This window comes from Streptomyces sp. NPDC048696, assembly GCF_043198895.1.
Taxonomy (GTDB): domain Bacteria; phylum Actinomycetota; class Actinomycetes; order Streptomycetales; family Streptomycetaceae; genus Streptomyces.
On record NZ_JBICVJ010000013.1, the window covers coordinates 1 to 110,787 of the forward strand.

A 110,787-nucleotide genomic window follows, 5' to 3' on the forward strand; every position below is an offset into this window, starting at 1 on the left:
GACGTCGAACACCTCTCTCAACGGCACAGGAGTCTCGTGTGTTGCGGGACATCAGCCCGTCACCCGATCAGTGGCCACTCTGAAAGAGCTCACTGAAAGGAATTCCACATGACCGCTGAAGCGCCGAACCTCAGGGAACAGCTGGCTGAGGTTGCGGAGTGGCTCTCCGCCGACATCTCTGTCGATGACCTCCTGAGCCAGTACGAAGCTGCCGTCAAGAAAAACCCGACCCCCACATTCGAGGAAACCACACCGACGCCTGCGCCCTCTGCACCTGCGGCGAAGCCAGCGGCCGGAATCAGCAAGGCATACAGCGTCACCGTCGTCCCCGGCGTCCTCTCCATGGCGATCAAGGTGAACGCACGGAACGGTCAGCCCGGCGAGAACTGGCAGGCGAGCGCGGATGTCACGCCCACAGTCTTTGGGCACGCCCTGGAGAGCTCACACCATGAGCTCTCGCCCACGAACAGCTCCATCACGATCGAATCCCCCCGTAACCGGGCGGCCGGAGCCGACCTGACCATCAACGTGGTCGGTGACAAGCTGGCCTTCGGAGCGAAGGTAGAGACCTGGTACTACGACGCATCCGGTAGGCGCACCAAAAAGATCAATCAGCAAGACCTCTTCTACATGCGATAGCGGGGAGAAAAGTCCCGCCACCAGGCATCGAGGGGGCGGATTGCTTGGCGGCCACTCTTCGTTCAGACAGTCGAGTCGCTCGGAATTGGTGGCCGCCGAGTGAGTGACGCTGAAGGCGTGGACTAATTACGGCCGGTCCGGGCACCGTGCCTTACGGTCCAGCAGGTACGTGGTGCCTAGAAGGCCCCACTCTTGAGCATGGTTCGCGGCCCGTTTGTACAGGTGGCAAGCGGGCCGTCGGCCTGTAAACGACCTTGGAACCGTGGCAGAATCCGAGCTGCTATGACAGGGCGGTGCCGGCCGTTTCGTACCGGGGGTCATCCCCCCACACCCCCCGGGGGGAACCGCGCGTGTACGCGTGACGCGCGGAGCTGAGGAACACGCGCACCTTTCCGCCGTTGCTCGGCAGGCAGGCAGGCAGGCAGGCAGGCAGGCAGGCAGGCAGGCAGGCAGGCAGGCAGCCCAGGAATCGGGCATCAATCAGGCAAGGAAACAAGCTCTGACCTGCACGTTTGGACAAGGTGTGAACCTGTGACTAATGTTCTCCATGTCGCCAACACCGACCGGCCGCAAGGCAGGCAGGGGAAGGCGGCAGGCAGACCGCCCAAGGGAGCGTCTTACGCAGCGCAGTACCCAGGGCAACCGCAGCGCGGCAACGCTGGTCAGCCAAGGCAGGTGGAAGTCACAAGTTGACACCCGCCGGACCGGCCGCCTAGAGTCGGAACCGCCGCAAGGCCACCGAGAACGGGGCTCGCGAGAGCCGCCGCCAGAGGCCAGCAGCACACAGCCCCGCAAGGGGCAACGGTTCGACGCAGGTGTAAACCTGTGACAGAATCGGACTCGCCGGGCCGCAAGGCCCAGCACACCAACGTTGCATGGACGCTCGATCCGGCCCCTGTCCCCAGGTGGGACGCCGGATGTCGCAGCCGGGTCTCTCCGGTGTGGATCGAGCGCAAGGGTGGAAGACCGGCCCCCAGTGGGGGAGTCGTGTCGAAGCTCGCTGACCCTTCGGGGTCTGAGGAATCACCGCTCGGCCAAGGGGCGTGGACGTTCTAACAGGGTGACCCTGTGCGGTACGGAACGGAAGCAAGCTGGACTGTTCGGGTATGGGGTTCGGGTACAGACGACTGAGTGAACGCAACTGCCGTACCGGCTGGGGACTATCCACCCCGGCGTGACGGGAGCACTCCAACCGGCTACACCCATGCTGACCTGCGGAGGGCACCCAATGCAGGCGCGGTATGGGGTCGGGGAAGGGTGTGAGGCAGGGGCCTGATTGGTCGATCCAGGGCTCACCGTCCAGCGGACGGCCGGAAACGGACCGACCGGGAGGGAAACCAACCGGGAGGAACGGGAACGGCAAGACGATGGACGGTGAGGCGGGCGCCCGAGTGAGCGTCCGCCCCGAAAAGCGAAATCACCCACCTTGTTCTACCGGCCAGCGAATGCAGCCGGGGTCGCTCGCCGCTGGCGAGTGGCCGCAAAGCCCCTCACAGGGTCAAACCTCTGGGGGGTACCGACTCCCCCCGCCTTCGGGCGGGGGTCGAGTCCGGGCCGCGAGGCCCTTTTCGTTCGACACGGTGTTAACCTGTAACTAGAGAGGTAAGGTCACATGTCTGTTTCCCTTATCAAGCACAACCCGCTCCAGTTCGCCGGTCGCTCCCTGCTGGAGATCGCCATGGAGTCTTCGCACAACCTGAGCGAGCGCGCGTTCCAGCTCGGCCGCGAGCTGGACACCACCCGCCGGGCGCTGGCCGAGTCGCGGGCCATGCTGGACCTGTACCACGAGGCTGGCCTCGGCATGGCCGAGGAGATTCTTGACCTCTTCGCGGACCTGGATGAGGCGAACATGGTGATCGAGATCCTGCGTGACTCGCTGTTCGAGACGCGCCGCCTGCGGGATGAGCGGGAGCGCGTGCTCCGGGATGAGCTGGCCCACTACAAGGCCCTCGCCGACGCCAACTGACACCCAAGTGTAAACCTGTGACTGGCGCCCCTCCCGCGTTGGAGGCAGGGAGGGGCGCCCTCCCGACTGAATCGTGAGGACCATGCACCACAGGCTCAACGCCCCATCGCACGACACGCTGGCCATCTACGCGGCCCGGCTCGATGACGCGTACCGCTCCTGGCCGTCCTGGTACACGGGGACGTACGCAGGAGAGGACACTCCGACGCACGTGGAGATGTTCACGTGGAACGACGACCGGGCGGGCTGGATCGGCGACAAGTCGAACTTCGAGGTCGCCCGCGATGCCATCCGTACCGCCGCTGACGCGGGACGCGAGGACACTGAAGTCTCCGACGAGCAGGTCTACGAGTGCGGGCACGGAACGAGTGCTTGGGACCATGCCCAGCTCTTCGTCCAGGTCTACGAGGGCGGGTGCCCCGCGGACTGCCTTGGCACCCACACGAAGGAATGCCGGCCGGGGTGTGACCCGTACGTCGACTTCTGCGACGGAGACGAGTGCGAGGGCGACTGCCACGGCACCCGTACGTACACAGCAGCCTTCCGTGAAGCCGTCGCCCTGGCGGAGTACGTCGCCAAGGATCACCCGTTCCTCGACGAGGACGACTATTACGACCAGCGCCGCGAGCTGTTCGAGAAGAACCTCGACGAGGCCCTGGAAGACGTGAAACTGCACTACCCCTTCGACACCGAAGAGGACCACCAGAGCATCGTCGAGCACGCCTCCGAGCGGCTCTGGGACCTGGAGCACTACGAGCCGGACGGATACGCGGACTGGGACGAAGTCCGTGACGCGTACGACCACGGCCGCACAGAGCACTTCCTCTCCCTCGGGCGCGAGTTCATGCGCAACGAGATTCCCGGTCAGCTCGCCCTCATGCCGGCCTGACCCTCCCCCTGAACCGCCGCCTCTCCCTGGTCTCCCCTCTCGGGGAGGGGCGGCTTCCCATGCGAATGCGAGGACCCATGCGTACCGCCACCCGTTCTCATGAGGTGCGCGTCTGGAACGAGACCGCAGACCTTCTCGGCCTGTGGGAGATCCAGCGCGACGGCCGCCAGTACGTCGTCACCCATGACCACCGCGAGGAGACCCGTTTCGACGACGAGGGCGACGCCCTGTCGTTCGCCCGCCTCGGAGCCGAAGCCCTCGTCGAGACCTCCCGCCGCGACTGCCCTTGCGAGGGCACCGACCCAGAGTGCGGCTTCTGGGAACCGCATGGCATTTCGATCCAGGAGGTCGAAGCCGATCTCGCACTCATCACCCCGCCTTTGCTCTGCCTGTAGCCACCCAACGATCACCAGGAGCGTCACAGCATGCGTGTTTTCAAGCGCCTTTCCTCGATCCGCATGAAGCGGACGGCCCTAGCGAGCCCCGTGCCGGCCGCCCTCTCCCGGCTCCGCAGTGCCTTGAATCCGTGGGGTGCCCTTCGGGCGGAGCGGGAGGCCACGACTCTCTACCTGACCTATGCCGCCGATACGGTCGACATCTTCGAGAAGCGACTCGACCAGTACCGAAATGCGGCATGCGAGTTCGCCACCCTGTTCAACGACGGCATGCTGGCAAGTCACGTCGCGGAGCGCTTCACCTGCTCAGAGGCAGAGGGGATTGCCGAGTTCTTCCGCGCTGTAGACCACCCCCACGTCGCCGATCTCTGGCTGGAGTGCCACGCCGAAGGCGACGACGACGAAGACGACCTGCACTACAAGGGTGACCAGTCCGGACCCGCCAAGTTCGCCATCGCGGCCTGACGGCGAAGGAGGCCCTCAATGTCCACGTGTGACTTCTGCACCATGCCCAACGCCCGCTGGCTGTACGTCCCCCAGGACCGAGCCCGAGTCGCGCTGATGACCGACGACGGCGTGGTGGTCCCGCTCCCCAACGACGGCCGCTGGCGGGCATGCGACCCGTGCTCCGACCTCGTTGACACCGACGACATGGAACGCCTGATCGCCCGTGCCTTCACCACCATGCGCATCCTCGGCGTACCCCTACCGGACGGCGGACCGGACCTTGAGCACATGGCCATGGTCGTCATGACCAACTTCGCCACGGTGCTGGCCGGTAGGCCCACCAAGCAGCCCCTGTGAAGCCCCGCGGCCACGACGCCGTGCGCAGTTCCGTTTGACCAAGCTGTGAACCTGTAACAAGCGGCCCCTCTTGAGTCGTGGCGAGAAGGGGCCGCGCCCAACCAAGACCTGGAGACCAACATGACCAACGCAAAGACTCCCGAGGCCGAGAAGGCCGTCCGAAAGGTCGTCAACCGCCGCGTCCGTGAGGGCAGTATGCGCCGTTCGGAGGCGAACCGCCTCGTCCGCGACGGACTGCCGATCATCCTGTCCGGCTTCGCCGAGGCCCGCATCAAGGGCAAGCCCGAGGCGGCCATCACCGCCGACCTCGAAGCCGCGCTCGCCGAGGCCAAGCAGCGCCAGGCCACAGCCAGGACCGCCTTTCGACGTCGCATGGCGCTCCTCGACGTGTCCACCGCCGAGTTCGCCATCGCCGCATGGGAGGGCGTACGGCGAGACCTCGCCGCCCACCTGGCCACCAACTCCTGACTGACGCAAAGGCGAAACCTCCGAAAGGAGGTCGGCGGGAGGTGGTTCCTCCCCCCTGACGATGCCAGCCCGCATCCCGCACAAGGAGTAGCACCATGACACGAATCGGCCCTGTGATCCTCGACGCCCTGATGGTCGTCGCCCTCACCAGCGCCTTCTGGGTCCTGGTCGACGAGGACCCGAGCACCGTGCAGTTCGCGGCTTCGGCTGTCGGCGCGTTCTTCGTCCTGGAGGCGGTCCGGTCGCTGCGTCAGTACGTCGACCGCCGCACCAGCGAGCGCTAGGTCACCCCGTCGCCGGGCCGGGCGATCGGTCCGGCGACCCCCATCTTCAGCAAGGAGCAACATGCCCACCCTGTCCACCGCCATCCGGCCGCGTGTCTGGCTCGGTTGCCTCGCCTGCTACAACGGCGGTCGCTTGACCGGTGAGTGGTACGACGCCGACATAGCCAACCTCGTCACCCCGGCCGACCTGCACGGCCGCGAGACCTCCCACGAGGAGCTGTGGGTCTTCGACCACGAAGACTTCTACGGCGTCCTGGAAGGCGAGTGCTCGCCGCACGAGGCCGCCGAGATCGCCGAGGCCCTGGCCAGCCTGTCGGCGGACGAGGCCGCACCCTTCGCCGTGTGGGTCCGCGAGTGGGGCGTGCATGCCGAGCGGAACCACTGGGTCGAACGCTTCCAGGACGAGTACCGCGGCTTCCACAAGAGCGAGGGCGACTTCGCGGCGGAGTGGGCCGAGGACACCTCCGAGCTGGAGGACCAGAAGCGCATGCAGGTCTGGCCCTTCAACGCCATCGACTGGGACTACGCCGCGAAGGAGCTGTTCAGCGGCGGCTTCCACTCCGAAGAAGTGTCCGGCGGCATCTACGTCTTCGATCCGCAATGAACGCCGAACCCTGCGTCGAGTGCGGCGACGTGCCCGAGCTGCTCGACGAAGACCTGATCTGCGCACCGTGCCGAATCCGAATTCACCTGGGAGCAACCACCGTGGAAACCAAGCTCGTTGAAGTCCGCTTCGAGGTCGAGGAGACCCTCCGCGTGGACGTGGTCGCCGAGCTGGAAGTGCCCGTCGACATCGTGGACGACGACGAGGCCCTTCAAGACTGGCTTCAGGACCAGGAAGACCTGTGGGCCAGCGACGTAGACCCGGACGACGCCCACGACATCGAGCGCGAAGTGGTCGACGTGTACGGAACGGCGGCCTGACCGCTGATGATCACCGACCGAAACACAGAGAAGATCAAGGCCGCCGTCACGAAGCTCGACGAGGCCGTGGAGACCTGGCGCAAGGAGCCCGAGGGCGGACACGCCTGGTCGTCGGATGACGAGAACGTTGGCAGTCACCTCGCCGACGCGGCCGAGGCCCTGATCCTCGCCCTCCCCACCCTGCTCTGGCCCGACACCTGGTTCCAGACCAAGCCCTCGGCCCAGCCCGGGGACCAGCCCCTCAGCAAGTACGAGGAACGGCTCGTGGACGAGCTCCTCGAACACCTGGGCCTCTGAGCCCCATCCCACAACGAGCGCGCCCGCCCCCCCCGTTGGAGGAGGGAGGGGCGGGCGCGCTCGAAAGGATACCCATGAGCGCCATGACCTGCCGCGAGTGCGACCTCGCCCCCTACGCGATCCGCCCCGACGCTCACTTCGAGTGCACTGAATGCCGCCACCGCCTCGACAGCCAGACCCTCTACCTCGACCCGGACGAGGTCTGGTCCGTGGACGAGAACGGCATCGTGCAGTACTACCTCACCCCGGCCGCCTGCCTGAAGTGGCTCGACGACATCGCCGACCTGCCCACGGGCGACTGGGAGAAGGCCCAGCACGCGCTGTGGCAGTACCGGCGCGCAACCGCCGAACTCCTCGACGCCCTCCGTGCCGGCCTGCCCCTCCCCGCCTGAGAAGGAACCCGCAATGCCCCTGGTCCACCCGCCCGTCAACGTCGTGCAGTGCGTGTCCTGCAAAGGCCCCATACGCCACATCGACCGCAAGCCCTACGAGTGCGCCCACTGCGGCCGGAACGTCTACACCAGCGACGGCCTGATCCGGCCCGGCTACCACTGGGAGATCGTCACCGGCTGGCTCACCAGCGTCGAGACCGTGGACGTGGACTAGTGTCCCTCACCCGCCTCGACACGGCCGGTGCACTGGGCACCCCCGAAGAGCTCGACCTCAGCAACAAGACGCCCGAAGAGCTGGAGGCGATTGCCGCCCCCTGGCCGGTCCACTGGCTCTTCCCGCCGAAGCCAGGAGACCCCGACCGCGTCATCAACCTGTTCGCGGGATCTGGGGGTTGGGACGTCGGAGTACGCGACGTGCTCCAACACGACCTCGACACCGTCGGCGTCGAAATGCACAAGGACGCCTCGGCCACCGCCCGCGCGGCAGGGTTCCGGCGGATCATCGCCGACGTTCGCTCCCTCGACCCGAAGCACCCCGCGCTGCGCTGGGCGCGCGGACTGATGGTCTCGGCGCCGTGCCAGTGCTGGACCCCGGCCGGCAAGAGGGCCGGACAGGACCCGCGGAATCAGGACCTGCTGCTCGACGTGTTCACCGCAGCCTTCGAGGCCACGTTCGGGCACTGGCACGACAGCGCTGAATGCGGCCCCTGCGAGGTAGCCGACATCTGCGTGATCTGTAGCGACCCCGAGTGGGACGGATACTCAGGCTTCACCGGCCCCCTGCTCACCCTCGACGAGGTGCGGGCACCAATAGCCGAGATGACCGACGAACGGATCGGCCTGCTCGCCGAGGTGCTGATCTGGTCGCTCACGCTGACCGCCCAGTGGGACAACCTCCGCTGGCTGGCCATGGAGCAGAGCTCGGCCCTGCCGGAGAACATCCTCGACGGGATACGCGAGGAGCTGTGGTCGGCGGACTGGTGCAGCGCGGAGTACCGCGTCCTGGACGCCGTGGACTACGGCCTCGCCTCGCGCCGCAAGCGCGTCTTCCTCATGGCGGCCCGGCACTCGTACGTCGACATGGAGGCGCTCACCCCCAAGGAACCCCTCCCGACCACGACCGCTGCCGAGGCCCTCGGCTGGCCCGCCAGCATCCGCGTCAACACCCGGGGCGTCAGGCGGACGGCCGGAGGGAACTGCTGGTCGGCCGATCGGCCCGCGACCGGCATCACCAGCAAAATCCGCGGTTGGTACTGGGAGCACGACAAGGACAGGAAGTTCAGCCTCGACGAGGCGGCACTCCTGGTCGGCTTCCGCCCCGGCTACCCCTGGACCGGCTCCCGGTCGAGCTGCACGCAGCAAATCGGCGACGTGGTCGCCCCACCGATGGGCGCCGTCGTGATCGGAAGCCTCCTGTCCCAGCACTGGGAGGACCAGCTTCGGCAGTACCTCGCCGAGATCTACACCCCCGCACCCGCGCGGCCTGAACACGTACTCGCCGCCTGATTACCGAAGAGAGACCATGCCCGGCTCCCGCCACAACCCGAACCTGCTGCTCATGTCCTTCGCCCGGAGCCCCCTCACCTGCCCCGCGTGCGAAGTCGACCGGCTGACCTCCATGGCCGACGCCCGAACGGCCATCTGCTTGGCGTCCGGCGTCGCGATCGAGGACATCGACCCCGCCACCGGATACAACCACTCCCGCGCCGCGTACGACCGCGCCCGCGCCTCCTGGATCGACCTGATCCGTCAGCACGGCGCCAGCGAGTTCCACGAGGTCCGCGACATCGAATGGGCCCGCGGCCTGTGGGCCGAGAAGCGCCCCGAGTTCGTCGAGGTCGACGACTGGCTGACCGAAGCACTCGACGCACACAAGGAGTTCATAGCCTCCCTCGGCGACCCCTGCCGCCGGACCTCTTGCCTCGTCCACTTTCCTGCCCCGACCCTCTGATCTGCAAAGAGTTCAACATGGACAACATCATCGCGACCACGACCGACGGCCGTTTCCGCGTGCGCCTGGTCCCCGACGAGGACGCCCGCAACCCCCGCGAGGACTTCGACCACCTCGCGCACGTGGTCACCATCGACACCCACCTCGGCCAGTACACCCCCATCGACAAGGACGGTGGCCCCTTCGCCGAAGCCTGGGATCGCGTGAGCTGGAACCGGTGGAAGGGCATTGAGATCTTCACCCGCTGGGCCGGCATCTTCCACGACGCCATCGTCATCGAGTCCCGGCCGGCACGCGGTCCGGTCTCCCTGTGGTACCTGCTGCGTGAGGACGCCGAAGACCTCGGCATGCTGCCCGAGGCGTACCTCGACGCCGAGCGCGCCGAGTACGAGGCGTGGGCCGAGGGCGACGTTACGGCTACATCGTCGAAGAGGCCGTCGACTGGCTCCGCGCCGACGCGGACGACACCATGTCGACCTGGGAAGAGGTGGACTCTGCCTGGGGCCACTACGGCTTCGACTGGGCCGTCTCGGCCGCTCGGCACGCTCTCACCTTCTACGTCGGGAAGCAGCAGGTGACGGCGGCGTGAGCGCGTACACGGAGACCGAGACCGTCACCCTGTCCAACGGGGAGATCCTCTACGTCTGCATCGAACACGGCCCGAAGGGCGACGTACTGCTCCACGAGCAGAACACCATGAACCCGCACGGCGGTGGCCGGATCTACTGGCGGATCTCGCGCCTCTACCTCATGAACGGCGACGAGGCCATGCCGATGCTGAACCCCCGCTTCGAGCGCGCCGAGACGGTCGGCGAGGCCGCCGAGCTGGCCCTCGGGTTCTTCGCCGAGTGCGCGGAGTCCTGCATCCAGCACGCCAGGGCCGAGGGCATCCCGGTCGAGCACTGCTACACAGCCTGATGTAAACCTGTGACTTTGAGAGGAGAACGACACGTGACGAACCCCCAGCAGCAGAGGTACACCGACTTCGCGCAGTGGATCAGCGAAGCCAGCGCGAGAGCCGGGTTCAGGGTGGACATCCGGCGGTCGGGGGCGTTGCAACGCCTCGCCGGAGCTGTCGGAACAGCCCAGTCCACGGTGCACCGCGTGCTCACCGGACAGCGCGTTCCGGCTCATCGCTTTTGGCCGGCATGGGCGGCTGCCCTCCAGGTCGACTATGCAGACTTCGAGCGGCGGGCGCAACGCGCACTGTGCGGCGAGGCCGGGCCACGGCTGATCGCTCTCGGCGGTGTCGACAGGGAACTCCGAGCCCCGCGGCTCATCGGCTTGTCCGGTCCTGCCCGGTGCGGCAAGGACACGCTCGCCGAAGCATTCGTCGAGGCCGGATGGGCGCGCCGCGCCTTCGCCGACAAGGTCAAGGACTTCCTCTACGGCCTCGACCCCTGGCTCCCGGACGACGAGGTCAACGGGTCTTTCCCGCTGGCCGAGGAGGTGGACCGGTACGGCTGGGATCGGGTGAAGGACGAACATCCCGTCGTTCGGGAGTATCTCCAGCGCTGCGGCACTGAGGCCGGCCGCCAAGTGCTCGGCGAAACCGTCTGGGTGGATGCCCTGTTCCGCGATTTCGAGACCTGGGGCCCGACCGTCATCAGCGATGTGCGGTTCCCGAACGAAGCCCAGGCCATCAAGGATCGCGGCGGCCTCGTCGTCAAGATCCATCGACCGAAGCAGATGCTGATCGACGGCGCCGACCACATCAGCGAGAACGCGCTCAAAGGCTGGGACTTCGACGTGACCGTGATCAACAGCGGCACCATCGAGGACCTGCACAAGTCCGCGGAATGCCTCCGACGCGCTGTGTAAACCTGTGACTAATGTGTTAACGTGTAGCGAGAACGGAAAGGGAGACCAGTGAGTCAGAACGACGCGATAGCCGAGGTGCGGAGCATCGTCGACGACATCGAAGCCTTGTATGCCGGCCAGGAAGCCGAGCTGGACCGGCTCCGCGACGAGGACGGCGACGTACCGAGCGAGAACCTCTACGAGTGGGACCGGCTCCGGTACGACGTCCACGGAGAGCAGGACGCCGACATGCTCGGAGAGGTCCGCCGTCGCCTGCGCGGGCTGATCGAGTCCCAGGCGGCTGCGTGAGGATCACTCCCCGCAAGGAGGAGGTCGCCGCTGTGGTGGCGCTCTTGGAGGACGACACCTTCGAGAGCGCCACCCACCTGGCCAAGGCCGTCATCCAGGAAGTCGGAGAAATCCTCCAGATGCGCGACTGGATTGCCCTAGTCCACACCTGGAGCGATGGAACCCGCGGCCTCAACTTTGCCCCCTTCGCGAGTGAGGCAGAGGCGAAGACCTTCGCCTCGAAGATGGCCTTCGGTGGCACGGGGCGACTGGTGAAGCTCAACTCGCCCGGAGTGATGCTCGCCAACACGGACGGCAAGAAGGGGTGGAAGGGCTACTGCTTCCACCCCGAGTGCGGCCACGCACCCTTCACCCACTCCATCGCCAGCGCCGCGCGAGGCGCCTGCCACATCCCCACCTGTCCCTGCACCAAATTCCAGTCCGCGTAGAACAGAAAGCCTCACCAGCATGAAGCCCGTCGAGTGGCAGACCTGCCAGTGCAGCTCGAAGCGAGGCTTCGCCGACCGACGCTCCGCCGAGAAAGCGCTCGGCAGAGCACAGGCGAAGCGAGACCGATCCGCAGAGCGCCAAAGGGTTCGCCGAGGAATCGCCCGCGAGCACCGCATCTACCGATGCGACCACGAGATGTACCACCTGACCAAGCAGAGCCGACGCGACTACCTGGGAGCCGCCGCATGAAGCCCAGCCAGAAAGCCCTCGACAACGGCTGGGGCTGGGTCCTCGGCGTCAGCGGCCAGGAATGCCGCGTCTACTCGAAGCCCAAGGCGGATGCGGACGAGCTCCTCAAACAGCTTGCCGAGTTGCTCGGCGTGAGCGGTCCGGCCCAGATGCCGGCCAAGGTCCGCGAGATCCAGCAGGACAGGAAGCGGGCCCTCGCGTCGGCGGCAACGGCGTGGGCGACGGTGCACAACCTCACCCGTCCCGAATCCGGTGAGGCGGCGGCTTGACGCAGGGTGGGAGTAACCGGCTTCTGACGCCGGAAGAGGTGGCCGACTGGCTGAAGGTCAGCGAGGTCACCGTCAAGAACAAGTACCGGATGTGGGGGTTGAAGGCCCAGAAAGTCGGCCGCCTCCTGCGATTCCGCGAGCGCGACATCGTCGCGTACCTCGACAACAACTACGGGTAACGGCACGACCCTGCCCCGGCAAGGAAGAGGGGCACATGGCTACCGTTTTTCAGAGGTGTAAGACCGATAAGAGAAGCCCGCTCTACCCCTGCGAAGGGGTGCGCTGCGGCCACGACTGGACTGTCAGGTACAGGGAGCCGGGAGGGCGCACGGCCCGGCAGCGCGAAGAGAGCTTCACCAAGAAGACGGCGGCGGACAACTTCGCCAACAAGATGGAGAACGACAAGAGCGTAGGGACGTACATTGACCCGAACGCGGGGAAGATCACCGTCCGGGCCTACGTGGAGGACTGGCTGAGCCGCCGAGTGATCGGGGACTCGACGTACTCGAACTACAAGGGGTTCATCGACAACCACCTCATACCCCGACTCGGCCGCAAGACGATGGCCGGAGTCGCGAAGCGGGACATCGAGCACTTCAAGGCGGCCATCAGCAAGGAGCTCGCCGCCAGCACGGTGTACGACCGCATGAAGATGGTGAAGCACATCTTTTGGTCCGCCAAGGAAGAGAAGGTCATCCAGGAGGACCCGACCAAGGAGGTGAAGAACGCCCCCGGAAGCCATGCGGTCGACGAGGACGAGATCCCCACGCTCCCCGAGGTCCGCCTCCTGCACGAGCACATGTCGCCGCAGTACAAGCTCACCGTCTGGCTCCAGGCCGGGGCCGGACTACGGGTCAGTGAGGCCCTCGCCTTCCACTGCGGATGCCTACGCGACAACGACGTGATCCGGGTCCGCTGGCAGATCAGCTCGAAGGCACACCTAGGCGACAGCAAGACGCGCCTCGTGCCGCTCAAGCACCGCGACGAGGGCGAGTACCGCGACGTGCCGGCCGCGCCGTTCGTCTGCGACGAGATCAACGCTCACGTGGAGCTCTGGGAGCCGATCCCGCTGACCTTTCAGAACGCAGCGGGGCGGACGCGACAGGTCGAAGTCTTCTTTGCACCCCGCGAACGGGGCAAAGGAACGATGCCCACGGCGAACACCTACTCGTACCACTTTAGGAAGGCATGCAAGGCGGCTGGACTGGTGGACGCGGAGGGCAAGCCGAAGTACCACCCGCACTCGCTGCGTCACTTCTTCGCCTCGACCGCCTTGGCGGCCGGCATCCCGATCCACGAGGTCTCACGTTGGCTCGGCCACAAGTCGATCAAGACCACCGTCGACATCTACGGCCACCTCGTCCCCGAGGCATGGGACCGTTGCCGTGCCATCATGCAGAAGGCCATGGGCCCGGTGCCCGTCGAGGTGTCGACTGAGGCTCCGGCCGAGTCCTCCGGGTACGGCACGGCAGTCTGATGTACCAGCCGACTTCTGCCGGACTGGATGCATGCTGAACCTTGGCGGGCTGCAATAAAGGGGCGTATGCCGTCCTGGCGGCCCGCCCCAGGGGCGTGGGCTGCTACATCTAGCGCCGCGCTACTCGTCAGGGGTGAGCGGTTCGAGATCCGTGGCCTTCTCTACGGAAGGGTTGGAGGTAGACGGCGTCGTCTGGTCTCCTGCCTTGCGCCCAGCCCTTTTGGCACCAGGGTCGATGAGTTGCTTCCTCGGCTTGAAGGAGTCCTCCTCGAACCCCTTGGCGGCTTTGGGCTTCCTCGACCTTGCGGCTGAGCCTTCGCCCTTTTTGTGAGCCACGATGGATCTCCTGCGGTGAGGTCGGTTCGCCCCTCGTCGACGAGCGGCAATGACCTTCAGCAGATCATCCGCACCAGAACCTTGCCAGCGGAGTGATCCGACTGGAGGTGGCCACGGAGGATCCGGGAAGAGTCCTCCGGGTACGGCACCGCGGCCTGACGCGCGGGATGTGCTGGATAGGTTCCGACCGTGCTGGATCTGTGCTGGATGCGATCTTCAGGGGGAACGTTTCCGCAGGTGGGAGCTCTGTGCCACGGATTCCGCTTCAATGTGTAGCCGTGCGCTTACTGCATGTTAGGCGTTGAGTCAAACGTACACGTCAGAAGGGGTCGGGCTCTGTCGAGCCCGTCCCCTTCGTCGTCCCCGTGCTGGATGGGTGCTGGATATTCTGACGTGTGGTCAGTGGTGGTCAGGTGTCGTAAACGGTGGACCGGTGCCCCACGTGAACGACCCAGACCACCAGTTCCCCGTTGTCGATCGTGTAGACGACGCGGTAGTCGCCGACCCGTAGACGCCGGCGATCTGGCTGGGACACGAGTGCGGTGGTGTTGAAGCCGAGCGGATCGCTTTCCAGCTCGGTCAGCTTGGCCAGGATGCGCAGCGCCATCTCGCGCGGGATCTTCCGAAGCTCGGCCTGCGCCTCGGGGCGGAAGACGGTTCGGTACTCACTCACTGCGCGCCAGCGTCTCCCTCATGATGTCCTCGATCGGGATGCCGGGTGCAGGGTTGGCCATGCGCTCGTCGATGATCCGATTGATCTCGCGCTCTTCCCATTCCTGGTACTTGCGCAGTACCTCGATGGAGACGACGGCGGCGACTTCCTTGCCGCGGCGTGTGATCACGGTGGGTACGTCATCGCGGTCGGCACGCTCCACGACCTCCGCCAGATGCGCGCGCACGTCGCGGATGGTCTCTATGGGCAGCGGCTGTGTCATGCGCTCAAGTGTACCGAGTGTCCCATGTGTACACAACGAGAATGGGAATGGCGGGTGGCTTCCTTCGTTTCGGCTCCGCGTGCTGGATGTGCTGGATGAACTCGCACCGTGCTGGAGCGGTGCTGGATACAGGCTTCGAAACCGACGTTTCCGCAGTTCGCAGCCCTGCGCTACATGTTCCGCTTCAACGTCTGAGCAGATGAAATAACACCGCGTTGCTCAACGCGGCAAACATGCAGGTCATAAGGGGTCGGCCCCTCCGGGGTCGACCCCTTGCTGTTTCTGGGCCGGATTGGTGGTGGATTTGCCGATGGGCCGTCACACATGTCGTTCTGCTTGAGGTGGCCATGAGTGGTACGTTATTTGGTACCACTTGAGGTAGGGAGTCAGGTCATGTCCATAACCGCGAGCGAAGCCCGCAAGGCTCTCTTTCCGCTGATCAAGAAGGTCAACGACGATCACGAGGCCATCGAGATCGTCTCCAAGCACGGGAACGCCGTGCTCGTCTCGGCCGAGGACTACGCGGCGCTGCGCGAGGGCTCGTACCTGTTGCGCTCGCCTGCCAACGCGCGACGGCTGCTCAAGGCGTACGAGAACGCCCTGGGCAACATCAACGTGTCGGAGCGCGAGCTGATCGATCCGGATGCCGCGGACCCTGCTGCGGGTGCCGAGTGAGGGTTGTCTTCGAGGATCAGGGCTGGGAGGACTACACGTCCTGGCTCAAGAACGACCGCAAGATGCTCGTGCGGATCAACCGGCTCATCGAGGACGTCAAGCGTGACCCCTTCACCGGGATCGGCAAGCCTGAGCCGCTGAAGTACCACCTGCCGGGGGCGTGGTCGCGGCGGATCGATGATGAGCACCGCCTTGTCTACCTGGTCACGGACGCAGAGGTCCTGATCCTCGCAGCTCGCTATCACTACTGACCGCTGGCGCGTCCGCGGTGGATTGCCGGTTCCGCGCCACGGCGCCGGTCAGCTCCCGCAGCTTTTCGCGTGTCTCGGCGTCGGTCGAGTACACCACCGTGCCGATCATTCCCCGCGTCAGCAGCACCTTGTACGTGTTGCGGATCAGCCGGTCCACATCCGCGTCCGGCGTCGACTTCTTGAAGACCGGGTCCTTGGTCGCGGTACGGTCGGTGATCCAGCGATCGCCGCGCCACACCAGGTCGGGGCCGATGATGACGCCACTCCAGTCGTACTCGAAGCCCTGCGCCGTGTACACACAGCCCACTTGCCCGAAACCGGCCGGATCCGTTGCCCACAAGGCAGCCGGAGGTGCGCCCGCGACGGCCCGGTCGCCGAAGACGTTCCAGGGCCGCTCCCATTCCCCGACGACGATGTCTGCGGGCAACGCCTGACCGGGCGGCACCTTCTTCGTCCACTTCCAGCAGTAGCCGGCGGACATGCGCGCGCTGTATTCCTGCGCGCGGCGGCCGTCGAGGAAAGCCTCCATCTCCTGCGGGCTGTCCGCGAGCATGAGCTGCATCTTGTCGTCGGGCTCCCATGTCACTGGGCCGCCCGGCTCAAGCCCCAACAGCCGTATCACCCACCGCAGATACGCGTCGCTGCCACCACACCGGAACTGGCTGTCCAGCGGCACCACCTGGCACTGGATCCCCTTCTTCGCAGCGGCCTCCTTGATCTCCGCGACGGTGCCCATTTCGCCCGGCCGGACGACCTGATGCTCGTCCAGGAGGAAGACCGGGACGCGCGCAGCGTCGATGAGTTCCTCGACCTGGGCCTTGCCGGTACGGTTCGACGCCGACGTGTAGCGGTTGGCCGACGTCTCCCGCATGCGGTGGGCTTCATCGCAGATCAGGACATCGAGACTGTTGCGCTCGGCGGTCATGAAGCTGTTGAAGTACTTGAAGAGTTCCTGGACCTCGCGCCTCCGAGCACCCGCGACCTTCCTCATCGTCGTCGTGAACGAACTGGAACCCGTCGCGTGCAGCGTGGTGGTGCCCTGCCGGGACAGCTCACCGAGGAGGGACAGTGCGATGACGCTCTTGCCGGTGCCGGGCCCGCCGGTGACGACCACGACCTCCTTGTGGTCGGACTGCTTGGCGCGGCGAAGGGCATTGAGAACCGTGCGATACGCGATCTTCTGCTCGTCCAGCAACACGAACTGCTCGCGCTCACGGACCTCTTGGGCGGCCACCGCCATGAGCTGCTTGGACGGGCCGATCCTTCCGTTGACCAGCTCGTCCGCAGCCGAAGCGCCGGACCCGTCCCCGAGTTTCGTACGCAGAAAGTCCATGAACTCCCCGCGCCGAGCACCGATGAAGAGCTGACCGTACTCGTCTTGCTCGGCTTCGAAGAGTCCGCTGACTCCGAACGCCGTGGCGTTGTGCAGATACGCGGCACCGCTGACGCGTTCCGGGTGTTCGGCGAGCGCTCCGTTGAAGGAGACGAGGTATTCGCAGTAGCCGCGCACTTGGTCGACGGGGTTCAACACCGCCCGGGCATACGCGTCGATGCGGCACAGCGACGGATCGTCGTCGTCCGGCTCGGCACTGCTCCACTGCTTCAGCTCCACCACGACGTACGACGGCAGACCGGTCTTCGGGTGCACCCCCGCCAGCACGGCATCGGCCCGCTTGCTGTTCAGCGGAAGCCCGTACTCAAGAAGCATCTCCACCTGCCCGAGGCCCGCGTCGTTGAGCGCGCTCGCGAGCACCGGGATGCTCCGCTCCCACGAGCGGACCTCGGACGCACCGGGCTTGTGACCGTGCGCGTGGACGAACTGCTCCGTCAGACGGAGAAAGAGAGCACCCGAGAGGCACTCGGCGGCGACCGCGGCGGCGGAGTCGCGGAATAGCAAGGGATGCCCCCAGGCAGCACGAAGAAACTCGTGCGGGTGGGGGCATGTCCTCGGTGACTCCGCCGGGCGGAGCGGAAGCCCGGCGGGCCGCAACTACGACGGGATCAAGGTTACCTGTGACGTCTGTTGTAAGCAGGAGGCAGCTGTGACCCTTCGGCAGTGAGCCGTGGCTGGGCGCCGTCGTAGTGCTGCATGCCGATGGCACCTGTGATGAGCCTGCGCAGTGCGTTGTGTGTCTCCGGGTCGGTCGCGTAGACCACTGTGCCGACGACACCGCGGGTGAGCAGTACGTGGTAGGCGTTGCGGACACACCGGTCGACGATCGCGTCGTCGACCGGGCCGCGAAAGGCGGGATCGCAGGAAGCGGACCGGTCCACCGTGAACTTCCCGTTACGGAACAGCAGGTCGGGGCCGATGATCACGCCGTTCCAGTCGTACTCGAAGGTCTGTGCCGTGTAGACGCAGCCGATCTGCCCGATGCCGCGGGGATCGGTCGACCACAGATCCGACCTCGGTGCGTTGGGGACGCTGTGCTGCGGCTTCACATTCCATGGCCGACGCCACTCCCCGATGTGTACATCGTCAACGAGCTGTTCACCGTCCGGGTCGCTCCACGGCCAGCAGAAGCCCGCAGTGATGCGCGCCGTGGATCCTTCAAGGCCACGTTCCAGGATGAACTGCTCCATTTGTTCAGCGGAGTCGGCGACCGTGAGTGTCATCCGCCCGTCCGATCGCCAGGTTACCGGATCGGTGGCGTCCAGCCCCAGCAACTGCTGGACCCAGCGCTGGTAGCGCTTGCTGCCGCCTGCTCGGAAGGTGCCCTCGAGATCCGTCACTTCGACCAGGCAGCCACTGCTCTCGGCCAGCTCCTTGAGGTAGGTGGCAGTGCCCACCTCATCCGGGCGGATCGACTGATGGTCGTCGAGCAGGAAGATCGGTACTTTGGCGGCCCTGATCAACTCGGTCGCCTGGGGCCGGTCGTCGTCCCGCAGCTCCTTGGGCGTCCATCGGTATGTCGAGTTGCGTCGCATGCGGTGCGCCTCGTCGCAGATGAGGACATCGATGGTGTCCGCCGGGGTGTCGCTGAAGCTGTTGAAGTACTGGTAGAGCCTTTGAGCCGCGCGGCGCTTGTGTGAAATCTGCCCTTGGCGTGCCGTACTGAGCATGATCTCGCGCAGGGTTTCCGTGTACGCGTGAGAGCCGCTGGCCAGCACGGCTTCGCGACCCTTGAGGCCGAGAGCACGCTGCAACTCCAGGGCCACGGCGCTCTTCCCGCTGCCAGGGCCGCCCCGGAGGATATAGACGCGTTTGACGCCCGGATCGGGGGCGGGGCTGTGGGCGGTCTCGCCGTCGTAGAACAACCCGACGTCGAAGCCGGTCAGGCGCGCGGTCTTCTCCAGGTGCCGGGTGATCCGGTCGACCGCGACGTACTGCTCGTCGAGGAGGGTGAGGCCGCCACCGACGACGGACCGCTGGCGGGCGACGTCGGTGACCTTGAGCAAGGGGTCCTTGCGGGCCCCCTCCAGCGCACATGCGGCCTGCTTCCCGGATGCGGGAGCGAATCGTGAAGTGAGAACTCGTCGGAACCGGTCCAGGTCGTCGAGCGTGTACAGGAAGCCGTGGTCGGTCTCGGGCAGACCGAACAGTGCCTCCACGTCCGCGTCACGGGCGTTGTGGAGCAGCGCCACTCCCATCAACTGATCCTCGCTCTCCCGTAGATGGGGCAAGTAGCGCACCATGTACTCGCAGTAGCGCTGGACCTGCCGCACCGGATGCAGTTTGTTCTTCCCGTCGCCGAACCCGAGATCGACGGCGATCGGACACCGGGGGTCAACCGTGGCGTGCCGTACCTGCTTCAGCTCAATCGCAAGATACGAGTCCGTTCCTGTACCGGGATGACGGCCGCACAGCACGAGATCCACCGCGCAGTTGGTGTGCGGCAGGTCGACCTCGATCTGGACCTCGACTTCGTCAAGACCACAGTCCAGCAGAGCCCTCACCACTACGGGGATGCTGTTGTTCCAGGCGGCGATATCGCCCTGACCAGCCGTTTCCCCCTTGGTCCGAGCATGCTCGACGATCAGTTGCTCGGTGAGTCGGAGGTGCGCCGATCCGGCCCGGGCAATGATGAGTCGACCGAGCTCGGCCGCGGACAGTTGCAGGAGCACGAAGGTTCCCCAGGCACGAGATGACTCGTGCGGGTGGGGGCATGTCCTTCGTGACTCCGCCGAAGCGGAGCGGAAGCCCGTCGGGCCGCAATGACAGTCCGTAGATTAACCCGGGCTGCGGCGGGGTGAGGGGCGGGCCCCGGAGACCCGCCCGCCGCCCGGCTCAGCCGAGGCGGTGCACCACGAGCTGCGCCAGCGCCCACATCAGGTTCGAGCCGAGGCTCACCGTGAGGCCCACCAGGGCATCATGGATCCAGGTGCGGCGCTCGGGCGTGTACTCGACGACAGCCATCAGAACGCGTCTCCTTCGGTTGTGACCGGCGACGGTGCCGGATGGCTCCCGCCGGGAGCACACCATGGGTTCGCGTCACCGAACCGAAGGGGCCTGCGTCTCTGCAGGTCACGTCGCGTACATCCTCCGGGAGGACACGCGGTGCAGGGCAACGCTAGCTCATGACTGGGCGCTCTGGGCGAGGAGTTAATGCCAAGGAGGTCCCGCCAGGCCTCCTGCTGGGGCCCGAGTCCCGTGCGTACACAACGGCTCACGGTGAATCGGGGCCGGCCTGATTCAGGACCGACCCCGTCCGACGTACAGGATTTCAGTGGCGAGCCGGCGCCGTGATCGGTTCGCCGAGGATTCGGCTGGCCAGTTCCAGGGCCATGACGTCGACGTACGGGCGCAGTTCGGATTCGGCCGAGGTGCGGGCCGTGGCGATGGTCGCGGTGCCTGCGGCCACGATCTCGTCGCGCTCGCGGATGCCTTCCGCTCGCGCGGACACTATCGCCGCCGTGCCCTCCTCGTGGGCCTGCTGCCTGATGCGTGCCGCGTCGTGGCGGGCCGCGGCGAGTTCGGACTCGTACTGCGCGCGCACCGCCGCGGCCTCCGCGAGGATGCCCTCGGCCTCGTGGGAGCGGCCCGCCGTGAGGGCGTCCCGCTCCTCCTGCACCCGCTTGACGCGCGGCAGCAGCACCCCCGCCATCATCCAGAAGCAGAGCGCGAACAGGACCAGGCCGATGAGGAGATCGGGCACGGTGGGATTGAGGGGGCCCACATTGATGGGAAGCAGTTTCACGCCTGGCACCTTCTCTCTCGCACGCGCCGACGCTCATGCGCCCCGGCAGTCGTACTCCAGATCGTATGGCAGGTCGTATCGTCGTATCGCGGGGGATCGGACCGCCTAATCGGGCGGACGTGGAGCGCAGTTGGGGCCGGACCCGTTCGGGTCCGGCCCCTTCCCGCTCTTGTGCGGCCTGTCAGGTGCGCCGGGGTGGAGTGAGCTTCTCCAGGTCGAGGCTGATTTCGAACGGCACCGGGCGCTTGAGCGAGCCTCGGCAGATGCCGACGGGTACATAGGTGCGGGTCGGTTCGTCGAGCTCGTAGACGTGGACGACCGGGGCGCCGTGCTCGTCCTCGACGCACCAGTAGTGCGGGATGCCGGCTTCCGCGTACTTGCGGAGCTTGACCGTACGGTCCCGGTGGGCGGACTCGGGGGAGGCGACCTCGATGACGAGTCGTACGTCTTGCGGTGCGTACCAGGTGCGGTCCGGGTCATAGGGCGCCGTCGTCACCAGGAGGTCCGGTTCCGGGCGGTTGCGGGCGTCGAGGCGGATCGTCATCTCCCGCTCGACTTCGAAGCCGGTCGGCGCGTGTGCCGTGAGCGCGTTGGTCAGGCCGGTGACGAGGCGGCCGTGCCACGCCCGCTGGGGCGACACCATGAAGACGAGTGCTCCATCGATCAGCTCGGTGTGGCGTGGTGCCTCGGGGAGGCGGTCCAGGTCCTCCGCGAACCAGCCTTCCGCGCGTGGTGGGCGCATCCAGTCGGGCAGTGCGGTCATCATGGTTTCACCGTAGCGACTGAGCCCGGCCGACGCGGGTCAGATGCCCTTGACGTACGCCACCGTGAACGGGGTCCGCGGGGTTCCCGGGCCCATCGGGCCGCCCTTGTCGAACTGGGAGCGGACCACCAGGGTGCGGCCGTGGACGTGGATCAGGGTGGTGGGGATCTGGAGGGACGCGTCGGTCACGTGGCGTTCCAGGCGGGCCGATGTGCCGTCGGGGGAGACGTGCCAGCGGGTCAGGGTGTTCGACTTGTTCTGGGCGGCGCGCAGGGTGCTGCCGGTCAGGTCGAGGCCGTCGCCGTTCACGAGGTCTCCGCCGGTCATGGCGACCTTGCGGGTCGTGCCCGAGGCGATGTCCACGCGGAAGAGGCCGCCTCCCGTCATGTCGACCGCGAGGAGGTAGCGGCCGGACGGGTCCGCCACGATGCCGTTGAGCGTGAACGAGCCGACGGGGTGCGGCGGGACCGCCTTGCTCAGGTCGTAGTGGTCGAGCAGCGCGGCCCGGCCGCCGTGTGCCGCCGCGTCGGCCAGCTGCGCGGGGGTGATCCGGTAGATCACCGGGCGCACGCTGTCCGTCACGTACGCCGTGCCGTCCGGCCCGATCGCCAGGTCGTTGAGGAAGCGCGCGGTGCCGGTGGGCACGTCGAAGCGGGCCAGGAGCGTGCGGTGGTGGACGTCGTAGACCGCGACTCCGGTCGTCGAGTCGATGACCCACAGCCGTCCGGCCCGGTCGACCTTCAGACCGTTGGCGGTCTTGCGGCCGTCCGTGCCCGAGGGCAGGAAGACCTGGGCGGCGCGGTGTCCGGGGGTGGCCTTGTAGACGGCGCCGGTCGTGTACGAGCCGACATAGACGTCCCCGGTGCGGGGGTCGGCCGCGATCCCCTCCGGGTACGCGCGGTCGCCCGGGAGTTCGTACGCCGTGGAGATGCCGGTGGTCGGGTGGGCGTGGGCTGATGCCTGCGACGGGATGGCTACGAGGGCTGCCGCCGCGGCGGCGATGAGGGAGCGGCGCAGGAGCATGCGGGACACGGTGATGCCTCTCGGGTCTGGATGAGGTGTGGACGAGGTGTGGACGAGGTGGTGCGGGTGGGCTGGCTGGCCCGGCTGAAGGCGAATCTAGGTTAGAGCTCTAATGATCGTCAAGGTCGTTATTCATGAGTGAGTACTCTGCTATCGTCGAATGCGTTCCTTACGTTCGGTCGATATCATCCGGAGATGACGTCCATGCCCGCCGCCGAGCGCCTCGGCGCCCACCTCAAGCAGGCCGAACGGGCCCTCATGGCGACGAAGGCCGCCGTGCTCAAGCCGACGGGCCTGACCGTGCCGCAGTACGCGGCCCTGCTCCACCTCGCGGAGAGCCCGGGCATCTCGGCCGCGGCGCTCGCGCGCCTGTGCGGGGTCACGCCGCCCACCATGAACACGGTCCTGAAGAACCTCCAGGAGCGCGGGCTGATCGTGCGCACCCCGCACGAGTGGCACCGCAACGTCCTGGAGACCCGCCTCACCGACGAGGGCCTGGCGGTCATGGCCGACGCCGACGGGCGGGCGGTGCGGGTGGAGCGGGCGCTGGCCGCCGAGTTCACGGACGAGGAGCGGGACACGCTCGTCGGGCTGCTCGGGCGGTGCGTCGCCCTGCTGGAGCGGGAGCGTCCCGGGGCGTGATGTGTGCCCCGGTGGGTCCGGGCGGAGCCCGACCTGCCCGGTGGGCCCGAGTAAGGTCGAGTTCCGTGATCGACTTCCCGATACCCTCGCGTCCCCTCCGTATCGCCGCCGCTCAGGCGCACGTCGTCGCCGGTGACGTCGGTGTCAACGCGGCCACCGTCGCCCGGCTCGTGCGGGCCGCCGGAGCCGGTGGGGCGCAAGTGGTCGTGTTCGCCGAGAAGTTCCTGAGCGGGTACGAGCCCGAGCTCATCCGGGCCGACCCCGAGCGGTGCGCCGTGAACGGGATCGGGGACCCCCGGCTCGGGGTGATCGCGGACGCCTGCCGGGGGAGCGGCGTGGTCGCCGTCGTCGGCGCGGCGGTGTACGACGGCGGGGAGTTGTCCGTATCGGCCCTGGTCGTCGACGGGGACGGGGTCCGCGCCCGCTACGACAAGCAGACGCTGTTCAAGGCCGAGCGGGCCTTCTACCGGCACGGCCGGGCCGGGTGCACCCTCGAAGTGGGCGAGTGGCGGCTCGGGTTGGGGATCTGTTACGACTCCGGGTTCCCCGAGCACGCGCGGGCGGCGGCCCTGGACGGGTGCCACGCGTACGTGGTGGGCGCGCTGTTCAGCGTCGGCAACGGGTACCACGAGTCGCGGATCTGGTTCCCCGCGCGGGCCTTCGACAACACGGTGTACGCGGTGCTCGCCAACCACATCGGCCGCACCGGCGACTGGACGACCTGCGGCAGCAGCGCGGTGTGGGGCCCGGACGGCCGCATCGTGGCCGAGGCGGGCCCCACGGACGAGCAGATCATCTACGCCGACCTGACCCCGGAGGCCCTGCACACGGCCCGCGAAGCCGAACCGATGCTGCGGGACCTGTGGGAGACGGGGGCGGAGCCGAGGGTGTCGGTACGGGCGGCGGCGCCCGCCCCCCGTTAGGGGCGGGGCTGCGCCCTTGTGCGGCTCAGCCGCGCTCGTAGGGGCGCGGGGAACTGCGCGCCCGGCCACGCACGGTCCGCAGCCGAACGACCGCTCACCCCCCACCAGGGGCGCGGGACAGTGACATCATGCGGCTCCGCCGCGCGGGCGCGACCAGCCCCCACCGGCCCGCAGTCACAACCACCGCACCCGGCGCGGAGCGCTACGCGAGCCCCGTCTTCAGCCCCGCCCCGCACAGCGGCACCACGACACTGCGCCCCGCGAACGCGTCCGGCGCCGCGCTGACCGCCGCCCAGCAGGCCACCCCCGTCGACTCGACGAAAAGCCCGCGCCGCGCCAAGTCCCGCTGGGCGGCCCGGAGCTGGTCCTCCGTCGCGGTCAGGAACGTGCCGCCCGACTCGCGCACCGCCCGCAGGATCTGACGGGCCCGGGGCGGCCGCGGGATCGCGATCCCCTCGGCAAGGGTGTCGGCCGCGGCGACCGCGCCGTCCTCCTCGTCCGACAACCCGTCCGCCCCCGCCCGGAACGCCGTCGCCAGCGGTGACACCGCCTCCGCCTGCACCGCGACCAGCGCCGGCCGCTCGGCGATCAGCCCGTGCGCGTACAGCTCGGCCGTGGCGAGCGCCGCGCCGAGCAGCAGCGTGCCGTTGCCGACGGGCACCACGATCGCGTCGGGCAGCCGCCCGCCCAGCTCCTCCCAGAGCTCGTACACGTACGTCTTCGTCCCGTGCAGGAAGTACGGGTTGAAGACGTGCGAGGCGTAGAACGTGCCGGGTGCGTCGGCGGCCGAACGGGCGGCCCGGGCCGTGGCCTCGCGGTCGCCGGGGACCCGCTCGACCCGGGCGCCGTGCGCCCCGATCTGCTCGACCTTCTTGGGCGAGGTCGCCTCGGGCACGTACACCGTGCAGGGCAGACCGGCCCGCGCCAGATACGCGGCGACTGCCGTGCCCGCGTTGCCGCTGCTGTCCGCGACGACGCGTTCGGGCCCCAACCGCCGTGCCAGCTCGGCGAGTACGACCGCGCCCCGGTCCTTGAACGACAGCGTCGGCATCAGGAAGTCCAGCTTGGCCGAGACGGTGTCGGTGAGCGGCACCAGCGGGGTGCGGCCCTCGCCCAGGGTGACCGGCGGCGGGCCGTCGAGCGGCAGCGCCTCCGCGTACCGCCAGAGCGAGTTGACGCGTCCGGCGAGCGACTTGAGGTCGACCGGCGCGGGGGAGAAGTCCAGGTCCCAGGGGCCCCGGCAGACCGGGCAGCACCAGGGGGCGGCGGCCTCGACGGGCACACGCGTCCCGTCCTGCGGGCAGCGGTAGGCCGCACCCCGCTCCTGCGCGCCGGGAAGCGAAACGTTCAAAGGGGGCACGGGCGGTTTCGGCGTCATACGGCGAGCCTAGATCGGCCCCGGATCGACCCCCGGAATCCACCCACCGTGAGCCCTGCCACCCCGCCCCCGGCGCACACCCGCCGCCTCCGGAACGCGGCCATCCACAACCCCCGTCACCCCCACCCCACCCCCGCGTACGATTCGCGCAGCAGTTCGTCTGACCTCGACGAGGAGCCCGTACCCGTGGACATACCGCCGCCGCCCGCGCCCGAGCCGCACCCGCAGCCGGGCCAGGGCCACGGCCCCGGCTGGCCGCCCCCGTATCCGGGACCGCAGCAGCCCTGGTACCCGTATCCGCAGCCGTTCCCGGAGCCGGCGAAGACCAGTGGTCTGGCGGTCGCCTCGCTGGTCACCGGCATCGTCTGCTGTGTGCCGCCGCTCGGCGCGGTGCTCGGCGGGCTCGCGCTCGGGCAGATCAGGAAGAAGGGGCTGCGCGGCAAGGGCATGGCCGTCACCGGTGTGGTGCTCTCCGTGGTCAGCACGGTCCTCGCGGTGGTCTTCGTCGCCACGGGCGCCGCGGGCGCGTTCTGGGACGGGTTCAAGAGCGGTGTCCACGACGCCCAGCAGACCCGCAGCACCATGAACCTGCGCCGGGGCGACTGCTTCAACGTCCCCGGCGGGGAGTTGGAGCGCGAGGTCGTGAACGTGACGGTCGTGCCGTGCGACAAGCCGCACGACGGCGAGGTCTCCGGCTCCTTCAAGCTGACGGGGTCCGCGTTCCCCGGCGACAAGGCCATCACCGCGCTCGCCGACCGCCGCTGCTGGCCGGTCGAGCAGGAGTACGCGATGGACAGCTGGGCCCTGCCGGCCGAGGCCGAGTCGTACTACTACACGCCGAGCCAGCACAGTTGGCGCCTCGGCGACCACTCCGTGACCTGCGCGTTCGCCACGTCGAGCGGCAAGCTGCACGGGTCGGTGCGCAATGACGCGCGCAAGCTCGACCCCGACCAGATGACGTATCTGCAGTCCTCCAACGCGTACGACCGCGCGCTCGCGTCCGCACCCGACAAGGACCGGGTCGAGGACGACCTCGACGGGTTCAAGAAGTGGGCCGGGGAGCTCTCGGACGTCCTGACGCGGGAGAGCGCGCGGCTGCGCGGGCGCACCTGGCCCACGGGTGCCGACGCGCAGGTCCAGGCGCGGATCAAGGAGGCCGAACTCGCGCAGAAGGAGTGGGCGAAGGCCGCCACGGCCGCCGACGCGGACGCCTTCTATCTGCACTCGGGCGCGGCGGACCGCGCGCTGCGGCAGGCCACGGAGATCGAGGCCCGGCGCGCGCTGCACCTCGCCACGACCCCGCCGGCCACCGACTCCGGCGGCAGCACCAGCGGTACCGGCGGCGCCGACGGCGGGTCCACCGGCGACTCCGACAACGGCGGCACCGACGCCGGACCCGGCAGCGGCAATGGGAGCGGAACCGGAGGCGATGGTTCCAAGTCGGTCTGAGGCGGGGGGCGGCTGGGTAGCCCCCTCGGGCCCGGACGGCTTGATACCCGCGGTACGCCCTGCGTAAAAGCCACGTCATCACATCAGGTGAAACTCTGGCCTTGGCTTGCGGCGCACAACCGACGGTTGCCACGCTGTTGCTGTCTGTCAACCTGATGGGAGTGGCCAGTGACTTTCGGTGAGCAGCCGGCCTATCTGCGCGTCGCCAGCGATCTCCGGCAGAAGATCGTCAGTGGTTCGCTGCCGCCGCACACCCGCCTCCCCTCGCAGGCGCGCATCCGCGAGCAGTACGGGGTGTCCGACACCGTCGCCCTGGAGGCCCGCAAGGTCCTCATGGCGGAGGGCCTGGTGGAGGGCCGCTCCGGATCCGGTACGTACGTACGCGAGCGCCCGGTCCCGCGCCGGATCGCCCGCTCCGGGTACCGGCCGGCCAAGGGCGCCAGCCCCTTTCGCCAGGAGCAGGCCGAGGACGGCACCCGGGGCACCTGGGAGTCGGGCAGCGAGCAGGAGGAGGCATCCCCGGAGATCGCCAAGCGGCTCGGCATCCGCGTCGGCGACCGGGTGATGCGCACCCGGTACGTGTACCGGGACGCGGGCGAGCAGATGATGCTCTCCACCTCCTGGGAGCCGCTCGCGGTCACCGGGCGCACACCGGTGATGCTGCCCGAGGAGGGGCCGCTCGGCGGGTGCGGCGTGGTGGAGCGGATGGCCGCGATCGACGTGGTGGTGGACAACGTGGTGGAGGAGGTCGGCGCGCGCCCGGGGCTGGCGGAGGAGCTCCTGGCGCTCGGCGGGGTCCCGGGCCATGTGGTGCTGGTCATCGAGCGGACGTACTACGCGTCGGGGCTCGCCGTGGAGACGGCCGACGTCGTCGTCCCGGCGGACCGCTACCGGATCGCGTACCACCTGCCGGTGAAGTGACCGCGTACCGCTCATTGGTTACGTGGGGGTGACGTTGTTGGGCTGACGCAGTGTCAACTCCCGTAACGAGGGCGCACTCAAGCGCGTGCGCCCCCGTCGGCATGCCCTGTGTGGCCGGATCCGTATCTCTTTGTGAGAACACGTATCCGCTCCGTGAAGGTCAGGCGTACGCTCAGGCATATGCGGAATGCGGTTTCCTGGGGATCTCGGCCGACCTGCATGCCGACGGCGGGAGGGGCGCGATGAACGAGAGCGGAGTGGTGCTTTCCTGGCAGGTGATACGCCAGGACGACAACGGCAACCGCTACCGCGTCGGCAGGTACGCCACTCGCGCCGAGGCGCAGAAGATCGTCGACAGCCTCGACGACCGGGGTCACCGGCAGCTCTACTGGGTCGAGCGCATCGGCCAGCCGGCGCAGTAGCGGCGCCGTGGCCCGGTGGGCCGGGCCGCGCCGGGTGCGGGTTACGCTCCGGCGCATGGACGATCGTGTGGTGGTGGCCGGAGCCGTGTACGACGGGGGCAGGCTGCTGGCCGCGCGCCGCAGCGCCCCGCCGGAGCTGGCCGGACGCTGGGAGCTGCCCGGCGGCAAGGTGGAGCCGGGTGAGAGCCCCGAGCAGGCCCTGGTGCGCGAGCTGCGCGAGGAACTGGGCGTGGAGGTCGAGCCGCTGGAGCGGATCCCGGGACAGTGGCCGCTGGGGCCCGGCTATGTGCTGTGGGTGTGGACCGCCCGGCTGCTCTCCGGCGACCCGCGCCCCCTGGAGGACCACGACGCCCTGCGCTGGCTCGCCCCGGATGCGACGGACGAGGTCGACTGGCTGCCCCAGGACCGCCCGGCGGTGGCGCTGGCGGCCCGTATCCTCGCCGAGCGCACCCTGGCGGCGGGGGAGCGGCGGCCGGGGAGCTGACGAAAGAGCCGGTCCGTACGCCGTTCGTGCCACCATGCGCCCCGCGTGGGGATAGTTGACCCTATATATCGGGTATGTGGCTATTAATCCTTCTAAACCCCCCGAAGAGTCGGATGCGGGTGAGCGGCGTGATCGACACCTCCGGCGGCTGCGCCGAGTGGACCTTCCCGGCGGAGGCGGGTGCCGTGCGCACCGCTCGGCACGCTGTCAGGGACACCCTGCGCGGCTGGTCGTTCGACCCGGCCGTGAGCGATGTGGCGGTGCTGCTGGTCAGCGAGCTCGTGACCAATTCCCTGCGGCACGCGTCGGGGCCCATCGGGGTCAGAATGGCCTGCCTGGAACCCGGCGCCCTGCTGGTGGAGGTCTCCGACCCGCTGCCGGAGGAGCCCGTCGAGCGGGACGCCGGGCCGGACGACGAGGGCGGCCGGGGACTTCAGTTGGTGGCTTGTTCTGCTCGGCGGTGGGGGACCAGACGCGGCAGGACGGGCAAGACCGTGTGGTTCGAGCTGGCCCTGCCTGGTTAGAAGGAGGAAGGGACGAACGATCACCACCGCCTGGGACGACGAGGTCGCGCGGCGGCCGGAAAAGAACGAGACCGGGATGTGATCGTGAACGCCGTGTCGGTGGGGGCCGTAGTACTGAATACTGCGGTCAAGGCCGGTCCGGTGCGGTGAGCTGGAGGGGACGGTCGCGTGAGCGAGATACCTGAGACGGCTGGCGGCGTCGTGTGGCAGAGCAGCCCGCCTGGCTCGATCTATGACTACATCAGGGTCGCCTCGTTCTCGATCGGGCCCGACGGGCTGATCGAGCAGTGGAGCCGACGGGCCGAGGAGCAGTTCGGCCTGCCCGCCCGCGAGGTCGTGGGGCTCGACCCGGTGGACGCGTTCATGCCCTCTGAGCTGCGCCCGCAGGGCCACCGACGGGTCACCGAGATCCTGGACGGCCGGGAGTGGACCGGCATCGTCCCGTTCCGGCTGCCGGAGAGCGAGGGGCGGCACGGGTTCGCCGAGCTCTATGTGATGCCGAGTGAGACGGCGGCCGGGGAGCGCGGCGCGCTCTGTATCGTCGTCGACGTCCGGGCGCTGCGCGGCATCGAGACGGACCTCGCGGCGTCGCAGGCAATTTTCGGCCAATCTCCCTTCGGCTTCCTGCTGTTCGGTACGGACCTCACCGTGCTCCGCGCCAACAAGCGCTTCGCCACCGTCTTCGGCGGCGAACCCGGCGACCACCGGGGCCACACCGTCCACGACTATCTGGGCCGCGCCGAGGCCGACCGGATGGCCGCCGCCCTTCAGCGGGTCCTGGAGACCGGCGAGTCCGTCACCGACCTCCAGCTGGTCGGCACGGCGCCCGGTGATCCGGCCCGTCGGCACTGGTCGATCAACCTCTACCGGGTGCACAGCGGCACCGGCCGGCCCATCGGCGTCGCCAGCCTCGGCATCGATGTGACCCGCCGTCACAACGCGGCCCGCGAGGCCGCCGACGCCCGCCGCAACCTCGCCCTGCTCAACGAGGCGGGCAACCGGATCGGCAACTCCCTGGACCTGGAGACCACCGCCCGCGAACTCCTCGACGTCGCCGTCCCCGGCTTCTGCGACCTCGCCTCCGTCGACCTCTACACGGCCCTGCTCGCCGGGGACGAGGCCATCCAGAGCCGGGCCGACGGGAGCGCCGAGCTGCGCCGCGTCGCCTTCGCCAGCGCCGTCTCGGACGGACCGCTCACCGGATCCGGCCCCGGCCCCGTGGTCACCGTCGGCGATGTCCACCGCTACCCCTTCCACTCGCCCTGTGCCGGTGCCCTGCGCACCGGCCGCCTGCACGCCGTACCGGGCGACGAGGGCAGCCTGGTGCACACCACGCTCGCCGTCCCGATGGTCGCCCACGACACCGTGGTCGGCCTCGTCCAGTTCTCCCGCGCCAAGGGCAGCGAGCCCTTCGGCGACCGCGACCGCGCGCTCGCCACCGAACTCGCCTCCCGAGCCGCCGTCTGCATCGACAACGCCCGCCTCTACCGCAGGGAGCACGAACGCGCGCTGATCCTCCAGCGCTCCCTGCTCCCGCCCGGCGACCCCGAGGCCGCCGGGCTCGACATCGCCTGCCGCTATCTGCCCGGCAACGCGGCCACCGAGGTCGGCGGCGACTGGTTCGACGTGATCGAACTCCCCGGCCACCGCACCGCCCTGGTCGTCGGCGACGTGATGGGCCGCGGACTGCGGGCCGCCGTCGCCATGGGCGAACTGCGCACCGCCGTACGGACCCTGGCCATGCTCGACCTGGAACCGGCTGAAGTGCTCTCGCACCTCGACGAGATCGCCCGGGGCCTGGGCGACCCCGGCGGCCCCGACCGCGACTTGGCAGGCGCCCGCCGCGGCCGCCCCGGCGCACGCGGCGCCCACAAGTCCCGCGAGGCCGACCTGTCCGAGGTCTACCTGGCGACCTGTGTGTACGCGGTGTACGACCCGGTGACGCGGCGCTGCGCCATCGCCAACGCGGGCCATCTGCCGCCCGTCCTGGTCGAGCCCGGTGAGCCCGCGCTCTTCCTCGACATGCCGCCCGGGCTGCCGCTCGGCGTCGGGGGCGAGCCGTTCGAGGAGATCGAGGTCGAACTCCCCGAGGGCGCCCTGCTCGCCCTCTACACCGACGGCCTCGTCGAGTCCCGCGACCACCCCCTGGACGAGGGGCTACGAGCCTTCCGCAAGGCCATCAGCGACCCGGTCGCCGAACTGGAGGACGTCTGCGACCAGGTCCTCAACACCCTCGACACCCGCCACGGCGAGGACGACATCGCCCTGCTCATGGCCCGGATCCAGGGCCTGGCGCCGGACGCGGTCGGCGACTGGCGGCTGCCGCGCGAACCCCGTTCGGTGGGCCGCGCCCGCGAGCTCGCCCGCGCCCAGTTGCTCGCCTGGGACCTGGGCGACCTCGTCGACACCACGGAGCTCCTGGTCAGCGAGCTCGTCACCAACGCCCTGCGGTACGGCGAGGGCGAGGTCAGACTGCGGCTGCTGCGCGACCGCGCCCTCGTCTGCGAGGTGTGGGACGCGGGCCTGGTCCAGCCCAGACGGCGGCGCGCCCGGGACACCGACGAGGGCGGCCGGGGGCTCCAGCTCGTCGGCCTGCTGAGCGCGTCGTGGGGCTCGCGCCGCACCCCGCGCGGCAAGACGGTCTGGTTCGAACTCTCCCTCCCGGACGGCGAGTCCAGCCCCGCCGAACTGACGGAGGAGCAACTGCTGAGCATGTTCTGAGCCTGTGCCTCGCATGTTCTGTGCCGCTGAGCATGCTCTGAGCCCGTGCCGTCGCACGCGGCCGCCTCCTCGCGCGGTCGCACGGCAGCCCCGGCCGCACCCGCCGCCACGCCAGGCTTGCTCCCGCACCGCCCCGCACCGCGCGGCGCCACGTCCCCGCGCCGCGTTACGTCGTCGCCTTCAGCGCCGCCAGTCTCGCCGCCACCTCCGCCGTGTCGTCGAAGGCGTCCGGCTGCTCGAACCGGGCGTCCAGGGGCGACGCTTCGAGCTCCCGCTCGCCCCGCGCCCGCGCCGCCTCGCGCCGTAGCTTGTCCTCGAAGCGGGATATCTCGCTGGTCGGGTCGAGCACGCTGATGCTCGTGCCCGCGTCCGCCGTCCCGGTCGGCGCCTGTGCCGATGTCGGTGCGGGCACATATGCCGACGTGCCGCGAGACGCCAACTCGTCGTGCTTCGACGCCAGTTCGGCCAGTCTGGACTTCATCTGCTCCACCCCCGACTTCAACCTCTCCACCAACCCCGTCTGCGCGGCGATCGTCGGCTCCGCCGTACGCGCCTCCTGCTCCGATCGCAGTTCCCTGCCGAGCGCCACCTTGGCGAGGCGGTCGAAGCGGTCGGCCTCGTCGGCCGAGCCGTCCGCGCGCAGCACATCGGCTCTACGGCTGGCCGCGAGCGCCTGGTCGCCCCACTCCTTGGCGGCCACCAGGTCCTCGTGCCGGTCCTGCTCCATGAGGTGCAGTTCCCCGATGGTGGCGGCGGCGGTCCGCTCCGCCTCCGCGATGGTGCTCGTGTACTCCCGTATCAGCTGGTCCAGCGTCTTCTGCGGGTCCTCGGACTGGTCGAGGAGCGCGTTGATGTCGGCCTTCGCCAGCTGGCCGACCCGGCCGAGAACCGACTGCCTGTCGCTCATGGCTTTCTCCTTGCGCCGATCCGGGCAACTGCGCCCATGGTCAGAAGCGGCCACCACCACCTTTCCGTCGCCGGGTGCCCCCGCCCCCGAAGCTGCCCGGTCCGTCTGTTCCGCCTGTCTCGCCTGTCTCGCTTGCTGCGCCGAGGATGATCCCGCCGAGTACCGCCCCGCTCAGCCCGCCTTCCCCTCGTGATACGACTGCCGATTCGCCTGTGTTCCCGGTTTCCTCGAACGAGTGAACGTCGGATTCGGCGAGGCTCTGTGCCTGCCGGGCCAGCGCACCCGCCGGGCCCGACTCGGCCGCGCCACCGGCCTGTTGCAGGTGGCGCCGGGCCTCGGACAGCCGCGTGCGGGCCTCGCACCCGACGGCGCCCCGGTGTGTGGTGATGTAGACATCGGCGAGGGCGACCGCGGAGTCCGCGTCGGCCACCGCACCCTCGACGTCGGCCCCGGCTTCGGCGTCGACCCCGGCGTCGGCGTCGGCCAGTTCGCGGGCGCGCCGCTCCACCGCCTCGACCAGCATCGCCGTCTGGGCGACCGCGCCCTCGGCGGCGCGCACGTACACCGCCGCCGTGTCGTTGTCGTCCGCGTCGAGTGCCTGGCGGGCCAGGTTCAGGGTCGTCGTCGCGAAGACCAGGCGCTCCTTGGCGTCCTCGACATGGCTCGTGACCGGCGCGGTCGCCGACGCCTCGTACTGCTGGCGCAGCGCGACCAGGACCGAATCCGCCGCCGCCGTACGGCCGGTGAGCGTACGGAAGGCCGACTCGGCGGCGGTGAGCGCCTGCGGGGCGTGGTGTTCCAGGTCGCGCAGCCGGTCGAAGGCGGCGGCCTCGGCGTCGAGCCGTTCGTCGGCGTCGGCGCAGCGGGAGACGACCTCGTCGAGCAGCCCCTGCCGCACCTCGTCGTCCGCCGGATCGTCGTCGCCGAGCTCGTCGAGCTGTTGCCGCAGCCGGAACGCGGCCGACAGTTCCGCCTTGGCGCGGGCGACGGCCTCCGCGAACGGGCGGACCGCCTCATCCCCCAACTGGTCGGTGGCGAAACCCAGTTCCTCTTCACTCGTACGGATGGCGTCATCGACGGCGACCAGCGCCACCTTGCTGTCGGTATCCAGGGCGTCCAGGAAGCTCGACGCGTCGACACCGACGCCGTTCCGCGATTCGGTCGCCCCCGTCCCCGTCCCCGTCCCCGCCTCCGTCCCCGCCTCCGTCCCCGCCTCCGTCCCCGCCTCCGTCCCCTCCCCGCCGGCACCCGCTCCCAGCGCACTCGCCGGCGTCGTCCGGGTCAGGGCCCGCCGCGACCTGCGGGCGTACGCGTACGCGGCGGCCGCAGCCGCCCCGACGAGGACGGCGACGGGCAGCACGTAGTCACTGGAGTAGAAGGACCCGTCGTGTGTGGACAGTGCCTGTGTGGAGAGCGCCGCAGGCGTCACTCCGGACCCCGCCGCACACATCACCCCGGGCACCGCCGCAGGCCCGTCCGCGCGCGCCGACGGCACGCCGGGCAGGGCGAGCCAGCCCGCCGCCAGTAGCACGGCCACGAGGCCCCGGACGGCCCGGACGGCTATGTGCGGCCTGGTGCGACTGACACACGGCGTCACATTTGTGAGCGTATGGCGGGATCTGCCGGTCCGCGACCGGGCGGGAGCACCCCGGCGTTCGGGTGGACGCGGCCCGCTCGTTATGCCATCGGCCCCCGGGACGTCATACTTCCACGGCACACTGACAGTCAGGGGTTCTCGTGCGGACAGCTATATCGGCCGGAGTGGAAGGCCTGCGCCGGTGGTTCCGGCGCCCGGCACGGACCTGGGTGCGGCGTGCCGCGCTCGCGGCCGTGCTGCTGGTGATGGCCCCGATGGTGGTCGGAGCCGTGGCGCTGCGCAGCAGCTACGCGGGCGACCCGGGGAACGGCACCAGAACGCGCGGCCGGGACGCCATCTGGCTCGGTCACGCCTGGGTCGACGGCCGTAAGAGCGAGCAGGACCTCGACGTCTTCGCCGCGCGCGTGCGGGACACCGGGATACACGACCTGTACGTCCACGCCGGGCCGCTGGAGCACGGCGGCACACTGCCCGCCGCGCGCTACCCGAAGGCGCGCTGGCTGGTCGACGGGATGCACCGCAGGCTCCCCGGCGTCCGTGTCCAGGCCTGGCTCGGCGACAAGCTCGCCACCGAGGGCCCCAAGGGGCTGCGTCTGGAGCGCCCGGAGATCCGCAGCGCGATGGTGGACTCGGCCCGCCAGGTCCTGTCCGGCGGCTTCGACGGCGTGCACTTCGACATGGAGCCGATGCCCTCGGGCGACCGCCACTTCCTGGAGTTCCTGGACGCGGTGCGGCCCATGACGCGCGCGCACAACGCGACGCTCTCCGTGGCGGCGCACCAGATAGACCCGGTCCCGCGGCTGCACTCGGCGGCCGGCAAGATCGCCGGACACCCCAAGTGGTGGTCGCAGGCGTACTTCGGCCAGGTGGCCAAGCGCGTCGACCAGATCGCGGTCATGTCGTACGACACCTCGATGCCGCTGGAGAGCCTGTACGGCGGCTATGTCGCCCAGCAGGCGTCGCTGGCCCTTGAGGTGACGCCCAAGACCACCGACCTGCTGATGGGGCTGCCGTTCTTCCAGACGGAGAACATGGGGCACCACGGCTCGGCCGAGACGGTCAAGGCGGCCGTGCGCGGCGTCCGGCTCGGCCTCGGCCGCACCGACCGCCACCGCGAGCACTTCGGAGTGGCCCTGTACGTCGACTTCACGGCCCGGGACAAGGACTGGGCCGCGTACGACAAGGGCTGGAACTGAGCCACAGACGCGAGCGGTACGACAGCGGTACGACGGCGGGGCCCGGCATCCACGGATGCCGGGCCCCGTCCCGTAAGTCCCGTACGCGGCCGGACAGGGCTAGCTTCCCGGCCGTCGGCCGATCTTGTTGCCCAGCCAGATCAGCGGGTCGTACTTGCGGTCCACGGCCCGCTCCTTCAGCGGGATCAGGGCGTTGTCGGTGATCTTGATGTGCTCGGGGCAGACCTCCGTGCAGCACTTGGTGATGTTGCAGTAGCCCAGGCCGTGTTCGTCCTGGGCGGTGCGCTTGCGGTCCAGGCCCGTCTCGTCCGCCGCGTCCAGCGGATGCATGTCGAGCTCCGCGATCCGCATCAGGAAGCGCGGGCCCGCGAAGGCCGTCTTGTTCTCCTCGTGGTCGCGCACCACATGGCAGGTGTCCTGGCACAGGAAGCACTCGATGCACTTGCGGAACTCCTGCGAGCGTTCCACATCGACCTGCTGCATCCGGTACTCGCCCGGGGCCACACCCTTCGGAGCGACGAAGGCGGGAACTTCCCGCGCCTTCTCGTAGTTGAAGGTGACGTCGGTCACCAGGTCGCGGACGACCGGGAACGCCCGCAGCGGGGTGACCGTGATCGTCTCCTCGCGGGAGAACACCGACATCCGCGTCATGCACATCAGGCGCGGACGGCCGTTGATCTCCGCCGAGCAGGAACCGCACTTGCCCGCCTTGCAGTTCCAGCGCACCGCGAGGTCGGGTGCCTGCGTCGCCTGGAGCCGGTGGATGATGTCGAGGACGACCTCGCCCTCGTTCACCTCGACCTTGTAGTCCGTCAGATCGCCGCCGCCCGTGTCGCCCCGCCAGACCCGGAAGCTCGCGTCATACGTGGTCACTCGTAGAGCTCCTCTTCGGCGAGGTACTTGACCAGCTCCTCCTTCTCGAAGAGGGCGAGCAGGTCGGCACGGATGGGTTCGGTCTCTTCGCGTGTCAGCCGGATCTGGCCCCGGACCGGATCGGTGGCCGCGAGGCCGCCGGTGGGGTCGGCGAGGCTGCACAGCAGATTGGCCCGGCGCCAGCCGCGGTCCATCGCGGGCCAGTCCTCGCGGGTGTGGCCGCCCCGGCTCTCGGTGCGCTCCAGGGCCGCGCGCGCCACGCACTCGCTGACCAGGAGCATGTTCCGCAGATCGAGGGCGAGGTGCCAGCCGGGGTTGAACTGGCGGTGCCCCTCCACCCCGGCACGCCGGGCCCGTACGCGCAGCTCGCCCAGTTTCTCCAGCGCCTGGCGCATCTCGCCCTCCCGCCGGATGATGCCGACGAGGTCGTTCATGGCCTGCTGGAGCTCCTGGTGGAGGGTGTACGGGTTCTCGGGCGCGGCGGCCGCGGCGTCGGCGGGCTCGGCGCTGAACGGCCGCAGCGCTTCGGCGGCCGCCGCGTCGACCTCGGCCTCGTCCACGGCGGGCCGGGCGGGGCCCAGCGCCGAGGTGTACTCGGCGGCGTGCAGTCCGGCCCGGCGGCCGAAGACCAGCAGGTCGGAGAGGGAGTTGCCGCCCAGGCGGTTGGAGCCGTGCATCCCGCCGGCCACCTCGCCCGCCGCGAAGAGCCCGGGCACCCCGCGCGCGGCCGCCGTGTCCGAGTCGACCGCGATGCCGCCCATCACGTAATGGCAGGTCGGGCCGACCTCCATGGGCTCGGCGGTGATGTCGACGTCGGCCAGCTCCTTGAACTGGTGGTGCATGGACGGCAGCCGGCGCCGGATGACGTCGGCGGGCATCCGGGTCGACACGTCCAGGAAGACGCCGCCGTGCGGGGAGCCGCGACCCGCCTTGACCTCCGCGTTGATGGCCCGGGCGACCTCGTCGCGGGGCAGCAGTTCGGGCGGGCGGCGGTTGTGGTCCGGGTCCTCGTACCAGCGGTCGCCCTCCGCCTCGGACTCCGCGTACTTCTCCTTGAAGACGTCCGGCACGTAGTCGAACATGAAGCGTTTGCCCTCGGAGTTGCGCAGCACCCCGCCGTCGCCCCGGACCGACTCGGTGACCAGGATGCCCTTCACCGACGGCGGCCAGACCATGCCGGTCGGGTGGAACTGCACGAACTCCATGTTGAGCAGCGGCGCGCCCGCGAGCAGGGCGAGCGCGTGGCCGTCGCCGGTGTACTCCCAGGAGTTGGAGGTCACCTTGAAGGACTTGCCGATGCCGCCGGTCGCCAGGACCACGGCCGGGGCCTCAAGGACGAAGAAGCGGCCGGACTCGCGCTCGTAGCAGAACGCGCCCGAGACCCGGTCGTCCTCCTTCAGCACCCGGGTGACCGTGCACTCCTGGAAGACCTTCAGCCGGGCCTCGTAGTCGCCGAATTCGCGTTTGTCGTCCTGCTGGAGCGAGACGATCTTCTGCTGGAGCGTGCGGATGAGCTCCAGGCCGGTGCGGTCGCCGACATGGGCCAGGCGCGGGTACTCATGGCCGCCGAAGTTGCGCTGGGAGATGCGGCCGTCGGGCGTGCGGTCGAAGAGAGCGCCCCAGGTCTCCAGCTCCCACACCCGGTCGGGCGCCTCGCGCGCGTGGAGCTCGGCCATCCGCCACTGGTTGAGGAACTTGCCGCCGCGCATGGTGTCGCGGAAGTGCACCTGCCAGTTGTCGCCGGAGTTCACATTGCCCATGGAGGCGGCGATACCGCCCTCGGCCATGACCGTATGGGCCTTGCCGAACAGGGACTTGCAGATGACCGCGGTCCGGGCGCCCTGCTCGCGTGCCTCGATGGCGGCCCGCAGGCCCGCCCCGCCCGCACCCACCACCACGACGTCCCACTGCTGCCGTTCGAGCTGCGTCATCTCAGGCGGCCCCATGTCCGGTCGTCGGCGCGATTGCCGTTGTCATCAGAAGAACCTCGGATCGTCGAACGCGCCGGTGGAGAGGAGGTACACGTACAGATCGGCGACGGAGACGCTGATCAGGGAGGACCAGGCGAGCAGCATGTGACGGTTGTTCAGCTTTCCCGCCCAGCCCCACAGCCGGTAGCGCACCGGGTGCTTGGAGAAGTGCCGCAGCTTGCCGCCGACGATGTGCCGGCAGGAGTGGCAGGAGAGGGTGTACGCCCAGATCAGCACGATGTTGGCCACGAAGATCAGCGAGCCGAGCCCCATGTGGCCCCAGCGGTAGTGATCGTCGCGGAAGGTGAGGACCGTGTCGTACGTGAGGAAGCCGGCGACCGGCAGGGCGAAGTAGAACGTGTACCGGTGGATGTTCTGGATCACCAGCGGGAAGCGGGTCTCGCCCGAGTACTTCTTGTGCGGCTCGGCGACCGCGCAGGCCGGCGGCGAGGCCCAGAAGCCCCGGTAGTAGGCCTTGCGGTAGTAGTAGCAGGTGCCCCGGAACGCCAGCGGGAAGATCAGGATCAGCAGGGCGGGGGACAGGCCCCACCAGCTGCCGATCAGATCGGCGTTCGGGCCGCCGTGCATGGGCGCGCAGTTGTCGGCGACGCACGGCGAGTAGAAGGGCGAGACGTACGGGGCGGCGTAGTAGTCGTCGTTCACGAAGGCCCGCCAGGTCGAGTAGACGACGAAGGCGAGCAGTCCGGCGGCGGTCACGGCCGGCGCCAGCCACCAGCGGTCCGTCCGCAGATGGCGTGGGGCGATGGCGGCGCGCGAGGCGTCGTGAACGCCGGTGATCGGTTGGGGTTCGGTGCCTGTGGCCAACAGTGGCTCCAGTCAGCTGGGTCAGGGGGCGCGCCGGTCGCGGGCGCCGAGACCTTCGTCGTCCGAGTCCGTCCACAGGGACGTGTCGTACGGGGTGTCCGGGATGGTCACCAGGTCCGGGCGGACCGCGGCGGTCCGGGGAGCGGTCTCGCGCAGCAGCGCCACGCTCTCGCGCAGATGGTCGGTGTCGGTCCGCACCCGCCGGATGTCCAGGCCGCCGTCGCCGGCCTTCTCCAGTCGTCCGACCGACCTGACCAGGTCGTCGAGACAGCGCTGAACTGCCGTCAACTCGTCCTGCAGGGACATGACGTGCCCTACCTTCCGCAGTAGCGGGCGGTGAACCGGTCATTCCGGAGGGCGACCTCCGGATCCCCCCGAAAGGTCATGCGCCTGAGAGTGTCGCGCGTCACTTCCGTGGTTGTGAAGGTGCGTGCACGGGGTTGTGGGGGCGCGCGCTCCGCCGTTCGCGCCGTTATTGCGCCGCATGGGTGGGATCCGGCCGCCGCCGCGCCGTGTCGCCGTGCGGGCAGGGGGGCCGTCCTCTTCAGTGGGTGGGCAATACGTGTGATCATCGCGAAATGCCACCAAGCAAACAAAACTGACGAAGAGGTACAAGCCATGGCCCACGTCGGAGTCCAGCGCGGGAGGGCATCCCGGGCGGTCCGCACCGTCGCCGCCATCCGCACCGCCGCGTCGCTGCGGTCCGTAGCGCTCCTCGCCTCCGGTGTGCTGGCACTGCCCGCACTGGCGGGCTGCTCCTCGGGCGACGACGAGACCGCGTCCGGCGTCCCCCAGGACATCGGCGCGGCCACCCGGCCCGAGGTCGCCGACGGGGGCACCCTGCGCTGGGCCGTCGACGCGATGCCGCAGACGCTCAACGCGTTCCAGGCCGACGCCGACGCCGCGACCGCCAGGGTCACCGGCGCGGTGCTGCCCAGCCTCTTCACCCTGGACGACCGGGGCAGACCGCAGCGCAACCCGGACTTCCTGGAGAAGGCCGAGATCGTGCAGCGCGAGCCGAAGCAGGTCGTGCTCTACAAGCTCAACCAGAAGGCGGTGTGGAGCGACGGGCGGGAGATCGGGGCGCCCGACTTCGTCGCCCAGTGGCGCGCGCTCAGCGGCCGGGACTCGGCGTACTGGACCGCGCGCAACGCGGGGTACGAGCGGATCGAGAAGATCGAGAAGGGCGCCAACGACCTGGAGGTCAAGGTCACCTTCAACAAGCCGTACGCGGACTGGCGGGCGCTGTTCAGCCCGCTCTACCCGAAGGACGTCACGGGCACGCCGGGCGACTTCAACGACGGCGCCCGCACCAAGCTGAAGGCCACCGCAGGACCGTTTCTCCTGAAGGCGGCGGACCGTGACAAGGGCACCGTCACGCTCACCCGCAACCCGCGCTGGTGGGGCCGCCCCAGCAAGCTCGACGAGCTCGTCCTGCGGGCCGTGCCGCGCGACAAGCGGGTCGCCGCCCTCGCCGACGGCAGCCTGGACGTGGCCGAGATCGACCGGCCCGCCGCCGAGCGCATCACGCTCGCCGAACGCGACAAGGGCGCGGGCCGGGCCAACGGCGGTCCCGAGCTCGCCCACGGCCCCGGCGCCGCGATCACCCCGGCCTCCGCCCTGCGCTCCTGGGCCCTCGCGCACGGCTCCGACGAGGAGCGGGCCGAATCCGAGGTGCGCGCCCGCAAGCAGACCCGCGAGGCCGTCGAGCGGTACGCCCAGGAGCAGGCCGGGCTGAGCGGCCTCGCCATCCGCAGGTCGCTTGAGCCCGCCTACACCCAGCTCGCCCTCAACGGCAGCTCCGGCCCGCTCGCCGACGAACGGGTGCGCCGGGCCGTCGCCCGCGCGCTCGACCGCCAGGAGCTCGCCGAGATCGTGCTCAAGCCGCTCGGGCTGCCCGCGCACCCGCCCGGCAGCCATCTGGCGCTGGCCGGCCAGCAGGCGTACGCCGACAACAGCGACGCGCTCGGCGGCCAGGACACCCACGAGGCGCAGGCGCTGCTCGCCGACGCGGGCTGGACGCCGGGCGGCGCCCGCCAGAAGCCCGGCTCGGCCAAGGCGGGCAGCAAGGCGTCCGGCGCCGACGCGGACGACGACGCCAAGCGCGAGGGCGACGGCACGTACATCGTCGGCGACGACAAGGCGCACGAGCGGGGCAACGTGACGTACCGGGTCGGCGGCCGCAAGGTCGGCGAGGGGCCGTACTACGCGGATCAGGCGCGGCCGGACGCGGACGGCGCCGGTGCGGACGGGCACGACGACAAGCCCGGCGACAACCGGCCCGGCGGCTGGGGCCCGGGCGGCGAGACGCATGTGCTCGCCCCGGCCCGCGCGGCCGCCCTCCAGGAGATCGCCCTGATGCGCCAGGCCGAGGTCCTGGGCGACGCGGGCTCCGGCCACGGCGCCCGCCGTCAGGAAGAGGTCCACCGCCGCACCGAGGCGCACCGCCAGGGCGGCGCCCCCGGCGCGTACGCCCCGAAGGGCACCGCAGCGCCGGCCGCGGCGGGCGGGCCGCTCGGCAAGGACGGCAAGCCGCTGTCCCTGCGGTTCGTGCTCCCCTCGGGTGAGGGCTCTCAGGCGCTGCGCGCGGTCGGCGACCGGATCGCGCAGATGCTGAAGGAGGTCGGCATCAACACCGAGATCACCAAGGTGGCCGACGACAGCTACTTCAAGGACCACATCGCCTCGGGCGACTTCGACCTGGCGTTGTACTCCTGGCCCGGCACCGCCTACCCGGCCACCGACGACCGGCCGGTGTTCGCCAAGCCGGAGCCCGCCTCCGACGGCTCGCTGCTGGTCGAGCAGAACTACACCCGGGTCGGCACCGACCGCATCGACCAGCTCTTCGACCGGGCGGCGGGCGAGCTCGACGAGGACGAGGCCCGTGACCTGGTGCGCAAGGCGGACGCCCGGATCTGGGCGGCGGCCGCGTCACTGCCGATCTACCAGCGCCCGCAGCTGGTCGCGGTGAAGCCGAACGTCGCCAACGCCGGTGCCTTCGGGTTCGCGGCCCCGCATTTCGAGGACATCGGGTTCAAGAAGGCGCCGAGCGCCGCGAAGGGTGCCGAATCTTCCCAGAAGTGATCGATCGGTCCCGAAGAGAATAGTTTCGGCCACCACGAACCAGCAGGTCAGAACCTCAGAACTGGCTCAAGTCCCTTGCCCGCCGGCCCGCCGGCGGGCAAGGTCGTGGATGCCCTTGACCCGGCCTTGAGGCTGCGCAGGAACCGGCTTCTCGCTGCTTTCCCACCCCGTAGAAACGATCATAGGTTCGGCCCGGGAGGCCCCGGGCGCGTCCGCCCCGTACCATAGGACTAGCCGTGGCGTGTCCGCGCCCGGCGGGCGGACGAGGCTTCGACCGTCAGACGCCTGATTCCCGATCGAGAGAAGCGCCAGCCAGCATGCCCACGCGCCACGACATCCGCAATGTCGCCATCGTCGCCCACGTCGACCACGGTAAGACGACCATCGTCGACGCCATGCTCAAGCAGGCGGGTGCGTTTGCCGCGCACCAGCACCTCGACGACCGCATGATGGACTCGAACGACCTGGAGCGTGAGAAGGGCATCACGATCCTGGCCAAGAACACCGCCGTGAAGTACCACCCCAAGGACGGCGGGGCCCCCATCACGATCAACATCATCGACACCCCCGGCCACGCCGACTTCGGCGGTGAGGTCGAGCGCGGTCTGTCGATGGTGGACGCCGTCGTCCTTCTCGTCGACGCCTCCGAGGGCCCGCTCCCGCAGACCCGCTTCGTGCTGCGCAAGGCGCTCCAGCAGCGTCTGCCCGTCATCCTCTGCATCAACAAGACGGACCGCCCGGACTCCCGGATCGACGAGGTCGTCAACGAGACGTACGACCTGTTCCTGGACCTGGACGCGGACGAGGACCAGATCGAGTTCCCGATCGTCTACGCCTGCGGCCGCGACGGCATCGCCTCGCTGACCAAGCCGGAGGACGGCACGGTCCCGGCGGACTCCACCAACCTGGAGCCGTTCTTCTCCACCATCCTGGAGCACGTCCCGGCACCGACGTACGACGAGGACGCGCCGCTCCAGGCCCACGTCACCAACCTCGACGCCGACAACTTCCTCGGCCGTATCGCGCTGCTCCGCGTCGAGCAGGGCGAGCTGCGCAAGGGCCAGACCGTGGCCTGGATCAAGCGCGACGGCACGATCTCGAACGTCCGCATCTCCGAGCTGATGATGACCGAGGCGCTCACCCGCAAGCCGGCCGAGGTGGCGGGCCCCGGTGACATCTGCGCCGTCGCCGGTATCCCCGACATCATGATCGGCGAGACGCTGGCCGACCCGGAGAACCCGATCGCGCTGCCGCTGATCACGGTCGACCAGCCGGCCATCTCCATGACCATCGGCACCAACACCTCGCCGCTCGTCGGCCGTGGCGGCACCGGCAAGGGCGCGGACGCCAAGTCCGCCGTCAAGGACCGCAAGGTCACCGCCCGCCAGGTCAAGGACCGTCTGGACCGCGAGCTGATCGGTAACGTGTCGCTGCGCGTCCTGGACACCGACCGTCCGGACGCCTGGGAGGTCCAGGGCCGTGGTGAGCTCGCGCTCGCCATCCTGGTCGAGCAGATGCGCCGCGAGGGCTTCGAGCTGACCATCGGCAAGCCGCAGGTCGTCACCAAGCTGGTCGACGGCAAGGTGCACGAGCCGGTCGAGCGCCTCACGGTGGACGTCCCCGAGGAGCACATGGGCGCGGTCACGCAGCTCATGGGCGTCCGCAAGGGCCGCATGGACAACATGTCCAACCACGGCTCCGGCTGGGTCCGCATGGAGTTCGTCGTCCCGTCCCGCGGCCTCATCGGCTTCCGTACGGAGTTCCTGACCAACACCCGCGGTACGGGCATCGCCCACTCGATCCACGAGGGCCACGAGCCGTGGTTCGGCAACCTGGTGACCCGTAACAACGGCTCCCTGGTCGCCGACCGCGCGGGTGCGGTCACGCCGTTCGCGATGATCAACCTCCAGGAGCGCGGTGTGCTGTTCACCGAGCCCGGCACCGAGGTGTACGAGGGCATGATCGTCGGTGAGAACTCGCGCTCCGACGACATGGACGTGAACATCACCAAGGAGAAGAAGCTCACCAACATGCGTGCGGCTTCCGCGGACAACACCGAGAACGTGGTGCCCCCGCGCAAGCTCTCCCTGGAGCAGTCCCTGGAGTTCTGCCGCGACGACGAGTGCGTCGAGGTGACCCCGGAGGCGGTCCGCATCCGCAAGGTCGTCCTGGACCAGAAGGAGCGCGGCCGCACGGCCTCGCGCGCCAAGCACGGCTGATCGCAGTCCGGTTGAGCCTGTCGGCCCGGCCCCCCGCGAAGATCGCGGGGGGCCGGGCCGTTGTCGTACGGTGGAGCGGCCGCGGCGCCCGCGAACAGACGGCGCCCATGTCCCTCCGCCGACGCGCGGTCAAGTTGTTTTAAGGGGCATCCTGTTCGGATATCGAGCACTGCTCTCCGGAAGATGTGTTAACGGTCCGTTTCGGGCGTGTCTGTCTGTGATCCGTTTGTCCGCATTTCGGACTGTTGGCCTGTCCTGATGTTGTCAAAACGAGACCCTTTAAGTGTGGTTTACAGCCCGGCCGTACTTAATAGTTGGCTCCATTGAGCTCGGGTCAATGGGTCACGCACTGTGGGGAGTGCCGACTCACGAGCACACTCGGGGCGCTTCATCGATCGCCGTCAGGGGTGTCGGCGATCTTTTTGTGCCCCTCTTGTAGTGACAAGTGGACTCATGAGGAGGAACCCATGCGTGGTGCCAACAGCGCCAAGTGGGTCGCGGGCGCGGCGATGATCGCCCTGGCAGCGACTGCCTGTGGCGGCGGCAAGGACAGCACGGACAACTCGGGCGCGGCTGCCGACCCGGCCGGCGTGTTCAGCTACCAGAGCAGCGAGCCGCAGCACCCGATCCAGCCGGCCAACGTGATGGAGACCGGCGGTGGCCGTATCACCGACGTGCTCTTCTCGAAGCTGGTCGACTTCGACCCGAAGACGGGTGCCATCGGCAACGTCGTCGCGGACTCGATCAAGCAGGACGACGCCAGCCACTACACCATCAAGGTGAAGCAGGGCTGGACCTTCCACAACGGTGAGAAGGTCACGGCGAAGTCCTTCGTCGACGCCTGGAACTGGGGCGCCAACGCCAAGAACGCGCAGCAGAACGCTTCGTGGTTCTCGGACATCAAGGGCTACGAGGACGTCCACCCGGAGAAGGGTGACCCGAAGGCCGACAAGATGTCGGGTCTGTCCACCCCGGACGACTACACCATCAAGGTCGAGCTCGGCACGCCGGCTCCGTACTGGACCTACAAGCTCGGCTACAGCGCCTACGCGCCGCTGCCGCAGGTCTTCTACACGAACCCGAAGAAGTACGGCAACGAGCCCATCGGCAACGGCCCGTACCAGTTCGTGAAGTGGAACCACAACCAGGACTTCCTGACCAAGGCGTACGACAAGTACGCGGGTCCGGACAAGCCGAAGAACGGTGGTGTGGACTTCAAGTTCTACACGACCTCCGAGGCCGCCTATAAGGACACCGTCTCCAACAACCTGGACGTGCTCGACCAGGTCGCCCCGAGCGGCATGGCCACGTACCACCAGGACCTCGGCAAGCGTGCCGTGGACGCTCCGCAGAACTCGATCCAGACCATCGCCATCGCGGCCTACTCGCCGACGATGAAGGGTGTCAAGGACCGCGCGAAGTTCGTCCAGGGCCTCTCCATGGCGATCGACCGGGACACCATCACCAAGACGGTGCTCCAGGGCTCGCGCACCCCGGCCACCGGCTTCGTGCCGCCGGCCGTCAAGGGTTACCTGCCCGACGCCTGCGGCGACGCGTGCAAGTACAACCCGGCCAAGGCCAAGGAGCTCGTCACCGAGGCCGGCGGCACCAACGCCCAGATCTCGGTCCTCTACAACGCCGACGGCGGTCACAAGGAGTGGGTGACGGCGGTCTGCGCCAACATCACCCAGGCCACCGGCGTCAAGTGCGAGAGCGACGCGAAGGCGGACTTCAAGACCGTCCTCGACATCCGCACCGGCAAGAAGGTCCAGAGCCTCTACCGCTCGGGCTGGGTGCAGGACTACCCGCTGAACGCCAACTTCCTCAAGGACCTGTACGGCACCACCGCCGCGGGCAACGAGGGCGGCTACTCCAACAAGACGTTCGACGACCTGACCGCCAAGGCGGACAAGGCGGCGACGCTCGACGAGTCGGTCAAGCTGTACCAGGACGCCGAGAAGTCCCTGTACGCCGACATGCCGGCCATCCCGCTCTGGTACTACAAGACGAACGCCGGCTACTCGGCCAACGTCAAGAACGTCACGTACGACACCTTCGGCAAGCCGGTGTTCACCGCCGTCGAGGTGCTGAAGAAGTAGTTCCAGGCCGCTAACGGTCGATTCACCCAGGCGTTCCGGCATCGGCAACGCCACACCGTTCGCGCAGGGCAGCCGGCCCGCCCCTCCCACGAGGAGCGGGGCGGGCCGGCTGCTGGCGGCTGACAATGGAGGCTCGATGGGGCGCTACGTCGCGAGGCGACTGCTCCAGATGATCCCGGTGTTCATCGGGACCACTCTGCTCATCTTTCTGATGGTGTACTCACTCCCCGGCGACCCCGTCCGGGCGCTGTGGGGCGACAGACCTGCCGACCCGCAGGCGATGGCGCGGCTGCGCCACGAGTACTGGTTCGACCGACCGGTGCTCGCGCAGTACTGGCACTACATCAGCAATGTCATCACCGGGGACTTCGGCACCAGCTTCGTCACCGGCCGTAAGGTGCTCGATGTCATGTCGGAGACCTTCCCGGTCACGATCCGGCTGTCGTTGATCGCCTTCACCATCGAGATCGTCGTGGGCATCGTGCTCGGCCTGCTGGCCGGCCTCAACCGCGGCCGTATCGCGGACAAGTTGGTCCTCGTGGTCACGCTGCTGCTGATCTCGATCCCGATCTTCGTCCTCGGTTTCATCTTCCAGACGGTCTTCGCCGACCAGCTCGGCTGGGTCACGCCCACCGTGCAGGACTCCAACGACATCACGCAGCTGCTGCTGCCCGGTGTGGTCCTCGGCTCGCTGTCCTTCGCGTACATCGCGCGGCTCAGCAGAACGTCGATCGCCGAGAACCTGCGCGCGGACTACATCCGCACCGCCGTCGCCAAGGGCCTGCCGCGCCGCCGCGTCGTCGGTATCCACCTGATGCGCAACTCGCTCATCCCGGTGGTCACCTTCCTCGGAACCGACCTGGGCGCCCTCATGGGCGGCGCCATCGTCACCGAGGGCATCTTCAACGTGCACGGCATCGGCAACACGCTGTACCGCTCGATCAACCAGTCGGACAACACCACGGTGGTCGGCATCGTGACGATCCTCGTGATCGTCTACCTGCTCTCCAGCCTTGCCGTCGACCTGCTGTACGCCGCTCTGGACCCGAGGATCCGCTATGCCTGAGACCCTCAAGAAGGCCGAGGCCGCAACCGAGACTCCGGCCGTCACCGCCGCCGCCACCGCGTCGACGGAGAAGCCGCGCAGCCTGTGGTCCGACGCCTGGCGGGACCTGCGCCGCAACCCGTTCTTCATCGTCTCGGCGCTGCTGATCGTGCTGCTGCTGCTGATCGCGGCCGCCCCGGGGATGTTCACCTCGGTCGACCCGGACCACGCGGACCTCGCCAAGCACTACCTGGGCGACCCGAACTACAGCCACTTCTTCCAGGAGGACTGGTTCGGTTACGACGTCCAGGGCCGCAGCATCTACTCGCGTGTCCTGTACGGCGCCCGTGCCTCGATCATCGTCGGCGTCTGTGTGACGGCGTTCGTGACGCTGCTCGGCGGCTTCGTCGGCATGCTGGCCGGCTACTTCGGCGGCTGGATCGACTCGCTGCTCTCCCGCGTCACCGACGTGTTCTTCGGCATCCCGCTGCTGCTCGGCGCGATCGTCATCCTGAACGCCTTCACCCACCGCACCGTCTGGTCCGTGGTGCTCGGTCTCGGCCTGCTCGGCTGGACCCAGCTCGCCCGTGTCATGCGCGGTTCGGTGATCACGGTCAAGCAGGCCGACTACGTCCAGGCCGCCAAGGCCCTGGGCGCCGGCACCAACCGGATCATGATCCGGCACATCCTGCCGAACGCGGTCGCGCCGGTGATCGTCGTCGCGACCATCGCGCTCGGCGGATACATCGCCACCGAGGCGACGCTGTCCTTCCTCGGTATCGGCCTGCCGCCGTCCACCGTCTCGTGGGGCAACGACATTTCCTCGGGCCAGACCGTCATCCGTACCGCTCCGCACGTGCTGTTCTTCCCCAGTGCCATGCTGAGCCTCACGGTGCTCGCCTTCATCATGCTGGGCGACGCGGTGCGCGACGCCCTCGACCCCAAGCTGCGCTGAGGAGGGCGTACGACGTGAGCATCATCGACAAGACAGCAAGCGTCCCGGCGCCCCGCGCCGACGACGACAAGAGCGGTCCGCTGCTGGAAGTGCGGGACCTGCACGTGGAGTTCCACACCCGTGACGGTGTGGCCAAGGCGGTCAACGGCGTCAACTACAGCGTCAGCGCGGGCGAGACCCTCGCCGTCCTCGGCGAGTCCGGCTCGGGCAAGTCCGTGACCGCGCAGGCCATCATGGGCATCCTCGACATGCCGCCGGGCAAGATCCCGCAGGGCGAGATCCTGTTCCGCGGCCAGGACATGCTGAAGATGGGCGCCGAGGAGCGCCGCGCCATCCGCGGCCAGAAGATCGCGATGATCTTCCAGGACGCGCTCTCCGCGCTGAACCCGGTGCTGAGCGTCGGCTACCAGCTCGGCGAGATGTTCCGGGTGCACCAGGGCGCCTCCCGCAAGGAGGCGAAGGCCAAGGCCGTCGAGCTGATGGACAAGGTCAAGATCCCCGCGGCCGCCGCGCGGGTCAACGACTACCCCCACCAGTTCTCCGGCGGTATGCGCCAGCGCATCATGATCGCGATGGCGCTCGCCCTGGAGCCCGACCTGATCATCGCGGACGAGCCGACCACCGCGCTCGACGTGACGGTCCAGGCCCAGGTCATGGACCTGCTCGCGGAGCTCCAGCGCGAGTACCACATGGGCCTGATCCTGATCACCCACGACCTCGGCGTCGTCGCCGACGTCGCGGACAAGATCGCCGTGATGTACGCGGGCCGGATCGTGGAGACCGCGCCGGTGCACGAGCTCTACAAGCGCCCCGCGCACCCGTACACCCGGGGTCTGCTCGACTCGATCCCGCGCCTGGACCAGAAGGGCCAGGAGCTGTACGCGATCAAGGGTCTGCCGCCCAACCTGCTGAAGATCCCCGGCGGTTGCGCGTTCAACCCGCGCTGCCCCAAGGCGCAGGACATCTGCCGTACCGAGGTGCCGAAGCTCGCTCCGGTCACCGAGGCGGACGGCGCGGACCTGCCCGGCCGCGGCAGCGCCTGCCACTTCTGGAAGGAGACGATCCATGGCTGAGCAGGACAAGAAGGACGAGGCCGTGGACGCGCCCACCGCGAGCGTCACCGACGTCGTGAAGACGGACGCCTCCACGACCACCGAGGTCGAGGCGCTCCTCGACGTCAAGGTCGACCGCGGTGAGCCGATCCTCCAGGTGCGCAACCTGGTCAAGCACTTCCCGCTGACCCAGGGCATCCTCTTCAAGAAGCAGATCGGCGCGGTCAAGGCCGTCGACGGGGTCTCCTTCGACCTGTACCAGGGCGAGACCCTGGGCATCGTCGGCGAGTCCGGCTGCGGCAAGTCGACCGTCGCCAAGCTGCTGATGACGCTGGAGCGGGCGACCGCCGGCGAGGTCTTCTACAAGGGCCAGGACATCACCAAGCTGTCCGGGCGCGCGCTGAAGGCGGTCCGCCGCAACATCCAGATGGTGTTCCAGGACCCGTACACCTCGCTCAACCCCCGTATGACGGTGGGCGACATCATCGGCGAGCCCTTCGACATCCACCCCGAGGTGGCTCCCAAGGGCGACCGGCGCCGCAAGGTCCAGGAGCTCCTGGACGTGGTGGGCCTCAACCCGGAGTACATCAACCGGTACCCCCACCAGTTCTCGGGTGGTCAGCGCCAGCGCATCGGCATCGCCCGCGGCCTCGCGCTCAACCCCGAGATCATCATCTGCGACGAGCCGGTCTCCGCGCTCGACGTGTCGGTGCAGGCGCAGGTCATCAACCTGATGGAGAAGCTGCAGGACGAGTTCAACCTCTCCTACATCTTCATCGCGCACGACCTCTCGATCGTCCGGCACATCTCCGACCGCGTCGGTGTGATGTACCTCGGCAAGATGGCCGAGATCGGCACGGACGAGGAGATCTACGAGCACCCGACGCACCCGTACACCCAGGCGCTGCTCTCCGCCGTCCCGGTCCCGGACCCGGACGCGCGCGAGCACCGCGAGCGGATCATCCTGACCGGTGACGTACCGTCGCCGGCCAACCCGCCGTCGGGCTGCCGCTTCCGCACCCGCTGCTGGAAGGCGGAGGAGCGCTGCTCCACCGAGGTCCCGCTGCTCGCGATCCCGGAGCGGTTCCAGGGCAAGGACACCCTGGCCGCCCACGACTCGGCGTGCCACTTCGCCGAGGAGAAGGACGTGGTGGGCGCGGCCTGACCGCGACTCGCGCATACGGCGAGGGGCGCCCGGAACTTCACGGTTCCGGGCGCCCCTTCCGCGTACCGGGGCCCCGAAGGCGGCCCGCCGACGCCCTCAGCCCGTGAAGTCCAGCACCAGGTGGTCCTGGACCTGGCGGTAGCCCAGCCGCTGGTACAGCGCGTTGCTCGTCGGGTTGGCGAGGTCGGTGAACAGGACCACCTCGGCGGCGCCCCAGCCCGTGGCGAGGCGGGTGGCCGCCGCCGTGGCGGCCGCCGCGTAGCCCCGGCCGCGCAGGGCGGGCGGGGTGTAGACCGGGCCGATACGGGACTGGCCGGCCAGCACCGCCGAGGCGGCGGCGAGCGAGGCCGGGCCCTGTTCGCCCTCCCAGAGCACCAGTTGCCCGGCCGTGGTGCGGCGGCTCGCGGTCCGGGCGGCGCCCAGCTCCGCGGGCAGGCCCAGCTCGTCGATGAAGGCGGTCATCCACTCGGTCACCAGCGGCAGGTCGGCCTCGGTCGCGAGCCGGGAGCGCCCGACGACCGCCGCCGGTTCGGCGAGCTCGGCGAGCCGGAACAGCCGCTCCTCGCGGTCCACCCGGTAGGGGCCCCACGCCTCGCCGAACGCCCGGGCGGTGGCGGTGGCGCCGTTCACCCCGACGAGGTCGCTGCCGCGCAGCACCCCGGCGAGGTCCCGGGCCGCCTCGTCCGGCATCGTGCCGAGCACCGGGGGCATCCCCGGGGTCTGTATGTACGCGCCGCCCACCGCGCCGCCCACCGCGCCGTCCGCTTCGCCGGCTCCGGCGCCGTCCGGCGGGGTCCACCAGCCGAAGCGCGCGCCCGGCCAGACGCCGGCCCGAGCCCCCTCGGTGAGGGTGAGCAGCACCGTGTTGCGGGCCGGATCGGCGGCCAGGAACGTTTCCGTGGCGGTCCGGAACTCTTCGACGTCTTCCGTCAGATGCCAGGTCATGCCCTATTTTCCAACCTCCGCACAGTCGGGCGCAGCCCATTTCCGGGGCCCGCCTCCCGTTGCGCCGTACGCCCATATGGGTGCGACGGACGTGCGGTCTGTCCGCTCCTGGGGTGATATTTGGGCCTAAGTCAGTTTTGAGACTCCAGGAGGACTCCATGCGCGGAGCCACGTCGGCCAAGTGGGCCGCATGTGCCGTGGCCGTCGCCCTCGCGGCGACGGCCTGCGGAGGCGGCGGGGGTGGCGGAGGCGGCGGCGCCGCCGGCATCGTGAGCTCGTCCTGGGGCGATCCGCAGAACCCGCTGGAGCCCGCGAACACCAACGAGGTGCAGGGCGGCAAGGTCCTCGACATGCTCTTCCGGGGGCTCAAGCGGTACGACCCGAAGACCGGCGCGGCCAAGGACATGCTCGCCGAGAAGATCGAGACCACCGACTCGACCACCTTCAACATCACGGTCAAGGACGGCTGGACGTTCTCCGACGGCGAGAAGGTCACCGCCAAGTCCTTCGTGGACGCCTGGAACTACGGCGCCAACCTGAAGAACAACCAGAAGAACGCGTACTTCTTCGGGTACATCGACGGGTACGACAAGGTCCACCCCGACAAGGGCGAGGCGAGTGCTGACACCCTCTCCGGCCTGAAGGTCACGGGCGATCGCACCTTCACCGTCAAGCTCAACCAGAAGTTCTCCCTGTGGCCCGACACCCTCGGCTACGTCGCCTTCGCCCCGCTGCCCAAGGTCTTCTTCGACAACCACTCGGCGTGGCTGTCCAAGCCGGTCGGCAACGGCCCGTACACCGTCAACTCGTACACCAAGGGATCCAAGCTGGAGATGCGCAAGTGGGACGGGTACCCGGGGGCGGACAAGGCGCAGAACGGCGGCGTCGACCTCAAGGTCTACACCGACAACAACACCGCCTACACCGACCTGACCGCCGGCAACCTCGACCTCGTCGACGACGTGCCCGCCTCCCAGCTCAAGAACGTCAAGGCCGACCTCGGAGACCGGTACATCAACACCCCGGCCGGCATCATCCAGACGCTCGCGTTCCCGTACTACGACGCGGCCTGGAACACCCCCGGCGCCGCCAAGGTGCGCAAGGGCCTGTCGATGGCCATCAACCGCGCCCAGATCACCGACACGATCTTCCAGAAGACCCGCACCCCGGCCACCGACTGGACCTCGCCGGTGCTCGGCGCGGACGGCGGCTACAAGGACGGGCTGTGCGGGGACGCCTGCAAGTACGACCCCGCCGCGGCCAAGAAGCTGATCCAGGACGGCGGCGGCATCCCCGGCGGCCAGGTGAAGATCTCGTACAACGCGGACACCGGCTCGCACAAGGAGTGGGTCGACGCCATCTGCAACAGCGTCAACAACGCGCTGGGCAACGACAAGGCGTGCGTCGGCAACCCGGTCGGCACCTTCGCCGACTTCCGCAACCAGATCACCCAGAGCAAGATGTCCGGGCCGTTCCGGGCGGGCTGGCAGATGGACTATCCGCTGATCCAGAACTTCCTGCAGCCGCTGTACTACACCAACGCCTCGTCCAACGACGGCAAGTGGACCAACGCCGAGTTCGACAAGCTGGTCAACGAGGCCAACGCCGAGACGGACAAGGCCAAGGCGGTCGGGCTGTTCCAGCAGGCCGAGGGCGTGCTGCGGGACCAGATGGGTGCCATCCCGCTCTGGTACCAGAACGGCAGCGCCGGCTACTCGACCCGGGTCTCCAACGTCGCGCTGAACCCGTTCAGCGTCCCCGTCTACAACGAGATCAAGGTCAGCTGACGCCGGCGGAGTGCGGCCCGGCGTGCTGCCCGCGCCGGGCCGGACCCCTTCCCGGACTCTCCACTTCCCAGACTCTCGGAGCGGTTCATGGGACGTTATGTGATCCGGCGGCTGCTGCAGATGATCCCGGTCTTCATCGGCGCCACGCTGCTGATCTTCCTGATGGTCAACGTCATGGGCGACCCCATCGCCGGGCTCTGCGGCGAGCGGGCCTGCGATCCGGCGACGGCCGCCCGCCTCAAGCAGGAGTTCGGCCTCGACAAGCCGGTCTGGCAGCAATACACGACCTACATGGGGAACGTGTTCACCGGTGACTTCGGGACCGCGTTCAACGGCCAGAAGGTCACCGAGCTGATGTCGACCGCCTTCCCCGTCACCATCCGGCTCACGATCGTCGCGATCCTCTTCGAGATCGTCATCGGCATCACTCTCGGCGTCGTCACCGGTCTGCGGCGCGGGCACCCGGTCGACACCGGGGTGCTGGTCCTCACGCTCGTCGTCATCGCGATCCCGACCTTCGTCACCGGTCTGGTGCTCCAGCTGCTGCTCGGCGTCGAGTGGGGCTGGATCAAGCCGTCGGTGTCCCCGGAGGCGCCGTTCAACGAGTTGCTGATCCCCGGCCTGGTGCTCGCCTCGGTCTCGCTGGCGTACGTCACCCGGCTCACCCGGACCTCGATCGCCGAGAACTCCCGCGCGGACTACGTCCGCACCGCCGTCGCCAAGGGCCTGCCCCGGCACCGGGTGATCACCCGGCATCTGCTGCGCAACTCGCTGATCCCGGTGGTCACCTTCATCGGTACGGACGTGGGCGCGCTGATGGGCGGGGCGATCGTGACCGAGCGGATCTTCAACATCCACGGCGTCGGCTACCAGCTCTACCAGGGCATCCTGCGCCAGAGCACCCAGACCGTCGTCGGCTTCGTGACCGTTCTGGTGCTGGTGTTCCTGGTGGCGAATCTCGTCGTCGACCTCCTGTACGCCGTACTCGACCCGAGGATCCGCTATGCCTGAGCCCGACTTCGACGAACGTTCGGTCGCCGCGACCGGTGCGGGCGGCGTCAACCAGGGAGCCATCGCCCCCACCGGCACCGGCGGCGCGATGGACCTCGCGCTCAGCGAGGGCGCGACCCTGGACAAGACCCCGGGAGGACCGGAAGGCACCGGCCCCGCGGGCAAGGCCCGCAGCCTCTGGGGCGACGCCTGGCGGGACCTGCGCCGCAACCCGGTCTTCATCATCTCGGGTCTGATCATCCTGTTCCTGGTCTTCATCTCGCTCTGGCCGTCGGTGATCGCCTCCGGCAACCCGCTCAAGTGCGATCTGGCCAAGGCCCAGCTGGGCTCCCGGCCCGGCCATCCCTTCGGGTACGACGGGCAGGGCTGCGACGTGTACACCCGTACCGTCTACGGGGCGCGCACCTCGGTCACCGTCGGCGTCTGCACCACTCTCGGGGTCGCGCTCTTCGGCTCGGCGCTCGGCGGGCTCGCGGGGTTCTTCGGGGGCGGCTGGGACGCGCTGCTCTCCCGGATCACCGACATCTTCTTCGGCATCCCGGTGGTGCTCGGCGGCCTGGTCTTCCTGTCCGTGGTCACCTCCACCACGGTGTGGCCGGTGATCGGGTTCATGGTCCTGCTGGGCTGGCCGCAGATCGCCCGGATCGCGCGCGGCTCGGTGATCACCGCCAAACAGAACGACTACGTGCAGGCGGCGCGGGCGCTCGGCGCCTCCAACTCCCGGATGCTGCTGCGCCACATCGCGCCCAACGCGGTGGCCCCGGTGATCGTCGTGGCGACCATCGCACTCGGTACGTACATCTCGCTCGAAGCGACGCTCTCCTACCTCGGCGTCGGGCTGAAGCCGCCGTCGGTCTCCTGGGGCATCGACATCTCGGCCGCCTCCCAGTACATCCGCAACGCCCCGCACATGCTGCTGTGGCCGGCCGGGGCGCTGGCGATCACGGTGCTGGCGTTCATCATGCTCGGCGACGCGGTGCGCGACGCCCTCGACCCCAAGCTGCGCTGAGGAGTTGGACGCCATGCTGCTCGAAGTGCGCGACCTCCAGGTCGAGTTCAAGACCCGGGACGGGATCGCCAAGGCGGTCAACGGGGTGACCTACTCGGTGGCGGCCGGGGAGACGCTGGCCGTGCTCGGCGAGTCCGGCTCCGGCAAGTCGGTCACCGCGCAGGCCGTGATGGGCATCCTCGACATGCCGCCGGGCAGGATCACCGGCGGCGAGATCCTCTTCCAGGGCCAGGACCTGCTGAAGCTGAAGGAGGACGAGCGGCGCAAGGTGCGCGGCTCCGCGATGGCGATGATCTTCCAGGACGCGCTGTCGTCGCTCAACCCGGTGCTGAGCGTGGGCGCGCAGCTCGGCGAGATGTTCGTGGTGCACCAGGGGATGTCACGGGGGGACGCCAAGGCCAAGGCGGTCGAGCTGATGGACCGGGTGCGGATCCCGGCGGCGAAGGAGCGGGTCGGGCAGTATCCGCACCAGTTCTCCGGCGGGATGCGCCAGCGCATCATGATCGCGATGGCGATGGCCCTGGAGCCCGCGCTGATCATCGCGGACGAGCCCACCACCGCGCTCGACGTGACGGTCCAGGCCCAGGTCATGGACCTGCTGGCGGAGCTCCAGCGGGAGTTCACCATGGGGCTCATCCTGATCACCCATGACCTCGGGGTGGTCGCGGACGTCGCCGACCGGATCGCGGTGATGTACGCGGGGCGGATCGTGGAGCAGGCCCCGGTCCACGAGATCTACAAGGCGCCCGCGCACCCGTACACCCGGGGGCTGCTCGACTCGATCCCGCGCCTGGACCAGAAGGGCCAGGAGCTGTACGCGATCAAGGGCCTGCCGCCCAACCTGATGCACATCCCGTCCGGCTGCGCCTTCCATCCGCGCTGCCCGATGGCGCAGGACGTGTGCCGCACCGATGTGCCGCCGCTCGCGGACGTCGCCGAGGGCCGCAAGAGCGCGTGCCACTTCTGGAAGGAGTGCCTGAATGGCTGAGGCGATTCTGGAAGTGCGCGACCTGGTCAAACACTATCCGCTGACCCAGGGGATCCTCTTCAAGAAGCAGGTCGGCGCGGTCAAGGCGGTCGACGGGGTCTCCTTCGACCTGGCGGCCGGGGAGACCCTGGGCATTGTCGGGGAGTCCGGCTGCGGCAAGTCGACGGTCGCCCGGATGCTGGTGAATCTGGAGCGGCCGACGGCGGGGGAGATCCGGTACAAGGGGACGGACATCACCCGGATGTCCGGCAAGGCGCTGCGCGCCGTGCGCCGGAACATCCAGATGGTCTTCCAGGACCCGTACACGTCGCTGAACCCCCGGATGACGGTGGGCGACATCATCGGTGAGCCGTACGAGATCCACCCCGAGGTCGCGCCCAAGGGGGACCGGCGGCGCAAGGTGCAGGATCTGCTGGACGTGGTGGGGCTCAACCCCGAGTACATCAACCGGTATCCGCACCAGTTCAGCGGCGGGCAGCGGCAGCGGATCGGGATCGCGCGGGGGCTCGCGCTGCGGCCCGAGATCATCGTGGCGGACGAGCCGGTGTCCGCGCTCGACGTCTCGGTCCAGGCGCAGGTGGTCAACCTGCTGGAGCGGTTGCAGGCCGAGTTCTCCCTGTCGTACGTCTTCATCGCGCACGACCTGTCGATCGTGCGGCACATCTCCGACCGGGTGGGGGTGATGTACCTCGGGCGGGTGGTGGAGATCGGGCGGGACGCGGAGATCTACGACCATCCGACGCATCCGTACACGCAGGCGCTGCTCTCCGCCGTCCCGGTGCCGGACCCGGCGGCGCGCGAGCGCCGCGAACGGATCATCCTCGCCGGGGATGTGCCGTCCCCGGCGAACATCCCCTCGGGCTGCCGGTTCCGTACGCGGTGCTGGAAGGCGCAGGAGCGGTGCGCGCTGGAGGTGCCGGAGCTCGCGGTCCCGGCGGCGTTCCGCCTGGTCCCGGGCCCGGCGGCGCACCCGTCGGCGTGCCACTTCGCGGAGGAGAAGACGGTGGTGCCACCGGAGTGAGCCGTCTTTGGCCGCGGACCGTGCTGGGCTGCTCGCGCAGTTCCCCGCGCCCCTGAACTGCTCGGCTTCGCCGTCGCCCAGGTCTTCCCTGCGGGCCGGTGGGGGCTGCTCGCGCAGTTCCCCGCGCCCCTTAAGGGCTCGGCTTCGCCATCGCCTTCGCCAGCAACCCCCCAGGGGCGCGGGGAACTGCGCGACCAGCCACGCACGGTCCGCAGGCAAAGTGTCGGCGCATGCCGGAGCCCGCGTCCGTGGCGTAACGGGGTGTACGGACGCGGGCCCGGCCCGAGGCGGAGGCTGTACGAACTCGGGTCAACGGGCTGTGTCCGTCGCCTCCTCGATCGCGGCGAGCGCGGGATCGAGCACGACATCCTCGTCCCGCGCCGCGACCGTCGGTTCCTCGGGGAAGTGGCACGCGGTCAGATGCCCTTCCCGGTTGCCCTCAAGACGTACCAACGGCGGCGTCTCGGCAGCGCAGAGATCCTGCGCCTTCCAGCACCGCGTGCGGAACCGGCAGCCCGACGGCGGGTCGATCGGGGACGGCACGTCCCCGGCGAGCCGGATCCGCTCGCGGCCCTCGCCCTCGTCGTCGACCACGGCCTCCGGCACCGCCGAGAGCAGCGCGTGCGTGTACGGGTGGCGCGGCCGCTCGTAGATCGAGTCGCGGTCGCCGACCTCCACGATCCGGCCGAGGTACATCACCGCGATCCGCTGCGAGAAGTGCCGCACGATCGCCAGGTCGTGGGCGACGAACAGGAACGCGATGTCCAGCTCGCGCCGCAGGTTCTGGAGCAGGTTGACGACCTGCGCCTGGATCGACACGTCGAGCGCCGAGACCGGCTCGTCGGCGACGATCAGCCGCGGCTTGAGCCCCAACGCCCGCGCCACCCCGATGCGTTGGCGCTGCCCGCCGGAGAACTCGTGCGGGAAGCGGTTGTAGTGCTCGGGGTTGAGGCCGACGATCTCCAGCAGCTCGCGCACGCGCTTCTCGCGGCCGCCCGGCGGATTGACGCCGTTGACGACCATCGGGTTGGAGATGATGTCGCCGACCGTCTGGCGCGGGTTCAGCGAGGCGAACGGGTCCTGGAAGATCATCTGGATCTCGGACCTGATCGGCGCCAGCTCCTTGCGCGAGGCATGGCTGATGTCCCGCCCGTCGTACGTGATGGTGCCCCGGGTCGGTTCCAGGAGGCGGGTGATCAGCCGGCCGGTGGTCGACTTGCCGCACCCCGACTCGCCCACCAGACCCAGGCTCTCGCCCTGCCCGATGGTGAAGTCCACCCCGTCCACCGCCCGTACGTCACCGACGTGGCGCTTGAGCAGGAACCCGCTGTGGATGGGGAAGTACTTGACGAGTCCGGCGACCTCCAGCAGCGGCGACCGCTCCCGGTCGTGGCCGGGAACCTGGTCGCGGGGGCCGGGAACCTTGGTGAGGTCCAGCTGTTCGCTCATGATGTGTTCTCGACTCCTGGTCGGGTCAGCGCAGCCGCGGCCGGATCTGCTCGGCGAAGATCGTGTCCTTCTGCTCGCCGCTCAGATGACAGGCGGCGCCGTGCGCCCGCTCCTCCGGGATGGCGGGCCGCACCGTACGGCACAGGCCGCCCGCGACCTGGTCGGGGAAGGCGCAGCGGGGATGGAAGGGGCACCCCGGCGGCGGTGCGAGCAGGCTGGGCGGCGCCCCCGGGATCGGCAGCAGCGGCACGTCGACGGGCGAGTCGAGACGGGGGATCGAGCCGAGCAGCCCCCAGCTGTAGGGGTGGCGCGGGGTGCGCATGATCTCCCGTACGGTGCCGCGCTCCACACAGCGGCCCGCGTACATCACCATCACGTCGTCCGCGGTCTTCGCCACCACGCCCAGGTCGTGCGTGATGATGATGATCGCCGAACCGGTCTCCTGCTGGAGGTCTTTGAGCAGGTCGAGGATCTGCGCCTGGACGGTGACGTCGAGCGCGGTGGTCGGCTCGTCCGCGATGATCAGCTCCGGGTCGCAGACGAGCGCCATCGCGATCATCACGCGCTGGCGCATACCGCCGGAGAACTGGTGCGGATAGTCGTCGACGCGCAGCGTCGGCTGCGGGATGCCGACCTTGCCGAGCATCTGGATCGCCCGTTGACGGGCCTCCTTGCGGGAGGCGCCCAGGTGCTTCATGTACGGCTCGGCGATCTGGCGCCCCACCGTGTAGTACGGGGAGAGCGCGGCCAGCGAGTCCTGGAAGATCATCGCCATCTTCTTGCCGCGCAGCTGCGCGAGCCGGCGCTCCGAGGCGCCGGTCAGCTCCTGCCCGTCGAGCAGGATCTCGCCCCGGATCGTGGTGTTGCGCGGGTTGTGCAGCCCGAGGACGGCCAGGTTGGTGACCGACTTGCCGGAGCCCGACTCGCCCACGATGCCCAGCGTCTGGCCGCGCGCCAGGTCGAACGAGAGCCCGTCGACGGCCTTGACGACGCCGTCCTCGGTGGCGAAGTGCACATACAGATCACGGACCGAGAGGAAGCCCCGGGACGCGCCGGTGTCCGGCGCGGCCTCGGTCTGGCTGAGGGTGCTCACGGAGGGTTCTCCTCAGAGGTTCCGGGATCCCGGGTCGCGGGATCGGAAGGGACGAAGTGCTCTCAGGAGAGCCGGATCCGCGGATCGATGTACGCGTACGCCATGTCGACGACGATGTTGCTGAGCACGATGATCGTGGCGCCGATGAGCATCACGGCCATCTCCAGGGGCAGATCGCTGCGGAGCACGGCCTGCACCGAGAGCGAGCCCAGGCCGTGCAGCCCGAAGGTGACCTCGGTGATGATCGCGCCGCCGAGCACCGCGCTGAGGTCGACGCCGAAGATGGTGATGACGGTGGCCATCGCGCCGCGCAGGGCGTAGCGCAGGAAGACGTAGCGCGAGCTCATGCCCTTGGCGCGGGCCGCGCGGATATGGTCCTCCGACATCTGCTCGACCATCAGCGAGCGGGTCTGGCGGCTGTAGTTCGACCAGAAGATCACCGACAGGATCAGACACGGCAGCAGCAGTCCGGACGCCGAACCCGCCGGGTCGCTCGCCCAGTGCGGGTCCTGGCCGCGGTTGAAGATGTGGGTCTTGGTGGAGAGCAGCAGGATCGCGATCGGGCCGATGAAGTAGATCTGCACGGACTGGCCGAGCAGCGAGGCGGCGCTGGCGATCCGGTCGAAGAGCCTGCCCTGCTGCCAGGCGGAGACGAGGCCGAGGCCGACGCCGATGGTCAGGAAGATCGCGGCGCCGCCGACGCCGAGCGAGAGCGTCGTGGGATAGCGGTCCGAGATGGTGTTCCACACCAGCTGCTGGTCGGCGAAGGAGTAGCCGAAACAGGGCGCCGGGCAGTGCCCGACGGGCATGTCGCGCCCGGCGAAGATGCCCACCATGAAGTGCCAGTACTGCACCCAGATCGGGTGGTCGAGCCCCAGGTTCTTGCGGATCAGCGCGACGTTCTGCGGGTCGCAGTTCTTGCCGCAGGACAGCAGCGCCGGGTCGGAAGGCAGGAAGAAGAAGAGGAAGTACGTAATGGCGCTGATCAGCAGCAGGATGACCGCGGCGCCGAGCAGTCGTCGCACAAGGAAACGGAGCATCGGACTCTTCCGTCTGTATGCGGCCCCCGGCCCGTGAGGCGGGCCGGGGACCGGGCCGCCACCGCTACTGCTTCACGTAGATGGTGCTGGGGTTGATCGTGCCGAAGACCTGGTTGTAGGTGACGCCGCCGAGGCCGTCGCCGTACAGGTTGAAGTACTTGTCGTAGATGAACGGGATCTGCGACGTGTCGGACTGCAGCACGTACTCGGAGAGCTTGCGCCACTCGGTGTTCTGCTGGTTGATGTCCGTGAGCGCCATGATCCGGTCGATCTCGGAGTTGACCTTCGGGTCGTTCAGGAACGCGTAGTTGTTGGTGCCGTCCTGGAGGTTGCGGCCGTCCATGGTCGGCGGGACCACGGTCGACGCGCTCGGCCAGTCGGCGCCCCAGCCGGTGCGGTAGATGTCGAACGGCGTGTTCACCTTGCCGACCACCGTGTAGTACGAGGTCGGGTCGATGGCCTTGCGCTCCACCTGGAAGCCGGCCTTCTCCAGCGCCTTCGCCAGCGTCAGCGAGACGTTCTGCCAGCGCGGGGTGTTGGCGTACGCGTAGCTGAGCTTGACCGGTGTGGTGACCCCGGCCTCCTTCAGGAGCTCCTTGGCCTTCTCGGGGTCGCCCATGGGCTTGGCGAGCTTGCCGAACGGGTCGAACTTCTGCCAGCCGGCCACCGTGGGGCTGATCAGCGTGGTGCCGAGCTCACCCTGCGCGCCGCCGCCGAACGCCTGCTGGACCTGCTGCATCGGGAAGGCGTACATGATCGCCTGGCGGACCTTGGGGTTGGTGATCCGCTTGGTGTTGACGTTCATGACCTCGACGTACGGCTGGTACTCGTTGACCGTCCGCGACTTGTACTGCGAGTCCGACGTCAGCGTCTGCATCTTCGACGGGTCCGCGGAGCCGGACATGTTCACGGCGTACTTGTCGGGCCCGGACTGCGCGGCCATCCGGTTGGTCAGACCCGGCTCGGCGATCCCGAGCTGGAACTCCCACTTGTCGGGGTAGGCGTTGCGGATCGGGTCGCTCTTGGGGTCCCAGTTGGTGTTGCGCACGAACGACAGCGACTTGCCCGGCTTGTAGTCGGCGATCTTGTACGGACCGGACGCGACCGGGTGGTTGTTGTACTTCTGCTTGTCGTCCTTGGCCTTGGGAATCGGCGACACGTTCGGCATGGACATCGCGTACGGGGCGTCCGCGTGCGGGTCCTTGAAGTGGAAGACGATGGTCTTGTCGTTCGGCGTCGCGAGCGCCGTGTCGGGCAGCTCCTGGCCGGTGTACGGGCCCGCGTACGCCTTGCGGTAGTCGGGGCCGAACATCCACTTCTGGACGTACTGCGGGCCCTGCGTCTCGAAGTCCGCGAAGAGCCGCTCGATGCCGTACTTGATGTCCTTGGACGTGATGGGCGTGCCGTCCTCGAACTTCAGGTTGTCCTTGAGGGTGTACGTCCAGGTCTTGGCGCCGTCCGACGGGGTACCGGTGTCGGTGGCGAGATCGCCCACCAGAATCGTTTTACCGGTCTTGGCGTCGATCTTGTATCCGGTGAGCGAGCGGTTGTAGAGCAGTTGCAGCGAGAGCATGTCGCTGACGTACTGCTGGCCCGGGTCCAGATAGTCGAAGCCCGCCTGGTCCAGGTCGTAGGCCGTGCCGCCGGGCTTCGCGCCCGTGACGGCGGCCGCCGGGCCGGTGGAGTCGGCCTTGGTGCCGATGCCGAAGTTCTGTACCGATGCCTTCTTGTCGTCACCGGAAGGGTTCTTCCCGGTGTCGCCCCCGCCGCTGCTGCACGCTGCGGACAGTGTCAAAGCCCCCACCGCCAGAAACGCGGAGGCGTAGCGCGCCTTGCGAATTCTCATTGATTCCTGCCTGTCAGGATGTGGACGGTTCAGCGGACGGTCTTGGGGTCGAGTGCGTCCCGGACCGAATCCCCGAGCAGGTTGAAGGCGACGACGAAGATCAGCATCGCGATGCCGGGGAAGAACATGAAGGTGACGTCGGACTCGAAGTACGAGGCGCCCGACTGGAAAAGCAGCCCCCAGTCCGGGGTCGGCGGCTGAATACCGACGCCCAGGAAGGAAAGTCCCGCCTCCGCCGTGACATTGGTCGGGAGCAGGAGTGTCGCCTGGACCAGGACGGTGGACCAGATGTTGGGCAGAACTTCTTTGCGGATGATCCGCCAATTCGAGGCGCCGCTGAGTCTGGCCGCCTCGATGAACTCGCGTTCCCGCAGCGACAGCACCTGGGCCCGCACAAGACGGCCCACCACCATCCAGCCGAGCAGGAACTGCACGAGGATCAGCGCCACGATCCGTACGTAGGTGGGCTCCTCGTCGCGCGGCGAGACGAAGAGCGCGACGATCACCGGCGTGAAGGCGATGAAGAACAGCTGCTGCGGGAACGACAGCATCAGGTCCGAGAACCGGCCGAGGAAGTAGTCGACCTTGCCGTGCATATAGCCCTGGACCAGGCCGATCAGCACCCCGGTGGCCACCGAGACGAGGGTGACGGCCAGCGAGATGAACAGCGAGGTCCGGATCCCGTAGATCAGCAGCGTGAACACATCGCGGCCCAGGTTGGGCTCGACGCCGAACCAGAAGTCGCCGTCGACCCCGCCGTTGGGTTTCAGCGGAATGCCGTAGCTGTTCAGGAGCCCGCGGTCCTGCCCGTACAGCTGATAAGGATCTTTGCCGTAGAGCTTCGCGATCAAGGGTGCCGCGAAAGCGATGAGAATGAAGGCGAGCACCGTGATGGCGCAGGCGATACCCACCCGGTCGCGTTTGAATCGCGCCCACGCGAGCCGGCCGGGAGAACGCCCGATGAGTTCGGCCGCCGTGAGGCCCGTGCCGGAATCCTCCCCCTGCGGAAGAGGATCAGTTGGTTCCGTGGCGGCCTGGGTTGAACTCGTCATCGCACATAGCCCCCGCACCGAGAGAGAGTCGAAGAGAGTCGAACGGCGCCCGCAGGCGTCATTGATTGACCGGAACATTCATGGGCCCAGCCTTGTGCGTCAAGAGGTTTGAGCATGCTGGTGTGCGATCACGGGAGAACTTGGCACAAGATTTCGCACATCGAGGCGACTGCGTGCTTGACAAGGCGGTGGAGCGGGCGACATGACTCCATAAATGCCCATCAATTTCGTTAACAAGCAGGCAACTTGACTGACGCAACACCGATATACGAACGCGTCACGCTGAACACCGTACGGCCGTGCGGGTGCCGTGGGCCGGTCGGGGTGTCTCGTCACCCCGGCCGGTCGCTGCCGTTTCGCCCAGGTCACGCGCCCCTCTTGTCGACCCGAGCACCATGGGTGGAGGATGCGGCGGAGCATGCGCTCACCAAGCCAACCGGGGGGACGGCAAGGGGTATGCGGCAGGCACAGACACTCACGGGCGGGGCGCGGCTCACCGGGGCCGTGCTGTGCGCCTTCCTCGCGCTGCTCACGGCCGCCTGGATCGGGCGCGATCTGCACACCGCCCGGTCCGTGGGCGACCTCTGGTGGTTCTGGGCGGGCGCGCCCAACGGCCACGGCGGCACCCCGCTGACCACCGGTTTCCTCGATCCCGTGCTGCTCGTGGTGTACCTGGTGGCGGTCGTCGTGGTGCCGCGGTCACCGTTGGCCACGGCCGTGCTGGCCGCCGTCGGGGCCGTCACCGCCGCGCTGCGGATCTCGTCGCTGTGGGTGCTGGACGACCACTGGCTGGACACCACCGCGCTGCACGAACTCCATCGCCGGGCGCTGCTCAGCACGTTCGCGGCGCTGGCGGCGGGGCTCGCCCTGCTGATCACGGCAGCGGCTGGGCGCAGGCCGTCGGCCGACGGTGTGCCGGGGCCGCCGACCCGGCCGGGCGCGGGGGCCGGGATCACCGCGTTCGTGCTGCTCGTCGCCGCCGCGGCGGTCGCGGTGGCGTGGGAGATCTATACGGCGGTGAAGCTTCCGGGGTCCGTGTACAAGGTGCGGTTCAGTGGCGGGAACCTGCCGCTGCTGTGGGTGCCGGCGGGGTGGATGACGGTGGTTCTCGTGGTGGCCGCGCTGGCCGCCGGGGTCGGGGGTCTTGCCCGGGCCGCCTTCGCGCGGCCGCTGGGCCTGGTGGCCGCGGCCGTGCTCGCGGTGTCGGGGGCGCTGGGGGTGAGTGTGCTGGTGCGGTTCAAGCTGCTCGATCACTTCGACACGTTGTCGACGGCCGGGCAGTTGCAGGTCGTGACGTTCTTCTTCGAGCTGGTGGTGGGGCTGGTGCTGGTTTTGGTACTGGTGCGGCGGGGGCCGCCGGAGCCGACGGATGTCTCCGGCGCGCCGTGGAACCCCGGGTACCCGCCGTATGCGCCCCGGGACGCGCACGGCGGGTACGGCGGCGGGGGGTTCGGGCCGCCGCCACCCGGTTTCGGTCCGCCCCCGCCGCCGTCGTCCCCGCCGCCCGGCTGGTGACCTACCCCAACGACCGCTTCAGGAAGTCCACTTGGAGCAGGAGCAGGTTCTCGGCCACTTGCTCCTGGGGGGTCATGTGGGTCACGCCCGTCAGGGGCAGGACCTCGTGGGGGCGGCCCGCCGCCAGCAGGGCCGAGGAGAGGCGGAGGGTGTGGGCGGCCACCACGTTGTCGTCCGCGAGGCCGTGGATGATCATCAACGGGCGGTGCTGCCCGGCCGGTTGGGACAGGCCGGTGTCGGTGACGAGCGAGTTCGCCTCGTACACCGAGGGGCCGCTCTGCGGGTCGCCGAGGTAGCGCTCGGTGTAGTGGGTGTCGTAGAGCCGCCAGTCGGTCACCGGCGCGCCCGCGATCCCCGCGTGGAAGACGTCGGGGCGGCGCAGCACCGCGAGCGCCGAGAGGTAGCCGCCGTACGACCAGCCGCGCATCGCCACCCGGCCGAGGTCCAGCGGGAAGCGCTTGGCGAGGTCGTGCAGCGCCTCGATCTGGTCGTCGAGGCTCAGCGTGAAGTCGTCGCGGATCGCCTTCTCCCAGCCGGGGGAGCGGCCCGGGGAGCCGCGGCCGTCGACGACGATCACCGCGAAGCCCTGGTCGGCGAACCACTGGGAGGTGAGATGGGAGTTCTGGGCGGCCAGGACGCGAGGGCCGTGGGGGCCGCCGTACGGGTCCAGGAGCACCGGAAGCGGGCCGTCCGCTTCCTTGTATCCGGTGGGGAGCAGTACGGCGCACGGGATGCGCCGCGCGCCCCCCTCGGTCAGCCGCACTCCGGCCGCGAGGACGGGCGTCTCGGCGTGCGAGTCGATCACCGCGAGCTGCTTGCCGTCCCGTTCGACCCGCACCGTGGTGCCCGGGATGTCCGGACGGGCGGATGTGAGGACGGTCGTCGGTCCGCCCCGGACCGCCGAGTGCACGCCCGGCCCCTCCGAAACCCGCTCGATACCCAGCTCGTTGACCCGGTACACATGGATCTCCCCGGTTTCGGGAGCAAGGGCCCCCTCACCGGCCGACGCGGAGAGCAGGATGTCGTCCGGCCCGATGTCGAGCACGGCCCGGACGTGCAGCTGGTCACCGGTGAGCGGGCGGTCCCCGACGGCGAGCACACGCGCCCCGCCCTCGTCGGCGATCCGCACCAGCCGGCCGTCCGGGGCCCAGGCCGGAACGCCGGGGAAAAGATCGAGCCAGACCTCGTCGTCGTCGACATGGACGGTCCGGGTCGCCCCGGACTCCGTGTCGACGGCCAGATATGTCTGGGTCCGCTGGTCCCGGGCCTGCACCAGGAGCAGCGGGGCGCCCGCCGCCGACCAGTGCACCCGCGCGAGATACGGGTGGCGCACCCGGTCCCAGACGACCTCGGTCCTGGACCCGTCCAGACCGTACAGAAACAGCCGGACCTCGGCGTTGGGCGTGCCCGCCGCCGGGTACGCGACGCGCTGCGGCTCGCGGTCCGGGTGCGCCGGGTCGGCGATCCACCAGCGCTTCACCGGGCTCTCGTCGGCCCGCGCCACCAGCAGCCGGTCGGAGTCGGGCGACCACCAAAAGCCCCGCGAGCGGCCCATCTCCTCGGCCGCGATGAACTCGGCCAGACCGTACGTGACCTCGGGAGACTCCGGCTCGGCGAGCGCCCGGTCGTCCTCGCCACCGGCCCCGGCGAGCCGCAGCGCACCCCGTACGACATAGGCGAGAAGGCGGCCGTCCGGGGACGGGCGGGGGTCGATGACCGGGCCGGGGGCGGGCAGTTCACGGGTGGTGCCGGCCCGCAGCTCGGCCGTGAACAGCCGGCCCGAGAGCGCGAACGCGGCCAACTCCACGGCCGCGTCCGTCGCGTAGCCGACGATGCCCGCGGCGCCCTCGCGGCTGCGCTCGCGCCGCGCCCGCTCCTGCGGCGACAGGTCCTCCGCGTGCCCGCCGAGCAGCGCGCGCGGGTCGGCCGCGAGCCGTTCCCCGCCGCCGGGCGCCAGATCGAGCACCCAGAGGCTGTTGGCCGGATTCGTACCGTCCGGAGACCTCAGAAAGGCCACCCGGCTGCCGTCCGGCGCCACCGTGAAGGCGCGGGGCGCACCGAGCGTGTAGCGCTGGGTCCTGGCGTACTGACGCGGAAACGTGGGTTTCCCAGGGGCATTTGAGGTCATGGAGCGAACCTAGCGGCCCTCGCCCGGACGTGCCTGGCGGTGGCCGGTGTGCGCCCCTTGTGCGCCCGTGCACCGATCAATGCGTTCCGTCGGATAGTTATGATCCATAGTGGGGTGTGGGTATGACTCGCATGCCCCCTCGCACACGCTCTGCCCGACCGACTGGCTCTGCCTGACCGACAGATGGAGGTGAACCGCCGTGGCACTCTCGATTTCGGCGGTCGTGCTGCTGGCGATCATCGTCTTCCTGCTGGTCAGGAAGTCCGGGCTGAAGGCCGGACACGCGGTGGTCTGCACTCTGCTCGGTTTCTACCTCGCCAGTTCGTCCATGGCACCCACCATCAGCGAATTCACCAACAACGTGGCGGGCATGATCAGCGACATCAAGTTCTGACCGTTGTGACGCCGCCCGGCGCGGCCGGGGGATCCGAGGCATGCCGCCGCGCGGCATGCCTCGTAGGCTGTCGGGTATGACGGATCTCCCCGCCCGGCGTCTGCTCCTGGTGCACGCGCACCCCGACGACGAGTCGATCAACAACGGCGCCACCATGGCCGCCTACGCCGCCGACGGCGCCCTGGTCACGCTGGTGACCTGCACCCTCGGCGAGGAGGGCGAGGTCATCCCGGCGGATCTCGCGCATCTCGCCGCCGACCGCGACGACCGCCTCGGCGCCCACCGCGTCGGCGAACTGGCGGCCGCGATGAAGGAGCTGGGGGTCACCGACCACCGCTTCCTCGGCGGCCCCGGCCGCTTCCGCGACTCCGGGATGATGGGCGCGGAGCAGAACCGCCGCGCGGGCGCGTTCTGGAACACCGACGTGGACGACGCGGCCCCGTACCTGGTCGAGGTGATCCGAACCGTTCGGCCGCAGGTCCTGGTGACGTACGACGACAACGGCGGGTACGGTCACCCCGACCACATCCAGGCCCACCGCGTCGCGATGCGCGCCGCCGAGCTGGCCGCCGACGCCGCGTACCGCCCCGACCTGGGCGAGCCGCACATCATCGCCAAGGTCTACTGGAACCGGGTGCCGAGGTCCGCCGCCGAGGAGGGCTTCGCGCGGCTGCGCGCCTCCGGCGTCTCCTTCCCCGGGATCGCCGAAGTGTCCGACATCCCGGGCGTCGTCGAGGACGAGCGGATCACCGCCGAGATCGACGGCACTCCGTACGCGGCGGCCAAGGCCGCCGCGATGCGCGCGCACCTCACCCAGATCGCCGTGGACGGCCCCTTCTTCGCCCTCTCCAACGACCTCGGCCAGCCGCTCTTCGCCAAGGAGTACTACGAGTTGGTGCGCGGCGAGTCCGGGGCGCCGGCGGGTGAGCGCGAGCACGACCTGTTCGCCGGGCTGGAGCTGTCGTGAGCACGAAACCGCGTACCTCGCCCGTCGACGTCAACCCCCGTACGGCGGGCGCCCGCCCCGGGCGGATCGCCGCCTTCCTCGTGCTGTTCGTCCTGGGCGCGCTGACCGGGGTCGCGGGCGCGCTGGTCCAAGCCGCCTGGTTCCCCGGTGGGTTGCTGCTCTCGCTGGCGGGCGCGGCCGGACTGTTCTGGGTGGGTTCGTCCCTGATGAACAGCCGGGTCGGGGTCGCGGCTCCGGGCGCCGGCTGGCTGGTGGCGGTGCTGTTTCTGACGGCCACCCGGCCCGAGGGCGACTTCGTGTTCGGCGCGGGCCTCGGCTCGTACATCTTCCTGCTCGGCGGGATGGCCTCGGCTGTGATCTGTGCCACGATCGGCAATCTCGTACAACCGGCCGGTGATTCGCCCCGACTTGGCAAGTGACGTGCGCGGGCGCCCTGGCGCAGTAGTGGGTGTGGCGTCCCGCTTCCCCGGGCCGACCGGTGCGTGCGCGCGGCGGCCAGTATGGTGGTGCGCGCCGCCGAGCCGCCCGCACACAGGCACACGAGACAAGAGCGGGTGGCGGAGCCGATCGGGAGAGAACCTGCCTTGAGTCGTGAAACTGACAGTTCGACCTCCGGCCCCCAGGGGCGCGGCGGAGCTGCGTACCCGTCGGGTACCCCGCCGTACGGAACGCCGCACTCTCCGGCGCACGACGCCCCGGAAGCCGCCGTCGCCGAGCCGGACGAACCCAAGACCGAGACCACGCTGACGACCCGGATCCGGATCAACATCCCCGGATCCCGGCCGATTCCGCCGGTGGTGATGCGTACGCCGGTGAGCGACGCGGACAAGGCGTCGGCCGCGTCCGCCGCCGAGGGCGAGCGCGAGCGGAGCGGCGCGGACGCGGAGGAGACCGGCACGCACGCCGCGCCCGGGTCCGACGACAAGCCGGCCAGCGACTGGTTCGCGCCCCGCAAGTCGGGCCCCGGCGCCCCCACGGCGACCCCGCCGTCCGGCACCCCGCGCTCGAACCTCCCGTACTTCTCGGACGCCGCGCAGGGCGACGGCTCCACGACGGGCGCCTTCGCGCGGCCGCAGGGCGGTGGCACCGACGGGAGCGGCTTCGCCCCCGGCGCGGGCTCCGCGAACGGCCAGGGCTTCGCAGCCGGGAACGGCGGCTCGCCCAACGGCGGCGGTGGTTCCGCCTCGTCCGGGTTCTCGGCCGACGGCCACCCCGCCGGGCCCACCACCGGCCCGGTCACCGGCACCGCCGCGCTGCCCACCCGCCCGCTCGACAGCCGCAAGGGCCAGCAGCGGCTCGGCGGCCAGGGCCTCGCCGCCTCACAGGGCCCCGCGAGCACCCCGAGCCACGGCACGCCGGTCTTCGGCGGTGAGGGCCCGGGCGGCACGCCCAGCCACGGCACGCCGGTCTTCGGCAACGAGGCCGGTACGCCGGGCCACGGCGCCCCGGTCCGGGGCGGCCAGGGTGTGCGGCCCGGCCCCGTGACGCCGTCGGCGCCCCGGATGTCCGACGACACCGCGATCCTGACCCCGCAGCCCCCGGCCCCGGTATGGGGGCACGCGGGAGCGACCCCGCCCTCGCCCCCGCCGGCCGAGCATGTCTCCGGTGACACGCTGACCAGCGGGATCCCGGTCGTACCGGGCGACAACCGGGCCGCGTTCCCGGGCGGTCCCGGCGCGGGGCCCGACCTCACGCCGCGCATCCCGGACTCGGAGAGCGCGCAGGCGCAGGACGCCCCGAAGCCCCCGGCCCGTACGAGCGCGCCCGCGCCCGCCAAGAAGAAGGGCCGCTCCAAGCTGGTCCTGCTCGGCGTCGCGGTCGTCGGCGCGGCCGGTGTCGCGTACTGCGCGGGCCTGCTGCTCAACCACTCCGAGGTCCCCAAGGGCACCACGGTCCTCGGCGTCGACATCGGCGGCGGCAGCAAGGAGCAGGCCGTCGCCAAGCTGGACGCCACGCTCGGCAAGCGCGCGGTCCAGCCGCTGCGGCTCACCGTCGACGGCAAGAAGGAGACGCTCGCCCCGGACAAGGCGGGTCTGACCCTGGACAGCCAGGCGACCGTCCGCAACGCGGCGGGCAGCGACTACAACCCGGTCTCGGTCATCTCCTCGCTGTTCGGCGGCAAGCGGGCCGCCGAGCCGGTCATCCCGGTCGACGAGGAGAAGCTGGGCGTCGCCCTGACCGACCTCGCGGGCGCCTCCGGCTCCGCCGTCGAGGGCACGGTCAAGTTCCTCCCGGGCAAGGCCGAGGCCGTACCCGGCAAGGCGGGCAAGACGCTCGACGTCAACCGCTCGATGAACTCGGTCAAGGACGCCTACCGGGCGCAGGTGGAGACGGGCACGCCCAAGGACGTGCAGCTGCCGGTCACCAGCCGCCAGCCGACCATCACGGCGGCTGAGATCGAGCGGGCGATGAACGACTTCGCCAAGCCCGCCATGTCCGACAAGATCACCATCAAGGCCGGCGGCAAGCAGATCGTCTTCGGCCCGGTGAAGTCGCTCCCGAAGATCCTTTCGATGAAGGCGATCAACGGCAAGCTGGTCGAGGTCTACGACAAGAAGGCGATCGACCAGCTCATGGGCAGCGCCTTCAACGGCGTGATGATCATGAAGGGTGACGGCCAGAAGCACCCGCTGTCCGCGGACGACGTGGCCAAGGCGATGCAGAGCGCCCTGCGCGGCAAGACCCCCGCGCAGCGCACCGTGACGATCGACCTGAACGCGAGCTGACCCGCCCTCCGGCCGACCGTGGTCGGACCCGGCCCCCGTACGCCCGACGCGTGCGGGGGCCGTGTCACGCCGTACGCATGACATCTGTCATCCAGGAGTCACGACACCCGGCACTGCCCCGGGCCGGGGCCCACGGGCGAACCTTGGGTCATGACCACAACGACGACCTCCACCGCCACCTCCGTGGTGAGCTTCGAGAACGTGAGCAAGAGCTACGGGGACGTCCGCGCCGTCGCGGACCTCTCGCTCACCCTCCACCCCGGCGAGACGGTCGCGCTGCTCGGGCCGAACGGCGCGGGCAAGTCCTCGACGCTCGACCTGCTCCTCGGGCTGCGCCGCGCCGACGCCGGTACGGTCCAGCTCTTCGGCACCAGCCCCGAGCAGGCCATCCAGGACGGCCGGGTCGGCGCGATGCTCCAGAGCGGCGGCCTGATGGAGGAGGTCAAGGTCCGCGAGCTGGTCAAGCTCGCCTGCGATCTGCACCCGCGCCCGTACCCGGTCCAGGAGGTGCTGGACCGCGCGGGCATCACGCAGATCGCCGACCGCATGGTCAACAAGCTCTCCGGCGGCCAGGAGCAGCGTGTGCGCTTCGCGCTCGCGACGGCCGGAGCCAACGACCTGATCGTCCTGGACGAGCCGACCACGGGCATGGACGTCACCGCCCGCCAGGCGTTCTGGGCGACGATGCGCGAGCAGGCGCAGCAGGGCCGTACGGTCCTGTTCGCCACCCACTACCTGGAGGAGGCGGACGCGATCGCCGACCGCGTCCTGGTGCTCCACAAGGGCCGCCTCCTCGCCGACGGCACCGCCTCCGAGATCAAGGCGAAGGCCGGCGCCCGCCGGATCGCCTTCGACCTGGAGGGCGCGATCGACGAGGCGGCCCTGCGCGGGCTGCCGTTCCTGGCGGGCCTGGACATCTCGGGCCGCACGGTCCGCCTCCAGTCGACCGACGCCGACGCCACCGTCCACGCGGTCTACGGGCTCGGCCTGTACCCGCGCAACCTCGAAGTCGCCGGGCTCGGCCTGGAGCAGGCCTTCGTCGCCATCACCGAGGCCGAGGAGGCCAGGACCGCATGAACACGCTCATCAAGCTCGAAATCGCCCGCACCCTGCGGAACAAGAAGTTCATGTTCTTCTCGGTGATCTACCCCTCCGCGCTCTATCTGCTGATCTCCGGCTCGCAGAACACCACGGACAGGATCGGCGGCACCGACCTGACCTTCCCCGCCTTCTTCATGGTCTCGATGGCGTCGTTCGGCGCGATCACCGCCGTGCTGATGGGCAACAGCGAGAAGATCGCCAAGGAGCGCGAGAAGGGCTGGGTGCGCCAGCTGCGGCTGACCGCGCTGCCCGGCCGCGGCTACGTCCTGGCGAAGATCGCGAGCGCCGCCGTGGTCACGCTGCCCTGCATCGTGGTGGTCTTCCTGGTGGCGGCCACGGTCAAGGACGTACGGTTCGACGCCTGGCAGTGGCTGGCGCTGACCGGCTCCATCTGGGCGGGCTCGCTCGTCTTCGCGGCGCTCGGGGTGGCCATCGGCTACCTCGCCAGCGGTGACGCGGTCCGCCCGATCACGATGATCATCTACTTCGGCCTCTCCATCCTGGGCGGCCTGTGGATGCCCACGACGACGTTCGCGCCCTGGCTCCAGTCGCTCGCCAAGTGGCTGCCCACGCACGCGTACGCTGCGCTCGGGCAGGCCATCGAGGCGGGCAGCGCCCCGCACACCAAGGACGTGGCCGTCCTCGCCGTCTACTTCCTGCTCTTCGCGGGCGGCGCGGCCTGGCTGTACCGGAAGGACACCCTGAAGGCGTGACCAGCGTGACGGAAGCCCCCAAGCCCATGACCGCGATCGGCCGTCCGCCGGAGAACCGCCGGGAGGCGGGGCGCAAGCTGGTGTGGATCGGCATCTGGCTGGCGTTCCTCGGCGCCCCCGTCTCCGACCTGCTCAAGGGCGAGCACACGGTGGGGGCGACCGTGCTCGGCTGGCTCGCCCTGGTCGCGTTCGTAGCGGTCTACCTCGCCCTGGTCTTCCGCCACACCGCCCGCCCCTACGCCCGCTCCACGACCGCCTCGATCCTGGCCTTCCTGGCCGGCATCGCGACCCTCACCTCGCTGACCCTGGACGCGCCCTGGCTGGTGCTCTTCGTGTACGTGTCGGTCGGCTGCGGGGCGGTGCTGCCGCTGCCGGTCGCCAAGTGGGCGATTCCCGCCGTGACCGGCGTCATGGCCCTGCTCGGCCTGACCACGAAGGGCGCCTGGGGCGACTTCGTACCGGGCCTGGCGATCCCGGCCCTGCTCGGCGGCTTCGCCATGAGCGGCGTGCGCCAACTCGTCCGTACCACCGTGGAGCTGCGCGAGGCGCGGGCCACGGTGGCGCAGCTGGCCGCCAACGAGGAGCGGCTGCGCCTCGCCCGCGATCTGCACGATCTGCTCGGCCACTCGCTCTCCCTGATCACGCTCAAGAGCGAGCTGGCCGGCCGGATGCTCCCGGCCCACCCCGACCAGGCGGCCCAGCAGGTCGCCGACATCGAACAGGTCAGCCGCCAGGCCCTGGTGGACGTACGGGAAGCGGTGTCCGGCTACCGCAGGGCGACGCTCGCCGGTGAACTGGCGGGCGCGCGCACCGCGTTGACGGCGGCCGGGGTGACAGCCGATCTGCCCGCCACCGCCGAGCTGCCCGAGGAGGCGCCCGAGGGCGCGGAGGAGGCGCTCGCCTGGGTGGTCCGCGAGGCGACCACCAACGTGGTGCGCCACAGCGGCGCGAAGAAGTGCGCGATCACCCTCGACGTGCGCCAGACGCTGGACGGCCGCTTCGTCGAGCTGCGCATCGCGGACGACGGCCGGGGCGGCCCGGGCGCCCCCGTCCCCGGCAACGGCCTGACGGGCCTGGCGGAACGGCTGGCCAAGGCGGGCGGCACCGTGGAGGCGGCGTCCGCCAAGGGGTTCACGCTGATCGCGCGGATCCCGCTGGCCGAGGCCCCGGCCACCGGTCACGGAGCGTCCCCGCCAGCCCTCTAAAATTCGGTTCATGATCCGACTCCTGCTGGCCGAAGACCAGTCCATGGTCCGCGAGGCCCTCGCTGCGCTGCTCGGCCTGGAGCCGGACTTCGAAGTCGTGGCCCAGGCCGCGCGCGGCGACGAGGTGCTGCCGGCCGCCCGGGCGCACGAGATCGACGTGGCGCTCCTGGACATCGAGATGCCGGGCTGTACGGGCATCGAGGCGGCCGCCGCCCTGCACCGCGAGTTCCCGGCCCTGAAGATCGTGATCCTGACGACCTTCGGCCGCCCCGGGTATCTGCGCAGCGCGATGGAGTCGGGCGCGGACGCCTTCCTGGTCAAGGACGCCCCGGCGGCCCAACTCGCGGCCGCGGTGCGCAAGGTGCTCGCGGGGGAGCGGGTCATCGACCCGACCCTGGCGGCGGCAGCGCTGGCGGAGGGCGCCAACCCGCTCACCGACCGCGAGCGCGATGTCCTGCGCGCGGCGGCGAACGGCGCCACCAACGCCGAGCTCGCCCGCACCCTGTCCCTCTCCCAGGGCACGGTCCGCAACTACCTCTCGATGGCCATCCAGAAGCTCGCGGCCCGCAACCGGGCGGAGGCGGTGGGGATCGCGCGGGAGAAGGGCTGGCTGTAGCCGCCTTTCGCGCGATCCGGCCTCAGTTGAGCATCGCCCGGGCCGCCCGGGCCCGTCCCCGGATCGTCTCGGCGGTACGGGGCTCCACCGGCTCCAGGACGTCCGCGTACAGGTCCAGTTCGGCCGCTCCGGCCAGGAAGTCGCCGCGCTGGACCAGGAGCTGGGCCCGGTCGTAGCGCAGCCGGGCCGGGTGGGTGGGCAGCAGCAGGCTGAGGTCGAGCGCCCACAGGGCCACGGCGCTCTGCTCCGGGCGGGCCGCCGCCCAGGCCCGGATGTTGTTGAGGATGCGCAGCACGATCGCGAGCGGGTCGGCCGGGGTGAGCATCGACGGGTCGAGCGGGGCGCCGGTGGCCCCGGCGACGAGCAGCTCCGCGTCCGCGCCGGTCAGCGGGCGGCCCCCGTTGAACGGATCCGCCAGGACCCGGTCCTGCGCTGCCCCGAACCCGACCACGAAGTGGCCCGGCAGAGCCACCCCGTACACCGGGGCCCCCGCCCTGCGGGCCACCTCGATCCAGATCACCGAGAGCAGGATCGGCAGGCCCCGGCGGCGCCGCAGCACCTGGGGTAGCAGCGACGACTCCAGGCGCTGGTACTCCGCCGGGGTGCCCCGGAAGTCACAGGCGCCGCCGAGCAGTTCCGCCAGCGCCTCGGCCCACGAGCGGGCGTCGCCGACCCCGTACGGGAGCAGGCCCGCCAGCCGGTCCAGCTCCACCTGGGCGGCGTCCAGGCCGCCTTGGCCGAGCCCGGGGTCGGCCACCGCGCCGATCAGCAGGCACAGCGTGGCGAGGTCGGGCCGCTCGCAGCGGGCCTCCTCGGTGAACTGCTCCCGCCAGTCGTCCGCGCCGGGGCTTTCGGGGTCCATATCCGCCTCGTACCCGTTCAGTGAGATCGGAAGTGTGGTGCCCCGGTTCCGGTCGGACCGGTTTCCGGGGGGCCGGTGGTGTCAGTGGTACCGGAGATTCCGGTTCCGTTCGGGGATCCCTTCAAGGATCCCGTCGAGGGTTCCTTCGGAGGTCCCTTCGGAGGTCCGTCAACCCGACGGATGCCTGAAGTGGTGATAGTGGTGATGCGTCGCGAAGCCGAGCGCGTCGTACAGCGCCGCCGCCCCTTCATTGTCCGCCTCGACCTGGAGCCACGCCGCCGACGCCCCCTCCGACAGGGCCTGGCGGGCCAGTGCGGTCATCACGGCCGTCGCCAGGCCCCGGCGGCGCCGCGCCGGGTCCACCTCGACCGCCATGAACCCCGCCCAGCGGCCGTCGACCACGCACCGGCCGATCGCGGCGGGCGCGTCCCCCTCGTCCCCGGCGACCGCCGCGAACCACGTCGACGGGCCGCTCTCCAGCACCTTCAGGACGTGCGGGCCCGGCGTGCCCGTGCGCTGGTAGCGGCTGAGCCAGTCGGGGCCGATGGTGCGGGACAGCTCGACCCCCGAGACGTCCGCGTCGACGTCCCCGATCGGGGCAAGTGCGGCGATCCGCAGTTGGGCGCTTACTTCGCGAATCCACCCATCCTGTTCAAGATCGACACACAGCTGTTCCTGCGTCCCCTCGGCACCCGTCGCCGTTTGCACGTACGTGGGAAGTCCGCGCGCCGCGTACCACTCCCGCACGTACGCCAGAGCGTCCGCGAGCGGTCGGCCCGGGTCGCCGAGGGGGAGCGCCGAATTGGCCCGGCGGGTGAATCCGCCGGCCGCCCGCAGCGTCCACTCGCCCAGCGGCTCGCTCTCCACCGGCTGCCAGGAGCGCGCGCTGACCAGCGACAACTCCCGGAAGGTGGCGGCCGGGCCGCGGCGCCTCGCGGGTTCGGCCGGGACGACCTTGCCCGCGACCATCTCGCGCTCCGGGATGCGGACCGTCTCGCCGGTCCTGCGTGTGATCGACAGCACCCCGGCATCCCACGATGTGAGAACGCCGATCGTGTCGGTGAACTTCTCGCCCCGCTCGCCGGTCGTCGCGAGGTGCCTGACTGATACCCGTTTGCCCTGATCTTCAGGCGTGATGCGGACGATCAACCGTCCGCCGGTGGTGAACTCCACAGCTCTCTTCGCCCCTCCTGTTCGGATCGCGCCCCGGAACGGAGATACTAGGTGTGGGCATCGACGACGCCGCGCTCCCGCGCGCCACGTGGACGGAGCCGCCAGACCGGCCCGCCGCGCCCTATCGAGGAGGAACGACAGCGTGACCTACGTCATTGCGGAGCCTTGTGTCGACCTTAAGGACAAGGCATGCATCGAAGAGTGCCCGGTCGACTGCATCTATGAGGGCCAGCGGTCCCTCTACATCCACCCGGACGAATGTGTCGACTGTGGTGCCTGTGAGCCGGTCTGCCCGGTCGAGGCCATCTTCTACGAGGATGACACCCCGGAGGAGTGGAAGGACTACTACAAGGCGAACGTCGAGTTCTTCGACGAGCTCGGTTCGCCCGGTGGTGCCTCCAAGCTCGGCCTCATCGAGCGCGACCACCCCTTCATCGCCGCTCTGCCCGCCGACATCAACGCCGACAGCGAGCACTGACACCGACACCGAGTGTCCCCCCGGTCCCGTACGGCGCCCAGCGCCCTGCGGGACCGGGGCGTTTCCTCCGCACGGAACCGGTACGAGAAAGTGAGCACCTCCGTGGGCGCAGTCTCCGCACGTCTGCCCGTCTTCCCCTGGGACAAGCTGGAGCCGTACAAGGCGACGGCCGGGGCGCACCCGGACGGCATCGTGGACCTCTCCGTGGGCACGCCGGTCGACCCGGTCCCGGCGCTGATCCAGGACGCGCTGGTCGCGGCCGCGGACTCGCCCGGCTATCCGACGGTGTGGGGCACCACCGAGCTGCGCGACGCGCTCACTGGATGGGTCGGGCGGCGGCTCGGCGCGGTCGGCGTCGGCCACCGCAACGTGCTGCCGGTGGTCGGCTCCAAGGAGCTGGTGGCCTGGCTGCCGACCCAGCTCGGCCTCGGCGCGGGCGACAAGGTCGCCTACCCGCGGCTCGCGTACCCCACGTACGAGGTGGGCGCCCGGCTCTGCGGCGCCCAGGCCCTCGTCTACGACGACCCGACCGAGCTCGACCCGGCCGGTCTCAAGCTGCTCTGGCTGAACTCGCCGTCCAACCCGACCGGCAAGGTCCTCGCCAAGGACGAGCTGGTCAGGATCGTCGCCTGGGCGCGCGAGCACGGCGTCCTGGTCTTCTCGGACGAGTGCTACCTGGAGCTGGGCTGGGAGGCCGAGCCCGTCTCGGTGCTGCACCCGGACGTCTGCGGCGGTACGTACGAGGGCATCGTCGCCGTCCACTCGCTCTCCAAGCGGTCCAACCTGGCGGGCTACCGCGCCGCGTTCATCGCGGGCGACGAGGCCGTGCTCGGCGAGCTGCTGCAGATCCGCAAGCACGGCGGCATGATGACGGCCGCGCCCGTGCAGGCGGCGACGGTGGCGGCGCTCGGCGACGACGCGCACGTCCAGGAGCAGCGGGCGCGCTACGCCGCCCGCCGGGCCGCCCTGCGCGACGCGCTGGTCAAGCACGGCTTCCGGATCGAGCACAGCGAGGCCAGCCTCTACCTCTGGGCGACCCGCGACGAGGGCTGCTGGGAGACGGTGGCGCACCTCGCCGAACTCGGCATCCTGGTCGCCCCCGGCGACTTCTACGGCGCGGCGGGCGAGCGGTTCGTGCGGGTGGCCTTCACGGCGACGGACGAGCGCGTCGAGGCGGCCGTGAAGCGCCTGGGCGAGCACACGCCCGCGTAGGCCCGCGCAAGCCTTCGTAGGACCGGTCACGTCCCGTACGTACGAGAAGGGGCCCCGGGGACAGGATCCCGGGGCCCCTTCGGCCTGTGCGGCGGGGTGCGCGGTCAGCCGACGGGCAGGCCCTTGAGCGGCAGGGAGTCGGCGGACGGCAGCCCGCCCGTCGGCAGCTGGCCGCCGACCGGCAGGCCGTCCAGGGAGGCCGACTTGGCGGTCTGGCCGAGGAGGTCGCCCGCGCTGCCCGCCGCGTCGCCCGCCGCCTTCTGCGCGGCCGGGGTCGCCGTCTTGCCCGCCTTGCCGACGGTCTTGCCCGCGGCCGGGACCGCCTTCTTGACCGCGGCGCTGCCGGTGTCGCCCGCCAGGTTGGTGGCCTTCTGCGCGACGCCGTCGACGGCGTCGCCGAGGTGGGCGCCGTCGACCGCGCTCAGGCCGCTCAGGTTCGGGGTCTCCGGGAGACCGGCGGCGCTTGCGGAGCCGGCCGCACCGACCACGGGCGCTGCGCCCGCCGCGATGAGCAGCGCGACACGGGCGATCCGACGGGTCAGGGGGAGGGACATGGTGCTCCTTCAGACAGGGACTGTTCTGATCTGTCCGGCGTTCGGACGCAGTGACAACCGGTCCAAGGGCGGCGGAGGTTGCGGTGATCCCAGGTAAAGAGTTCGCAATGCGTCGCATTATCGGGTTCGGATAAAAACGGGCAAACGAACCGGCGGGGGATGAGTTGAGATGCCGTCACATTCCTTTGTTTCCAAGGGAATTGACGATTCTTCGCGCGGGCGCGGGGGTGGGTGTACGAAACGGTGTACGGCGAAGGGTGCGGGTGCCCCGTGCGAGTGGCCGACCGAATGGGCGGCCGAATGGGTGAAAAGCGCATTCGCGCTGCCGCGGAGCGCTATGCGGTGAGCGTCATCCGGTGAGCGCTATCCGGCGAGCGTGATGCGGACCTGGCCGAAGGCGCCGGACGGCGCCGGGTCGCCGGAGGCCGCGGCGGTGTCCGTGGCCGCGCCCGCGTCGGTGCGCCAGCCCTTGTGCGAGCCGGACACGTTCCAGGTGTGCCCGGCGTACGCGACCTGCTCGACCCGCAGGGTCGCCGCGTGGGCGACCGCCCAGTGCGCGAGCGCCCAGCCGCGCTGCTCCGCGCCGCCGTCGGCGTTGGCACCGGCCCGGGCGGGCGAGTGCACCGGGACGGTCACCTCGCGGCCGTCGCCCTTGTCGGGGGCCACGCCCGCGCCGAACGCGCGGGTGAGCTCGGCGCGCACCTTCGCCGGGTCGCCCGGGTGCGCGTCCTTGGCGACCGTGCAGGTCAGCGAGGCGGGCGAACGGCCGGTGAGCGCGGCGGTGAGCAGCGTGGCGTCCGGCTCGTGCTTCGCGTACGCCTGCGGGAAGCCGCTGCGCTGCACCTTCTGCGCGGCGACGGTCAGCGGCAGCCGCGAGTAGCCGGGGACCTCGGCCAGGCGCTGGTAGAACTTCCCGGCCGCGTAGACCGGGTCCATGATCTGATCCACGGTGCCCCAGCCCTGCGAGGGGCGCTGCTGGAAGAGGCCCACCGAGTCGCGGTCGCCGCGCGTGATGTTGCGCAGCCCGGACTCCTGGAGCGCGGTGGCGAGCGCGATCGTCACCGCGCGCTCGGGCATCCCGCGCGAGGTGCCGACCGCGGAGATCGTCGCCGCGTTCTCGGCCTGCTCGGGGCTGAGCCGGTAGGTGTCCCCGTCTCCGGACCCGACCGTGCATCTCGGTGCCCCGGGACCCCCGCTCACGTACTGCGCCACCAGGTATCCGGCGACGGCGAGCAGAACGGCGGCCGCGGCCGTGATACGCAGGAGGCGGCCGCGCCGGGCGGGTCGGGGGTGAGTGGCGGGGTGGGACACGGGACCACCGTACTGGAGGCCGGGGCGGGAGCCCGGGGGCGGTGCGGGGCCTTTACCTGCCCCAGGGGCAGGGTCCCGCACTCCGGACGCTCCGGCCCGTCGGCGGTGCGCGGCCGTGGGGTGCATCGGACGGTGGCAGTGCTCGCACTTCGGGCGGCTCGGCCGTCGGCCGTGCTCGCGCTTCGGACACTTCGGCCGGGGCCGGGTGGGGGCGCGCTAGGGTCGGAGCCATGGCTGACACCTCCCTTGACCTGACCCTTGACGGCCCCGCGCTCACCGCGTGGCTCGTCGACTTCCCGTCGGTGAGCGGGACGGAGAAGCCGCTCGCGGACGCGATCGAGGCGGCCCTGCGGACGCTGCCGCACCTCACCGTGGACCGCTACGGCAACAACGTCGTCGCGCGGACGCATCTGGGCCGGGCCGAACGGGTCATCCTGGCCGGGCACATCGACACCGTCCCGATCGCCGACAACGTGCCGTCGCGGCTCGACGAGAACGGCGTGCTGTGGGGCTGCGGCACCTCGGACATGAAGTCCGGTGTGGCGGTGCAGCTGCGCATCGCGGCGACCGTCCCCGAGCCCAACCGCGACCTGACCTTCGTCTTCTACGACAACGAAGAGGTCGCCGCACACCTCAACGGTCTCGGGCATGTGGCCGACGCACACCCCGACTGGATCGAGGGCGACTTCGCGATCCTCCTGGAGTCCTCCGTGGCCGAGGTCGAGGGCGGCTGCCAGGGCACCCTGCGGGTCCTGCTGCGCACGGAGGGCGAGCGGTCCCACTCCGCGCGCAGCTGGATGGGGTCCAACGCCATCCACGCGGCCGCCCCGATCCTGGCCAGGCTCGCCGCGTACGAGCCGCGCCGCCCGGTGATCGACGGCCTGGAGTACCGCGAGGGTCTGAACGCGGTACGGATCGAGGGCGGCGTCGCCAACAACGTCATCCCCGACGCCTGCACGGTCGCCGTCAACTACCGCTACGCCCCCGACCTCAGCGGCGAGGAGGCGATCGCGCACGTACGCGAGGTCTTCGCGGACTGCGGCGTCGCCGAGTTCATCGTCGACGACCACTCGGGCGCGGCCCTGCCGGGGCTCTCGCACCCGGCCGCCGCGGCCTTCATGGCGGCGGTCGGTGGCACCCCGCAACCCAAGTTCGGCTGGACCGACGTGGCCCGCTTCAGCGCGCTCGGCGTCCCCGCCGTCAACTACGGCCCGGGCGACCCCCAGTACGCGCACAAGCGGGACGAGCACGTGGTCGTGGAGCGCATCACCCAGTGCGAGGAACGTCTGCACGCCTGGCTGACTGCCTGAATTCCCCTATTCGTCACATACCGTCACGTAGGTCGTCCTACGCTGGCGGGAGCACCATAGGCACCACGCACGACCGCACCATCGCGTTACGCACCATTGCACGATGCAACGACGTCAGCGGAGGGAGCACGGCATGGCCAACCCCGAGGGAGAGTTTCCGGCGGAACAGCGGCTGGAGCAGCGGCTCGGACCGGTGCTCCGCCGACGCGACCAGGTCAAGCCCGGCACCACCGATCAGCGCCTGCTCGACACCGAGGGCGGCGACTCGGAGTGGGTGCACACCGATCCCTGGCGGGTGATGCGCATCCAGTCGGAGTTCGTGGAAGGCTTCGGCGCGCTCGCCGAACTGCCCAGCGCCATCAGCGTCTTCGGCTCCGCCCGTACGCCGGTGGGCTCACCGGAGTACGAGGCGGGCGTGCGGATCGGGCACGCGCTGGTCGACGCGGGCTTCGCGGTGATCACGGGCGGCGGGCCGGGCGCGATGGAGGCGGCGAACCGGGGCGCGCGCGAGGCGAGGGGCGTCTCGGTCGGCCTCGGCATCGAGCTCCCCTTCGAGCAGGGGCTCAACCCGCACGTCGACATCGGCGTCAACTTCCGCTACTTCTTCGTCCGCAAGACGATGTTCGTGAAGTACGCGCAGGGCTTCGTCGTCCTGCCCGGCGGCCTGGGCACCCTGGACGAGCTCTTCGAGGCGCTCACCCTCGTCCAGACCGGCAAGGTGACCCGCTTCCCGATCGTCCTGTTCGGCTCGGCGTACTGGTCGGGCCTGATCGACTGGCTCCGCGACACGGTGGTCGCCGGCGGCAAGGCCTCCGAACGCGACCTCCTCCTCTTCCACGTCACGGACAGCGTGGAGGAGGCGGTGGCATTGGTGACGAAGGAAGTCGGGCGGTAGTCGGCCGCGGACCGTGCTGGGCTGGTCGCCCCCACCGGCGGTCAGCCGAACGTCGGCTCCCAGCAGGGTTTCGGGAAGGGGCGGGGTGGGGGCAAAGCCCCTTATGCCAAGCCCCGCCGCGCAACAGCCGGCGCCCGGTGCCCAGCGATCGCCGCCACCATGTCCAGCACCTGGCGCGTCTCGGCGACCTCGTGCACCCGGTACACCTGCGCCCCCAGCCACGCCGACACCGCCGTCGTCGCCAGCGTCCCGATCACCCGCTCCTTGACCGGCCGGTCCAGCGTCTCGCCGACGAAGTCCTTGTTGGAGAGCGAGACGAGAACAGGCCACCCCGTCGCCGTCATCTCCTCAAGGCGTCGCGTCGCCTCCAGGCTGTGCCGTGTGTTCTTCCCGAAGTCATGACCGGGATCGATCATGATCCCGTCCCGCCGCACGCCGAGCGCGACGGCCCGCTCGGCGAGCCCCAGGGTGACCCGCAGAATGTCCGCCATCACGTCGTCGTACGCGATCCGGTGCGGCCGCGTACGCGGCTCCACGCCGCCCGCGTGCGTACACACGAGCCCCACCCCGTACCGCGCCGCGACCTCGGCCAGCTTGGGGTCGACCCCGCCCCACGCGTCGTTCAGCACGTCCGCGCCCGCCTCGCAGACCGCCTCCCCGACGTCGTGCCGCCAGGTGTCGACGCTGATCACCACGTCCGGATGCCGCCGCCGCACCTCGGCCACGAAGCCGACCGTGCGCCGCGCCTCCTCCTCGGCCGTCACCTCCTCGCCGGGGCCCGCCTTGACCCCGCCGATGTCGATGATGGCAGCACCCTCTGACACCGCCTGCTCCACGCGGGCGAGCGCGGGCTCGTCGCGGAACGTCGCACCCTGGTCGTAGAAGGAGTCCGGGGTCCGGTTGACGATCGCCATGATCACCGGCTCGTGCGCGTCGAACTCGCGCCGTCCCAGCCGCAGCATCCGCTGTTTCCTCCTCGCATAGGTCGCCTGCGACCTTAACTCCCGGCCGCGCATGGCACGATCGGACCCGACGGTTTCCGGCTGCCGGGGAGAGGCTTCGCGCGTGTTCTGGTTCTTGCTGATCGCGTTGGTCGTGGTGGTCGCCGCGGTCACCCTGGCGGTGGTGGGCGGCGGCGACGACAGTGCCGTACTGCCCGATGCGGCGCCCGAGCGGCTGGTGGACCCGCTGCCGGCCGGCCGGCCGGTGGAGCGCGCGGACATCGACGCCCTGCGGCTGCCGATGACGGTCCGCGGCTATCGGATGGCGGACGTCGACGACGTGCTGAACCGGCTCGGCGCCGAGCTCGCCGAGCGCGACGCCCGGATCACCGAGCTCACGGCCGCGCTGGCCGCCGCGACCGCCCCGACGGAACAGGAGCCGCACCAGTGAGCTCCGCGATCCCCGGCCCGGACGGCCGGCTGCGCTGCCCGTGGGGCCTGTCCACCCAGGACTACGTCGTGTACCACGACACCGAGTGGGGCCGGCCGGTCCACGGCGACGACGCCCTCTACGAACGTCTGTGCCTGGAGGCGTTCCAGTCCGGGCTGTCCTGGATCACCATCCTGCGCCGCCGCGAGGGGTTCCGCCGCGCGTTCGCCGGTTTCAGGATCGCGGAAGTCGCGGCCTTCACGGACGCGGACGCGGCGCGGCTGCTCACCGATGAATCGATCATCCGCAACCGCGCCAAGATCCAGGCGACCCTCGCCAACGCGCGCGTACTGGCCGGCTGGGCGCCCGGCGAGCTCGACGAGCTGATCTGGTCCCACGCCCCCGACCCCGCCGCCCGCCCGGCCCCCCGCACCCTCGCGGACGTCCCCGCCGTCACCGACGAGTCCACGGCGCTCTCCAAGGCGCTGAAGAAGCGCGGCCTGCGCTTCATCGGCCCCACCACGGCGTACGCCCTGATGCAGGCGTGCGGCCTGGTGGACGACCACCTGGCCGACTGCGTCGCCCGAGGCGCGTGACGCGCGCGTGAGGCGAGCCGACGGGGTACGCGGCCCTCGCGTACCCCGGACTTCACCCACACGGCCCAACGGGCCGGTACTTCTGCGGGCCCTAGGGCCTGTCCGGTGGATCTGGCCGCCTGCGGTGCCGGGTGCGGTTTCGGTGCTGGTGAGCGGGGTCGTGGTGCGTGCAGCTGCAAGGCGGAGGAGGGCGGCGACGCGGAGCGTCGGCAACCGACGACAACGCGGCAGATGGGCGTGCCACACCCCCGCGTCCCAGGCAAGATCCACCGGACAGGCCCTAGTGGCCCACGTACTTCGGCTTCTCCTTGGCCAGGAACGCGGCCACCGCGATCGCGTGGTCCTCCGACGCGCCCGCCCGGGTCTGGAGTTCGTCCTCCTTCTCCAGGGCGTCCGCGAGCGAGTGCCCGGCGCCGTACGCCAGGGACTCCTTGAGCGCGGCGTACGCCAGTGTCGGGCCGTCGGCCAGCGCGCGCGCCACGGCCGCCGCCTCGGCCGCCAGGTCGGCGGCCGGTACCAGTTTGTTCACGATGCCCAGGTCGTACGCCTCCTGCGCGGAGATCGAGCGCGGGAAGAGCAGCAGGTCGGCCGCGCGGGACTGGCCGATCAGGCGGGGCAGCGTCCAGGAGACGCCCGAGTCGGCGGTCAGGGCGACCCCGGCGAAGGACGTGTTGAAGGCCGCCGTGTCCGCGACCACGCGGTAGTCGGCCGCGAGCGCGAAGCCGAAGCCCGCGCCCGCCGCGACGCCGTTGACCCCGGCCACGACGGGCTTCGGCATCTCGGTGAGCGCCTTCAGGATCGGGTTGTAGTGCTCGCGGACCGTGCTCATGGTGGAGCCGGTGCCCGCCTCCCGGTCGGCCGCCAGCAGCGCCACGTGCTCCTTGAGGTCCTGGCCCACGCAGAAGGCCCGGCCCGTCGCGGTGAGCAGGACGGCCCGTACGGCGGGGTCCGCCGAGGCCTCCCGCGCCGCGTCCCGCAGGGCGACCTTCGCCTCGGTGTTCATGGCGTTCATGGCGTCGGGACGATTGATCGTGATCGTCGCGAGCCCGTCGGTCACCTCGTAGAGCACGGTGTCGGCCATTGGGTCGGATCCCCTCCGTTGCGGTGTCGTGTCCGCCCAGCATGGCGGAGATCGCCACGGCCGCACATGTGACCTGCGTCAAACAATCACCGGCCCGACCCCGACCCGGGGCGGCGAAGTATCGCAGGCGGATCGCCGAATTGGGTGGTTTTGATCGAGCGCGTTGCGCAAGCGATGCCGACCGATGTTGGTCATCGGGTCCTGCGATGCGGGATAATGACCTGGAAGCAATGTGTTCGATGCCGGTAACACGGTGCCTGTCATGGGGCCGCCGGCTGCGATGAGCTGGTTTCAGGAAGGGGAAACAGCATGGCGGCCATGAAGCCGCGGACGGGCGACGGCCCGCTCGAGGTGACCAAGGAGGGGCGGGGCATCGTCATGCGCGTTCCGCTCGAAGGCGGCGGTCGGCTTGTCGTCGAGCTGACCCCGGACGAGGCCGAGGCGCTCGGTGACGCGCTCAAGAAGGTCGTCGGCTGATTCAGCGGGCTCGACCCGATTACTCTTCACCGCCCCGGCTCGGTACGCAGGTACCGGCCCGGGGCGGAGTCGTATCCGGACGTCGTATCCGCACGTCGTATCCGCCGGGCGCACGTCACGCGGACGCGCCCCGCGCAATGGCGTCCAGGGCCGCGCCACGCGCGCGCGGACCGCGGCACGCGGCGGCGGCACTCAGCCCCGCTTCACCGCGCACAGCAGCCCGTCCCCGACCGGCAGCAGCGATTCCACCAGCTCCTGGCTCTCCCGTACGGTCCGCAGCAGATCGCGCAGCCGCAGCACCTCGGCGGGCTGGACGCCCGAGTCGACCGTGCGGCCGTCCGCGAAGACGCCCTCGAAGCAGACGATTCCGCCGGGCCGCAGCAGGCGCAACGATTCAGCGAGGTAGTCCAGGGACTCCATCCGGTCGCCGTCGCAGAACACCAGGTCGTATCCGCCGTCCGCGAGCCGGGGCAGTACGTCCAGGGCGCGCCCGGGGATGAAACGCGCCCGGTTGCCGGCGAAGCCCGCCGCGCGGAACGCCTGCTTGGCGAACTGCTGGCGGTCCGCCTCGGGATCGACGGTGGTCAGCACGCCGTCCGGGCGCAGGCCCTGGAGCAGATAGATCCCGGAGACGCCGGTTCCGGTGCCGATCTCGGCGACCGCCTTCGCGTCGGCGGTGGCAGCGAGCAGGCGCAGCGCGGCGCCCGTCCCCGGGGAAACCGAACGCAGACCTGCCTCCCGGGCCCGCTCGCGAGCCCAGCGCAGCGCGTCGTCCTCGGCGACAAAGGCGTCGGCGAACGCCCAGCTCGTCTGCCGGTTGGCGGTAATGGCCCTCTCCTGTCCCCGTAGTTGGCGCGCAACGGTGACTGTATCCGCTGGACCCGGGAACCCGCAGATGGGACCGGGCGTTAAGAAGGGCGGGGGGAGCATATGGACGAGTACGGAAACCCGGTCCCCGAGCGGTCCGGGAAGGAGCGCGGTTCAAGGGATACGAACCCAGTCCCAAATGCGCGTAAAGATTCTTATCCGGAGCTAACGGGCGAGGTGGCTATGGTAGGGGCTCCACTGGACACCACCAGAGCCGACAGGGGAGGTGCGGCTGCGCCTGTGGATCGGGGAGGAGTGCTCCGGCGCTTTCTCAGGTCGGCGGGTGAGCCGAAATCCGTGACCAACATTGCTGACCGTTCCACGCCCGCAGACTCCGCAGCCACCGCGACCTTCGCCGACGCGGATTCCCCGGCGTGGACCCCTCCCACCTGGGAGGAGATCGTCAGCACGCACAGCGGCCGCGTCTATCGCCTCGCCTACCGCCTGACGGGCAACCAGCACGACGCCGAGGACCTCACCCAGGAGGTCTTCGTCCGCGTCTTCCGCTCGCTGTCGACCTACACGCCGGGCACGTTCGAGGGCTGGCTGCACCGGATCACCACCAACCTGTTCCTGGACATGGTCCGCCGCCGCCAGCGCATCCGCTTCGACGCGCTGGGCGACGACGCGGCCGAGCGGCTGCCCAGCCGCGACCCGTCCCCCCAGCAGGCCTTCAACGACGCGCACTTCGACGCCGACGTCCAGCAGGCCCTCGACACCCTCGCGCCCGAGTTCCGCGCCGCCGTGGTCCTCTGCGACATCGAGGGACTGTCGTACGAGGAGATCGCGGCCACGCTCGGCGTGAAGCTCGGGACCGTGCGCAGCCGTATCCACCGTGGCCGCTCACATCTGCGCAAGGCCCTCCAGCACCGCTCGCCCGAGGCCCGCGCCGAGCAGCAGCGCGCCCTCGCGGGGGTGGCGCACGGCGCCCCGGGGGCGGTCGGAGAGGGGACCGCGTGACCGGCACCAGTCCCACCCCCGCCGAGCAGCATCTGGGGGACCGGCTCGCCGCCCTCGTCGACGGCGAGCTCAACCATGACGCCCGTGAGCGGGTCCTGTCGCATCTGGCGACCTGTCCCAAGTGCAAGGCCGAGGCCGACGCCCAGCGCCGCCTCAAGAGCGTGTTCGCGCAGACCGCACCGCCGCCGCCCTCCGAAGGGCTGCTCGCGCGGCTCCAGGGGCTGCCCGGCGGTCCCGGAGGTGACGGCGACGGCCGGGGACCACTGGGCGGGGGGCGCTTCTCCGAGGGAGTCTTCACCACCCCGGGCTCGCTGAGCGATCCCATGAGCGGCTTCGCGTACGTGCCGGGCGGGGCGCACGCCGCCGTCCTCGGCACCGACCTGCCCGGACGGGGCTTCCGCATCCTCCCCCAAGCTCTGGATGAGCAGGGGGTACCCCCATCCGTGGGCCGCTCCGAGGAGCGCTCCGGCTCGCCGTGGCGCGGCCGCCGGTTCGCCTTCGCCGCCGCGAGCGCGGTGTCCCTGGCCGCGATCGCCCTCGGCGGCGCGATGCCGTCGGACTCGGGGCCGGACACCACCGCCCGGGGCGAGGGATCCGGCAGCAATGTGACCCCGCTGCGGGCGCAGAGCCCGTCGGCCGGTCCGGCTTCGGGGACGCCGCTGTCCGCCGAGTCGCAGCGGCGACGCGGTGGCGCGGCCAGTGGGCCGGTGGTGCCGGAGTCGACGGCGCCCGCGACGATGGGTCTAGCCGGGCTCAACGGAGTGCCGTCGCAGCCCACGCCGCAGCAGATGGGCAACGCGTTCCGCGCGGCGCTGCTGAGCGGTTCGCCGCTGCCGCCGCTGATACGCCCGGCGGTCGCGGTCCTGGCGGTGCGGCCCGCTTCTCTGCTGCCCACGCTCCCGGGTGCGACGCCGTCCGCGCCGCCCACGCATCTGGCCGTGCCCCAGCGCTGAGGAGGTACCGCGCCCCTCGTTGGCGTTGGGGGCGCGGTACCGCATCGGGCTGCCCGCAAACCTGGTTGAATTCCCGGGAGGGGTGCCCTGGAGGGCACGCGCGCCAGTTGCGGGGAGAACATGAACGACGGGAAGCCCACCGGGTCGAAGGCGAGATGGTGGAGCCGTCCCACCCAGCGCGGGGGCGGCTCCGCCGCCGAGGAGACGTACGACCTCGCTCCGCCCGCCGGGGCGCAGCCCACGCCGCCGGACGCGGACGCGGAGGCGTACCCGCTGGCCGAGGGCGTGCCCGTCGAGGACGAGTCGGCGTACCGGCTGGCGCCGCCCGCGCCGTCCGCGCCGGTGGGGCAGACGGGTGCGGCCGAGCCCGGCGACGCTCCGCAGGCGCCGCCGTCGGAGATATCCGCCGAGCCTGTCGACGCCGCGGCGCGCACTGCCGCAGCCGTTGACGGCTCGACCGAGGCCGCCGACGGCGACGCGGCAGCGCAGACTCCCGGGCCCGTTGACGGCTCGACCGAGGCCGCCGAGGCCGGCGAGGTCACCGGGACCGCCGAGGTCACGGAAGCCGCCGCGCCGGTGCGGCCGTTGCACGCCCCCGATCCGTACGGGACTCCGCCCTACGGCGGGCCCGGGCCGTGGGCGCCGGCGCCGCCGGTGCAGCGGCCGACGCCGCCCGGCGCGCCCGTGGTGCCGCCGCAGGCCGCCTACCCCGCGCCGCCCGAGGCCGTGGCACCCCTGCCGCAGCCGGGCGCCGCGTACCCCGCGCCCGAAGGCGTAGGCGTACCGCAGGCGTCGCCCTCGTCGCAGTGGGCGCAGTACGACCCGTGGGGCGCGGGCGGCGGGCAGCCGCTCAGCTCGGCCGGGGTGCCGCAGAAGGCGAAGTCGCGGCGCGGGGCGCTGGTGCTCGGCGCCGTCGCCCTCGCGCTGGTGGCCGGTGGCATCGGCGGCGGGGTCGGGGCGTACGTCGAGCGCAACGGCGGCGTCACCCACGTCGATCTGCCGCAGGCGGGCAAGGGGCCCGTCGGGCGCGCGCCCGACAGCGTCGCCGGGATCGCCGCCAGCGCCCTGCCGAGCGTGGTCACGCTGCACGTCAGCGGGGCCAGCGAGTCCGGCACCGGAACCGGCTTCGTGCTCGACACCGCCGGGCACATCCTCACCAACAACCACGTGGTGGAGCCCGCGGGCTCGTCCGGCGACATCAGCGTGACGTTCAGCGGTGGCGAGAGTGCCCGCGCCGAGGTGGTCGGCCGCGACAGCGGGTACGACCTCGCGGTGGTCCGGGTCACCGGGGTCTCCGGGCTGAAGCCGCTGCCGCTCGGCAACTCCGAGAACGTGCAGGTCGGCGACCCGGTGGTGGCCATCGGCGCGCCCTTCGACCTCTCCAACACCGTCACCTCGGGCATCATCAGCGCCAAGGAGCGCCCGATCACGGCGGGCGGCGAGAAGGGCGACGGCAGCGACGTCAGCTATGTGGACGCGCTCCAGACCGACGCCCCGATAAACCCGGGCAACTCGGGCGGTCCGCTGCTCGACTCGCGCGCCCACGTCGTCGGCATCAACAGCGCCATCCGCGCCGCCGGCAACAGCGACAGCGGCGGCCAGGGCGGCTCCATCGGCCTGGGCTTCGCGATCCCGATCAACCAGGGCAAGCGGGTCGCCGAGGAGCTGATCAACACCGGCAAGGCCACCCACCCGGTCATCGGTGTGACCCTCGACATGAAGTACACCGGCGACGGGGCCCGGGTCGGCGCGAAGGCCGCCGACGGCAAGCCGTCCGTCACCCCCGACGGCCCCGGCGCCGCCGCCGGCATCAAGCCCGAGGACGTGATCACCAAGGTCGACGGCCAGCGGGTGCACAGCGCCGAGGAGCTGATAGTCAAGATCCGCGCCCATCGCCCGGGCGACCGTCTGGAGCTGACCCTCAAGCGCGGCGGCCAGGAGCAGCGCCTGACCCTCACGCTCGGCTCGGCGACGTCTTGAGGCCCGGCCTCCGCTTGCCCCCCTGGGTCGCCTCTCGGTCACCCCGGGGCAAGCGGCGGCCAAACGTCACCGGGTAGGTACCGTTTCGACAGTTTCGGCGGGTACCGTGGAGCGGTCCATGACTGGACCCGGGAGCAGAGCCACGAGGAGCAGCAGGTGTTCAACGACATAGGGCCCATGGAGCTCGTCACCCTGGTGATCCTCGCCGTGCTCATCTTCGGCCCGGACAAGCTGCCCAAGCTGATCCAGGACGTCTCCGGGTTCATCCGCAAGATCCGCAGCTTCTCGGAGACCGCCAAGGCGGACATCCGTGCCGAACTCGGCCCGGAGTTCAAGGACTTCGAGTTCGAGGACCTGCACCCGAAGACGTTCGTACGCAAGCAGCTGATGGACAACGACGACCTGGGTCTCAAGGAGATCCGCAACAGCTTCGACCTGCGCAAGGACATGGAAGAGGTCGCGGACGCGGTGCACGGCCGCGAGAGCGCGCCCACCACGGCCGCCAACGGCTCGGCCAACGGATCTTCGGGCGGCTCCTCCGCGACGCCCGACCTCCTCAAGAAGCGCGAGAAGCTGGAGCCGGGCGAGCGCCCCCCGTTCGACGCCGACGCGACCTGACACGCCCCCACTGCTTCCGTACGCGGCGTCAATCTGAGCCACGTCAGCACCGTCTTTCCCGGTGAGCACGGCCGGGGTGGCTATCCTCCATACGTCCGGCAGCCAGGTCGCCCGAGGGGGGCGGGCCGCGCCGGACACCTACGGATCGAGGAGGCGGCCGGGCAGTGGAGACGACGAGTCGGGTAACGGCACAGGGGGCCACCGAGGACACCCCGTCCACACCAGAAGGGGTGCCGGCGGCCCGGCGTACGGTCGACGGCTATCTGCGGGCGCCGTTCGCCTGGTACGGCCTGGACGAGGCCTTCACGGGGCCGCGCTGGCTGATGCAGGTGGCCACGGCGGCCGACGGCAGCGTCCAGCACGGGTCCACCGGCCACGGCGACGAGCCGTCGATACGGCCCGACGCGGCCGACCGGGCCGCCGCCGAGCGCGAGCGGTTCGCGGTGGTCGTGAGCGTTCCCGCCAACCCGGTGCGCCGCAGCGGCGACGGTACGGGCGTCCTGGAGGCCACCTCGGTCTCCTCCGCGGCGTGGCTGGCCGGGTCCGGGCTGCTCTCGTTCACCTGGCCCGCACAGATGGACCACGTCCTGCGCGGCGACTGGCTGGACCAGCAGACCGAGGCGGCGTGGGAGCTGGCGGACGATCTCGGCGGGCCGGACTGGACCACGCTGTCGCTGCCCGTCGACGGCGTCGCGACGCCGTTCCACTACCGGGAGTCCGAATTCGGCTGGGTGCTGGCCGGCTCGGCGGGGGACGGGGTGCATCTGGGGGCGTACGGGCGCGGCATGAGCGCGTACGGACTCGGCTTCGCCGTCGTGAAGGACATCACCACGTACGCGTGATGCTCCGCGAGGCGTGGAGTTCTGACTGCGGGCCGGTGGGGGCTGGTCGCTCCCCCAAGTTCTCGGCTCCGCTCGAACAGGGGGGGACCCCCATCGCGGCGGAGCCGCACATGTCACAGCCCCGCGCCCCTGGGTAGTCGTGCCTCGGGCACGTGTAAGGGGCGCCCACCAATGGCGGGCGCCCCTTACACGTATCAACCTCAGAACTTGTTGCGCGGCGTGATCCCCAGCGACATCCCCGACAGGCCGCGTGCGCGGCCGCCCAGCTTGCCCGCGATCGCTCGCAGGGCGGCGCCCGCGGGGGAGTCGGGGTCGGAGAGGACGACCGGCTTGCCGTCGTCGCCGCCCTCGCGCAGGCGGACGTCGATCGGGATGGAGCCGAGCACCGGCACGTTCGCGCCGGTCGTCTTGGTCAGGCCCTCGGCGACCTTCTCGCCGCCGCCCGTGCCGAACACGTCGACCATCTCGTCGCAGTGCGGGCAGGGCAGGCCCGCCATGTTCTCGACGACGCCGACGATCTTCTGGTGGGTCTGGACCGCGATCGAACCGGCCCGCTCGGCGACCTCGGCGGCCGCCTGCTGCGGGGTGGTGACGACCAGGATCTCCGCGTTCGGGACCAGCTGGGCCACCGAGATCGCGATGTCGCCCGTGCCCGGCGGGAGGTCGAGCAGGAGCACGTCCAGGTCGCCCCAGTAGACGTCGGCCAGGAACTGCTGGAGCGCGCGGTGGAGCATCGGGCCGCGCCAGACCACCGGGGCGTTGCCCGGGGTGAACATGCCGATGGAGATGACCTTCACACCGTTCGCCGACGGCGGCATGATCATGTTCTCGACCTGGGTGGGACGGCCGTCCACGCCCAGCATGCGGGGCACCGAGTGCCCGTAGATGTCGGCGTCGACGACACCGACCTTCAGCCCGTCCGCGGCCATCGCCGCGGCCAGGTTCACCGTCACCGAGGACTTGCCGACGCCGCCCTTGCCGGACGCCACCGCGTACACCCGGGTCAGCGAGCCGGGCTTGGCGAAGGGCACCTCGCGCTCGGCCGTGCCGCCGCGCAGCGACGCGGCGAGCTCCTTGCGCTGCTCGTCGCTCATCACGTCGAGCGTGACGTCGACGCGCGTGACGCCCTCGACCCGCTCGACCGCCTCGGTCACGTTCTTCGTGATCGTCTCGCGCATCGGGCAGCCGGAGACGGTCAGATACACCGTGACGGCGACCGCCCCGTCCGCCCCGATCTCGACCGTCTTGACCATGCCGAGCTCAGTGATCGGGCGGTGGATCTCTGGGTCGTTCACCGTCGCCAGTGCCTCGCGCACCGCGTCATCCGTAACCATATGGAGATGGTACGGCGCGGGGTCCCGCCCCCGGAAAGCCCTAACGGCGGTCTGATTCGTCACTTCCGTACGGGGCCTCCGTCGGGAATACCACGCGGCGGTCCTCCATCTCCTTCATCAGGTCCTGGAGTTCCGAGCGGATCCAGTCCCGCGTGGCGACCTCGCCCAGGCCCATCCGCAGCGCCGCGATCTCCCGGGTCAGATACTCGGTGTCGGCGATGGAGCGCTCGTTCTGCTTGCGGTCCTGCTCCAGGTTGACCCGGTCGCGGTCGTCCTGCCGGTTCTGCGCGAGCAGGATCAGCGGGGCCGCGTACGAGGCCTGGAGCGAGAGCGCCAGGGTCAGGAAGATGAACGGGTACTCGTCGAAGCGCACATTGGCTGGCGCGAAGATGTTCCAGACCACCCACAGGATGATGATCAGGGTCATCCAGACGATGAACCGCCCGGTCCCCAGGAAGCGGGCGATCCGCTCGGAGAACCGGCCGAACGCCTCCGGGTCGTACTCCGGCAGCAGCCGGGGCCGCGGCGCGCGCGGCTGGTCGAGCCGGGCGCGGCCGCGCACCACCGCGGTGGCGCCCGCTCCCGCGCGCGTGCGCTCGCGCTCCTCCGTACGGTCAGCCATGATGCGGGCCCCCCTCCGAGTCGTCCGTGCTGTGGAACTCCGTCTCGCGCCAGTCGTCGGGCAGCAGGTGGTCGAGCACGTCGTCGACGGTCACCGCGCCCAGCAGCGAGCCGCTCTCGTCCACGACCGGCGCCGCCACCATGTTGTACGCGGCGAGGAAGCTGGTCACGGCGGGCAGCGAGGCGTCCGGCGACAGCGGCGGCAGATCGCTGTCCACGATCGACGACACCAGTGTGAACGGCGGATCGCGCAGCAGCCGCTGGAAGTGCACGGTGCCCAGGTACTTGCCGGTCGGCGTCTCGTCGGGCGGCCGGCACACGTACACCTGCGCGGCGAGCGCGGGCGAGAGGTCCACCTGGCGCACGCGCGCGAGGGCGTCGGCGACGGTCGCGTCCGGCCGCAGCACGATCGGCTCGGTGGTCATCAGACCGCCCGCGGTCCGCTCCTCGTACGAGAGCAGCCGTCGCACGTCCGCCGCGTCGTCCGGCTGCATCAGCGTGAGCAGCCGCTCCTTGTCCTCCTCGGGCAGCTCGGAGAGCAGGTCGGCGGCGTCGTCCGGGTCCATCGCCTCCAGGACGTCGGCGGCCCGCTCGTCCTTGAGCTTGCCGAGGATCTCCACCTGGTCGTCGTCCGGCAGCTCTTCGAGTACGTCCGCGAGCCGGTCGTCGTCGAGGGCCGCGGCCACTTCCGCGCGCCGTTTGGGGGAGAGGTGGTGCATCACATTGGCGAGGTCGGCCGGGCGCAGCTGCTCGAAGGTGGCCAGCAGGTTCTCGGCGCCCTGGCCGTGCTCCTCCAGCGAGAAGCCGGTGACGGCCGACCATTCGACGGTCAGCGTCTCGCCCTTGCGCCGCAGCGCGCCGCCCTTGCCCCGGCGTACGAAGACCTTGTCGATCTCCCAGTCGCGGCGGGCGGGCAGCTGCTGGATGGCCACGTCCAGGACCGTCGCCTGCTCGCCGGTCTCGACCAGGGTGACCCGGCGGTCCAGGAGTTCGCCGAGGACGAGCCGTTCGGTGGGGCGCTGTTCGAAGCGGCGCAGATTGACCACGCCGGTGGTGATGACCTGGCCCGACTCGACGCCGCTGACCCGGGTCATCGGCAGGAAGATGAGCCGGCGCCCGACCACCTCGACCACGACGCCGAGCAGCCGGGGCGGGCGGCGGCCGACCCGGAGCATCGCGACCAGATCGCGCACCCGGCCCACCTGGTCGCCGTTGGGGTCGAAGACGGCGACACCGGCCAGGTGCGAGACAAAGATCCGGGGTGCGCCTGCCGCCATGCTGAGCGCCTCCTAGTGGCGTGATCCGACCCTGTTGCGGCCTGAAATGGCGCTGAATATCTGATTCAGGTTAGCCGGTGATCATCCGGTACGCCCTTGCGGGTCGTCCGTACGGCTCTCCGCTGGGCAGGGTAGACGGCCCGGGTAGGGTGCGGTCTGCCGACCCCCTCTTCGCGCCCACGCCGCGCGCCTCGACGAAAGGCTGTGTGCCGGTGAGCACTCGCTTCCTGTCCGTACGTCGGGCCCGCCGGGCCGCGCTCCCCGTCGCGCTCTGCGCGGGGCTCGCCACGGCCGTCACGGCGTGCGCCTCGGACCCGGACGAGGGCACCAACGGCGTCGGCAAGCTCTCCGCCACCGACATCGAGGGCAGGGCCCGTACGGCGGCGGACGGCGCCGACGCGGTCCGGCTCAGCGGCACGCTGGTGAGCAAGGGCGGCTCGTACCGGATCGACATGCGGTTGAAGGGGACCGGCGGCACCGGCACGGTCACCTCGAAGGACAGCACGTTCGCGCTGCTGCGGGTCGGCGACGAGCTCTATCTCAAGGCGAGTGCCGGGTTCTGGGCTCACAGCGCCGACAAGCGCTCCGACTCGGACAGCGCGGCCGCCGCCGGCAAGCTCGACGACAAGTACGTCAAGGTGCCCTCGGGCGACCCCTCGTACCAGGAGCTGCGCGGCTTCACCGAGAAGGGCGCGCTGCTCAAGGGCATGCTCGGGCTCCAGGGCGAGCTGTCCAAGGGCGACCGCTCCAAGGTCGGCGAGGTCCGCACGATCCGGGTGAAGGCGGGCAAGGACGGCGAGGGCGGCACGCTGGACGTCGCCCTCCAGGGCACCCCGTACCCGCTGCGCTTCGAGCGCGCGGGCGGCGCGGGCGTGCTCGAACTGGCCGACTGGAACAAGGACTTCACGCTCGCGCCCCCGTCGAAGGACGCCACGGTGGACTACGGCCGCCAGCTCCCGAAGGCGTAGTGGGGCTCGGCGGGGCGTAGTACGGGACGGGGCGCGGCCCGGCGGGGCGCCGGTCGGCCCGCGCCCGTCAGCCGCGCTTGCCCTTGCGCTTCCGCTTCAGCAGCAGCCTCGGCAGCGCCGCCGGGACCGGGTGGCGGGTGGTGGCCGGGGTCTCGACCGGGCGGGCCGCCAGCGAGCCGTCGGGCATCTGTGTGCGCGTCTCGCGCGGCGCGAGACGCAGCAGCCTGCACTCGCGCGCCCAGCGCGCGGTCATCGCCTCGCCGTCCGGCGCGTTCAGCCGCTTGCCCTTGAGCTCGGCGACCACCGCGTCCCACAGCTCGCCGCCCGGCGCGACCTCGCTCACCGAGGCGGTCCAGGCGACCAGGCGGCCGCCCTTGTCCTTGCTGCGGACGGTCACCTCGGCGGTGCCGCCGTCGGTGAGCCCCTCCAGCGGCTGCTCGCCGGGCCCGCCGCCCACGACGTAGGCCGCGCCCTCGTGCCAGGCGTGCCACAGCGGACGGTCGGCGGTCCCGGTGCCGCGCACCCAGATCAGCCCCGACTTCTTGGTGGCCTCCTCGACGAGGGCCTGGTCGAGCAGCGCACTTGTCATGGGGTCACCTTATGGGACGGCCGGGACGCCGCACGAGGGTTGTCCACAGCACGGGCCGACAGTTACGTAAATATGTTTAGCCCCTTACGATGCCGTCGTGCCCTCCACCGCCACCACCGCCACCGTCCCGGCGGGGACCGCCGCACCGGCCGCTCCCCGGCTGGACTTCGCGCTGCTCGCCGTCGCGATCCTGAGCGTGTCGCTCTCCGCGCCGCTCATCGCCGCCACGGTGGCCCCCGCGCTCGCCATCGCGTTCTGGCGCAACGCCATGGCGGTCGGTGCGCTCACCCCGCTGGCGGCGCTCAAGTACCGGGACCGGCTGCGCGCCCTGACGCGCCACGAGGTGGGGCTCGCGGTCGCGGCCGGCGCGCTGCTCGCGCTGCACTTCGGGCTGTGGCTGCCGAGCCTGCGGATGACGTCCGTGGCGTCCTCGACCGCGCTGTGCACGACCACGCCGATCTGGACGACCATCGCGCTGCGCATCCGCGGCCACCGGCCGCCCATGCTGGTGTGGGCCGGGACGACGGTCGCGTGCGTGGGCGTGGTGATGCTCACCGGCATCGATCTGACCACGTCCTCGCGCGCGTTGGCCGGTGACGCGCTCGCGCTCGGCGGCGGGATCGCGGCCGCCGGATACGTGCTGCTCGGGGCCGAGGTGCGGCGCACCGTCGACACCGTCCCGTACACCTACGTCTGCTACAGCACGGCCGCCCTGTGCCTCCTCGCGGCCTGCCTCTTCAGCGGCGCGGACCTCACCTCGTACTCCGGGACCACCTGGGCCAAGCTGGCCGCGCTCACGGTGGCCGCCCAGCTGCTCGGGCACTCGCTGCTCAACCGCGTGGTGCGCGCGCTCGGGGCGTCCGTGACGTCCACGGCGATCCTCCTGGAGACGCCGGGCGCGGCCCTGATCGCGGCGCTCTGGCTCGGTCAGCAGCCGCCCGCGCTCGCGTGGCCCGCGCTCGCCGTGATCCTCGCCGGACTCGCGCTCGTCGTCAGAGCCAGCCGTTCCGTTTGAGCGTGCGGTGGATGACCAGGCAGCTGCCGGCGATGGCGGCGAGCACGATCGGGTAGCCGTACTTCCAGTGCAGCTCCGGCATGTAGTCGAAGTTCATGCCGTACACCCCGCACACCATCGTCGGTACGGCGATGATCGCCGCCCATGAGGTGATCTTGCGAGCGTCCTCGTTCTGCGCGAACGACGCCTGCGCCAGGTTGGCCTGGAGGATCGAGTTCAGCAGCTCGTCGAAGCCGACCACGTGCTCCTGCACGCGCGCGAGGTGGTCGGCGACGTCCCGGAAGTACTTCTGGATGTCGGGGTCGACCAGCCGCATCGGGCGCTCGCTGAGCAGCTGCATCGGCCGCAGCAGCGGCGAGACGGCCCGCTTGAACTCCAGCACCTCGCGCTTGAGTTGATAGATCCGTCCGGCGTCCGTGCCGCGCGGGCTGCCCTTCGTGGGCGGCGAGAACACATCGATCTCGACCTCGTCGATGTCGTCCTGCATAGCGTCCACGACCGCCAGATAGCCGTCGACGACCTGGTCGGCGATGGCGTGCAGCACCGCCGACGGACCCTTGGCCAGCAGCTCGGGGTCGTCCTGGAGGCGCTTGCGCAGCGCCCGCAACGAGCCCTGGCCGCCGTGCCGGACGGTGATGACGAAGTCCCGCCCGGTGAAGCACATCACCTCGCCGGTCTCCACGACCTCGCTGGTCGCGGTGAGTTCGGCGTGCTCCACATAGTGGACCGTCTTGAAGACGGTGAAGAGCGTGTCGTCGTACCGCTCCAGCTTGGGCCGCTGATGGGCGTGGACCGCGTCCTCGACGGCCAGTGGGTGCAGCCCGAACTCGGCGGCGATGCCCGCGAATTCGGCCTCGGTCGGCTCGTGCAGACCGATCCAGGCGAACCCGCCGTCGTCCCGCACCCGCCGCATCGCCTCGCGCGGCGACAGGCACGCCTGCGCCTCGGTGCGCACCCCGTCGCGGTAGACCGCGCAGTCGACGACCGCGCTGCTGGCGGACGGGTCGCGGGTCGGGTCGTACGTGCTGTACGGGGCGGCGCTCTTGCGCAGCGACGGACGCAGCGAGGGGCGGACCGCGGCGCGCAGGTCACGGATCATCGACATGGCAGGACTCCTTCACGGAGAGGCCGCCGACGGGCGTGGCACTGCCCGGAATGAGGACGTGACGCGACTGCGTACATCTGCGTACGTCCGCAAAGCGGGCGGTACCGCGGGCGCGGCGACGGCGTTCGCTACTGAAACGGACAAGGCGAGGCGATGTGCTCTTCCGTCGTGCGCGATGCCACGAGATGCAGGAGACTCTGAAGTTTCCCGGGATGTTTCCCGGCATGGTCGCCGGGTAGGGAGGTCTCGATCACAGGGAACAACGAAGGTGCGCGGAAGAGCGGTTGGTACTGCCAGGCCGACTTCGATCCATCGCAGCCCCACCTCCTCCGGCCGGTCCCCCGTGAGGGACTTCCTGCTGCCCTGAACAGCGGCTAAGACTATCAGTCGACGTAACTGTCAAGTCCGTACTTTGCTCGTTCGATACGGCTTCTATGCTCACTGCATGGTTGATGTTCTTGCTCTTGTCGAGGCCAGGCTGCGCACCGCCCTCGGCGAACCGGACGCGCGCGCCGCGGTGACCTTCCTCGGCACGGACCGCATCGAGGTGCTGCGCTTCACCGACGGGGACATCGTCCGCTACGCCACGCTCGGCATGTCCGCCCAGCCGATGGCCGACCCCACGGCCGCCCTCGCCGACCCGGTCAAGGGCCCGCGCGCGGAGCTGGTGCTGTCCGTGCGGGCCGGGCTCGCCGACAGCCCCCCCTTGTCCGTACTGGACAGGTTGCTCCGGCCGCTCGCCGTGCTCGCCGCCACGCCGCAGGTGGAGGGGCTGGTGGTGGCTCCCGGCGCCTCGCTGGACATCGGCGAACCGCTGTGGCCCGGGGCGCCGTTCAGCTCGGTCCTGGTCGCCGAGCCGGGCGGCCTGGTCGAGGACCTGGAGCTCGACGACCCGATGGACCCGGTCCGCTTCCTGCCGCTGCTGCCGATGACGGCCAACGAGGCCGCCTGGAAGCGGGTGCGCGGGGCGCAGGAGCTGGAGGAGCGCTGGCTGGCGAACGGCACGGATCTGCGGGATCCGCTGCGTACCTCGGTACGGCTGGACTAGTCCAGCCGTACCGCTTGCCACACGCCGACCGGGTGATCGTCCTTGACGCGGCGCGGGACGGGGAGGACCGTTGGCAGGTATGAGGGGCGAACCCAGTTGCCCGAAGTGCGGAGGCCGGGTCAGGGCGCCCGGTCTCTTTGCCGACTCGTGGCAGTGCGACGTGCACGGCACGGTGCACCCGCTGCAGCCCGTGGTTCCCCCCAGCGTCGAGGCGCTCGGCGTCGCGGTGCACCGGACGCAGGTGCCGGTGTGGATGCCCTGGCCGCTGCCGATCGGCTGGCTGTTCACCGGAGTGGCGATCGCGGGCGACGACCGCAGCGGCGGGCGGGCGACCGCCGTGGCCTGCTCCGGCCCCGGCCCGCTCGGCGGCATGGGCGAGCTGCTGCTGGTCGCGGAGGAACTGGGCGTGGGGCTCGGCGCGCGGTACGCGGGCATCGACGGCCCCGACCCCGGCCCGTACATGAGCGTCGACAAGCCCCCGCAGGTCAAGGTCCTCGCGGCGGGCCGGCCCACCCCGCTGTGGCACGTCACCGCCACCCCCGACGACCGCGCGGTCTTCGCGGGCGAGGCGCGCGGGCTCTGGCTCTGGGCCATCGTCTGGCCCGAGCAGTCCGGCCTGCTGCTCTACGACGAGCTCGTCCTCACCGATCTGCGCGACGCGGGCGCGGAGGTCGAACTGGTGCCGTGCGGGGCGCTGTCGCCGCGGATCCTGTCGTGACGCGGGCGTGGACGGCGGCTCGCGCCACGCGCGCGTGGGCGCTGCCAGGCTCCACGCGTACGCGTGGAGTGCGGTGGTCGCCACAGCTGTTTCGGGCCGTGCAGGGGTGACGCGCAGTTATCCTTGAGTGTCCCCCTGTCCGTCCCGAACGCTGGAGTCACGCGTGCGCATCGATCTGCACACCCACTCCACGGCGTCGGACGGTACGGACACCCCGGCCGAGCTGGTCCGCAACGCGGCTGCCGCCGGTCTCGACGTCATCGCGCTCACCGACCACGACACCACCCGTGGCTACGCGGAGGCGACCGCGGCGCTGCCCGCCGGTCTGACCCTGGTGACCGGTGCCGAGCTGTCCTGCCGCGTCGACGGCATCGGGCTGCACATGCTGGCGTACCTCTTCGACCCCGAGGAGCCGGAGCTGGCGCGCGAGCGCGAGCTCGTCCGCGACGACCGGGTGCCGCGCGCCCGGGGCATGGTGGACAAGCTCCAGGAGCTCGGCGTCCCCGTGACCTGGGAGCAGGTCGCCCGGATCGCGGGCGACGGCTCGGTCGGCCGCCCGCACGTCGCCGAGGCCATGGTCGAGCTGGGCGTCGTCGGCTCCGTCTCCGACGCCTTCGTGCCGGACTGGCTGGCGGACGGCGGCCGGGCGTACGTCGGCAAGCACGAGCTCGACCCGTTCGACGCGATCCGCCTGGTCAAGGCGGCCGGCGGGGTCACCGTCTTCGCGCACCCGCTGGCGCTCAAGCGCGGCCGGGTCGTGCCCGAGACGGTCATAGCCGAGCTCGCGTCGGCCGGCCTCGACGGTATCGAGGTCGACCACACGGACCACGACGCGCCCACGCGCGCGCGGCTGCGTTCGCTCGCCGCGGAGCTCGGTCTGCTGACCACGGGCTCCAGCGACTACCACGGCAGCCGCAAGGCCGTACGGCTCGGGGAGTGCACCACCGACCCCGAGATCTACGGCGAGATCACGCGCCGCGCGACGGGCGCTTTCCCCGTCCCGGGCGCGGGCGGAACCGGCCGCTGACCTGGCGGGGCCGCGCCCCGGCCCCTTCTTCGCTTTCCCCGAGGACTCCGCCCGAGCGGGGTCCCCCTTTCCGTACACCCCCTCTCCTGCAAGGCACCACCGTGTTCGACGCTGCCGTCTTCGGCTCCCTCTTCCTCACCCTTTTTGTCATCATGGATCCCCCCGGGATCACGCCGATCTTCCTCGCGCTCACCTCCGGCCGCCCCGCCAAGGTGCAGCGCAAGATGGCGTGGCAGGCCGCGGCCGTGGCCCTCGGCGTGATCACCGTCTTCGGTCTGGTGGGCCACCAGATCCTGGCGTATCTGCACATCGACGTCCCCGCGCTGATGATCGCGGGTGGCCTTCTGCTGCTGCTCATCGCGCTCGACCTGCTCACCGGCAAGACGGACGAGCCGAAGCAGACCAAGGACGTCAACGTCGCGCTCGTACCGCTGGGCATGCCGCTGCTCGCCGGGCCCGGCGCGATCGTCCAGGTGATCCTGGCGGTCCAGAACCACGACACGTTCGGCGGGCAGGTCGCGGTCTGGACGGCGATCCTGGCGATGCACATCGTGCTGTGGCTGGTCATGCGGTACTCGCTGCTGATCATCCGGGTGATCAAGGACGGCGGCGTCGTCCTGGTGACCCGGCTCGCGGGCATGATGCTCTCCGCGCTCGCGGTGCAGCAGATCATCAACGGCGTGACCCAGGTGATCCACGGAACCTGACGCACCGGGCTACTGACGCACCGACGCGAGGCGTCCGTACGCGAAAAAGCGCCCCCTGCGCATCGACGGCATCGTCGGTGTACGGGGGGCGCTTCGGCTTTCGCCGCGTAGAAGATCCTTACGCGTTACGAAGCCGAGCTGTCGGCCGGGCGGATGTAGATGCGCTGGCCGATTGCGGCGGCCTGCTGCACGATCCGGTTGACGGAGGCGGCGTCCACGACGGTGCTGTCCACGGCGGAGCCGTCGACGTCGTTGAGGCGCATGATTTCGAAGCGCATGGCTTCTCCCTTCGTCTGATCCTCCTGAAGGAGAACTACTGGTGCGGGGGGCTGCGCCTGTGCAGCCTGCTCCCACGGTTCAATGGGTTCAACGGGTTGCCCTTGGCAAACATTCCCTACGCTAAGGAAATTTTTTCATCGTCTAAGTACTGGACGGTAGGGCGACCGGTTGTGTGGGGTCGGTCACGCCACGGACAATGGGTGGCATATGAGCGAAGCAGGCGACACCACCAGCGGTAACCCCGACGGCCCGAGCACCCCGGGCGGGCCCGCCGCGTCCCCCGTCGGCCCCGACATCACCGCCCAGCTGGAGCGCACCAACCAGCTGCTGCGGCGGATGCTCGCCGAAGTGGCGAAGACCCCGTCGACCCACGCGATCTTCGTGGACGCGGGGTACGTGTACGCGGCCGCGGGCCTCCTGGTCACCGGGACCGAGGACCGGCGGGCCTTCGACCTCGACGCCGAGGGGCTGATCGAGGCGTTCATCGACAAGGCGCGCACGATCTTCGCGGACAGCCGGCTGCTCCGCGTGTACTGGTACGACGGCGCCCGCCGCCGCATCCACACCGCCGAGCAGCAGTCCATCGCCGAGCTGCCGGACGTGAAGGTGCGCCTGGGCAACCTCAACGCCAACAACCAGCAGAAGGGCGTCGACTCGCTGATCCGCTCCGACCTGGAGTCCCTGGCCCGGCACCGCGCCATCAGCGACGCGGCGCTCATCGGCGGCGACGAGGACCTGGTCTCGGCGGTCGAGGCGGCGCAGGGGTACGGCGCCCGGGTCCACCTCTGGGGCATCGAGGCCGCCGAGGGGCGCAACCAGGCGGAGCCGCTGCTGTGGGAGGTCGACAGCCAGCGCACGTTCGACCTGGACTTCTGCAAGCCGTACGTCACGCGGCGGCCGGTGACGATGTACGAGGAGAGCGGGCCCGCGCCGACGCGGGACGATGTGCGGTTCGTGGGGGCGCAGATCGCGGCGACGTGGCTGTCGGAGCGGGGCCGGGCCGCCCTGGCCCAGCTGCTGCCCGGGCATCCGTTCCTGCCCGGCCCGGTCGACCAGGACCTGCTTGTCGAGGCCGAGCGGTTGCTTCAGCGGTCCCTGCGGGGGCATGCGGATTTGCGGCGGGCGCTGCGGGACGGGTTTTGGCAGCACTTGCAGTCGCAGTACTGACCCTGACCTGCTGTCTCGGTGGGCGTGCTTGTTCGGTCGGGTGCGGGTGGGTGGGGGCTAGTCGCGCAGTTCCCCGCGCCCCTAGTGGGCGCCCCGGACGTCCTGAGCAGGCGTCCTGGACGTTGCGGCCTCCAGCCAGAACTCCGTCAACGCCGTTGCCAGTTGTTCCGGGTGCGACACGTTGGGGGAGTGGCCCGCGCCCCGGATGACTGTGTGGCGGGCGCCCGTGTCGTGGGCCAGGGCAGCCAGTTCGGTGACCGTCCACACGGACTCCTCGTCGCCGTACGCCACATGCAGCGGCAGGGGGAGCGCGGCCAGGCCCTTGGTGCGGTCCGGTTCGGTTCTCAACTGGCGCCCGGTGGCGATGAGTTGGGCCGGGCGGGTGTTGTACCAGCGCTGCTGCAGGAACGCGGCGATGTCGGGCTCGTCGGGGACGTGCGCCGGGTCGCGGCTGTCCAGCCAGCGCGTCACCGCCCACACCGCCGCCGGCGGCAGTACCGGCAGGGCGGCCCGCAGCAGCCGGATCTTGGCCCGCTGCTCCGGGCCGACATGGCCCGGCCCCGACGCGAGCAGCGTCAACGACCGGAAGGAGTCCGGGGCGAGGCGGGCGGCGGAGCGGGCGACCAGGCCGCCGAAGGAGTGGCCGACCAGGTGCACGGGCCCGTCGCCGAGGGCCGCCGTCTGGGCGAGCACGTCCTCGGCGAGGGTGCGCGGGGTGTACCCGCGGGTGCGGCGCGGTCCGGGGCTCTCGTGCTGGCCGCGTCCGTCGACCGCGACCGCGCGGTAGCCGGCCCGGGTCAGCGGCTCCAGGAGGGCGAGGAAGTCCTCCTTGCTCCCCGTGTACCCCGGCACGAGCAGCGCGGTCCCGACCTGCGCCGCCGTGGGGCGCGCGTCCAGCACGGCGAAGGGGCCGCGCGGCGTGACGAGCGCGTACGCGCGCGTGCCGGTGGGCAGGGCGAGGGAGCGGGGTGTGCTCATACGCCGAGCGTAATCGGGGCTCTCGGCCGCCCTCAATTCGACCCCTGACCTGCGGCTCTCGTACCCGGTGCAGGGCTCGAAACGCGCCCGGCCCGGCACCCCCGTGAAGGGGTGCCGGGCCGAACGTGGCTCGCTGTGGTGCTTACGCCTCCGGCGTCGCGGCCTTGCGCGTCCGCGTGCGGCGCGGCTTGGCCTCGGCCTCGGCCTCGGGCGTCGCCTCGGGGGCGGCCTCCGCCGTCTTCTTCGCGCGCGTGCGGCGCGGCTTGGGCTCGACGGGCGCGTCGGCCTCGACCGCCACGGCCACGGCCTTCTTGCGGGTACGGACCGGCTTGGCGGCGGCCTCGGCGGCCTTCGCCGCGGCGATCTCCAGCGCGGCCGACTCCGGGGTCAGGAACCCGACCTCGGCGACCGGCTCGACGACCTTGCGGACGCGGCGACGCGGCGCCGGGGGCGCCTCGACGACGGCCTCGGCGACCGGCTCGGCCACCTTGCGCGTACGGCGGCGCGGGGCGGCCACGGGGGCTTCCACGACGGCCTCGGCGACCGGCTCGGCCACCTTGCGGGTGCGGCGGCGCGGGGCCGCGGGGGCCTCCGGCTCGGCGGCGGGCGCCGGGACGACGGGCGCCTCGGCGACCGCGACGGCCTCGGCCGTCTTGCGCGTACGGGTACGACGCGGCTTCGGCTCGGCCTCGACGACCACCTCGGCCACCGGCTGCTCGGCGACGGCCTTCTCGGCCGCGGCCCGCTCGACCACTGCCTCGGCGGCGGCCACCACGGCCTCGGCCGGGGCGACGGCGCGGGTGCGGCGGCGACGGCGCGGTGTGCGCGGCTCGGCGGACTCCGTCTCGGCGGGCGCCTCTACGGCCGGCTCCGGCGTCACGGACTGCGGCTCGGTCTCCTCGACCGAGGACCCGCCGCGCGTACGACGGCGCTGGCGCGGCGTGCGCGTCCGGGCCGGACGCTCCTCCGTCGCGACCGGGGCCGCGGCGGCGGACTTGCGGCCGCGGCCGCCCGTCTCGCCCAGGTCCTCGACCTCCTCGGCCGCCAGACCCGCACGGGTCCGCTCGGCGCGGGGCAGGACGCCCTTGGTGCCCGCCGGGATGTTGAGCTCCTCGAACAGGTGCGCGGACGTGGAGTACGTCTCGACCGGGTCGTGGAACTTCAGGTCGAGCGCCTTGTTGATCAGCTGCCAGCGCGGGATGTCGTCCCAGTCGACCAGGGTGACGGCGGTGCCCTTGTTGCCCGCGCGGCCGGTGCGGCCGACGCGGTGCAGGAAGGTCTTCTCGTCCTCCGGCGACTGGTAGTTGATGACGTGCGTGACGCCCTCGACGTCGATACCGCGCGCGGCGACGTCGGTGCAGACCAGCACGTCGACCTTGCCGTTGCGGAACGCGCGCAGCGCCTGCTCGCGGGCGCCCTGGCCGAGGTCGCCGTGGACCGCGCCGGAGGCGAAGCCGCGCTTGGCGAGCTGCTCGGCGATGTCGGCGGCCGTCCGCTTCGTACGGCAGAAGATCATCGCGAGTCCGCGGCCCTCGGCCTGCAGGATGCGCGCGACGAGCTCCGGCTTGTCCATCGAGTGGGCGCGGAAGACGTGCTGCGAGATGTTGGCGACGGTCGCGCCCTCGTCGTCCGGCGCGGTGGCGCGGATGTGCGTGGGCTGCGACATGTAGCGGCGGGCCAGGCCGATGACCGCGCCCGGCATGGTCGCCGAGAACAGCATCGTCTGACGCTTCGGCGGAAGCATGTTGATGATCTTCTCGACGTCGGGCAGGAAGCCCAGGTCGAGCATCTCGTCGGCCTCGTCCAGGACGAGCACGCGGACGTGGGAGAGGTCGAGCTTGCGCTGGCCGGCCAGGTCGAGCAGGCGGCCCGGGGTGCCGACGATCACGTCGACGCCCTTCTTGAGCGCCTCGACCTGCGGCTCGTAGGCCCGGCCGCCGTAGATGGCGAGCACGCGGACGTTACGGACCTTGCCGGCGGTGAGCAGGTCGTTGGTGACCTGGGTGCACAGCTCGCGGGTGGGGACGACGACGAGCGCCTGCGGGGCGTCGGTCAGCTGCTCGGGCTTGGCCCGGCCCGCCTCGACGTCCGCGGGGACGGTGACGCGCTCCAGGATCGGCAGACCGAAGCCGAGCGTCTTGCCGGTGCCGGTCTTGGCCTGGCCGATGACGTCGGAGCCGGAGAGCGCGACGGGGAGCGTCATCTCCTGGATGGGGAACGGGGACACGATGCCGACGGCTTCAAGGGCTTCGGCGGTCTCGGGAAGGATCCCGAGCTCTCGGAACGTAGTCAGGGTGCTGCCTCTTCTGTGAGACGCGGCACGGGGCGAACGGGGCGGGTCTTACCGTGCCGGGTTCATCCGGCCGGAGTCGGGAATCGACCTGTGCCGGGTGGCGCGGGACCACTGCCGTCGCTCAAGCGCTCATGCCGCTGAGGGTCCCTCATCTGCAATCACGCACTTGTCACGCGTCGCACGAGGGCTGTCGGGTCGGAGCCGACCGGGCGACCGACCGGGCATCCTCATTCATCAAGCCGCCCGCCGAATACATGATCCTCGGCAGGCTCATTACCACTGTACCCCGGATTCGCGCATGTGTGTTGGGCGAATCCGCGGGAAGCGCCGGGACCCGGTTCCTGACCAGGGCCTTCCGTCGCGCCGGGAGCGGGCTATTGTGCGGACCATGGAGACGCCTGACAACGCCGCCGCAGCCGGCACCGAAGCCGCCGGACACGCCGAAGAACCCACCGCGCAGCCCACCGGGATCGCCGCCCAGGACTGGGCGACGGCCTCCGCCGAACCCCAGTACCGCGCCGCCGTCGTGGACCTGCTCGGCGCGCTCGCGTACGGCGAGCTGGCGGCCTTCGAGCGCCTTGCCGACGACGCCAAGCTGGCCCCGTCGCTGGCCGACAAGGCGGAGCTGGCGAAGATGGCCTCGGCCGAGTTCCATCACTTCGAGCGGCTTCGCGACCGCCTCGCGGAGATCGACGCGGAGCCGACCGCCGCCATGGAGCCGTTCGCCAAGGCCCTGGACGACTTCCACCATCAGACCGCGCCGTCGGACTGGCTGGAGGGCCTGGTCAAGGCGTACGTGGGCGACTCGATCGCCAGTGACTTCTACCGCGAGGTGGCGGCCCGGCTCGACTCGGACACGCGCGGCCTGGTGCTCGCCGTCCTCGACGACACCGGCCACGGCAACTTCGCCGTCGAGAAGGTGCGCGCCGCGATCGAGGCCGACCCGCGCGTGGGCGGGCGCCTCGCGCTGTGGGCGCGCCGGCTGATGGGCGAGGCCCTGTCGCAGGCCCAGCGCGTGGTCGCGGAGCGCGACGCGCTCTCCACGATGCTGGTCGGCGGCATGGCGGACGGCTTCGACCTGGCCGCCGTCGGCGAGATGTTCACCCGGATCACCAAGGCGCACACCAAGCGGATGGCCGCGCTGGGCCTCGCGGCGTAAGCGCTTCGCCGGGAGTGCGCGATGCTTCGGCTGCGGACCGTGCGTGGCTGGTCGCGCAGTTCCCCGCGCCCCTTTGGGGCACGCGGTACCACGGCGGACTTCCACCAGTCCGCTCGGCGCCTGCCCGTACGAAGGAAGCCGCCTACGCCGCTGATCGGCGCAGGCGGCCCGACGGGCGCAGCAGCAGGGACAGCGCGACCACGGCGATGAACGTCGCGCCGACGATCGTCGTCACCGTATGGCCCGGGCCGACCGCCGAGTGGGTCAGGAAGGCGCCGAACAGGGCGCCGAGCGGGCCCGCCGCCAAAACGGTTCGGCGGTCGGGCAGGCGGTGTGGCAGGCGGGTCGCTGCTGTCCAGGCAAGGGCGAGGCCGAGCAAAACGGAGCCGAGCGCTTCCAGGAACATGGGCGTCCCTCCCGCGGTGTGGACCAGGCGAATTCAGGTCACAGCCGTCCTACCCGACGCTCGCGGAGCGCAATCCTCCCCTCACCGTGTGGAGCACAGGGAGCGCACAGCCGGCGCGAAGGAGCCCGGACAGCGCCCCGGAGACAGCCCCGAACAGCGCCCCGGAGACACAGGAGCGGCCCGGCGGTCGATGACCGCCGGGCCGCTCCTGTGCCACACGCGTCTACGGGCTACAGCTGGCCGAAGCCCACCCGGCGAACCGCCGGCTCGCCGATCTCCACGTACGCGATCCGGTCGGCCGGCACGAGGACCTTGCGGCCCTTGTCGTCCTGGAGGCTGAGCAGCTGCGCCTTGCCGGCGAGGGCGTCGGCTACCGCGCTCTCGACCTCTTCGGCGGACTGCCCGCTCTCCAGAACGATCTCCCGGGGTGCGTGCTGCACGCCGATCTTGACCTCCACGGCTATGTCCCTCCGACGGTCTGCGGTGCGCGGTCAGCCGCGCCGTACCCCGCACACATTAGCCCGGTGAGGGGACCCGGACGGGCGAGCGCCGCACGCTACGAGCGAACACCGCGGCCCGTCGCGGCCGGTCGGACGGCCGGTCAGTGGCCGTCCGTGCCGTGCAGCGGGAAGCCCGCGATGCCGCGCCAGGCCAGCGAGGTCAGCAGCTGCACCGCCTTCTCGCGCGGGATCGCCGACTCGCTGGAGAGCCAGTAGCGGGCGACCACCTGGGAGACCCCGCCGAGGCCGACGGCGAGCAGCATCGACTCGTCCTTGGACAGCCCGGTGTCCTCGGCGATCACGTCCGAGATCGCCTCGGCGCACTGGAGGCTGACC

At 70.3% G+C, this 110,787-nt stretch carries 114 protein-coding genes, 1 other RNA gene and 1 pseudogene (1 of these 116 only partly in view); 76 read left to right on the forward strand and 40 right to left on the reverse strand.

Annotation, left to right across the window (positions count from 1 at the left end; genetic code table 11):
• The first annotated feature begins 108 nt into the window (after positions 1-108).
• From ACGFRG_RS25815 to ACGFRG_RS25930, 24 genes are all read left to right on the forward strand, one after another.
• The gene (locus tag ACGFRG_RS25815; protein ID WP_393267684.1) at positions 109-639 is read left to right on the forward strand and encodes a hypothetical protein; all 531 of its coding nucleotides are present in this window, start codon (positions 109-111) and stop codon (positions 637-639) included.
• A 1,612-nt stretch (positions 640-2,251) separates the two neighbouring features.
• Entirely contained in the window at positions 2,252-2,605 is a 354-nt protein-coding gene (locus ACGFRG_RS25820) for a hypothetical protein (RefSeq protein WP_393267686.1), read from the forward strand.
• An 82-nt stretch (positions 2,606-2,687) separates the two neighbouring features.
• Complete coding sequence (locus ACGFRG_RS25825; protein ID WP_393267689.1) at positions 2,688-3,494, forward strand: hypothetical protein; 807 nt, start codon at positions 2,688-2,690, stop codon at positions 3,492-3,494.
• Between the two features lie 77 nt (positions 3,495-3,571).
• Positions 3,572-3,889, forward strand: coding sequence for a hypothetical protein (locus ACGFRG_RS25830; RefSeq protein ID WP_393267691.1), 318 nt, complete (start codon positions 3,572-3,574; stop codon positions 3,887-3,889).
• 30 nt (positions 3,890-3,919) lie between these two features.
• Positions 3,920-4,354, forward strand: a complete 435-nt coding sequence (locus ACGFRG_RS25835; RefSeq protein ID WP_393267694.1) for a hypothetical protein — start codon at positions 3,920-3,922, stop codon at positions 4,352-4,354.
• Between the two features lie 18 nt (positions 4,355-4,372).
• Positions 4,373-4,693: a hypothetical protein gene (locus ACGFRG_RS25840; protein ID WP_393267696.1), complete on the forward strand. Its 321-nt coding sequence runs from the start codon at positions 4,373-4,375 to the stop codon at positions 4,691-4,693.
• 120 nt (positions 4,694-4,813) lie between these two features.
• The gene (locus ACGFRG_RS25845) at positions 4,814-5,161 is read left to right on the forward strand and encodes a hypothetical protein (RefSeq protein ID WP_393267699.1); all 348 of its coding nucleotides are present in this window, start codon (positions 4,814-4,816) and stop codon (positions 5,159-5,161) included.
• Positions 5,162-5,170: 9 nt separating this feature from the next.
• Positions 5,171-5,235, forward strand: an RNA gene (locus ACGFRG_RS25850) — hammerhead ribozyme type II.
• A 21-nt stretch (positions 5,236-5,256) separates the two neighbouring features.
• The gene (locus ACGFRG_RS25855; protein WP_189295080.1) at positions 5,257-5,445 is read left to right on the forward strand and encodes a hypothetical protein; all 189 of its coding nucleotides are present in this window, start codon (positions 5,257-5,259) and stop codon (positions 5,443-5,445) included.
• 61 nt (positions 5,446-5,506) lie between these two features.
• Entirely contained in the window at positions 5,507-6,049 is a 543-nt protein-coding gene (locus tag ACGFRG_RS25860; RefSeq protein ID WP_393267701.1) for an antirestriction protein ArdA, read from the forward strand.
• The gene (locus tag ACGFRG_RS25865) at positions 6,046-6,369 is read left to right on the forward strand and encodes a hypothetical protein (RefSeq protein WP_393267703.1); all 324 of its coding nucleotides are present in this window, start codon (positions 6,046-6,048) and stop codon (positions 6,367-6,369) included. Before ACGFRG_RS25860 ends, ACGFRG_RS25865 begins: the two co-directional genes overlap by 4 nt.
• A gap of 6 nt (positions 6,370-6,375) precedes the next feature.
• Positions 6,376-6,666, forward strand: a complete 291-nt coding sequence (locus ACGFRG_RS25870; protein WP_393267706.1) for a hypothetical protein — start codon at positions 6,376-6,378, stop codon at positions 6,664-6,666.
• Between the two features lie 74 nt (positions 6,667-6,740).
• The gene (locus tag ACGFRG_RS25875) at positions 6,741-7,058 is read left to right on the forward strand and encodes a hypothetical protein (protein ID WP_393267709.1); all 318 of its coding nucleotides are present in this window, start codon (positions 6,741-6,743) and stop codon (positions 7,056-7,058) included.
• 13 nt (positions 7,059-7,071) lie between these two features.
• Complete coding sequence (locus ACGFRG_RS25880; protein WP_393267711.1) at positions 7,072-7,272, forward strand: hypothetical protein; 201 nt, start codon at positions 7,072-7,074, stop codon at positions 7,270-7,272.
• Complete coding sequence (locus ACGFRG_RS25885; RefSeq protein WP_393267713.1) at positions 7,272-8,564, forward strand: DNA cytosine methyltransferase; 1,293 nt, start codon at positions 7,272-7,274, stop codon at positions 8,562-8,564. The genes ACGFRG_RS25880 and ACGFRG_RS25885 overlap by 1 nt, the downstream gene beginning before the upstream one ends.
• A gap of 16 nt (positions 8,565-8,580) precedes the next feature.
• Positions 8,581-9,009, forward strand: coding sequence for a hypothetical protein (locus ACGFRG_RS25890; protein ID WP_393267716.1), 429 nt, complete (start codon positions 8,581-8,583; stop codon positions 9,007-9,009).
• A gap of 17 nt (positions 9,010-9,026) precedes the next feature.
• Positions 9,027-9,587 carry a hypothetical protein gene (locus ACGFRG_RS25895; RefSeq protein ID WP_393267719.1) on the forward strand — a complete coding sequence of 187 codons (561 nt, stop codon included), beginning with the start codon at positions 9,027-9,029 and terminating at the stop codon, positions 9,585-9,587.
• Between the two features lie 7 nt (positions 9,588-9,594).
• Positions 9,595-9,927 (forward strand): hypothetical protein, encoded by a 333-nt coding sequence (locus ACGFRG_RS25900; RefSeq protein WP_393267722.1) that lies wholly within the window; start codon positions 9,595-9,597, stop codon positions 9,925-9,927.
• 33 nt (positions 9,928-9,960) lie between these two features.
• A complete protein-coding gene (locus ACGFRG_RS25905) occupies positions 9,961-10,830 on the forward strand; it encodes a hypothetical protein (RefSeq protein WP_393267725.1) in 870 nt (289 codons plus the stop codon).
• A gap of 48 nt (positions 10,831-10,878) precedes the next feature.
• Positions 10,879-11,118: a hypothetical protein gene (locus ACGFRG_RS25910; RefSeq protein WP_189295104.1), complete on the forward strand. Its 240-nt coding sequence runs from the start codon at positions 10,879-10,881 to the stop codon at positions 11,116-11,118.
• Positions 11,115-11,546, forward strand: coding sequence for a hypothetical protein (locus ACGFRG_RS25915; RefSeq protein WP_393267728.1), 432 nt, complete (start codon positions 11,115-11,117; stop codon positions 11,544-11,546). The genes ACGFRG_RS25910 and ACGFRG_RS25915 overlap by 4 nt, the downstream gene beginning before the upstream one ends.
• 246 nt (positions 11,547-11,792) lie before the next feature.
• A complete protein-coding gene (locus ACGFRG_RS25920; RefSeq protein ID WP_393267730.1) occupies positions 11,793-12,065 on the forward strand; it encodes a hypothetical protein in 273 nt (90 codons plus the stop codon).
• Positions 12,062-12,244, forward strand: coding sequence for a helix-turn-helix domain-containing protein (locus tag ACGFRG_RS25925; RefSeq protein ID WP_393267733.1), 183 nt, complete (start codon positions 12,062-12,064; stop codon positions 12,242-12,244). Before ACGFRG_RS25920 ends, ACGFRG_RS25925 begins: the two co-directional genes overlap by 4 nt.
• A gap of 35 nt (positions 12,245-12,279) precedes the next feature.
• Complete coding sequence (locus ACGFRG_RS25930; protein ID WP_393267736.1) at positions 12,280-13,542, forward strand: tyrosine-type recombinase/integrase; 1,263 nt, start codon at positions 12,280-12,282, stop codon at positions 13,540-13,542.
• A gap of 745 nt (positions 13,543-14,287) precedes the next feature.
• On the opposite strand, the gene ACGFRG_RS25935 is transcribed toward ACGFRG_RS25930, so the two are convergent.
• Together ACGFRG_RS25935 and ACGFRG_RS25940 are read right to left on the reverse strand one after the other, a co-directional pair.
• The gene (locus ACGFRG_RS25935) at positions 14,288-14,551 is read right to left on the reverse strand and encodes a type II toxin-antitoxin system RelE/ParE family toxin (protein WP_144381307.1); all 264 of its coding nucleotides are present in this window, start codon (positions 14,549-14,551) and stop codon (positions 14,288-14,290) included.
• Positions 14,544-14,813, reverse strand: a complete 270-nt coding sequence (locus tag ACGFRG_RS25940; RefSeq protein ID WP_203182255.1) for a type II toxin-antitoxin system Phd/YefM family antitoxin — start codon at positions 14,811-14,813, stop codon at positions 14,544-14,546. The genes ACGFRG_RS25935 and ACGFRG_RS25940 overlap by 8 nt, the downstream gene beginning before the upstream one ends.
• Positions 14,814-15,206: 393 nt before the next feature.
• Between ACGFRG_RS25940 and ACGFRG_RS25945 the strand changes: the two genes are divergently transcribed.
• Positions 15,207-15,488, forward strand: a complete 282-nt coding sequence (locus ACGFRG_RS25945; RefSeq protein WP_361422564.1) for a type II toxin-antitoxin system prevent-host-death family antitoxin — start codon at positions 15,207-15,209, stop codon at positions 15,486-15,488.
• A complete protein-coding gene (locus tag ACGFRG_RS25950; RefSeq protein WP_361422567.1) occupies positions 15,485-15,739 on the forward strand; it encodes a Txe/YoeB family addiction module toxin in 255 nt (84 codons plus the stop codon). The genes ACGFRG_RS25945 and ACGFRG_RS25950 overlap by 4 nt, the downstream gene beginning before the upstream one ends.
• Here ACGFRG_RS25950 and ACGFRG_RS25955 read toward each other — a convergent pair.
• The 6 genes from ACGFRG_RS25955 to ACGFRG_RS25980 all read right to left on the reverse strand — a co-directional run bounded on the left by ACGFRG_RS25955 (position 15,693) and on the right by ACGFRG_RS25980 (position 22,663).
• On the reverse strand, positions 15,693-17,636 hold the full coding sequence (locus tag ACGFRG_RS25955) for a DNA/RNA helicase domain-containing protein (RefSeq protein ID WP_393267741.1): 1,944 nt from the start codon (positions 17,634-17,636) through the stop codon (positions 15,693-15,695). The two genes, ACGFRG_RS25950 and ACGFRG_RS25955, sit on opposite strands and share 47 nt — an antisense overlap.
• 110 nt (positions 17,637-17,746) lie before the next feature.
• Positions 17,747-19,804, reverse strand: coding sequence for a DUF2075 domain-containing protein (locus tag ACGFRG_RS25960; protein ID WP_361422573.1), 2,058 nt, complete (start codon positions 19,802-19,804; stop codon positions 17,747-17,749).
• Between the two features lie 163 nt (positions 19,805-19,967).
• Complete coding sequence (locus ACGFRG_RS25965) at positions 19,968-20,096, reverse strand: DUF6408 family protein (protein WP_393267745.1); 129 nt, start codon at positions 20,094-20,096, stop codon at positions 19,968-19,970.
• 307 nt (positions 20,097-20,403) lie between these two features.
• A complete protein-coding gene (locus ACGFRG_RS25970; RefSeq protein ID WP_361422579.1) occupies positions 20,404-20,877 on the reverse strand; it encodes a hypothetical protein in 474 nt (157 codons plus the stop codon).
• Between the two features lie 181 nt (positions 20,878-21,058).
• The gene (locus tag ACGFRG_RS25975) at positions 21,059-21,640 is read right to left on the reverse strand and encodes a Uma2 family endonuclease (RefSeq protein ID WP_393267975.1); all 582 of its coding nucleotides are present in this window, start codon (positions 21,638-21,640) and stop codon (positions 21,059-21,061) included.
• A 39-nt stretch (positions 21,641-21,679) separates the two neighbouring features.
• Complete coding sequence (locus ACGFRG_RS25980) at positions 21,680-22,663, reverse strand: SMP-30/gluconolactonase/LRE family protein (RefSeq protein WP_393267978.1); 984 nt, start codon at positions 22,661-22,663, stop codon at positions 21,680-21,682.
• Between the two features lie 195 nt (positions 22,664-22,858).
• On the opposite strand from ACGFRG_RS25980, the gene ACGFRG_RS25985 reads away from it, so the two are divergent.
• Together ACGFRG_RS25985 and ACGFRG_RS25990 are read left to right on the forward strand one after the other, a co-directional pair.
• Positions 22,859-23,305, forward strand: a complete 447-nt coding sequence (locus tag ACGFRG_RS25985; protein WP_361422582.1) for a MarR family transcriptional regulator — start codon at positions 22,859-22,861, stop codon at positions 23,303-23,305.
• Between the two features lie 65 nt (positions 23,306-23,370).
• Entirely contained in the window at positions 23,371-24,228 is an 858-nt protein-coding gene (locus tag ACGFRG_RS25990) for a carbon-nitrogen hydrolase family protein (protein ID WP_393267750.1), read from the forward strand.
• Between the two features lie 202 nt (positions 24,229-24,430).
• Here the strand turns inward: ACGFRG_RS25990 and ACGFRG_RS25995 are convergent, their stop codons facing one another.
• Positions 24,431-25,579, reverse strand: a complete 1,149-nt coding sequence (locus ACGFRG_RS25995; RefSeq protein WP_393267753.1) for a threonine synthase — start codon at positions 25,577-25,579, stop codon at positions 24,431-24,433.
• Between the two features lie 213 nt (positions 25,580-25,792).
• Here ACGFRG_RS25995 and ACGFRG_RS26000 point away from each other — a divergent pair, with 213 nt between their 5' ends.
• From ACGFRG_RS26000 to ACGFRG_RS26025, 6 genes are all read left to right on the forward strand, one after another.
• Positions 25,793-27,055, forward strand: a complete 1,263-nt coding sequence (locus ACGFRG_RS26000) for a DUF4190 domain-containing protein (RefSeq protein ID WP_393267756.1) — start codon at positions 25,793-25,795, stop codon at positions 27,053-27,055.
• Between the two features lie 168 nt (positions 27,056-27,223).
• The gene (locus ACGFRG_RS26005; RefSeq protein WP_393267759.1) at positions 27,224-27,976 is read left to right on the forward strand and encodes a GntR family transcriptional regulator; all 753 of its coding nucleotides are present in this window, start codon (positions 27,224-27,226) and stop codon (positions 27,974-27,976) included.
• A gap of 242 nt (positions 27,977-28,218) precedes the next feature.
• Positions 28,219-28,398 (forward strand): SPOR domain-containing protein, encoded by a 180-nt coding sequence (locus tag ACGFRG_RS26010; protein ID WP_361422598.1) that lies wholly within the window; start codon positions 28,219-28,221, stop codon positions 28,396-28,398.
• A 55-nt stretch (positions 28,399-28,453) separates the two neighbouring features.
• Complete coding sequence (locus tag ACGFRG_RS26015; protein WP_361422601.1) at positions 28,454-28,882, forward strand: (deoxy)nucleoside triphosphate pyrophosphohydrolase; 429 nt, start codon at positions 28,454-28,456, stop codon at positions 28,880-28,882.
• A 113-nt stretch (positions 28,883-28,995) separates the two neighbouring features.
• Positions 28,996-29,406 carry an ATP-binding protein gene (locus tag ACGFRG_RS26020; protein WP_393267762.1) on the forward strand — a complete coding sequence of 137 codons (411 nt, stop codon included), beginning with the start codon at positions 28,996-28,998 and terminating at the stop codon, positions 29,404-29,406.
• A gap of 168 nt (positions 29,407-29,574) precedes the next feature.
• Positions 29,575-32,127 (forward strand): SpoIIE family protein phosphatase, encoded by a 2,553-nt coding sequence (locus ACGFRG_RS26025; protein ID WP_393267765.1) that lies wholly within the window; start codon positions 29,575-29,577, stop codon positions 32,125-32,127.
• A gap of 166 nt (positions 32,128-32,293) precedes the next feature.
• On the opposite strand, the gene ACGFRG_RS26030 is transcribed toward ACGFRG_RS26025, so the two are convergent.
• Together ACGFRG_RS26030 and ACGFRG_RS26035 are read right to left on the reverse strand one after the other, a co-directional pair.
• The gene (locus ACGFRG_RS26030) at positions 32,294-33,034 is read right to left on the reverse strand and encodes a PspA/IM30 family protein (RefSeq protein WP_361422610.1); all 741 of its coding nucleotides are present in this window, start codon (positions 33,032-33,034) and stop codon (positions 32,294-32,296) included.
• Between the two features lie 40 nt (positions 33,035-33,074).
• Positions 33,075-34,631 carry a hypothetical protein gene (locus tag ACGFRG_RS26035; protein ID WP_393267768.1) on the reverse strand — a complete coding sequence of 519 codons (1,557 nt, stop codon included), beginning with the start codon at positions 34,629-34,631 and terminating at the stop codon, positions 33,075-33,077.
• Positions 34,632-34,876: 245 nt separating this feature from the next.
• Between ACGFRG_RS26035 and ACGFRG_RS26040 the strand changes: the two genes are divergently transcribed.
• Positions 34,877-35,827 carry a hypothetical protein gene (locus ACGFRG_RS26040; RefSeq protein WP_393267981.1) on the forward strand — a complete coding sequence of 317 codons (951 nt, stop codon included), beginning with the start codon at positions 34,877-34,879 and terminating at the stop codon, positions 35,825-35,827.
• A 99-nt stretch (positions 35,828-35,926) separates the two neighbouring features.
• On the opposite strand, the gene ACGFRG_RS26045 is transcribed toward ACGFRG_RS26040, so the two are convergent.
• From ACGFRG_RS26045 to ACGFRG_RS26060, 4 genes are read right to left on the reverse strand one after another with little or no spacing between them, the layout of a single operon-like run.
• The gene (locus tag ACGFRG_RS26045) at positions 35,927-36,700 is read right to left on the reverse strand and encodes a succinate dehydrogenase/fumarate reductase iron-sulfur subunit (protein ID WP_361422616.1); all 774 of its coding nucleotides are present in this window, start codon (positions 36,698-36,700) and stop codon (positions 35,927-35,929) included.
• Positions 36,697-38,631: a fumarate reductase/succinate dehydrogenase flavoprotein subunit gene (locus ACGFRG_RS26050; protein WP_361422619.1), complete on the reverse strand. Its 1,935-nt coding sequence runs from the start codon at positions 38,629-38,631 to the stop codon at positions 36,697-36,699. The genes ACGFRG_RS26045 and ACGFRG_RS26050 overlap by 4 nt, the downstream gene beginning before the upstream one ends.
• Before the next feature lie 45 nt (positions 38,632-38,676).
• On the reverse strand, positions 38,677-39,495 hold the full coding sequence (locus ACGFRG_RS26055; RefSeq protein ID WP_361422622.1) for a hypothetical protein: 819 nt from the start codon (positions 39,493-39,495) through the stop codon (positions 38,677-38,679).
• A gap of 21 nt (positions 39,496-39,516) precedes the next feature.
• Complete coding sequence (locus ACGFRG_RS26060; RefSeq protein ID WP_361422625.1) at positions 39,517-39,801, reverse strand: hypothetical protein; 285 nt, start codon at positions 39,799-39,801, stop codon at positions 39,517-39,519.
• A gap of 312 nt (positions 39,802-40,113) precedes the next feature.
• Between ACGFRG_RS26060 and ACGFRG_RS26065 the strand changes: the two genes are divergently transcribed.
• The 7 genes from ACGFRG_RS26065 (at position 40,114) to ACGFRG_RS26095 (ending at position 51,114) form a co-directional block, all read left to right on the forward strand.
• Entirely contained in the window at positions 40,114-42,579 is a 2,466-nt protein-coding gene (locus ACGFRG_RS26065) for an ABC transporter family substrate-binding protein (protein ID WP_361422628.1), read from the forward strand.
• A 317-nt stretch (positions 42,580-42,896) separates the two neighbouring features.
• Positions 42,897-44,798 (forward strand): translational GTPase TypA, encoded by a 1,902-nt coding sequence (gene typA, locus ACGFRG_RS26070; RefSeq protein WP_361422631.1) that lies wholly within the window; start codon positions 42,897-42,899, stop codon positions 44,796-44,798.
• Positions 44,799-45,265: 467 nt separating this feature from the next.
• Positions 45,266-46,897, forward strand: coding sequence for an ABC transporter substrate-binding protein (locus ACGFRG_RS26075; protein WP_361422634.1), 1,632 nt, complete (start codon positions 45,266-45,268; stop codon positions 46,895-46,897).
• Positions 46,898-47,033: 136 nt separating this feature from the next.
• Positions 47,034-47,963, forward strand: coding sequence for an ABC transporter permease (locus ACGFRG_RS26080; protein WP_188276088.1), 930 nt, complete (start codon positions 47,034-47,036; stop codon positions 47,961-47,963).
• Positions 47,956-48,897: an ABC transporter permease gene (locus tag ACGFRG_RS26085; RefSeq protein WP_361422637.1), complete on the forward strand. Its 942-nt coding sequence runs from the start codon at positions 47,956-47,958 to the stop codon at positions 48,895-48,897. The genes ACGFRG_RS26080 and ACGFRG_RS26085 overlap by 8 nt, the downstream gene beginning before the upstream one ends.
• Positions 48,898-48,911: 14 nt before the next feature.
• Positions 48,912-49,970, forward strand: coding sequence for an ABC transporter ATP-binding protein (locus ACGFRG_RS26090; RefSeq protein ID WP_361422640.1), 1,059 nt, complete (start codon positions 48,912-48,914; stop codon positions 49,968-49,970).
• Positions 49,963-51,114 (forward strand): dipeptide ABC transporter ATP-binding protein, encoded by a 1,152-nt coding sequence (locus tag ACGFRG_RS26095; RefSeq protein WP_361422643.1) that lies wholly within the window; start codon positions 49,963-49,965, stop codon positions 51,112-51,114. Before ACGFRG_RS26090 ends, ACGFRG_RS26095 begins: the two co-directional genes overlap by 8 nt.
• Positions 51,115-51,210: 96 nt before the next feature.
• On the opposite strand, the gene ACGFRG_RS26100 is transcribed toward ACGFRG_RS26095, so the two are convergent.
• The gene (locus tag ACGFRG_RS26100) at positions 51,211-52,059 is read right to left on the reverse strand and encodes a GNAT family N-acetyltransferase (RefSeq protein ID WP_393267775.1); all 849 of its coding nucleotides are present in this window, start codon (positions 52,057-52,059) and stop codon (positions 51,211-51,213) included.
• A 158-nt stretch (positions 52,060-52,217) separates the two neighbouring features.
• On the opposite strand from ACGFRG_RS26100, the gene ACGFRG_RS26105 reads away from it, so the two are divergent.
• The 5 genes from ACGFRG_RS26105 to ACGFRG_RS26125 all read left to right on the forward strand — a co-directional run bounded on the left by ACGFRG_RS26105 (position 52,218) and on the right by ACGFRG_RS26125 (position 57,875).
• Positions 52,218-53,846: an ABC transporter substrate-binding protein gene (locus ACGFRG_RS26105; RefSeq protein ID WP_393267778.1), complete on the forward strand. Its 1,629-nt coding sequence runs from the start codon at positions 52,218-52,220 to the stop codon at positions 53,844-53,846.
• Positions 53,847-53,933: 87 nt separating this feature from the next.
• Positions 53,934-54,857, forward strand: a complete 924-nt coding sequence (locus ACGFRG_RS26110; RefSeq protein ID WP_361422652.1) for an ABC transporter permease — start codon at positions 53,934-53,936, stop codon at positions 54,855-54,857.
• Positions 54,850-55,866: an ABC transporter permease gene (locus tag ACGFRG_RS26115; protein WP_393267781.1), complete on the forward strand. Its 1,017-nt coding sequence runs from the start codon at positions 54,850-54,852 to the stop codon at positions 55,864-55,866. Before ACGFRG_RS26110 ends, ACGFRG_RS26115 begins: the two co-directional genes overlap by 8 nt.
• Positions 55,867-55,879: 13 nt before the next feature.
• Positions 55,880-56,854 (forward strand): ABC transporter ATP-binding protein, encoded by a 975-nt coding sequence (locus tag ACGFRG_RS26120; protein ID WP_361422658.1) that lies wholly within the window; start codon positions 55,880-55,882, stop codon positions 56,852-56,854.
• Positions 56,847-57,875 (forward strand): dipeptide ABC transporter ATP-binding protein, encoded by a 1,029-nt coding sequence (locus tag ACGFRG_RS26125; protein WP_361422661.1) that lies wholly within the window; start codon positions 56,847-56,849, stop codon positions 57,873-57,875. Before ACGFRG_RS26120 ends, ACGFRG_RS26125 begins: the two co-directional genes overlap by 8 nt.
• Positions 57,876-58,184: 309 nt before the next feature.
• Here ACGFRG_RS26125 and ACGFRG_RS26130 read toward each other — a convergent pair whose 3' ends face one another.
• From ACGFRG_RS26130 to ACGFRG_RS26150, 5 genes are all read right to left on the reverse strand, one after another.
• Complete coding sequence (locus ACGFRG_RS26130) at positions 58,185-59,324, reverse strand: oligopeptide/dipeptide ABC transporter ATP-binding protein (protein ID WP_361422664.1); 1,140 nt, start codon at positions 59,322-59,324, stop codon at positions 58,185-58,187.
• A 25-nt stretch (positions 59,325-59,349) separates the two neighbouring features.
• The gene (locus ACGFRG_RS26135) at positions 59,350-60,417 is read right to left on the reverse strand and encodes an ABC transporter ATP-binding protein (protein WP_361422667.1); all 1,068 of its coding nucleotides are present in this window, start codon (positions 60,415-60,417) and stop codon (positions 59,350-59,352) included.
• 62 nt (positions 60,418-60,479) lie between these two features.
• A complete protein-coding gene (locus ACGFRG_RS26140) occupies positions 60,480-61,457 on the reverse strand; it encodes an ABC transporter permease (RefSeq protein WP_361422670.1) in 978 nt (325 codons plus the stop codon).
• A 64-nt stretch (positions 61,458-61,521) separates the two neighbouring features.
• On the reverse strand, positions 61,522-63,303 hold the full coding sequence (locus ACGFRG_RS26145; protein ID WP_361422673.1) for an ABC transporter substrate-binding protein: 1,782 nt from the start codon (positions 63,301-63,303) through the stop codon (positions 61,522-61,524).
• Positions 63,304-63,332: 29 nt separating this feature from the next.
• The gene (locus tag ACGFRG_RS26150; RefSeq protein ID WP_361422676.1) at positions 63,333-64,355 is read right to left on the reverse strand and encodes an ABC transporter permease; all 1,023 of its coding nucleotides are present in this window, start codon (positions 64,353-64,355) and stop codon (positions 63,333-63,335) included.
• A 456-nt stretch (positions 64,356-64,811) separates the two neighbouring features.
• On the opposite strand from ACGFRG_RS26150, the gene ACGFRG_RS26155 reads away from it, so the two are divergent.
• Positions 64,812-65,870 (forward strand): hypothetical protein, encoded by a 1,059-nt coding sequence (locus ACGFRG_RS26155; protein WP_361422679.1) that lies wholly within the window; start codon positions 64,812-64,814, stop codon positions 65,868-65,870.
• Position 65,871: 1 nt separating this feature from the next.
• On the opposite strand, the gene ACGFRG_RS26160 is transcribed toward ACGFRG_RS26155, so the two are convergent.
• Positions 65,872-67,998: an alpha/beta fold hydrolase gene (locus ACGFRG_RS26160; RefSeq protein WP_393267789.1), complete on the reverse strand. Its 2,127-nt coding sequence runs from the start codon at positions 67,996-67,998 to the stop codon at positions 65,872-65,874.
• 199 nt (positions 67,999-68,197) lie between these two features.
• On the opposite strand from ACGFRG_RS26160, the gene ACGFRG_RS26165 reads away from it, so the two are divergent.
• The 8 genes from ACGFRG_RS26165 to ACGFRG_RS26200 all read left to right on the forward strand — a co-directional run bounded on the left by ACGFRG_RS26165 (position 68,198) and on the right by ACGFRG_RS26200 (position 75,720).
• Complete coding sequence (locus ACGFRG_RS26165; protein WP_361422685.1) at positions 68,198-68,392, forward strand: hypothetical protein; 195 nt, start codon at positions 68,198-68,200, stop codon at positions 68,390-68,392.
• A 76-nt stretch (positions 68,393-68,468) separates the two neighbouring features.
• Entirely contained in the window at positions 68,469-69,359 is an 891-nt protein-coding gene (gene mshB / locus ACGFRG_RS26170) for an N-acetyl-1-D-myo-inositol-2-amino-2-deoxy-alpha-D-glucopyranoside deacetylase (protein WP_361422688.1), read from the forward strand.
• Entirely contained in the window at positions 69,356-69,778 is a 423-nt protein-coding gene (locus ACGFRG_RS26175) for a DUF6113 family protein (RefSeq protein ID WP_361422691.1), read from the forward strand. The genes mshB and ACGFRG_RS26175 overlap by 4 nt, the downstream gene beginning before the upstream one ends.
• A gap of 165 nt (positions 69,779-69,943) precedes the next feature.
• The gene (locus ACGFRG_RS26180) at positions 69,944-72,085 is read left to right on the forward strand and encodes a hypothetical protein (RefSeq protein ID WP_393267793.1); all 2,142 of its coding nucleotides are present in this window, start codon (positions 69,944-69,946) and stop codon (positions 72,083-72,085) included.
• Between the two features lie 150 nt (positions 72,086-72,235).
• Positions 72,236-73,162 (forward strand): ABC transporter ATP-binding protein, encoded by a 927-nt coding sequence (locus ACGFRG_RS26185; protein ID WP_361422697.1) that lies wholly within the window; start codon positions 72,236-72,238, stop codon positions 73,160-73,162.
• Complete coding sequence (locus tag ACGFRG_RS26190; RefSeq protein ID WP_361422701.1) at positions 73,159-73,899, forward strand: ABC transporter permease; 741 nt, start codon at positions 73,159-73,161, stop codon at positions 73,897-73,899. The genes ACGFRG_RS26185 and ACGFRG_RS26190 overlap by 4 nt, the downstream gene beginning before the upstream one ends.
• 26 nt (positions 73,900-73,925) lie before the next feature.
• Positions 73,926-75,104, forward strand: coding sequence for a sensor histidine kinase (locus ACGFRG_RS26195; RefSeq protein WP_361422860.1), 1,179 nt, complete (start codon positions 73,926-73,928; stop codon positions 75,102-75,104).
• A gap of 10 nt (positions 75,105-75,114) precedes the next feature.
• The gene (locus tag ACGFRG_RS26200; protein ID WP_393267797.1) at positions 75,115-75,720 is read left to right on the forward strand and encodes a response regulator; all 606 of its coding nucleotides are present in this window, start codon (positions 75,115-75,117) and stop codon (positions 75,718-75,720) included.
• Positions 75,721-75,742: 22 nt separating this feature from the next.
• Here ACGFRG_RS26200 and ACGFRG_RS26205 read toward each other — a convergent pair whose 3' ends face one another.
• Both ACGFRG_RS26205 and ACGFRG_RS26210 read right to left on the reverse strand, forming a co-directional pair.
• The gene (locus tag ACGFRG_RS26205; protein ID WP_361422704.1) at positions 75,743-76,582 is read right to left on the reverse strand and encodes a transglutaminase-like domain-containing protein; all 840 of its coding nucleotides are present in this window, start codon (positions 76,580-76,582) and stop codon (positions 75,743-75,745) included.
• A gap of 168 nt (positions 76,583-76,750) precedes the next feature.
• Positions 76,751-77,755: a GNAT family N-acetyltransferase gene (locus ACGFRG_RS26210; RefSeq protein ID WP_361422706.1), complete on the reverse strand. Its 1,005-nt coding sequence runs from the start codon at positions 77,753-77,755 to the stop codon at positions 76,751-76,753.
• A 142-nt stretch (positions 77,756-77,897) separates the two neighbouring features.
• On the opposite strand from ACGFRG_RS26210, the gene fdxA reads away from it, so the two are divergent.
• Together fdxA and ACGFRG_RS26220 are read left to right on the forward strand one after the other, a co-directional pair.
• Entirely contained in the window at positions 77,898-78,233 is a 336-nt protein-coding gene (gene fdxA, locus ACGFRG_RS26215) for a ferredoxin (protein ID WP_188276063.1), read from the forward strand.
• A 102-nt stretch (positions 78,234-78,335) separates the two neighbouring features.
• Positions 78,336-79,445, forward strand: a complete 1,110-nt coding sequence (locus ACGFRG_RS26220) for a bifunctional succinyldiaminopimelate transaminase/glutamate-prephenate aminotransferase (protein ID WP_393267802.1) — start codon at positions 78,336-78,338, stop codon at positions 79,443-79,445.
• 104 nt (positions 79,446-79,549) lie between these two features.
• On the opposite strand, the gene ACGFRG_RS26225 is transcribed toward ACGFRG_RS26220, so the two are convergent.
• Both ACGFRG_RS26225 and ACGFRG_RS26230 read right to left on the reverse strand, forming a co-directional pair.
• Entirely contained in the window at positions 79,550-79,999 is a 450-nt protein-coding gene (locus tag ACGFRG_RS26225) for an ATP-binding protein (protein WP_361422712.1), read from the reverse strand.
• Between the two features lie 363 nt (positions 80,000-80,362).
• On the reverse strand, positions 80,363-81,310 hold the full coding sequence (locus tag ACGFRG_RS26230) for a hypothetical protein (protein ID WP_361422715.1): 948 nt from the start codon (positions 81,308-81,310) through the stop codon (positions 80,363-80,365).
• Between the two features lie 230 nt (positions 81,311-81,540).
• Here ACGFRG_RS26230 and dapE point away from each other — a divergent pair, with 230 nt between their 5' ends.
• Both dapE and ACGFRG_RS26240 read left to right on the forward strand, forming a co-directional pair.
• Positions 81,541-82,620 (forward strand): succinyl-diaminopimelate desuccinylase, encoded by a 1,080-nt coding sequence (gene dapE / locus ACGFRG_RS26235; RefSeq protein WP_361422718.1) that lies wholly within the window; start codon positions 81,541-81,543, stop codon positions 82,618-82,620.
• A gap of 133 nt (positions 82,621-82,753) precedes the next feature.
• The gene (locus tag ACGFRG_RS26240; protein WP_361422721.1) at positions 82,754-83,515 is read left to right on the forward strand and encodes a TIGR00730 family Rossman fold protein; all 762 of its coding nucleotides are present in this window, start codon (positions 82,754-82,756) and stop codon (positions 83,513-83,515) included.
• 101 nt (positions 83,516-83,616) lie between these two features.
• Here ACGFRG_RS26240 and folP read toward each other — a convergent pair whose 3' ends face one another.
• Positions 83,617-84,477, reverse strand: a complete 861-nt coding sequence (folP, locus tag ACGFRG_RS26245; RefSeq protein ID WP_393267807.1) for a dihydropteroate synthase — start codon at positions 84,475-84,477, stop codon at positions 83,617-83,619.
• 52 nt (positions 84,478-84,529) lie between these two features.
• Here folP and ACGFRG_RS26250 point away from each other — a divergent pair.
• Positions 84,530-84,880: pseudogene (locus ACGFRG_RS26250) on the forward strand (DivIVA domain-containing protein); the annotation flags it as partial.
• Between the two features lie 23 nt (positions 84,881-84,903).
• Positions 84,904-85,482, forward strand: a complete 579-nt coding sequence (locus ACGFRG_RS26255; RefSeq protein WP_393267810.1) for a DNA-3-methyladenine glycosylase I — start codon at positions 84,904-84,906, stop codon at positions 85,480-85,482.
• 280 nt (positions 85,483-85,762) lie between these two features.
• On the opposite strand, the gene ACGFRG_RS26260 is transcribed toward ACGFRG_RS26255, so the two are convergent.
• Positions 85,763-86,563 carry an enoyl-CoA hydratase-related protein gene (locus ACGFRG_RS26260; RefSeq protein WP_361422730.1) on the reverse strand — a complete coding sequence of 267 codons (801 nt, stop codon included), beginning with the start codon at positions 86,561-86,563 and terminating at the stop codon, positions 85,763-85,765.
• Positions 86,564-86,872: 309 nt separating this feature from the next.
• Here ACGFRG_RS26260 and ACGFRG_RS26265 point away from each other — a divergent pair, with 309 nt between their 5' ends.
• A complete protein-coding gene (locus ACGFRG_RS26265) occupies positions 86,873-87,040 on the forward strand; it encodes a DUF3117 domain-containing protein (protein WP_009997451.1) in 168 nt (55 codons plus the stop codon).
• 192 nt (positions 87,041-87,232) lie between these two features.
• Here the strand turns inward: ACGFRG_RS26265 and ACGFRG_RS26270 are convergent, their stop codons facing one another.
• Positions 87,233-87,970, reverse strand: a complete 738-nt coding sequence (locus ACGFRG_RS26270; RefSeq protein ID WP_361422733.1) for an O-methyltransferase — start codon at positions 87,968-87,970, stop codon at positions 87,233-87,235.
• Between the two features lie 120 nt (positions 87,971-88,090).
• Here ACGFRG_RS26270 and sigE point away from each other — a divergent pair, with 120 nt between their 5' ends.
• The 5 genes from sigE to ACGFRG_RS26295 all read left to right on the forward strand — a co-directional run bounded on the left by sigE (position 88,091) and on the right by ACGFRG_RS26295 (position 93,260).
• The gene (gene sigE, locus ACGFRG_RS26275; RefSeq protein WP_361422736.1) at positions 88,091-88,867 is read left to right on the forward strand and encodes an RNA polymerase sigma factor SigE; all 777 of its coding nucleotides are present in this window, start codon (positions 88,091-88,093) and stop codon (positions 88,865-88,867) included.
• Positions 88,864-89,820, forward strand: a complete 957-nt coding sequence (locus ACGFRG_RS26280) for a zf-HC2 domain-containing protein (protein WP_361422739.1) — start codon at positions 88,864-88,866, stop codon at positions 89,818-89,820. The genes sigE and ACGFRG_RS26280 overlap by 4 nt, the downstream gene beginning before the upstream one ends.
• Positions 89,821-89,940: 120 nt before the next feature.
• Positions 89,941-91,800 (forward strand): trypsin-like peptidase domain-containing protein, encoded by a 1,860-nt coding sequence (locus ACGFRG_RS26285; protein ID WP_393267814.1) that lies wholly within the window; start codon positions 89,941-89,943, stop codon positions 91,798-91,800.
• 156 nt (positions 91,801-91,956) lie between these two features.
• The gene (locus ACGFRG_RS26290; protein ID WP_361422745.1) at positions 91,957-92,418 is read left to right on the forward strand and encodes a sec-independent translocase; all 462 of its coding nucleotides are present in this window, start codon (positions 91,957-91,959) and stop codon (positions 92,416-92,418) included.
• Positions 92,419-92,582: 164 nt separating this feature from the next.
• Positions 92,583-93,260, forward strand: coding sequence for a hypothetical protein (locus ACGFRG_RS26295; protein ID WP_361422748.1), 678 nt, complete (start codon positions 92,583-92,585; stop codon positions 93,258-93,260).
• A gap of 200 nt (positions 93,261-93,460) precedes the next feature.
• On the opposite strand, the gene ACGFRG_RS26300 is transcribed toward ACGFRG_RS26295, so the two are convergent.
• Genes ACGFRG_RS26300 through ACGFRG_RS26310 form a run of 3 tightly spaced genes read right to left on the reverse strand, consistent with a single transcriptional unit; the run spans position 93,461 to position 96,492 of the window.
• On the reverse strand, positions 93,461-94,594 hold the full coding sequence (locus ACGFRG_RS26300) for an Mrp/NBP35 family ATP-binding protein (protein ID WP_361422751.1): 1,134 nt from the start codon (positions 94,592-94,594) through the stop codon (positions 93,461-93,463).
• A gap of 40 nt (positions 94,595-94,634) precedes the next feature.
• Positions 94,635-95,216, reverse strand: coding sequence for a DUF1003 domain-containing protein (locus tag ACGFRG_RS26305; protein WP_361422754.1), 582 nt, complete (start codon positions 95,214-95,216; stop codon positions 94,635-94,637).
• Positions 95,209-96,492 carry a magnesium transporter MgtE N-terminal domain-containing protein gene (locus ACGFRG_RS26310; protein ID WP_361422757.1) on the reverse strand — a complete coding sequence of 428 codons (1,284 nt, stop codon included), beginning with the start codon at positions 96,490-96,492 and terminating at the stop codon, positions 95,209-95,211. Before ACGFRG_RS26310 ends, ACGFRG_RS26305 begins: the two co-directional genes overlap by 8 nt.
• Positions 96,493-96,704: 212 nt before the next feature.
• On the opposite strand from ACGFRG_RS26310, the gene ACGFRG_RS26315 reads away from it, so the two are divergent.
• Positions 96,705-97,460 carry a hypothetical protein gene (locus ACGFRG_RS26315; protein WP_361422760.1) on the forward strand — a complete coding sequence of 252 codons (756 nt, stop codon included), beginning with the start codon at positions 96,705-96,707 and terminating at the stop codon, positions 97,458-97,460.
• A gap of 67 nt (positions 97,461-97,527) precedes the next feature.
• On the opposite strand, the gene ACGFRG_RS26320 is transcribed toward ACGFRG_RS26315, so the two are convergent.
• Positions 97,528-98,049, reverse strand: a complete 522-nt coding sequence (locus tag ACGFRG_RS26320; RefSeq protein WP_361422763.1) for a hypothetical protein — start codon at positions 98,047-98,049, stop codon at positions 97,528-97,530.
• Positions 98,050-98,146: 97 nt separating this feature from the next.
• Here ACGFRG_RS26320 and ACGFRG_RS26325 point away from each other — a divergent pair, with 97 nt between their 5' ends.
• Positions 98,147-99,064, forward strand: coding sequence for a DMT family transporter (locus ACGFRG_RS26325; protein WP_393267820.1), 918 nt, complete (start codon positions 98,147-98,149; stop codon positions 99,062-99,064).
• On the opposite strand, the gene ACGFRG_RS26330 is transcribed toward ACGFRG_RS26325, so the two are convergent.
• The gene (locus ACGFRG_RS26330; RefSeq protein WP_361422769.1) at positions 99,042-100,169 is read right to left on the reverse strand and encodes a magnesium and cobalt transport protein CorA; all 1,128 of its coding nucleotides are present in this window, start codon (positions 100,167-100,169) and stop codon (positions 99,042-99,044) included. The genes ACGFRG_RS26325 and ACGFRG_RS26330 overlap by 23 nt on opposite strands.
• 445 nt (positions 100,170-100,614) lie before the next feature.
• On the opposite strand from ACGFRG_RS26330, the gene ACGFRG_RS26335 reads away from it, so the two are divergent.
• The 4 genes from ACGFRG_RS26335 to ACGFRG_RS26350 all read left to right on the forward strand — a co-directional run bounded on the left by ACGFRG_RS26335 (position 100,615) and on the right by ACGFRG_RS26350 (position 103,669).
• The gene (locus ACGFRG_RS26335; protein ID WP_361422773.1) at positions 100,615-101,217 is read left to right on the forward strand and encodes a suppressor of fused domain protein; all 603 of its coding nucleotides are present in this window, start codon (positions 100,615-100,617) and stop codon (positions 101,215-101,217) included.
• Between the two features lie 79 nt (positions 101,218-101,296).
• Positions 101,297-101,935 carry a DUF6758 family protein gene (locus tag ACGFRG_RS26340; RefSeq protein WP_361422776.1) on the forward strand — a complete coding sequence of 213 codons (639 nt, stop codon included), beginning with the start codon at positions 101,297-101,299 and terminating at the stop codon, positions 101,933-101,935.
• Between the two features lie 163 nt (positions 101,936-102,098).
• Positions 102,099-102,962, forward strand: coding sequence for a PHP domain-containing protein (locus tag ACGFRG_RS26345; RefSeq protein ID WP_393267825.1), 864 nt, complete (start codon positions 102,099-102,101; stop codon positions 102,960-102,962).
• A gap of 101 nt (positions 102,963-103,063) precedes the next feature.
• Entirely contained in the window at positions 103,064-103,669 is a 606-nt protein-coding gene (locus tag ACGFRG_RS26350) for a MarC family protein (protein ID WP_361422782.1), read from the forward strand.
• A 125-nt stretch (positions 103,670-103,794) separates the two neighbouring features.
• Here ACGFRG_RS26350 and ACGFRG_RS26355 read toward each other — a convergent pair whose 3' ends face one another.
• Positions 103,795-103,947 carry a hypothetical protein gene (locus tag ACGFRG_RS26355; RefSeq protein WP_188276037.1) on the reverse strand — a complete coding sequence of 51 codons (153 nt, stop codon included), beginning with the start codon at positions 103,945-103,947 and terminating at the stop codon, positions 103,795-103,797.
• Between the two features lie 208 nt (positions 103,948-104,155).
• Between ACGFRG_RS26355 and ACGFRG_RS26360 the strand changes: the two genes are divergently transcribed.
• Positions 104,156-105,115 carry an NYN domain-containing protein gene (locus ACGFRG_RS26360; RefSeq protein ID WP_361422785.1) on the forward strand — a complete coding sequence of 320 codons (960 nt, stop codon included), beginning with the start codon at positions 104,156-104,158 and terminating at the stop codon, positions 105,113-105,115.
• Positions 105,116-105,196: 81 nt separating this feature from the next.
• On the opposite strand, the gene ACGFRG_RS26365 is transcribed toward ACGFRG_RS26360, so the two are convergent.
• Both ACGFRG_RS26365 and ACGFRG_RS26370 read right to left on the reverse strand, forming a co-directional pair.
• On the reverse strand, positions 105,197-106,093 hold the full coding sequence (locus ACGFRG_RS26365; RefSeq protein ID WP_393267830.1) for an alpha/beta fold hydrolase: 897 nt from the start codon (positions 106,091-106,093) through the stop codon (positions 105,197-105,199).
• Positions 106,094-106,235: 142 nt separating this feature from the next.
• The gene (locus ACGFRG_RS26370; RefSeq protein WP_393267983.1) at positions 106,236-108,386 is read right to left on the reverse strand and encodes a DEAD/DEAH box helicase; all 2,151 of its coding nucleotides are present in this window, start codon (positions 108,384-108,386) and stop codon (positions 106,236-106,238) included.
• A 388-nt stretch (positions 108,387-108,774) separates the two neighbouring features.
• Here ACGFRG_RS26370 and ACGFRG_RS26375 point away from each other — a divergent pair, with 388 nt between their 5' ends.
• Positions 108,775-109,545, forward strand: coding sequence for a ferritin-like fold-containing protein (locus ACGFRG_RS26375; protein ID WP_361422791.1), 771 nt, complete (start codon positions 108,775-108,777; stop codon positions 109,543-109,545).
• 142 nt (positions 109,546-109,687) lie between these two features.
• Here the strand turns inward: ACGFRG_RS26375 and ACGFRG_RS26380 are convergent, their stop codons facing one another.
• The 3 genes from ACGFRG_RS26380 to ACGFRG_RS26390 all read right to left on the reverse strand — a co-directional run.
• Positions 109,688-109,951, reverse strand: a complete 264-nt coding sequence (locus ACGFRG_RS26380; protein WP_361422794.1) for a hypothetical protein — start codon at positions 109,949-109,951, stop codon at positions 109,688-109,690.
• Positions 109,952-110,181: 230 nt separating this feature from the next.
• Positions 110,182-110,409, reverse strand: a complete 228-nt coding sequence (locus ACGFRG_RS26385) for a DUF3107 domain-containing protein (protein ID WP_188276032.1) — start codon at positions 110,407-110,409, stop codon at positions 110,182-110,184.
• Between the two features lie 143 nt (positions 110,410-110,552).
• Positions 110,553-110,787, reverse strand: the end of a protein-coding gene (locus ACGFRG_RS26390) for a TetR/AcrR family transcriptional regulator (RefSeq protein ID WP_361422798.1). 407 nt of this gene lie beyond the right edge of the window; 235 of the gene's 642 nt are visible here — the last part of the coding sequence; the start codon falls outside the window, past its right edge; its stop codon occupies positions 110,553-110,555.

Bases quoted from the DNA above. Each gene is read 5' to 3' on its own strand.
- ACGFRG_RS25835 (WP_393267694.1), top strand. From the start codon at position 3,920: ATGCGTGTTTTCAAGCGCCTTTCCTCGATCCGCATGAAGCGGACGGCC.
- ACGFRG_RS25820 (WP_393267686.1), top strand. From the start codon at position 2,252: ATGTCTGTTTCCCTTATCAAGCACAACCCGCTCCAGTTCGCCGGTCGC.
- ACGFRG_RS25880 (WP_393267711.1), top strand. From the start codon at position 7,072: ATGCCCCTGGTCCACCCGCCCGTCAACGTCGTGCAGTGCGTGTCCTGC.
- ACGFRG_RS25965 (WP_393267745.1), bottom strand. From the start codon at position 20,096: ATGGCTGTCGTCGAGTACACGCCCGAGCGCCGCACCTGGATCCATGAT.
- ACGFRG_RS26080 (WP_188276088.1), top strand. From the start codon at position 47,034: ATGGGGCGCTACGTCGCGAGGCGACTGCTCCAGATGATCCCGGTGTTC.
- ACGFRG_RS26155 (WP_361422679.1), top strand. From the start codon at position 64,812: ATGCGGCAGGCACAGACACTCACGGGCGGGGCGCGGCTCACCGGGGCC.
- ACGFRG_RS26130 (WP_361422664.1), bottom strand. From the start codon at position 59,324: ATGAGCGAACAGCTGGACCTCACCAAGGTTCCCGGCCCCCGCGACCAG.
- ACGFRG_RS25815 (WP_393267684.1), top strand. From the start codon at position 109: ATGACCGCTGAAGCGCCGAACCTCAGGGAACAGCTGGCTGAGGTTGCG.
- ACGFRG_RS26115 (WP_393267781.1), top strand. From the start codon at position 54,850: ATGCCTGAGCCCGACTTCGACGAACGTTCGGTCGCCGCGACCGGTGCG.
- ACGFRG_RS26160 (WP_393267789.1), bottom strand. From the start codon at position 67,998: ATGACCTCAAATGCCCCTGGGAAACCCACGTTTCCGCGTCAGTACGCC.
- ACGFRG_RS25930 (WP_393267736.1), top strand. From the start codon at position 12,280: ATGGCTACCGTTTTTCAGAGGTGTAAGACCGATAAGAGAAGCCCGCTC.
- ACGFRG_RS26355 (WP_188276037.1), bottom strand. From the start codon at position 103,947: ATGCGCTTCGAAATCATGCGCCTCAACGACGTCGACGGCTCCGCCGTG.
- ACGFRG_RS25830 (WP_393267691.1), top strand. From the start codon at position 3,572: ATGCGTACCGCCACCCGTTCTCATGAGGTGCGCGTCTGGAACGAGACC.
- folP (WP_393267807.1), bottom strand. From the start codon at position 84,477: ATGCTGCGGCTGGGACGGCGCGAGTTCGACGCGCACGAGCCGGTGATC.
- ACGFRG_RS26285 (WP_393267814.1), top strand. From the start codon at position 89,941: ATGAACGACGGGAAGCCCACCGGGTCGAAGGCGAGATGGTGGAGCCGT.
- ACGFRG_RS25865 (WP_393267703.1), top strand. From the start codon at position 6,046: ATGAACGCCGAACCCTGCGTCGAGTGCGGCGACGTGCCCGAGCTGCTC.
- ACGFRG_RS26145 (WP_361422673.1), bottom strand. From the start codon at position 63,303: ATGAGAATTCGCAAGGCGCGCTACGCCTCCGCGTTTCTGGCGGTGGGG.
- ACGFRG_RS26310 (WP_361422757.1), bottom strand. From the start codon at position 96,492: ATGGCGGCAGGCGCACCCCGGATCTTTGTCTCGCACCTGGCCGGTGTC.
- ACGFRG_RS26205 (WP_361422704.1), bottom strand. From the start codon at position 76,582: ATGGACCCCGAAAGCCCCGGCGCGGACGACTGGCGGGAGCAGTTCACC.
- ACGFRG_RS25840 (WP_393267696.1), top strand. From the start codon at position 4,373: ATGTCCACGTGTGACTTCTGCACCATGCCCAACGCCCGCTGGCTGTAC.
- ACGFRG_RS26365 (WP_393267830.1), bottom strand. From the start codon at position 106,093: ATGAGCACACCCCGCTCCCTCGCCCTGCCCACCGGCACGCGCGCGTAC.
- ACGFRG_RS26270 (WP_361422733.1), bottom strand. From the start codon at position 87,970: ATGCTCCCCCCGCCCTTCTTAACGCCCGGTCCCATCTGCGGGTTCCCG.
- mshB (WP_361422688.1), top strand. From the start codon at position 68,469: ATGACGGATCTCCCCGCCCGGCGTCTGCTCCTGGTGCACGCGCACCCC.
- ACGFRG_RS26190 (WP_361422701.1), top strand. From the start codon at position 73,159: ATGAACACGCTCATCAAGCTCGAAATCGCCCGCACCCTGCGGAACAAG.
- ACGFRG_RS26335 (WP_361422773.1), top strand. From the start codon at position 100,615: ATGGTTGATGTTCTTGCTCTTGTCGAGGCCAGGCTGCGCACCGCCCTC.
- ACGFRG_RS26225 (WP_361422712.1), bottom strand. From the start codon at position 79,999: ATGTCCCTCCCCCTGACCCGTCGGATCGCCCGTGTCGCGCTGCTCATC.
- ACGFRG_RS25920 (WP_393267730.1), top strand. From the start codon at position 11,793: ATGAAGCCCAGCCAGAAAGCCCTCGACAACGGCTGGGGCTGGGTCCTC.
- ACGFRG_RS26050 (WP_361422619.1), bottom strand. From the start codon at position 38,631: ATGACGCAGCTCGAACGGCAGCAGTGGGACGTCGTGGTGGTGGGTGCG.
- ACGFRG_RS26360 (WP_361422785.1), top strand. From the start codon at position 104,156: ATGAGCGAAGCAGGCGACACCACCAGCGGTAACCCCGACGGCCCGAGC.
- dapE (WP_361422718.1), top strand. From the start codon at position 81,541: ATGGCTGACACCTCCCTTGACCTGACCCTTGACGGCCCCGCGCTCACC.
- ACGFRG_RS26150 (WP_361422676.1), bottom strand. From the start codon at position 64,355: ATGACGAGTTCAACCCAGGCCGCCACGGAACCAACTGATCCTCTTCCG.
- ACGFRG_RS26075 (WP_361422634.1), top strand. From the start codon at position 45,266: ATGCGTGGTGCCAACAGCGCCAAGTGGGTCGCGGGCGCGGCGATGATC.
- ACGFRG_RS26040 (WP_393267981.1), top strand. From the start codon at position 34,877: ATGGCCCCGATGGTGGTCGGAGCCGTGGCGCTGCGCAGCAGCTACGCG.
- ACGFRG_RS25940 (WP_203182255.1), bottom strand. From the start codon at position 14,813: ATGACACAGCCGCTGCCCATAGAGACCATCCGCGACGTGCGCGCGCAT.
- ACGFRG_RS26110 (WP_361422652.1), top strand. From the start codon at position 53,934: ATGGGACGTTATGTGATCCGGCGGCTGCTGCAGATGATCCCGGTCTTC.
- ACGFRG_RS25875 (WP_393267709.1), top strand. From the start codon at position 6,741: ATGAGCGCCATGACCTGCCGCGAGTGCGACCTCGCCCCCTACGCGATC.
- ACGFRG_RS26085 (WP_361422637.1), top strand. From the start codon at position 47,956: ATGCCTGAGACCCTCAAGAAGGCCGAGGCCGCAACCGAGACTCCGGCC.
- ACGFRG_RS25895 (WP_393267719.1), top strand. From the start codon at position 9,027: ATGGACAACATCATCGCGACCACGACCGACGGCCGTTTCCGCGTGCGC.
- ACGFRG_RS26105 (WP_393267778.1), top strand. From the start codon at position 52,218: ATGCGCGGAGCCACGTCGGCCAAGTGGGCCGCATGTGCCGTGGCCGTC.
- ACGFRG_RS26100 (WP_393267775.1), bottom strand. From the start codon at position 52,059: ATGACCTGGCATCTGACGGAAGACGTCGAAGAGTTCCGGACCGCCACG.
- sigE (WP_361422736.1), top strand. From the start codon at position 88,091: ATGGTAGGGGCTCCACTGGACACCACCAGAGCCGACAGGGGAGGTGCG.
- ACGFRG_RS26340 (WP_361422776.1), top strand. From the start codon at position 101,297: ATGAGGGGCGAACCCAGTTGCCCGAAGTGCGGAGGCCGGGTCAGGGCG.
- ACGFRG_RS26140 (WP_361422670.1), bottom strand. From the start codon at position 61,457: ATGCTCCGTTTCCTTGTGCGACGACTGCTCGGCGCCGCGGTCATCCTG.
- ACGFRG_RS25870 (WP_393267706.1), top strand. From the start codon at position 6,376: ATGATCACCGACCGAAACACAGAGAAGATCAAGGCCGCCGTCACGAAG.
- ACGFRG_RS26320 (WP_361422763.1), bottom strand. From the start codon at position 98,049: ATGACAAGTGCGCTGCTCGACCAGGCCCTCGTCGAGGAGGCCACCAAG.
- ACGFRG_RS25860 (WP_393267701.1), top strand. From the start codon at position 5,507: ATGCCCACCCTGTCCACCGCCATCCGGCCGCGTGTCTGGCTCGGTTGC.
- ACGFRG_RS25980 (WP_393267978.1), bottom strand. From the start codon at position 22,663: ATGCTCCTGCGCCGCTCCCTCATCGCCGCCGCGGCGGCAGCCCTCGTA.
- ACGFRG_RS26265 (WP_009997451.1), top strand. From the start codon at position 86,873: ATGGCGGCCATGAAGCCGCGGACGGGCGACGGCCCGCTCGAGGTGACC.
- typA (WP_361422631.1), top strand. From the start codon at position 42,897: ATGCCCACGCGCCACGACATCCGCAATGTCGCCATCGTCGCCCACGTC.
- ACGFRG_RS26010 (WP_361422598.1), top strand. From the start codon at position 28,219: ATGAACGAGAGCGGAGTGGTGCTTTCCTGGCAGGTGATACGCCAGGAC.
- ACGFRG_RS25845 (WP_393267699.1), top strand. From the start codon at position 4,814: ATGACCAACGCAAAGACTCCCGAGGCCGAGAAGGCCGTCCGAAAGGTC.
- ACGFRG_RS26065 (WP_361422628.1), top strand. From the start codon at position 40,114: ATGGCCCACGTCGGAGTCCAGCGCGGGAGGGCATCCCGGGCGGTCCGC.
- ACGFRG_RS26195 (WP_361422860.1), top strand. From the start codon at position 73,926: ATGACCGCGATCGGCCGTCCGCCGGAGAACCGCCGGGAGGCGGGGCGC.
- ACGFRG_RS25975 (WP_393267975.1), bottom strand. From the start codon at position 21,640: ATGACCGCACTGCCCGACTGGATGCGCCCACCACGCGCGGAAGGCTGG.
- ACGFRG_RS26375 (WP_361422791.1), top strand. From the start codon at position 108,775: ATGGAGACGCCTGACAACGCCGCCGCAGCCGGCACCGAAGCCGCCGGA.
- ACGFRG_RS26240 (WP_361422721.1), top strand. From the start codon at position 82,754: ATGGCCAACCCCGAGGGAGAGTTTCCGGCGGAACAGCGGCTGGAGCAG.
- ACGFRG_RS26260 (WP_361422730.1), bottom strand. From the start codon at position 86,563: ATGGCCGACACCGTGCTCTACGAGGTGACCGACGGGCTCGCGACGATC.
- ACGFRG_RS26020 (WP_393267762.1), top strand. From the start codon at position 28,996: ATGCGGGTGAGCGGCGTGATCGACACCTCCGGCGGCTGCGCCGAGTGG.
- ACGFRG_RS26200 (WP_393267797.1), top strand. From the start codon at position 75,115: ATGATCCGACTCCTGCTGGCCGAAGACCAGTCCATGGTCCGCGAGGCC.
- ACGFRG_RS25985 (WP_361422582.1), top strand. From the start codon at position 22,859: ATGACGTCCATGCCCGCCGCCGAGCGCCTCGGCGCCCACCTCAAGCAG.
- ACGFRG_RS26300 (WP_361422751.1), bottom strand. From the start codon at position 94,594: ATGGTTACGGATGACGCGGTGCGCGAGGCACTGGCGACGGTGAACGAC.
- ACGFRG_RS26030 (WP_361422610.1), bottom strand. From the start codon at position 33,034: ATGAGCGACAGGCAGTCGGTTCTCGGCCGGGTCGGCCAGCTGGCGAAG.
- ACGFRG_RS25825 (WP_393267689.1), top strand. From the start codon at position 2,688: ATGCACCACAGGCTCAACGCCCCATCGCACGACACGCTGGCCATCTAC.
- ACGFRG_RS26015 (WP_361422601.1), top strand. From the start codon at position 28,454: ATGGACGATCGTGTGGTGGTGGCCGGAGCCGTGTACGACGGGGGCAGG.
- ACGFRG_RS26095 (WP_361422643.1), top strand. From the start codon at position 49,963: ATGGCTGAGCAGGACAAGAAGGACGAGGCCGTGGACGCGCCCACCGCG.
- ACGFRG_RS26125 (WP_361422661.1), top strand. From the start codon at position 56,847: ATGGCTGAGGCGATTCTGGAAGTGCGCGACCTGGTCAAACACTATCCG.
- ACGFRG_RS26330 (WP_361422769.1), bottom strand. From the start codon at position 100,169: ATGTCGATGATCCGTGACCTGCGCGCCGCGGTCCGCCCCTCGCTGCGT.
- ACGFRG_RS26185 (WP_361422697.1), top strand. From the start codon at position 72,236: ATGACCACAACGACGACCTCCACCGCCACCTCCGTGGTGAGCTTCGAG.
- ACGFRG_RS25945 (WP_361422564.1), top strand. From the start codon at position 15,207: ATGTCCATAACCGCGAGCGAAGCCCGCAAGGCTCTCTTTCCGCTGATC.
- ACGFRG_RS26060 (WP_361422625.1), bottom strand. From the start codon at position 39,801: ATGTCCCTGCAGGACGAGTTGACGGCAGTTCAGCGCTGTCTCGACGAC.
- ACGFRG_RS25855 (WP_189295080.1), top strand. From the start codon at position 5,257: ATGACACGAATCGGCCCTGTGATCCTCGACGCCCTGATGGTCGTCGCC.
- ACGFRG_RS26120 (WP_361422658.1), top strand. From the start codon at position 55,880: ATGCTGCTCGAAGTGCGCGACCTCCAGGTCGAGTTCAAGACCCGGGAC.
- ACGFRG_RS26305 (WP_361422754.1), bottom strand. From the start codon at position 95,216: ATGGCTGACCGTACGGAGGAGCGCGAGCGCACGCGCGCGGGAGCGGGC.
- ACGFRG_RS25890 (WP_393267716.1), top strand. From the start codon at position 8,581: ATGCCCGGCTCCCGCCACAACCCGAACCTGCTGCTCATGTCCTTCGCC.
- ACGFRG_RS26380 (WP_361422794.1), bottom strand. From the start codon at position 109,951: ATGTTCCTGGAAGCGCTCGGCTCCGTTTTGCTCGGCCTCGCCCTTGCC.